This is a genomic window from Chryseobacterium sp. CBSDS_008 (assembly GCF_049959325.1).
Taxonomy (GTDB): Bacteria; Bacteroidota; Bacteroidia; order Flavobacteriales; family Weeksellaceae; genus Chryseobacterium.
This window is the reverse complement of sequence record NZ_CP188202.1, coordinates 1,902,910-2,018,252: the sequence shown is the minus strand read 5'-3', so window position 1 is coordinate 2,018,252 and position 115,343 is coordinate 1,902,910. Positions and strand designations below refer to the sequence as shown.

At 36.4% G+C, this 115,343-nt stretch carries 103 protein-coding genes, 2 tRNA genes, 2 pseudogenes and 1 riboswitch (2 of these 108 only partly in view); of the genes and pseudogenes, 50 read left to right on the top strand and 57 right to left on the bottom strand.

Annotated features, from left to right (window positions below; translation table 11 throughout):
- A protein-coding gene (locus tag ACP3T3_RS09005; protein ID WP_426479548.1) for an AraC family transcriptional regulator crosses the window boundary here: on the bottom strand, positions 1–418 show its 5' portion. 506 nt of this gene lie to the left of the window's left edge; only the first 418 of its 924 coding nucleotides appear in the window; it begins with the start codon at positions 416–418; the stop codon falls past the left edge of the window.
- A 182-nt stretch (positions 419–600) separates the two neighbouring features.
- Here ACP3T3_RS09005 and ACP3T3_RS09000 point away from each other — a divergent pair, with 182 nt between their 5' ends.
- The 3 genes from ACP3T3_RS09000 (at position 601) to ACP3T3_RS08990 (ending at position 3,893) form a co-directional block, all read left to right on the top strand.
- Positions 601–2,130, top strand: coding sequence for an aldehyde dehydrogenase family protein (locus ACP3T3_RS09000; RefSeq protein ID WP_426479547.1), 1,530 nt, complete (start codon positions 601–603; stop codon positions 2,128–2,130).
- A gap of 256 nt (positions 2,131–2,386) precedes the next feature.
- Positions 2,387–3,421 (top strand): alcohol dehydrogenase AdhP, encoded by a 1,035-nt coding sequence (gene adhP, locus ACP3T3_RS08995; RefSeq protein WP_426479546.1) that lies wholly within the window; start codon positions 2,387–2,389, stop codon positions 3,419–3,421.
- Positions 3,422–3,509: 88 nt separating this feature from the next.
- Complete coding sequence (locus tag ACP3T3_RS08990) at positions 3,510–3,893, top strand: DUF779 domain-containing protein (RefSeq protein WP_426479545.1); 384 nt, start codon at positions 3,510–3,512, stop codon at positions 3,891–3,893.
- Positions 3,894–3,923: 30 nt separating this feature from the next.
- Here ACP3T3_RS08990 and ACP3T3_RS08985 read toward each other — a convergent pair whose 3' ends face one another.
- On the bottom strand, positions 3,924–5,123 hold the full coding sequence (locus ACP3T3_RS08985; protein WP_426479544.1) for a dicarboxylate/amino acid:cation symporter: 1,200 nt from the start codon (positions 5,121–5,123) through the stop codon (positions 3,924–3,926).
- A gap of 93 nt (positions 5,124–5,216) precedes the next feature.
- Between ACP3T3_RS08985 and ACP3T3_RS08980 the strand changes: the two genes are divergently transcribed.
- The 3 genes from ACP3T3_RS08980 to ACP3T3_RS08970 are packed head-to-tail and all read left to right on the top strand — an operon-like array spanning position 5,217 to position 7,005.
- Positions 5,217–6,128 carry a DnaJ C-terminal domain-containing protein gene (locus tag ACP3T3_RS08980; protein WP_426479543.1) on the top strand — a complete coding sequence of 304 codons (912 nt, stop codon included), beginning with the start codon at positions 5,217–5,219 and terminating at the stop codon, positions 6,126–6,128.
- Positions 6,129–6,131: 3 nt separating this feature from the next.
- On the top strand, positions 6,132–6,434 hold the full coding sequence (locus ACP3T3_RS08975) for a chaperone modulator CbpM (protein WP_426479542.1): 303 nt from the start codon (positions 6,132–6,134) through the stop codon (positions 6,432–6,434).
- Positions 6,435–6,471: 37 nt separating this feature from the next.
- Positions 6,472–7,005: a hypothetical protein gene (locus ACP3T3_RS08970; protein ID WP_426479541.1), complete on the top strand. Its 534-nt coding sequence runs from the start codon at positions 6,472–6,474 to the stop codon at positions 7,003–7,005.
- 51 nt (positions 7,006–7,056) lie between these two features.
- Here the strand turns inward: ACP3T3_RS08970 and ACP3T3_RS08965 are convergent, their stop codons facing one another.
- Together ACP3T3_RS08965 and ACP3T3_RS08960 are read right to left on the bottom strand one after the other, a co-directional pair.
- Complete coding sequence (locus ACP3T3_RS08965; RefSeq protein WP_426479540.1) at positions 7,057–8,049, bottom strand: PLP-dependent cysteine synthase family protein; 993 nt, start codon at positions 8,047–8,049, stop codon at positions 7,057–7,059.
- 153 nt (positions 8,050–8,202) lie between these two features.
- The gene (locus tag ACP3T3_RS08960; RefSeq protein WP_426479539.1) at positions 8,203–9,432 is read right to left on the bottom strand and encodes an ABC transporter permease; all 1,230 of its coding nucleotides are present in this window, start codon (positions 9,430–9,432) and stop codon (positions 8,203–8,205) included.
- Positions 9,433–9,436: 4 nt separating this feature from the next.
- Here ACP3T3_RS08960 and ACP3T3_RS08955 point away from each other — a divergent pair, with 4 nt between their 5' ends.
- Complete coding sequence (locus ACP3T3_RS08955) at positions 9,437–10,633, top strand: exo-beta-N-acetylmuramidase NamZ family protein (RefSeq protein WP_426479538.1); 1,197 nt, start codon at positions 9,437–9,439, stop codon at positions 10,631–10,633.
- Here the strand turns inward: ACP3T3_RS08955 and ACP3T3_RS08950 are convergent, their stop codons facing one another.
- Genes ACP3T3_RS08950 through ACP3T3_RS08940 form a run of 3 tightly spaced genes read right to left on the bottom strand, consistent with a single transcriptional unit; the run spans position 10,634 to position 12,667 of the window.
- Positions 10,634–10,840: a hypothetical protein gene (locus tag ACP3T3_RS08950; protein WP_089690129.1), complete on the bottom strand. Its 207-nt coding sequence runs from the start codon at positions 10,838–10,840 to the stop codon at positions 10,634–10,636. It abuts the gene before it with no gap.
- Between the two features lie 4 nt (positions 10,841–10,844).
- Entirely contained in the window at positions 10,845–11,477 is a 633-nt protein-coding gene (locus ACP3T3_RS08945) for a DUF3575 domain-containing protein (protein ID WP_426479537.1), read from the bottom strand.
- Positions 11,478–11,491: 14 nt separating this feature from the next.
- Positions 11,492–12,667: a thioredoxin family protein gene (locus tag ACP3T3_RS08940; protein WP_426479536.1), complete on the bottom strand. Its 1,176-nt coding sequence runs from the start codon at positions 12,665–12,667 to the stop codon at positions 11,492–11,494.
- A gap of 280 nt (positions 12,668–12,947) precedes the next feature.
- Here ACP3T3_RS08940 and ACP3T3_RS08935 point away from each other — a divergent pair, with 280 nt between their 5' ends.
- The 5 genes from ACP3T3_RS08935 to ACP3T3_RS08915 all read left to right on the top strand — a co-directional run bounded on the left by ACP3T3_RS08935 (position 12,948) and on the right by ACP3T3_RS08915 (position 22,746).
- Positions 12,948–14,531 carry a histidine kinase gene (locus ACP3T3_RS08935; protein WP_426479535.1) on the top strand — a complete coding sequence of 528 codons (1,584 nt, stop codon included), beginning with the start codon at positions 12,948–12,950 and terminating at the stop codon, positions 14,529–14,531.
- Between the two features lie 130 nt (positions 14,532–14,661).
- Positions 14,662–17,235 carry a zinc-dependent metalloprotease gene (locus ACP3T3_RS08930; RefSeq protein WP_426479958.1) on the top strand — a complete coding sequence of 858 codons (2,574 nt, stop codon included), beginning with the start codon at positions 14,662–14,664 and terminating at the stop codon, positions 17,233–17,235.
- A 6-nt stretch (positions 17,236–17,241) separates the two neighbouring features.
- Complete coding sequence (locus ACP3T3_RS08925) at positions 17,242–20,574, top strand: SusC/RagA family TonB-linked outer membrane protein (RefSeq protein WP_426479534.1); 3,333 nt, start codon at positions 17,242–17,244, stop codon at positions 20,572–20,574.
- A gap of 12 nt (positions 20,575–20,586) precedes the next feature.
- A complete protein-coding gene (locus tag ACP3T3_RS08920; protein WP_426479533.1) occupies positions 20,587–21,906 on the top strand; it encodes a RagB/SusD family nutrient uptake outer membrane protein in 1,320 nt (439 codons plus the stop codon).
- Between the two features lie 78 nt (positions 21,907–21,984).
- Entirely contained in the window at positions 21,985–22,746 is a 762-nt protein-coding gene (locus ACP3T3_RS08915; RefSeq protein WP_426479532.1) for a LytR/AlgR family response regulator transcription factor, read from the top strand.
- An 84-nt stretch (positions 22,747–22,830) separates the two neighbouring features.
- On the opposite strand, the gene ACP3T3_RS08910 is transcribed toward ACP3T3_RS08915, so the two are convergent.
- Positions 22,831–25,887, bottom strand: coding sequence for an amino acid adenylation domain-containing protein (locus ACP3T3_RS08910; RefSeq protein ID WP_426479531.1), 3,057 nt, complete (start codon positions 25,885–25,887; stop codon positions 22,831–22,833).
- Between the two features lie 613 nt (positions 25,888–26,500).
- Between ACP3T3_RS08910 and ACP3T3_RS08905 the strand changes: the two genes are divergently transcribed.
- Positions 26,501–27,352 (top strand): hypothetical protein, encoded by an 852-nt coding sequence (locus ACP3T3_RS08905; protein ID WP_426479530.1) that lies wholly within the window; start codon positions 26,501–26,503, stop codon positions 27,350–27,352.
- A gap of 529 nt (positions 27,353–27,881) precedes the next feature.
- Here ACP3T3_RS08905 and ACP3T3_RS08900 read toward each other — a convergent pair.
- The 12 genes and pseudogenes from ACP3T3_RS08900 to ACP3T3_RS08845 all read right to left on the bottom strand — a co-directional run bounded on the left by ACP3T3_RS08900 (position 27,882) and on the right by ACP3T3_RS08845 (position 40,193).
- Positions 27,882–29,096 (bottom strand): hypothetical protein, encoded by a 1,215-nt coding sequence (locus tag ACP3T3_RS08900; RefSeq protein WP_426479529.1) that lies wholly within the window; start codon positions 29,094–29,096, stop codon positions 27,882–27,884.
- Positions 29,097–29,098: 2 nt separating this feature from the next.
- Positions 29,099–29,353 (bottom strand): hypothetical protein, encoded by a 255-nt coding sequence (locus tag ACP3T3_RS08895; RefSeq protein WP_426479528.1) that lies wholly within the window; start codon positions 29,351–29,353, stop codon positions 29,099–29,101.
- 234 nt (positions 29,354–29,587) lie between these two features.
- Positions 29,588–30,400, bottom strand: a complete 813-nt coding sequence (locus tag ACP3T3_RS08890) for a restriction endonuclease (RefSeq protein WP_426479527.1) — start codon at positions 30,398–30,400, stop codon at positions 29,588–29,590.
- Positions 30,401–30,521: 121 nt separating this feature from the next.
- Positions 30,522–30,875 (bottom strand): hypothetical protein, encoded by a 354-nt coding sequence (locus ACP3T3_RS08885; protein ID WP_426479526.1) that lies wholly within the window; start codon positions 30,873–30,875, stop codon positions 30,522–30,524.
- Between the two features lie 15 nt (positions 30,876–30,890).
- A complete protein-coding gene (locus tag ACP3T3_RS08880; RefSeq protein WP_426479525.1) occupies positions 30,891–31,286 on the bottom strand; it encodes a hypothetical protein in 396 nt (131 codons plus the stop codon).
- Positions 31,287–31,315: 29 nt separating this feature from the next.
- A complete protein-coding gene (locus ACP3T3_RS08875) occupies positions 31,316–32,011 on the bottom strand; it encodes a hypothetical protein (protein WP_426479524.1) in 696 nt (231 codons plus the stop codon).
- Positions 32,012–32,293: 282 nt separating this feature from the next.
- Positions 32,294–34,488: pseudogene (locus tag ACP3T3_RS08870) on the bottom strand (TrlF family AAA-like ATPase); the annotation flags it as partial.
- 874 nt (positions 34,489–35,362) lie between these two features.
- Positions 35,363–35,491 (bottom strand): annotated as a pseudogene (locus ACP3T3_RS08865) (ribonuclease H); the annotation flags it as partial.
- Between the two features lie 487 nt (positions 35,492–35,978).
- Positions 35,979–36,977: a hypothetical protein gene (locus tag ACP3T3_RS08860; RefSeq protein ID WP_426479523.1), complete on the bottom strand. Its 999-nt coding sequence runs from the start codon at positions 36,975–36,977 to the stop codon at positions 35,979–35,981.
- Positions 36,978–36,979: 2 nt separating this feature from the next.
- Entirely contained in the window at positions 36,980–37,807 is an 828-nt protein-coding gene (locus ACP3T3_RS08855; protein WP_426479522.1) for a hypothetical protein, read from the bottom strand.
- A gap of 520 nt (positions 37,808–38,327) precedes the next feature.
- Entirely contained in the window at positions 38,328–39,476 is a 1,149-nt protein-coding gene (locus ACP3T3_RS08850; protein WP_426479521.1) for a tyrosine-type recombinase/integrase, read from the bottom strand.
- 644 nt (positions 39,477–40,120) lie between these two features.
- Positions 40,121–40,193: transfer RNA gene (locus tag ACP3T3_RS08845), tRNA-Phe, on the bottom strand.
- Between the two features lie 521 nt (positions 40,194–40,714).
- On the opposite strand from ACP3T3_RS08845, the gene tssD reads away from it, so the two are divergent.
- A complete protein-coding gene (gene tssD, locus ACP3T3_RS08840) occupies positions 40,715–41,119 on the top strand; it encodes a type VI secretion system tube protein TssD (RefSeq protein ID WP_426479520.1) in 405 nt (134 codons plus the stop codon).
- 247 nt (positions 41,120–41,366) lie between these two features.
- Here tssD and ACP3T3_RS08835 read toward each other — a convergent pair whose 3' ends face one another.
- The 4 genes from ACP3T3_RS08835 to ACP3T3_RS08820 all read right to left on the bottom strand — a co-directional run bounded on the left by ACP3T3_RS08835 (position 41,367) and on the right by ACP3T3_RS08820 (position 46,154).
- The gene (locus ACP3T3_RS08835; RefSeq protein WP_426479519.1) at positions 41,367–42,689 is read right to left on the bottom strand and encodes a DUF3472 domain-containing protein; all 1,323 of its coding nucleotides are present in this window, start codon (positions 42,687–42,689) and stop codon (positions 41,367–41,369) included.
- A gap of 180 nt (positions 42,690–42,869) precedes the next feature.
- A tRNA-Phe gene (locus tag ACP3T3_RS08830) sits at positions 42,870–42,942 on the bottom strand.
- A gap of 109 nt (positions 42,943–43,051) precedes the next feature.
- Positions 43,052–44,893 carry a lysophospholipid acyltransferase family protein gene (locus ACP3T3_RS08825; protein WP_426479518.1) on the bottom strand — a complete coding sequence of 614 codons (1,842 nt, stop codon included), beginning with the start codon at positions 44,891–44,893 and terminating at the stop codon, positions 43,052–43,054.
- A 22-nt stretch (positions 44,894–44,915) separates the two neighbouring features.
- The gene (locus ACP3T3_RS08820) at positions 44,916–46,154 is read right to left on the bottom strand and encodes an aspartate kinase (RefSeq protein ID WP_426479517.1); all 1,239 of its coding nucleotides are present in this window, start codon (positions 46,152–46,154) and stop codon (positions 44,916–44,918) included.
- 324 nt (positions 46,155–46,478) lie between these two features.
- Between ACP3T3_RS08820 and fbp the strand changes: the two genes are divergently transcribed.
- Together fbp and ACP3T3_RS08810 are read left to right on the top strand one after the other, a co-directional pair.
- The gene (fbp, locus tag ACP3T3_RS08815; RefSeq protein ID WP_109737937.1) at positions 46,479–47,495 is read left to right on the top strand and encodes a class 1 fructose-bisphosphatase; all 1,017 of its coding nucleotides are present in this window, start codon (positions 46,479–46,481) and stop codon (positions 47,493–47,495) included.
- On the top strand, positions 47,496–48,500 hold the full coding sequence (locus tag ACP3T3_RS08810) for an o-succinylbenzoate synthase (protein WP_426479516.1): 1,005 nt from the start codon (positions 47,496–47,498) through the stop codon (positions 48,498–48,500).
- Between the two features lie 445 nt (positions 48,501–48,945).
- Here the strand turns inward: ACP3T3_RS08810 and ACP3T3_RS08805 are convergent, their stop codons facing one another.
- Positions 48,946–50,076, bottom strand: a complete 1,131-nt coding sequence (locus ACP3T3_RS08805; RefSeq protein ID WP_426479515.1) for an alpha/beta hydrolase — start codon at positions 50,074–50,076, stop codon at positions 48,946–48,948.
- 151 nt (positions 50,077–50,227) lie between these two features.
- Between ACP3T3_RS08805 and ACP3T3_RS08800 the strand changes: the two genes are divergently transcribed.
- On the top strand, positions 50,228–51,901 hold the full coding sequence (locus ACP3T3_RS08800; protein WP_426479514.1) for a glutamine--tRNA ligase/YqeY domain fusion protein: 1,674 nt from the start codon (positions 50,228–50,230) through the stop codon (positions 51,899–51,901).
- A 90-nt stretch (positions 51,902–51,991) separates the two neighbouring features.
- Here the strand turns inward: ACP3T3_RS08800 and ACP3T3_RS08795 are convergent, their stop codons facing one another.
- From ACP3T3_RS08795 to ACP3T3_RS08785, 3 genes are all read right to left on the bottom strand, one after another.
- Entirely contained in the window at positions 51,992–52,888 is an 897-nt protein-coding gene (locus tag ACP3T3_RS08795; RefSeq protein WP_426479513.1) for a 3-hydroxyacyl-CoA dehydrogenase, read from the bottom strand.
- 130 nt (positions 52,889–53,018) lie between these two features.
- Positions 53,019–54,947, bottom strand: coding sequence for an oleate hydratase (locus ACP3T3_RS08790; RefSeq protein WP_426479512.1), 1,929 nt, complete (start codon positions 54,945–54,947; stop codon positions 53,019–53,021).
- 88 nt (positions 54,948–55,035) lie between these two features.
- On the bottom strand, positions 55,036–55,914 hold the full coding sequence (locus ACP3T3_RS08785; RefSeq protein WP_426479511.1) for a helix-turn-helix domain-containing protein: 879 nt from the start codon (positions 55,912–55,914) through the stop codon (positions 55,036–55,038).
- A gap of 299 nt (positions 55,915–56,213) precedes the next feature.
- Here ACP3T3_RS08785 and ACP3T3_RS08780 point away from each other — a divergent pair, with 299 nt between their 5' ends.
- Complete coding sequence (locus ACP3T3_RS08780) at positions 56,214–57,410, top strand: MFS transporter (RefSeq protein ID WP_426479957.1); 1,197 nt, start codon at positions 56,214–56,216, stop codon at positions 57,408–57,410.
- Between the two features lie 65 nt (positions 57,411–57,475).
- Here ACP3T3_RS08780 and ACP3T3_RS08775 read toward each other — a convergent pair whose 3' ends face one another.
- Entirely contained in the window at positions 57,476–58,441 is a 966-nt protein-coding gene (locus ACP3T3_RS08775) for a YpdA family putative bacillithiol disulfide reductase (protein WP_426479510.1), read from the bottom strand.
- Between the two features lie 120 nt (positions 58,442–58,561).
- Between ACP3T3_RS08775 and ACP3T3_RS08770 the strand changes: the two genes are divergently transcribed.
- Entirely contained in the window at positions 58,562–59,203 is a 642-nt protein-coding gene (locus tag ACP3T3_RS08770) for a hypothetical protein (RefSeq protein ID WP_426479509.1), read from the top strand.
- 86 nt (positions 59,204–59,289) lie between these two features.
- Here the strand turns inward: ACP3T3_RS08770 and ACP3T3_RS08765 are convergent, their stop codons facing one another.
- The 7 genes from ACP3T3_RS08765 to ACP3T3_RS08735 all read right to left on the bottom strand — a co-directional run bounded on the left by ACP3T3_RS08765 (position 59,290) and on the right by ACP3T3_RS08735 (position 67,053).
- Positions 59,290–60,579, bottom strand: a complete 1,290-nt coding sequence (locus ACP3T3_RS08765; RefSeq protein ID WP_426479508.1) for a glycosyl transferase family 1 — start codon at positions 60,577–60,579, stop codon at positions 59,290–59,292.
- Between the two features lie 82 nt (positions 60,580–60,661).
- A complete protein-coding gene (locus ACP3T3_RS08760; RefSeq protein WP_426479507.1) occupies positions 60,662–63,202 on the bottom strand; it encodes a YfhO family protein in 2,541 nt (846 codons plus the stop codon).
- A gap of 31 nt (positions 63,203–63,233) precedes the next feature.
- Positions 63,234–63,464 carry a hypothetical protein gene (locus ACP3T3_RS08755; RefSeq protein WP_426479506.1) on the bottom strand — a complete coding sequence of 77 codons (231 nt, stop codon included), beginning with the start codon at positions 63,462–63,464 and terminating at the stop codon, positions 63,234–63,236.
- Between the two features lie 66 nt (positions 63,465–63,530).
- Positions 63,531–64,580, bottom strand: coding sequence for a DUF6263 family protein (locus ACP3T3_RS08750; RefSeq protein ID WP_426479505.1), 1,050 nt, complete (start codon positions 64,578–64,580; stop codon positions 63,531–63,533).
- Positions 64,581–64,595: 15 nt separating this feature from the next.
- On the bottom strand, positions 64,596–65,714 hold the full coding sequence (locus ACP3T3_RS08745) for a serine hydrolase domain-containing protein (protein ID WP_426479504.1): 1,119 nt from the start codon (positions 65,712–65,714) through the stop codon (positions 64,596–64,598).
- Between the two features lie 3 nt (positions 65,715–65,717).
- A complete protein-coding gene (gene rlmB / locus ACP3T3_RS08740; protein ID WP_426479503.1) occupies positions 65,718–66,476 on the bottom strand; it encodes a 23S rRNA (guanosine(2251)-2'-O)-methyltransferase RlmB in 759 nt (252 codons plus the stop codon).
- 103 nt (positions 66,477–66,579) lie between these two features.
- Positions 66,580–67,053 (bottom strand): DinB family protein, encoded by a 474-nt coding sequence (locus ACP3T3_RS08735; protein ID WP_089690152.1) that lies wholly within the window; start codon positions 67,051–67,053, stop codon positions 66,580–66,582.
- Between the two features lie 251 nt (positions 67,054–67,304).
- Here ACP3T3_RS08735 and ACP3T3_RS08730 point away from each other — a divergent pair, with 251 nt between their 5' ends.
- The 10 genes from ACP3T3_RS08730 (at position 67,305) to ACP3T3_RS08685 (ending at position 76,059) form a co-directional block, all read left to right on the top strand.
- Positions 67,305–68,309 (top strand): AAA family ATPase, encoded by a 1,005-nt coding sequence (locus ACP3T3_RS08730; RefSeq protein ID WP_426479502.1) that lies wholly within the window; start codon positions 67,305–67,307, stop codon positions 68,307–68,309.
- On the top strand, positions 68,309–68,767 hold the full coding sequence (locus ACP3T3_RS08725) for an N-acetyltransferase family protein (RefSeq protein WP_426479501.1): 459 nt from the start codon (positions 68,309–68,311) through the stop codon (positions 68,765–68,767). The genes ACP3T3_RS08730 and ACP3T3_RS08725 overlap by 1 nt, the downstream gene beginning before the upstream one ends.
- 68 nt (positions 68,768–68,835) lie before the next feature.
- Positions 68,836–69,699, top strand: a complete 864-nt coding sequence (locus ACP3T3_RS08720) for a DUF58 domain-containing protein (RefSeq protein ID WP_426479500.1) — start codon at positions 68,836–68,838, stop codon at positions 69,697–69,699.
- Positions 69,700–69,735: 36 nt separating this feature from the next.
- A complete protein-coding gene (locus tag ACP3T3_RS08715) occupies positions 69,736–70,632 on the top strand; it encodes a BatD family protein (RefSeq protein WP_426479499.1) in 897 nt (298 codons plus the stop codon).
- A complete protein-coding gene (locus ACP3T3_RS08710) occupies positions 70,625–71,617 on the top strand; it encodes a VWA domain-containing protein (RefSeq protein WP_426479498.1) in 993 nt (330 codons plus the stop codon). The genes ACP3T3_RS08715 and ACP3T3_RS08710 overlap by 8 nt, the downstream gene beginning before the upstream one ends.
- Positions 71,617–72,624: a vWA domain-containing protein gene (locus ACP3T3_RS08705; RefSeq protein WP_426479497.1), complete on the top strand. Its 1,008-nt coding sequence runs from the start codon at positions 71,617–71,619 to the stop codon at positions 72,622–72,624. Before ACP3T3_RS08710 ends, ACP3T3_RS08705 begins: the two co-directional genes overlap by 1 nt.
- A gap of 100 nt (positions 72,625–72,724) precedes the next feature.
- On the top strand, positions 72,725–73,468 hold the full coding sequence (locus tag ACP3T3_RS08700; protein ID WP_426479496.1) for a tetratricopeptide repeat protein: 744 nt from the start codon (positions 72,725–72,727) through the stop codon (positions 73,466–73,468).
- Complete coding sequence (locus tag ACP3T3_RS08695) at positions 73,468–75,207, top strand: BatD family protein (protein ID WP_426479495.1); 1,740 nt, start codon at positions 73,468–73,470, stop codon at positions 75,205–75,207. The genes ACP3T3_RS08700 and ACP3T3_RS08695 overlap by 1 nt, the downstream gene beginning before the upstream one ends.
- Positions 75,208–75,251: 44 nt before the next feature.
- The gene (locus ACP3T3_RS08690; protein WP_232721056.1) at positions 75,252–75,854 is read left to right on the top strand and encodes a MarC family protein; all 603 of its coding nucleotides are present in this window, start codon (positions 75,252–75,254) and stop codon (positions 75,852–75,854) included.
- A gap of 4 nt (positions 75,855–75,858) precedes the next feature.
- Entirely contained in the window at positions 75,859–76,059 is a 201-nt protein-coding gene (locus tag ACP3T3_RS08685) for a hypothetical protein (protein WP_426479494.1), read from the top strand.
- Positions 76,060–77,051: 992 nt separating this feature from the next.
- On the opposite strand, the gene ACP3T3_RS08680 is transcribed toward ACP3T3_RS08685, so the two are convergent.
- The 5 genes from ACP3T3_RS08680 to ACP3T3_RS08660 all read right to left on the bottom strand — a co-directional run bounded on the left by ACP3T3_RS08680 (position 77,052) and on the right by ACP3T3_RS08660 (position 81,633).
- Positions 77,052–78,020: a chorismate-binding protein gene (locus ACP3T3_RS08680; protein ID WP_426479493.1), complete on the bottom strand. Its 969-nt coding sequence runs from the start codon at positions 78,018–78,020 to the stop codon at positions 77,052–77,054.
- A gap of 152 nt (positions 78,021–78,172) precedes the next feature.
- Positions 78,173–78,601 (bottom strand): PaaI family thioesterase, encoded by a 429-nt coding sequence (locus tag ACP3T3_RS08675; protein ID WP_047378514.1) that lies wholly within the window; start codon positions 78,599–78,601, stop codon positions 78,173–78,175.
- A gap of 67 nt (positions 78,602–78,668) precedes the next feature.
- The gene (locus ACP3T3_RS08670; protein ID WP_426479492.1) at positions 78,669–79,256 is read right to left on the bottom strand and encodes a 1-acyl-sn-glycerol-3-phosphate acyltransferase; all 588 of its coding nucleotides are present in this window, start codon (positions 79,254–79,256) and stop codon (positions 78,669–78,671) included.
- Between the two features lie 314 nt (positions 79,257–79,570).
- A complete protein-coding gene (locus tag ACP3T3_RS08665) occupies positions 79,571–81,292 on the bottom strand; it encodes a PspC domain-containing protein (RefSeq protein ID WP_426479491.1) in 1,722 nt (573 codons plus the stop codon).
- An 11-nt stretch (positions 81,293–81,303) separates the two neighbouring features.
- Positions 81,304–81,633: a PadR family transcriptional regulator gene (locus ACP3T3_RS08660; protein WP_103234940.1), complete on the bottom strand. Its 330-nt coding sequence runs from the start codon at positions 81,631–81,633 to the stop codon at positions 81,304–81,306.
- A gap of 236 nt (positions 81,634–81,869) precedes the next feature.
- On the opposite strand from ACP3T3_RS08660, the gene ACP3T3_RS08655 reads away from it, so the two are divergent.
- From ACP3T3_RS08655 to ACP3T3_RS08645, 3 genes are all read left to right on the top strand, one after another.
- Complete coding sequence (locus ACP3T3_RS08655) at positions 81,870–81,995, top strand: hypothetical protein (RefSeq protein ID WP_426479490.1); 126 nt, start codon at positions 81,870–81,872, stop codon at positions 81,993–81,995.
- A gap of 155 nt (positions 81,996–82,150) precedes the next feature.
- Positions 82,151–82,852: an XAC2610-related protein gene (locus ACP3T3_RS08650; protein WP_426479489.1), complete on the top strand. Its 702-nt coding sequence runs from the start codon at positions 82,151–82,153 to the stop codon at positions 82,850–82,852.
- Between the two features lies 1 nt (position 82,853).
- Positions 82,854–83,444, top strand: coding sequence for an HD domain-containing protein (locus ACP3T3_RS08645; protein WP_426479488.1), 591 nt, complete (start codon positions 82,854–82,856; stop codon positions 83,442–83,444).
- Between the two features lie 63 nt (positions 83,445–83,507).
- On the opposite strand, the gene ACP3T3_RS08640 is transcribed toward ACP3T3_RS08645, so the two are convergent.
- From ACP3T3_RS08640 to ACP3T3_RS08620, 5 genes are all read right to left on the bottom strand, one after another.
- Positions 83,508–84,881: a DUF4932 domain-containing protein gene (locus ACP3T3_RS08640; RefSeq protein WP_426479487.1), complete on the bottom strand. Its 1,374-nt coding sequence runs from the start codon at positions 84,879–84,881 to the stop codon at positions 83,508–83,510.
- A gap of 152 nt (positions 84,882–85,033) precedes the next feature.
- On the bottom strand, positions 85,034–85,417 hold the full coding sequence (locus ACP3T3_RS08635) for an acyl-CoA thioesterase (protein ID WP_002977578.1): 384 nt from the start codon (positions 85,415–85,417) through the stop codon (positions 85,034–85,036).
- A 117-nt stretch (positions 85,418–85,534) separates the two neighbouring features.
- Positions 85,535–85,715, bottom strand: a riboswitch (cobalamin riboswitch).
- Positions 85,716–85,750: 35 nt separating this feature from the next.
- Complete coding sequence (locus ACP3T3_RS08630) at positions 85,751–86,551, bottom strand: hypothetical protein (protein WP_426479486.1); 801 nt, start codon at positions 86,549–86,551, stop codon at positions 85,751–85,753.
- Between the two features lie 30 nt (positions 86,552–86,581).
- Positions 86,582–87,244 carry an ATP-binding cassette domain-containing protein gene (locus tag ACP3T3_RS08625; protein WP_426479485.1) on the bottom strand — a complete coding sequence of 221 codons (663 nt, stop codon included), beginning with the start codon at positions 87,242–87,244 and terminating at the stop codon, positions 86,582–86,584.
- A gap of 418 nt (positions 87,245–87,662) precedes the next feature.
- Complete coding sequence (locus ACP3T3_RS08620; protein WP_426479484.1) at positions 87,663–89,810, bottom strand: endonuclease MutS2; 2,148 nt, start codon at positions 89,808–89,810, stop codon at positions 87,663–87,665.
- Positions 89,811–89,917: 107 nt separating this feature from the next.
- On the opposite strand from ACP3T3_RS08620, the gene ACP3T3_RS08615 reads away from it, so the two are divergent.
- From ACP3T3_RS08615 to ACP3T3_RS08605, 3 genes are read left to right on the top strand one after another with little or no spacing between them, the layout of a single operon-like run.
- Positions 89,918–90,448 carry a GNAT family N-acetyltransferase gene (locus ACP3T3_RS08615; RefSeq protein ID WP_426479483.1) on the top strand — a complete coding sequence of 177 codons (531 nt, stop codon included), beginning with the start codon at positions 89,918–89,920 and terminating at the stop codon, positions 90,446–90,448.
- Positions 90,449–90,484: 36 nt separating this feature from the next.
- Positions 90,485–91,489, top strand: a complete 1,005-nt coding sequence (locus tag ACP3T3_RS08610) for an acyltransferase family protein (RefSeq protein WP_426479482.1) — start codon at positions 90,485–90,487, stop codon at positions 91,487–91,489.
- 35 nt (positions 91,490–91,524) lie between these two features.
- The gene (locus ACP3T3_RS08605) at positions 91,525–92,166 is read left to right on the top strand and encodes a uracil-DNA glycosylase (RefSeq protein ID WP_426479481.1); all 642 of its coding nucleotides are present in this window, start codon (positions 91,525–91,527) and stop codon (positions 92,164–92,166) included.
- Here ACP3T3_RS08605 and ACP3T3_RS08600 read toward each other — a convergent pair.
- Positions 92,153–92,662, bottom strand: a complete 510-nt coding sequence (locus tag ACP3T3_RS08600; RefSeq protein WP_426479480.1) for a hypothetical protein — start codon at positions 92,660–92,662, stop codon at positions 92,153–92,155. The two genes, ACP3T3_RS08605 and ACP3T3_RS08600, sit on opposite strands and share 14 nt — an antisense overlap.
- A gap of 16 nt (positions 92,663–92,678) precedes the next feature.
- The gene (locus ACP3T3_RS08595; protein ID WP_129039360.1) at positions 92,679–93,170 is read right to left on the bottom strand and encodes a DUF456 domain-containing protein; all 492 of its coding nucleotides are present in this window, start codon (positions 93,168–93,170) and stop codon (positions 92,679–92,681) included.
- A gap of 310 nt (positions 93,171–93,480) precedes the next feature.
- Between ACP3T3_RS08595 and ACP3T3_RS08590 the strand changes: the two genes are divergently transcribed.
- The 10 genes from ACP3T3_RS08590 (at position 93,481) to ACP3T3_RS08545 (ending at position 103,391) form a co-directional block, all read left to right on the top strand.
- A complete protein-coding gene (locus tag ACP3T3_RS08590) occupies positions 93,481–94,749 on the top strand; it encodes a mechanosensitive ion channel family protein (protein WP_426479479.1) in 1,269 nt (422 codons plus the stop codon).
- Between the two features lie 174 nt (positions 94,750–94,923).
- Positions 94,924–95,643: a pyridoxine 5'-phosphate synthase gene (locus ACP3T3_RS08585; RefSeq protein ID WP_426479478.1), complete on the top strand. Its 720-nt coding sequence runs from the start codon at positions 94,924–94,926 to the stop codon at positions 95,641–95,643.
- A gap of 90 nt (positions 95,644–95,733) precedes the next feature.
- Positions 95,734–96,513, top strand: a complete 780-nt coding sequence (locus ACP3T3_RS08580; RefSeq protein WP_426479477.1) for an alpha/beta fold hydrolase — start codon at positions 95,734–95,736, stop codon at positions 96,511–96,513.
- 114 nt (positions 96,514–96,627) lie between these two features.
- Complete coding sequence (locus ACP3T3_RS08575) at positions 96,628–96,864, top strand: microviridin/marinostatin family tricyclic proteinase inhibitor (RefSeq protein WP_426479476.1); 237 nt, start codon at positions 96,628–96,630, stop codon at positions 96,862–96,864.
- Between the two features lie 51 nt (positions 96,865–96,915).
- Positions 96,916–97,140: a microviridin/marinostatin family tricyclic proteinase inhibitor gene (locus tag ACP3T3_RS08570; protein ID WP_426479475.1), complete on the top strand. Its 225-nt coding sequence runs from the start codon at positions 96,916–96,918 to the stop codon at positions 97,138–97,140.
- 73 nt (positions 97,141–97,213) lie between these two features.
- Positions 97,214–98,170, top strand: coding sequence for an MvdC family ATP-grasp ribosomal peptide maturase (locus ACP3T3_RS08565; protein ID WP_426479474.1), 957 nt, complete (start codon positions 97,214–97,216; stop codon positions 98,168–98,170).
- Entirely contained in the window at positions 98,163–99,167 is a 1,005-nt protein-coding gene (locus ACP3T3_RS08560) for an MvdD family ATP-grasp ribosomal peptide maturase (RefSeq protein WP_426479473.1), read from the top strand. Before ACP3T3_RS08565 ends, ACP3T3_RS08560 begins: the two co-directional genes overlap by 8 nt.
- Positions 99,168–99,425: 258 nt before the next feature.
- On the top strand, positions 99,426–100,439 hold the full coding sequence (locus tag ACP3T3_RS08555) for an NAD-dependent epimerase/dehydratase family protein (RefSeq protein ID WP_426479472.1): 1,014 nt from the start codon (positions 99,426–99,428) through the stop codon (positions 100,437–100,439).
- Entirely contained in the window at positions 100,436–102,205 is a 1,770-nt protein-coding gene (locus tag ACP3T3_RS08550; protein WP_426479471.1) for an AMP-dependent synthetase/ligase, read from the top strand. Before ACP3T3_RS08555 ends, ACP3T3_RS08550 begins: the two co-directional genes overlap by 4 nt.
- Before the next feature lie 127 nt (positions 102,206–102,332).
- On the top strand, positions 102,333–103,391 hold the full coding sequence (locus ACP3T3_RS08545; protein ID WP_426479470.1) for a diphosphomevalonate/mevalonate 3,5-bisphosphate decarboxylase family protein: 1,059 nt from the start codon (positions 102,333–102,335) through the stop codon (positions 103,389–103,391).
- A 46-nt stretch (positions 103,392–103,437) separates the two neighbouring features.
- Here ACP3T3_RS08545 and ACP3T3_RS08540 read toward each other — a convergent pair whose 3' ends face one another.
- Positions 103,438–104,520: an endonuclease/exonuclease/phosphatase family protein gene (locus tag ACP3T3_RS08540; protein WP_426479469.1), complete on the bottom strand. Its 1,083-nt coding sequence runs from the start codon at positions 104,518–104,520 to the stop codon at positions 103,438–103,440.
- A gap of 108 nt (positions 104,521–104,628) precedes the next feature.
- Between ACP3T3_RS08540 and ACP3T3_RS08535 the strand changes: the two genes are divergently transcribed.
- Together ACP3T3_RS08535 and gloA2 are read left to right on the top strand one after the other, a co-directional pair.
- Positions 104,629–105,069, top strand: a complete 441-nt coding sequence (locus tag ACP3T3_RS08535) for a nuclear transport factor 2 family protein (protein ID WP_426479468.1) — start codon at positions 104,629–104,631, stop codon at positions 105,067–105,069.
- Between the two features lie 21 nt (positions 105,070–105,090).
- On the top strand, positions 105,091–105,468 hold the full coding sequence (gene gloA2, locus ACP3T3_RS08530; protein WP_426479467.1) for an SMU1112c/YaeR family gloxylase I-like metalloprotein: 378 nt from the start codon (positions 105,091–105,093) through the stop codon (positions 105,466–105,468).
- 3 nt (positions 105,469–105,471) lie between these two features.
- Here gloA2 and ACP3T3_RS08525 read toward each other — a convergent pair whose 3' ends face one another.
- A complete protein-coding gene (locus ACP3T3_RS08525; RefSeq protein WP_426479466.1) occupies positions 105,472–105,855 on the bottom strand; it encodes a DUF1634 domain-containing protein in 384 nt (127 codons plus the stop codon).
- Positions 105,855–106,685 carry a sulfite exporter TauE/SafE family protein gene (locus tag ACP3T3_RS08520; protein ID WP_426479465.1) on the bottom strand — a complete coding sequence of 277 codons (831 nt, stop codon included), beginning with the start codon at positions 106,683–106,685 and terminating at the stop codon, positions 105,855–105,857. Before ACP3T3_RS08520 ends, ACP3T3_RS08525 begins: the two co-directional genes overlap by 1 nt.
- A 97-nt stretch (positions 106,686–106,782) precedes the next feature.
- Here ACP3T3_RS08520 and ACP3T3_RS08515 point away from each other — a divergent pair, with 97 nt between their 5' ends.
- The gene (locus ACP3T3_RS08515) at positions 106,783–107,334 is read left to right on the top strand and encodes a DUF1543 domain-containing protein (RefSeq protein ID WP_426479464.1); all 552 of its coding nucleotides are present in this window, start codon (positions 106,783–106,785) and stop codon (positions 107,332–107,334) included.
- A gap of 24 nt (positions 107,335–107,358) precedes the next feature.
- Positions 107,359–108,471 (top strand): 5-(carboxyamino)imidazole ribonucleotide synthase, encoded by a 1,113-nt coding sequence (locus ACP3T3_RS08510; protein ID WP_426479463.1) that lies wholly within the window; start codon positions 107,359–107,361, stop codon positions 108,469–108,471.
- Between the two features lie 290 nt (positions 108,472–108,761).
- Here ACP3T3_RS08510 and ACP3T3_RS08505 read toward each other — a convergent pair whose 3' ends face one another.
- The 4 genes from ACP3T3_RS08505 to ACP3T3_RS08490 all read right to left on the bottom strand — a co-directional run bounded on the left by ACP3T3_RS08505 (position 108,762) and on the right by ACP3T3_RS08490 (position 112,788).
- Entirely contained in the window at positions 108,762–110,885 is a 2,124-nt protein-coding gene (locus tag ACP3T3_RS08505) for a cation:proton antiporter (protein WP_426479462.1), read from the bottom strand.
- A 6-nt stretch (positions 110,886–110,891) separates the two neighbouring features.
- Positions 110,892–111,455 carry a hypothetical protein gene (locus ACP3T3_RS08500; RefSeq protein WP_426479461.1) on the bottom strand — a complete coding sequence of 188 codons (564 nt, stop codon included), beginning with the start codon at positions 111,453–111,455 and terminating at the stop codon, positions 110,892–110,894.
- A 140-nt stretch (positions 111,456–111,595) separates the two neighbouring features.
- Entirely contained in the window at positions 111,596–112,504 is a 909-nt protein-coding gene (locus ACP3T3_RS08495; protein WP_426479460.1) for a DMT family transporter, read from the bottom strand.
- 143 nt (positions 112,505–112,647) lie between these two features.
- Positions 112,648–112,788 (bottom strand): bacteriocin-like protein, encoded by a 141-nt coding sequence (locus ACP3T3_RS08490; protein ID WP_426479459.1) that lies wholly within the window; start codon positions 112,786–112,788, stop codon positions 112,648–112,650.
- A 189-nt stretch (positions 112,789–112,977) separates the two neighbouring features.
- Here ACP3T3_RS08490 and purE point away from each other — a divergent pair, with 189 nt between their 5' ends.
- Positions 112,978–113,481, top strand: a complete 504-nt coding sequence (purE, locus tag ACP3T3_RS08485) for a 5-(carboxyamino)imidazole ribonucleotide mutase (RefSeq protein ID WP_034699885.1) — start codon at positions 112,978–112,980, stop codon at positions 113,479–113,481.
- A gap of 55 nt (positions 113,482–113,536) precedes the next feature.
- Here purE and ACP3T3_RS08480 read toward each other — a convergent pair whose 3' ends face one another.
- Complete coding sequence (locus tag ACP3T3_RS08480; RefSeq protein WP_426479458.1) at positions 113,537–115,210, bottom strand: BspA family leucine-rich repeat surface protein; 1,674 nt, start codon at positions 115,208–115,210, stop codon at positions 113,537–113,539.
- Positions 115,211–115,244: 34 nt separating this feature from the next.
- Positions 115,245–115,343, bottom strand: partial view of a BspA family leucine-rich repeat surface protein gene (locus ACP3T3_RS08475; RefSeq protein WP_426479457.1) — the 3' end only. Its footprint extends 1,224 nt past the window's final position; only the last 99 of its 1,323 coding nucleotides appear in the window; the start codon falls outside the window, past its right edge — the gene reads right to left on this strand; its stop codon occupies positions 115,245–115,247.

Sequence of the window (115,343 nt, the reverse complement as noted above, 5' to 3'; positions counted from 1 at the left end):
GAATATTCCATTGTGAGGCTTCGTCCACTTTGGGAAGGTGATAATTAAGGTAATTAAGAGAATCCTCAATAAAATCAGGATTAAGGCTTAAAGAAATACATTGGGTAGGCGTTTCATCTGCCTCAGGAAAATCAATGACCATCGTTTCTCCCGGGGCTACCAGGATACTTTCCCCCGGATAATAATCAAAATAGCCGGTTTTATTATCCAGTTTCATATGTTTCTTACCTCTCAGCATCGCCGTGAATGCAATATTTTCAAAATGAAGTTTTACATCAAAAGCAGCCTTATGGGTTTCATAAATGCTGAATTCACAATTGTTTAGATTGAACTTCGTCTGGTGTTCAACAAGACTCAATAGCTGGCTTTCCTTACGTAATTCAGGAGTATTTAATGAAATCTTACTATTGTTATTCATTTCTAAATTTTTTTGAAAAGGAGGTAACTCAAATATAGAAAATTTGAGAGTACGTTGCTGTTAATAAAATACTAAAATTAATCCTCTGCACTATTTTACACTTTTTTTATACGATTGTGCTATATTCTTTTTGGCTTCTCAGTGTAATTTGGCATTATCGAAAAAATAAAAACAATACTAATATGAGCACTATTACAGAACCAAGATCAACGACACTTTTACAGCGTCCGGAGTTTAAAAACAGATACGACAATTATATTGATGGAAAATTTACACCGCCCGTTAAAGGACAATATTTTGACGTTGTTTCTCCAGTTGATGGGAAAAAATTTACCCAGGTTGCCCATTCGTCCAGAGAAGATTTGGAATTGGCCGTTGATGCTGCTGAAAAAGCATTTCAGACATGGAAGAACACTTCATCTACAGAAAGAAGCGTTATCCTGAACAAAATTGCAGACAGAATAGAACAAAACCTGGAATACCTTGCAACAGTGGAAACCATTGATAACGGTAAAGCGGTAAGAGAAACACTGGCAGCAGATTTACCTCTGGCCATTGACCATTTCAGGTATTTTGCTTCCGTTATCCGTGCTGATGAAGGATCACATAACGAGCTGGACAAAGACACCGTATCGCTGATCGTTCACGAACCTCTTGGAGTAATCGCACAGATCATTCCATGGAATTTCCCGATACTCATGGCAGTGTGGAAACTGGCTCCCGCATTAGCAGCTGGAAACTGTGTCGTTTTAAAACCGGCAGAAAGTACGCCTGTTTCCATTATGGTGTTAATGGAGCTGATCGGAGATCTTCTACCTGCAGGAGTGATCAATATTGTTAACGGATTTGGAGCAGAACTCGGAAGAGCCTTAGTAACCAATCCGAAAGTGGCAAAAGCAGCCTTTACCGGATCTACTGCAACGGGACGGCTGGTAATGCAGTATGCCACAGAAAACATCATTCCTGTAACACTGGAATTGGGAGGAAAATCACCGAACGTGTTTTTTAATTCCGTAATGGATGCAGATGATGAATTTTTAGATAAAGCTATAGAAGGAGCAGTGCTTTTTGCCCTTAATCAGGGCGAGATCTGTACTTGTCCTTCAAGGTTACTCGTTCAGGAAGATATCGCAGATGCCTTTATTGAAAGGGTGATAGAAAGAGTAAAAGCGATTAAGGTAGGAAATCCACTGGACAAAACCGTGATGATGGGAGCACAGGCTTCCCAGATTCAGAAAGATAAAATCCTTTCTTACATTCAGTTGGGAATAGAGGAGGGAGCCGAAGTATTGGTAGGAGGAGATGTCAATAATCTAGGAGAAGATCTGGAAGGCGGATACTACATCCAGCCTACCATTTTCAAAGGAAACAACAGAATGAGAATCTTCCAGGAAGAAATTTTCGGTCCGGTGCTGGCATTTACCACCTTCAAAGATGAAGAAGAAGCGGTAAAAATTGCCAACGATACTATTTATGGGCTTGGAGCAGGAGTGTGGACCAGAGATGCGCACCAGCTGTATAATATTCCTCGTCAGATAGAAGCCGGAAGAGTATGGGTAAACCAGTATCATTCTTATCCTGCCGGTGCACCTTTCGGAGGTTACAAACAATCAGGAATCGGAAGAGAAAACCATAAAATGATGCTCGATCATTACCGTCAGACCAAAAATATGCTTATTTCTTATAACAAGAATAAGTTAGGTTTCTTTTAATATTATTTAGGACGTGCCCGATTGCCTTGGCTTTTTCCAGGGCAAAACGGTCGGGCTATGCAGGGCTGCACTTCGTTTCGGTGCTCCATTTCATTCCGCACCGGCTCGTTCCTCGCCGCCCCTACTATCCCTCACGCAGAAAGGTTTCCTAACAATGCTGATTTTTAAAACAACAGATTCGCTGATATGCACTTTGCCTGTTCAGCCATGATGATAAAAATTAATAACCCAAATAACTCAATCCCAAAAATAGAATATGATCCCAAAAACAATGAAAGCAGCAGTCGTTCAGGGCTACGGCCAGCCTCTGAAAATTGAAGAAGTACCCGTAAGAGAACCCGGAAGATATGAAGTGCTTGTGAAAGTAATTGCCTGCGGTGTTTGTCATACAGACTTGCACGCTGTGGATGGCGACTGGCCTGCAAAGCCCAAGATGCCTCTTATCCCCGGTCATGAAGGAGTAGGCATTGTGGTGGCATGCGGATCTGAAGCTTTCGTAAAAGAAGGCGATGCAGTAGGGGTCCCCTGGCTGTACAGTGCATGCGGATGCTGCGATTACTGTATCACAGGATGGGAAACCCTTTGTGAGGCGCAGAAAAATGGAGGGTATAGTGTAGATGGCGGATTTGCCGAATATGTTATTGCCGATTCAAGATATGTGGGACATTTGAAATCGGATGTCAACTTTCTGGAAATCGCTCCTATTTTATGTGCCGGAGTAACGGTTTACAAAGGATTAAAAGAAACCGAAACAAAACCTGGAGAATGGGTAGCCATTTCAGGAATCGGAGGATTGGGACATGTAGCTGTTCAATATGCAAAAGCAATGGGAATGCATGTAGCAGCCATTGATGTAGCAGATGATAAGCTCGAACTGGCGAAAAAATTAGGGGCAGACCTGGTAGTCAATGCAAAAAATACAGATCCCGGAGAATATTTGCATAAAGAAGTCGGCGGAATGCACGGTGCATTGATTACAGCGGTTTCACCTATCGCATTCAAACAGGGAATAGATGTTTTAAGGAGAAAAGGAACGATCGCTTTGAATGGCCTTCCTCCCGGATCTTTCGAGCTTCCGATTTTTGAAACCGTTCTGAAAAGAATTACCGTGAGAGGTTCTATTGTAGGAACCAGGAAAGATTTGCAGGAAGCATTGGATTTTGCCAATGAGGGATTGGTAAAAGCTACAGTCACTTCAGCAAAATTAGAAGATATTAATGATGTTTTTGATAAAATGAAAAAAGGACAGATTGATGGCAGAATCGTTTTAGATATTGCCGGATCAAATTAATTTGATGATGTGTTGCTGATCCCGGTAAGTATATTCTAACCGGGATCTTTTATCAATATAAGGCATATTTTAAGCTAAAATAAAAACAATGGAAACAAAAATATCAAGACTTTCCGCAACGGAAGAGGCTCTTGAAGTAATTAAGAATCTGGAAGAACAATATGGTCCTCTGATGTTTTATCAGGCAGGAGGCTGCTGTGAGGGAACACAGCCGCAGTGTTTTGAAAAAGGAGGATTTTTTCCCCGGATGAATGATGCCATGATCGGAACCATTAATGGACATGAATTCTGGATAGACCGCGATCTTTTTGAATATTGGAAATACTCACACTTTACATTGGATGTCACAGACGGTTTCGGACCTGGAGGATTCTCTCTGGAAACTCCTTTAGGAAAAACCTTTAAAGTTCATTACAGGCTTTTCACGCCCAATGAATATGAAAATCTGGAACCCGTAAAACGCAGTGAGTAATATTGATTTAAATTTTGTAGAGCAAGTTATTCAGACCTTCACAAACCGGTTCACAAACATGGCCGCGACAATATCTCCTACAGCATTAAGAACTGTCGCTAAAGGATCCACCAGAGTTCCAATGATCATTACCGCCGGAATAGCTTCCTGGGGTAATTTATAAACAGAGATCATCAGCATTTCACCAATATATCCGCCATTGGGGATACCTCCAGCCACAATACTTACAAAGACTGTAATTCCCAAAGCTAAAAGAAGATTGGCAGGATCAAAGAAATCCTTCCCAATAATTAGAAACGCCACATAAATTTTGATGATAGATGACATCGAAGATCCGTTTTTATGCAGTGTCGTTCCAATAGGAATTACCAGATTGGCAATAGAATTTGGAATTCCGATTTTTGCAGCGGCCAGTAAATTGGCCGGCATCGTTGCAAAACTGCTGCAGGTACTTATGGCAGTAAGAGTAGGATAGATGGCATTGACCCAGAAGCTTTTGACTCCTTTCTGCCCATTGGCCATAAAAGCATAAATAGAGAAGAATACAAGAAAATAAATAATTCCTGCAATATAGTAAAGCCCCAGAGGCTTTGCATAAAATCCGAAAAGCTGTGGCCCCAAAGTGGCCACCTGATAAGCAAAATATGCCCCTAAACCAATGGGTGCAAGCTTCATGACCAACAGAAGAAGTTCTTTCATTACTTCATATCCCGAGGCGATAAAAATTCTGAAAGGTTTCCCTTGTTCACCTGTTTTTCTGGCCGCAAATCCCGTCAGAAATGCAAATACCAAAAGGGCAAGCATATTTCTTCTGGAAAAAAGCTCTGTAAATTCGCCTACTGTAAAGAAGCTTACAATTCTGTTGCCCCACGTATCCTCATTGGCCGCTTCCGTAATTATCTCAGAACTTCCCGAAACTCCTGATACCGGGAAGAGATATACTGCACAGATTGTAAACACAGCTGCCGTAAGAATAAAGAATAAAAAGGTAAGAGCCATCACAAGAATAATCCGCCCAAATTTGGACTGCTGCTCCAGAGAAGCGATAGAATTGGATACCGCAAAAAATACCAAAGGAACCACACTCACAAAAAGAAGATTCAGAAAAATATCTCCCAAAGGTTTTGTGTATTCCACAACGCCCGGGGCAACAATTCCAATGATGCTTCCAACAGTGATTCCTAAAAGTAGAAATATAATTCCGGAGTAGTTTTTCAGTACCTCTTTCATGTAGGGCTTTTTATCAAAGATAGCTTTATTTTTAACATTCTGTTATACAATTTTCAGACCTAAATTTCATAAATTTGGATAAACCTCATTTCTATGGCTTATATAGATTACTATAAAATTTTAGGCGTAGATAAAAACGCAACACAGGATGATATCAAAAAGGCCTACCGGAAACTGGCCAGAAAACTTCATCCTGACCTTAATCCTGATGACAAGGAAGCAGAAAGGAAATTCAAAGAGCTGAATGAAGCAAACGAAGTGCTCAGCAACCCTGAAAACCGGTCCAAGTATGATAAATACGGAGAACACTGGAAGCACGGTGAAGAATATGAAAAGGCCCAGCAGCAAAGACAATATCAGCAACAGCAGAACTACGGCGGAGGATATTCCGGAGCTGACTTTAGGGAAGGAGAAGATTTTTCAGATTTCTTCCAGAGCATGTTCGGTGGAGCAGGCAGCGGATTTGGCAGGAGCTCAAGAGGAAGGGCCTCCGGAAAGTTTAAAGGACAGGATATACAGGCTGAGCTGAATTTAAGCTTAAGAGACGCCGCAACAACCCATCCGCAAACTTTTGATATTAATGGTAAAAAAGTCAGAATCACGATTCCCGCAGGAGTATATGACGGGCAGCAGATTAAGCTGAAAGGACATGGTAATCCCGGTGTAAACGGAGGACCAAGCGGAGATTTGTATATTACCTTCAATATCCCGGCGGACCCGGATTTTGAAAGAATCGGTGATGATCTGAAAACCAAAGTCGTGATTGATCTGTACACCGCCGTTTTAGGAGGAGATGTGAAAGTAAATACTCTTGGCGGAAGTGTAAACCTTAAAGTAAAGCCGGAAACTCAAAACGGAGTCACCGTAAGGCTGAAAGGGAAAGGTTTTCCTGTCTATAAAAAAGAAGGAGAACATGGAGATCTTTTTGTAACCTATGAAGTGAAACTGCCAACGAACCTTACCGAAAAGCAGAAAGAACTTTTTGAACAACTAAAAAATTCCTAAGCTATGAGTGAAAGAATATCACGGGAAGAACTCGTAAAGATTTATAATATAGAAATCACATTTTTTGATGAACTTGTAGATTATGGGCTGCTGAATATTCAGATTGAAAATAACGTTCACTACCTGATGTACGATGACCTGCCCGATCTGGAAAAATTTGCCAACTGGCACTATGATCTTGAAATTAATCTCCCGGGTCTTGAAGTGATTCATAATATGCTGAAAAAACTGGATGCGCTGAACCGCAGAAACAGAGAACTGATGAATAAACTTTCTGCAATAAGTGATCAATATGAAGATATTTAGTTTAGTTTTGTAGCTTTTTAAAGCAAACTCTATAATTATGAATGAAGAAAAGGTGATTACACTAAAACCGGACAGAAAGATTTTTGAAGATATTTATTTTAGTGGTAATCAGGGCAATTTGCTTTTTTCTCCTACAACAAAAAGTAAAACCATTACTACCATTGCAGCGGCAGTGATTGTTTTTATCGTTTTTCTTATAAAAGATAACCTGAGCAAAGAGAGTGTGGGAATTTTATACTTTTTGAGCTTTATATTTCTGCTTTGTGCTGTTTTTTTATCAGTAAGCGTTAACAAGGTTTCAAGATGGAAAAAACAGGTGAATCACTATTTGAGCGTGCTTGAAAGATGTAAAGTATACGAAATAAGATTTGATCAGAATTTTTTCACAGTCAATATCGATGGCGAAAAAGAAACCAGCGAATGGAAAGATTTTGAATATTTTGACAGCAATAATGAATTTATTTCTCTTGAAGGTAAATACAGCTATATGTTTCCCAGGAAAGCAATGAGTGAGAAAGAATATAGTTTTCTCAAGAATACCTTAAAAGAAAAAGTGAACATTAACCCATAAAATAAAAACGGAGCAAAGTATTTTGCTCCGTTTTATTATTTACAAGTTAGCTTATTTGCGCTCTTCCAGCCAGCCCATTTCTTTCATCCATTCGTCGTTGTAGATTTTTCTTACATATCTTGAACCGTGGTCATGAAGTAACACAACGATTACATCATCTTTCGTGAACTGATCTTTCATCTGAATTAAAGATGCAATAGCACTTCCCGCAGAATATCCGCAGAAAATACCTTCCTCTTTAGCCAGTTTTCTTGCATAGATGGCGCCGTCTTTATCCGTTACTTTTTCAAAGTGATCAATCACAGACATATCATAATTTTCAGGAATGATATCTTCCCCGATTCCTTCTGTAATATAAGTATAAGCGTGATCGTAATGCAGTTCACCGGTTTCGTGGAATTCTTTCAGAATAGAACCGTAAGTATCCACTCCGATTATTTTAATGTCCGGATTTTTTTCTTTGAAGAATGTTCCGCATCCTGTGATAGTACCTCCTGTTCCGGCTCCTACCACAAAGTGAGTCAGCTTTCCTTCGGTCTGGTCCCAGATTTCCGGAGCTGTAGACTCATAATGAGCGGCTCTGTTGGATAAGTTGTCATATTGGTTCACATACCATCCGTTTTCCGTTTCTTTAGCCAGTCTTTTGGAAACCGAATAATAAGAACGCGGATCGGTAGGTTTTACATCCGTAGGACAAACAATTACCTCAGCGCCTACAGCGCGAAGGATATCGCATTTCTCTTTTGACTGTTTTGAATTGGTCACAAAGATACATTTGTATCCTTTAATGATCGCTGCTAATGCAAGCCCCATTCCTGTATTTCCGGAAGTTCCTTCGATAATAGTTCCTCCAGGTTTTAATCTGCCGTCTTTTTCGGCATCTTCTATCATTTTAAGAGCCATTCTGTCCTTTACGGAGTTTCCGGGATTGAAGGTCTCTACTTTTGCTAATACCAATGCCGGAAAATCTTCACCTAATACTTTGTTAAGCTTTACCAGCGGTGTGTTACCTATCGTTTCAAGGATGTTTTTTGCGTATTTCATAAATGTTTTATATGCGGCGCAAAGATAAGGCTTTTAAAATTATCTGTGCTGTGGATAACGTGTGGATAAGTTGTGGATAACCCTGAAGTCAGTTGAAATACAACCAATAACTTTCAATTATCAATTATCAATTATCAATTATCAATTATTGAGTTAGTTGTACTTAATCGCTTTTACCGGAGAAATTTTACTGATCAGATAGCTTGGAATAATTAAAGCTAATCCTGAGATAATAAGAATTCCTACTGAAATGGAGATGATCGCAATAGGATTAAGATCTACGGGAACTGTACTCACATAGTAGTTTTCCGGATTTAGTTTGATCACCCCAAAGAATTTCTGGATTAAAATCAGTCCCAATCCGATAGCATTTCCACACAAAAGCCCCGGAATCATAATAATCAGGGTATAATTGATGAAGGTAGCTCTTATCTGCGAATTGCTGGCTCCCAATGTTTTCAGAAGACCGATAGAGTTGGTTCTTTCAATAATAAGGATCAGGAGAACCATAATGATATTGATTACCACTACAATCAGCATGATGATAATGATCAGGGCAATATTGGTGTCAAAAATACTGATCCAGTCGGTGATCTGAGGAAATTTTTCCGTCGCTTTTTCAGCATAATTTTTGTAACCGATCAGTTTTTCAATCCCAGGAAAATCTTTGTCGATATCATTTACATTGTTCAGGAAAATATCTATACCACCAATTTCATCAGGTTTCATATCCTGAATTTTTCTGGCATGGTTAATACCACCAATAACAAATTGTTCATCAATCAGCTTAATATCCGTTCTGTAAATACCGATAACTCTGAATTTCCGGTAAAGCGGTTTCTGATCAGCTTTTAAAAATACGGTAACAATACTGTCATTCACCTTAAGATGAAGATCATTGGCTACTTTCTGAGAAATGGCAACATCATTATTGAATCCTTTTTCCGTTACTTTCGGAGTCGTTCCGGCAATAAGGAATTTTTTGAATCTTACACTGTCAAAATCTTTTCCGATTCCTTTAAATATGATTCCCGCAAAATTGTGCTCATTACGCATAATTCCGGTTACCATTACATATTTCTGAATACTTTCTACATCAGGAAGTTCCTTTATTTTAGCAATATTCAACCCCTGATTATCAAGAACAGAGGTATTGTATGAAGAATTCGACCGTGTGGATCGTACGGTAATATGTCCGCTGAAATCTGCGAGCCTCTCTTTGATAGCTTTTTTGGAACCAAAACCGGTGGCTACGGTAATTAAGGAAACAATAATCCCCAATGCTACGGAAAGCCTGCCAATGAAGATGATAACCCTTGAAAGGTTATTTTTGTTATCTTTGGAAAATGCTATTTTTCTAGAGAAATATAAAGGAAATTTCAAGCTTATGAATTTAGATTTCAAAATTAAAAATTTACTTCTGATTTGCCTAATTTTTTTAGGAGTATTCAACCAATATTATTCTCAGACTCAAGTTCAACCGGATTTTAAAACCGGCGCAGACCAGCCGGAAATTTATTTGCCATTGTTAAAAAACAAAACGATAGGAGTGGTAACCAATCAGACAGGTTTGATGAGTGACAGAACCCATCTGGTAGATTTCCTGGTTAAAAACGGAATTACAATCAAGTCTATTTTTGCACCTGAACATGGCTTCAGAGGTGATGCTGATGCAGGGGCAAAAGTGAAAAACGGGGTAGATGTGAAAACAGGCATTCCCATTGTTTCCCTGTATGGCCCTAATAAAAAACCAAAACCGGAACAGCTTTCCGGAATTGATCTTGTTGTTTTTGATATCCAGGATGTAGGAGTAAGGTTCTATACTTATATTTCCACGCTGTCTTACCTTATGGAAGCAGGAGCTGAAAATAATGTTGAGATCATGGTCCTGGACCGCCCGAACCCTCATGACGGATATACTGACGGGCCTGTCCTGAGAAAAAAATGGTCAAGTTTTGTAGGACTGCATGAAGTGCCTGTGGTATACGGGCTTACGATAGGAGAGTATGGGAAAATGGTGAATGGTGAAAAATGGCTGAAAAATGGCGTTCAGGCAAAATATACGCTTATCCCCATGAAAAATTATCATAAAAAGCAGCGCTATCCGATGCCTGATAAGCCTTCTCCTAATTTACCGAATGATAAAGCCATCAATTTATACCCAAGCCTGTGTTTCTTTGAAGGTACTCAGGTTTCTGTAGGAAGAGGAACAGATCTACCTTTTCAGATTTATGGTTCTCCGTGGACGGAAAGCCTGCCTTATCAGTTTACGCCAAAACCCAGTTATGGCGCTAAAGATCCTTTTCTGAACGGAAAATTATGTTATGGTGAAAACCTCTCCGGTTATCCTAAAGACTTAAGGGAGCTTAACCTTGAATGGGTGATCAAAGCCTATCAAAACTATAAAAATCCCCAACAGGATTTCTTCCTGAAAAACCTTTGGTTTGATACCTTATCCGGAACTGATGAATTCAGAAAACAGATCATTGACGGAAAGTCAATTCCGGAAATTAAAGCTTCATGGAAAAAAGAGCTGGAAAATTTCGAAAAGATCAGAACCCGGTATGTGGTATATGAAGATTAATTAATCAAAATTCTGGGGCGGATTTTTATCATTTCTGCCCTTATTTAATATAAACAACCCGATAGTCAGTCCAACAACGCCTGCAAAAGCTGTCATTAAAGCCCTTTGTAATTTATCAGGCAGATCATTCCCTATATAATTCATTAAAAAAAGGATTACAAAAGTGATCACTGAAATAATGATATGATTTCTTCCGAATGGCTTCATTGTATTATTTTAATTTGTAGGATATCATTACACCTCCTCTGTATGGGATAATTTCACCGCTTTTATTGAATTCTTGAGCAGAATCATAACGTCTTCCTGTGGATTGGTCGTACCCCTTATAAAATCCTTGTGATGTTCCTACAGTCGCATACAGATCAATATTCCATCGTTCAGATAACTGAAACTGGTATCCTGCTGTAACACCCAGCATAACAGAAAAGCCTTTTTGGTACAGGTTAGAATTTTTAAGGATTTCTCCATTCCAGTTTTGAAAGGTATTATCGTTCCAATAACTCCATTTTGTTGCATTGTAAGCCGCAACAGAAACGTTGGCGCCTACATACCAATGTTTAAAAGCTTCTGTAAAATAGTATCTTCCTTCTGCAGAAACAGAGTAAAACTGTAATTTGTGTCCTGCGAAAGATTTCCATGGCGAAATAAAAACATCTCCCTGAAGGGTATATTTGGGGCTGATCTGTTTTTCTATTCCCAGGTTCAAAATACCTATCGGAGCAAATAAAGCATTTCCTTTTATGTATAAACTTTTATCCTGTCCTCCTTGTTCCTGTTCCTGTGCACCCAATGTACCTGCTGACAGGAAAGCTAAAATGCCCGCTGCTAATAATTTATATTTCATTCGGTTTATAATGTTTATTTTATTTGCTTTAATAATTCATCTGCCAATTGAGAATCTTTATTGCCCTGAACTGCTAAATTTTTAGACATTTCAGCGTAATTTTTTGCCATTTCTTTATTTCCGGTAAGATGATAAAGTTTGGCAAGGATATAAGTGTTTTCCGAAGTGTCGCTTCTCATGACAGATTTTTCTGCCCATTCAGTAGCTTTCTTTAATGAAGATGGAGTTTTCACATGATCTGCAAATATCCATGCTGCTCTCAGGAGCTCATTCGGATCAAAGGCATCAGAATTTTTATAATAGTCTAAAGCTGCTTTTTCATATTCAGGAAAATTACTGCTTTGCTCATAATAGCTCAGTTTAGTCTGATTCAGCTTTTTTACAGCGGCTTCTTTTCCTACCAATGGTTCGGCAGCTTTCATGAAATAGTCATCGTTGATTTTTTTATTTTTATCATCAATAGACTGTTCTACAATTTTTCCCAGTTTTAGCTGGGCGTCAAATTCATTGTATGTTTCTTCAGGAAGAAATTTAATGATCTCTGCTTTTCTGGATGCAAAAATAGTGTAATTGGTGTCTTCTGATGATTTCACGAAATAAAGGAGAAAACCAATTTCGTCTTTTGTCAGCTCTTCCGTTTTCTTTTTATTCTGAAAATATCTTTCTGAAGCTTTTTTGGCGAATTCATAATCTGAGTTGGCGTTAAGCTTCATAATGTTGATAAGGAATTCAGGATCTTTTTCACCGCTGGCAAAACGTTCTTTAAGAGAGCCTTTTTTATTTCCGGGGGAATTGATATCCTGAGCCATTGCTACAAAAAGACTTTCTTCCATATATCCGGTATTCCTGGAAACAAGCTCACCTTCACCATTCAGGAAAAGATAAGTAGGATAGGAGCGGACTCCAAATTTCGAAGCAATATCTCTGCCTTCTCCTTTTTCCATATCAAATCTTGCATTGATGAAGTTGGTGTTGTAATAATCGCTGACCGCCTTCTGAGTGAAAACATTTTTCTCCATCATTTTGCAAGGTCCGCACCACGATGCATAAGCATCAATAAAAACCAATTTCTTTTCTTTCTTGGCTTTTGCTATAATATCCTTGAATGGCAGCTCCTGAAACTGGATGGCTTCCTGGGCAGAGATTGCGATGGTACAAAAAATAGATATCCCGGAGATGATCTTCTTCATTTTCAAATAAGATTTGTAGGCGAAGATAATTAATTTTCAAAATATAGCATGCTGAATCTGTAGCAGGAACGTTGATATTAACTAATTTTATGACTTAATATGATTTAACAAAGACTTAAAGAGCAATTATTTTTGTTACTGTTTTTGATTTGAAAATTTGTTCTTTTTCCTGTTTCTAAAAAAATAAAATCTAAATTTAATTCACTTTATGGTCCTGAAATCTTTGTTATATCTTTGCAAACGAATAATTTATAGGTAGAGGAACCACAATTCAGAGAATTTGATTATTAATTTTAAACACGCTTTATCCCAAAAGTCCATTTACATTACCGCTTTGTCTGCCTGCCTGATTGCAGTGGCAGCATTTGCCGTTTTGAGTCTTCTGATCACTGAAGACAGCCGTAAAAATACCGATGATTTTGCCAAGAAAACATTCTTCAGAAAGTATGAATCTATAGAACATGAATTCAGAAATATTGAGGATTATCAATATCTGCTTCGTGCTTTGATCCGGAAAGACGGGTTGAAGAATTACAAGGATTATTCTTTGGTTTTAAATGATTTAAACAAAAAAAGAAACCTGCTGCCTTACAGCTGGTATTATTATGAAAACAGAAGTTCAGGAAAGTCTGAGAGCAACAATCCCTTATCTGATATTTTCAGAAATACTGATAAAAAGGAGAAATCTATTGTTATAAAAAATAGCGGGCCGGGGCACTTCAGAGATATTTTGGTTACCAAAAAAGACAGTATGTACTGGATAAGCTATGACTCTTTGGTATTACCTGATAGGAACAAACTGTATTATGGTTCTACCGTAAGCCTGGATGATCTTCATCAGTATTTCATTAATGTAGATAAAAGTTCCAATACCTATGCATTTGTATGTACCAAAGAAGGAATCTGCATTACCCATCCTGAAAAGAAATACATAGGAAAGAATATTTTTGACTTTACAGATATTAAGCCTGCCGATACTTTGACCAGCAAAACCGAAGCCGGATATACTAAAGGAACAGCGGTTTCAGAATATCTTGGAGTTGAGGTCACCCGGTTTATAAAACCATTGAAGACTGATAATTTTGACGGATATACAGTCGTGAATCATGTGAATTTTATTATCGATGAAAATATCAGCAAGATAAAAACCTATACCGTTTATATTTTTCTTGCGGCTTTATTTCTTATTGTTACAGTCTTTATTTTATTCCAGCGGGCGACTAATCTGGCATATCGGGAAAAAGAAAAAATACAGTCTGAGAAGAATTTATTGTTAATAGAAAATGAAAAGATGCACAAAGCCGAAGTGATCAATCAGCTTCAGCAGCTTAAAAATAATATCAATCCGCATTTTCTTTTCAATTCACTGAATTCCCTTTATATGCTGATCGGGATCAGTAAAGAAAATGCACAGAAGTTTACCATGAATCTTTCCAGAATCTACAGATATCTGATAGTGCCTCCGAAAGAAAATATTGTTCCCGTTTCACAGGAAATCAAATTTATACAACAGTATATGGAGCTTCTGAAAAGCAGGTTTGATGAAGAGATGAACTTTGAACTGATTATTAATGCTCCCGAAAGCCTGGAAAAAAGAATTCCGTATTTATCCCTCCAGATTGTGACGGAAAACGCAACCAAACATAATATAGCAACGATAGACCAGCCATTGGAAATCATTATTATTGTTGATGAAGACGGGATTACGGTAAAGAATACCTGGCAGCCTAAAACGGAACCGGTGCAGGGGGAAAAATTCGGAATTGATTATTTGAATCAGATTTATGGATATTTTAAGAATAATCTTCTTCATATTTCTGTAGATGGTGAATATTTCATATGCTTTTTACCTTTATTGAAGTAAAAATAAAAATCCATTCACTCCCGAAAAATCACCATTCACTCCCTAATATTATTTATATGATTCATGATACCTATAGCTTTGCCGGCTGAAACTAAGATATTTACTATTTGGAATGAATCGGACTATTTTAATGAAGAATTACAGGCTCGCACTGTATCTCGGTCTTGCTATGGCTTCACCAATGGCAGTAGCACAGAAAAAAGATAAAGATACGGTAAAGGTCAACAAAGAAAAAACAGATAAGACAGAGACTTCCTCGTCAAAAAAAACAAAAAAAATTGAAGACCTGATCAAAAAAGGAACCTATAAAAAGGGACTTTTTAATACGATACAGGTAAAAACGGATATTTATTTTGAAATTCCTGACAGTTTGATGGGGCGCCAGTTTTTGGTGGTTAACAAGCTTTCTCAGGTGCCTATGCAGGTGAACGAGGCTGGCTTGAATAAAGGAATGAATTATGAAAATAAGGTCATCTCTTTTCACCGCGATCCCGTAGCTAAAAAAGTATGGGTAAAAACGGTAGTTCCTAAAGTATCATCCCCAAAAAATGATGCCATTACAAAATCTGTAAAAGACAACTTTTCAGAATCTGTCATTGAAGTCTTTGATATTGAGGCACAAAACAATGATTCTACAGCAGTAGCAATCAAAGTCAATAAAGTATTTGATGGGAATCAGAAAAGCTTTAACGACGTGTTGGCCAATGTAGGATTGGGAGGTTCTGTGAAATCAAGCCTTTCTTATATAGAAGGAGTAAAGACATTTCCTAAGAACCTTGTGGTGAAATCTCAATTATCTACTTCTGTAAATGAAGGCGGGGTAGATCTTCCGGTAACCTTAGGGGTGACTACCAATTTGGTTCTGCTTTCTAAAATACCGATGAAACCAAGAATAGCCGATTCAAGAGTAGGGTTTTTCTCCGAAAAACACTGGTCGTTTAATGACAACCAGCAAAAAATGGATGAAAAGTTTTTCATTACCAAATGGAATCTTGAACCCAAGGATGAAGATAAAGAAAAATACTTAAGAGGTGAGCTGGTAGAGCCTAAGAAACCGATTGTTTATTATATAGACCCGGCAACACCCAAACAATGGCGTGAGAAAATCATTGCCGGAGTACATGACTGGCAGGCGGCGTTTGAGCAGGCAGGATTCAAAAATGCAGTGATTGCGAAAATGCCGGACGAAAAAGATGAAGATTTTGATATTGATGATGTAAGATATTCTGTGATTACTTACGCCGCGTCGCCAAAGTCAAATGCAATGGGACCCTCTGTGGTAGACCCGAGAAGTGGTGAAATTATCGAAGCCGATATCATCTGGTGGCATAATGTAATGACTTCTCTTCATGACTGGATGAGAATTCAGACAGGGCCCATTGACCCGAAAGCAAGAGGAAATAAATTCAGTGATGAACATATGGGGGAAGCTATCCGCTTTGTTTCATCTCATGAAGTAGGTCACACCTTCGGATTGAAGCACAATATGGGAGCTTCCTTTGCATTCCCCGTAGAATCGCTTCGTTCCAAAGAATTTACAGATAAAATGGGTGGTACAGCACCTTCCATTATGGATTATGCCCGTTACAATTATGTAGCCCAGCCGGAAGATGGCGTTACAGCAATCACTCCGAAAATTGGTCTTTACGATAAATATGCCATAGACTGGGGGTACCGTTGGTATCCGGATGAATTCGTGGAGAAAAAAGCGCTGAAAAACTTAATTGAAAAACACGAGGATAACCCGATGTATTTCTATGGTGAGCAGCAAAGCTATCTGGAAACCATTGATCCGCGCTCGCAGTCGGAAGATTTAGGTGATGATGCGATGAAAGCAAGCGAGTACGGAATGAAAAACCTGAAAGTTGTCATCAATAATCTCTTAAAATGGACCTATGAAGACGGTAAAGAATATACGGATACCGGAAAGCTGTATCTGGGTGTTATTGGGCAGTGGGATCTGTATACAGGTCATGTGATGGCCAATGTAGGAGGAATTTACCTGAACAACACTGTTTTTGGGAACAAGAAGAAAGCTTACGAAGCTGTTCCTGCGGAAATTCAGAGGAGAGCGGTTGATTATCTTGTTAAAAATGCCATCAACCTTCCGGAATGGTTATTCTTCAATCCGATTACAGAAAAAACGTACCCGGTTAAAAATTCACCGATGGGACCATTTGAGCAAACGCCATATACCCTGGCAAGAGGAATGCAGTATGCGAACATCTACTCCCTGTTTATGGATGACAGGCTGTTGAGGTTACTTGAAAATGAATTGAAGCATCAGGTTTCAGGCTCTAAAGAAGAAATCTATACCGTTGAGAACTTATTTGATCAGGTGAGAACAGCTATTTTCAGTAAAAAAGGAAACCTTACGATGCTTGAAAAGATGACTCAGAAAAATTATGTGGATGCCCTGATTGTTTCGGTAAACAAATTATTTGAGAAAACAGCAGTGAAAGGATTGAAAGTAGAAGATACTTTGAATATCCCAACCATCTGTAATTTCCATGAAGATGATCACGGATTGAGGAATATCAATTATTCATCCATGAAGAGAGTATCTGAAGTCACTACTTACAAGAGGGCAGAACTTCAGAAGGTTCTGGACTTACTGAACAGGACAAGATACAGAGGCGATGATGCTTCCAGAGCACATTACACAGATTTAATCATTCGTATTCAGGAGGCTTTAAACAAATAAACGGCAATGAAAAAAACTCTAATACTTTTACCTCTTTTGGCCGCTAATATAGCAATGGCCCAGCAAAAGAAAACCATCACCGGGAAAATAGAAGATGGAAATACATCTCATATTATCAGCGGTGCATCTATAAAAATCGAGACCCAATCGGTCTCTACAAAAACAGAATTAGAAGGAATTATCGAAAGTGTATCAGTAGGTACGGTTACCGATAAGGACGGAAAATTCATATTGGAAATTCCTGCTGATACAAAAACTGTATTGGTAAGCTACCCGGGTTATGAATCCAGAGTAATTCAGCTTAATGAAGGGCAGACCAATTATACAATCAGACTGACATCTGAAGTTTCAGATAAAAATAAAATCCAGGAAGTCATCATCACCGGTTACCAGAAAATTGAAAAGCGTAAGCAGACCTCAGCGGTTTCTACAGTAAAAATGGACAACATCAGCCAGGCTGGTGTTGCCAGCGTGGATCAAATGCTGGCAGGGCAGATTGCTGGTGTGGCAGTAACTCCCGAAACCGGTGCTCCTGGTAGTCCTGCGAAGATCAGAATCAGAGGTACAGCTTCTCTTTCCGGTCCTCAGGACCCGCTATGGGTAATCGACGGTCTTCCGTTAGAAGGAAATGATGTTCCGAATTTCACAGATAAAGACAATATTGACCAGCTTCAGAATTTCTCTATTGCAGGACTGAACCCTAACGATATTGAAGATATTACGATTCTTAAAGATGCTGCAGCAACCGCAATTTACGGGGCAAGAGCGGCAAATGGGGTAATTTCCATTACAACCAAAAAAGGAAAAAAAGGAAGTTTAAAACTGAACTTCTCAGCAGATACTTTCGTTACTTCACGTCCTGATTTTGGCAAACTGAACCTTTTGAATGCTTCTGAAAAAGTAGACTTAGAGCTGATGCTTGCCAAGCGTGCAGATCTTACCTACCGCGCAGATAAAGGAGAAGTGATGAGAATTCTGACTCAGAACAGCCAGCTGGATGCTTTCAGAAACGGAGGATTTGATGCGTTGAATTCATTCACACGCCAGCAAATAAACGGTCTAAGAAATAACAATACAGACTGGGGTAAACTGTTGTACAGAAATGCCATCAACAAACAATACGGATTAAGTGTTTCCGGAGGAAGTGACCGTGCAGATTACTATTTCTCCCTGGGATATTATGATGAAGAAGGAACAACTATCGGTACAGGTTTTAAACGTTATAACCTGACCTTAAAAAACAATTATAAATTAAGCGATAAGTTAAATGCAGGAATCTCTATTTTCGGAACGCAAAGTGAACGTACATCTTTTGTAACGGATGCTGATGCTTCTATCAACCCGGTTAACTATTCAAGAAACGCCAATCCTTACATGAAGCCTTTCAATGCAGGCGGAAGCTATAATTATGATAGAGATATGGATGGTTTTGAAGACCGTTATATTCCGTTCAACTTCCTGGAAGAAAGAGAAAATACCAACTATTCACTGAAAAATAACTCTTTGAAAGCCATTTTGGATTTAGAATATAAAGCTTCAAAAAGTTTAAGGTTTACCTCTCAATTAGGGATTCAGTATGATGCAAACAAAACAGAGAAATTTGCGGCGGAGAATACCTACTTCACCAGAAAAATGAAAGAAAATACCCGTTATTACAAAGACGGTAAATACAATTACTTTCTGCCGGCTGGTGCGGTAAAACAGAACTGGGATAACGATTTCTTCCAGTACAACTGGAAATTGCAGGCAGCGTACAGCACAAAGATCAATTCAAAACATGAAATTGATTTGATGGCCGGAACAGAAATCCGTAAAACAGAGGATAATACGACTATTACAAGAGCTTTCGGATATGATCCGACAACCAGAAGAGCCACAGCAATTGTGTTCCCGAACTCAGGTTTTGCCGCAGATAAAAGATATGAAACGTACCGTGAAGCAGCACCTGTCGAGAATGCGTATGCTTCTATGTTTGCTACAGCATCGTATACCTATGATCAGAAATATACATTCTTCGGAAGTGTAAGATATGACGGAACGAACCTTTTCGGGGTGAATAAAAAATATAAATACCTTCCGATATGGGCCGTTTCAGGATCGTGGCTGGTAACGAAGGAAGACTTTATGAAAAATATTTCTGCGGTATCTAACCTTAGGCTGAGAGCATCTTACGGTCTTCAGGGAAATATCGACAGAAACACTTCGCCATTCTTTATCGGTGAATATAATGATGCCACCATTCTTCCTGGAGGAAAAGAATCCATTATCAATGTTCTCAGCCCTCCGAATGATAAATTAAGATGGGAAAAAACAACCAATACCAACTTAGGTCTTGATTTGGGATTGTTCAATAACCGTGTGAGCCTTACCGCTGATGTGTACAGCAGAAAAGGAACAGATATGATCAGCATGAAAGAAACCCCTCTTGAAACAGGTTTCGAATATACCATGATGAACTGGGGAAGTTTGACCAATAAAGGTTTTGAATTGGCAATATCTACCCGAAACATCAATCATGATAATTTCAAATGGACAACTACCATCAACTTTGCACATAACAAGAGCAGGGTATTGAGTGAGCAGCCACGTGATAATGCATTGCTTCCATCAAGAGAGGGACTTCCGGTGAATGCTGTTTTTGCTTTGAAAACTGCAGGAATGGATGAGCACGGAAATCCGTTGTTCTGGAAAGGGGATGAAAAAATATCAGCAGTAGAATTCTTTAAGCTATATGATGTGTATGCAGATTTCCTACCAGGGCAGCTGGTAGATACCAAACTTTCAAATGCTGAGCTGAGAAGCCTGTTTACTTATGTAGGAGACAGAGATCCGAAATTTACCGGAGGGATTATCAATACCTTTAAGGTAAGTAATTTTGACCTTACGGTTTCTGCAACATTCAACCTGAAGCAGACGGTAATGAGAACACCTTCTTACCGTGGAATGGAACTTGACAGAGGAAGGAATTATACAAGAGATATCTACGAAGCCGGAGGTTCGCTTCCTGGAATTACAAGTCCTGATATGGATGCTAACCCGGACGGATGGATGGCCAATAAATGGTTTGCCGGAAACAGATCCAGCGCATACAGCTTACTTGACGTATGGGCAAAAGAAATCAGCTATGTAAGAATCAGCAGCATCCGTTTAGGATATACACTTCCAAAAGAATTTACAAATCCTATGGGAATCACAAGTTTAAGGCTGAGCGTTGAAGGACGTAACCTTTTTGTATTCAGCAACGGATATAAAGGGTATTTCGATCCGGAGACTTACGGTAATATTTATGCACAGCCTATCACCAAGTCGGTGACTGTAGGATTTAATGTTTCTTTTTAAAACTTAAGAAAAATGAGAAAAATTACAACAATCATAGCGCTTACAGCAATCAGCCTTATCAATATAGGATGTGACAGGTTTTTAGATATTCAGCCTGAAGGAAAAATTATTCCTGCTACCGTTGAAGATTACCGGAAAGTGCTTACATCAGCCTATTCAAAATATCCTGTTCACAAATCGCTGGTGGCACTTCGTACCGATGAGGTGAATATTGATGATAATGCTGCGGATTTTATTTCCTACCGTGAAATGGCGATGTGGAAAGATTCTAATAATGATCAGGCATCTACAGAATTTCCATGGGTAAGCTTTTACTCCGTGAATTTCTACCTGAACCAGATCATCAATGAAGGAAGCAAAACGATGCAGGATTCGCCGGAGAAAAATCAGATTTTAGCAGAAGCGTATGCGCTTCGTGCGTATTTGTATTTTGATATGGTGAACCTATACGGAAAACCCTACAACAGTGCTACGGCTTCTACAGACAGAGGAGTCCCGATCAGTCTTGAAATCGATCTTGAGCAGGTGCTGAAACCATCTTCTGTACAGGAAGTATACAATCAGGTTCATGCCGATCTTAAAAAAGCAGAAGACCTGATGGTGGAGCAAAAGCAGGCATTGGGAGTTAACTACAGGTTCTCAAAAACAGCATTGCTGGCTTTTGAAGCAAGAACCGCTCTCTATGAAGGAGACTGGAACAAAGCTTTACATTATGCCGATCAGGTACTGGCGGTAAAGGGAGATTTGAGCAATTTAAATACGGTAAACACACCGCCTAACCATTATGCTTCCCCGGAATCGATCATGGCTTTGGACAATACATGGGATAACTCGATCAAGAACTTGTCTTTTGCATCTCCGGAACTTATTTCTTCATACAATACTACGGCAGATAAAAGGTTTGGCATGTATTTTGAAAAAAATGGTAGTAAGTATAAAGTCACCAAAGGAGGAAGTTTAGAATTCAAAGTTTCTTTCAGAACAGCAGAGCAGTACTTTATAAAATCTGAAGCATTATTAAAGCTTAATAAACTGGCTGAGGCTAAAGAAACGCTGTTGAAAGTATTAAAAAACAGGTATACTCCGGAAGGGTATACTGCAGTACAAAATGCAGTATCTACAATGGATTCTACAGCATTTATGAACTTTATCCTCGATGAGAGATTCCGGGAATTTGCCCTGGAAGGACAAAGATGGTTCGACTTAAGAAGAGCTAATCAGAAAAAAATAAGCCACACCATCAGTGGCAAAGAATATATTCTTCAGCAGAACGATCCGCGATATACCATTGAATATCCAATGAGTGCAAAGAAGAATAACCCTAATCTATAGAACTTCATATCAAATTCAATACAGAGGAAACCGCTTGAACTTAATCGTTTCAGCGGTTTTTTGTACTTTTGCATCGTTATGAAAATTGCCATTATAGAAGATGAGCTGCTGGCTGTGAATTATCTGAAAAATCTTTTAGATACACAAAGCATCGTCCCTGTTACAGAGACTGTTATTCTTCGTTCCAAAAAACAGGCAATTGATTTTTTTGAGAAAAATTCAGCAGATCTTATTTTTATGGATATCCATCTTGGTGATGGAATGAGCCTGGAAATTTTCGAACAGATAGAACTTTTCACCCCCATTATTTTCATTACCGCATTTGATGAATATGCCATGAGAGTCTTCAGGCATTTTACAATCGATTACCTTCTGAAGCCTTTTGAAGAAGAAGATCTGCATAAAGCTTTACAGAAATTTATCTCCATAAGAAACAATTTTGACCCAGAACCGGTACTTAAATCCATTTCATCACTGCGCCAGGCAGATGATGAGGTGATGAAACGGTTTATGGTAAGAGAAGGCAATAAACTCAAATCAATAGACGAGCAAAACACCGCTTATTTTTTTGCCTCCGGAAAATACCTTTTCCTTACTACAAAAGATCATCAGACCTATATTTTTGATGATACCATTAAAGATATTATTCAGAAACTGAATCCGGAAATCTTCTTTAAAATAAACCGTAAGTTTATCATCAATAAAGACGCTGTTGCCGAGATTATCAAACATTCCAGCCAGAAAGTAGAGCTCAGGCTTTCACCTGAACCGGAAGTAAATACTGAAATTTTCATCAGTAAAATGCAGATTGCCGAATGCCTGAACTGGCTGAACAGCTGATTGCATGATCAAAATATTTTCAGGATATAAAAAACCAAAACCTCTAAAAAATAGAGGTCCTGGATTACTGAATGGAATTTTGATTTAAATCATTTTCATATACCTCAGATAAGCTTCTATAACCGGCTTATTAAAAATAGCAGGCTTAATGTCTGTACCTTGTAAGAAGCGTTCAGTATTGCTGCTTCTAAAATAATAAGTGTTTTCATACGCTTCAACCAGAGATTTTCCTTCGTGAACATCATCAGAAAATAGATAAAGTAGGGCGTAGACAGGTATTTCATGATTGCGCTTCCATTGTTCAAACCAGATCTCAAAATCCAGACTTTTCATTTCCAGCCCGCAGTAATCGGTGATGCGTACGCAGAAATCCGTAAGAGACAGATCGTGTTCCGGTAAAGGATTTAAATTAAAGTTTAAGCCTATCGCATCCGGATTCTGACTAATATGAGCAATGGATTTACACACATAATCTACAGTGATCACTTCTTCTTTCAATCCCATGACCAGCGGAAATGCTTTTAATTCAATACAGGAACGCATCAGCGAGCTCCACCACTGATTTAATGGAGTTGCTCCGGTCTCTCCATGGCAGACTACGAAGCCTAAACGGAAATTGATCAAGGGAAGGCCCTTATCACGGGCTTTTGAAGCCATGCTTTCCATAACCCATTTGCTTTTGATATATCCCATATCGCGGCATACGGCAGGAAGATTTTGCTCTATAGGATCATCCTCTGTCATCCAGGTTTTTCCGGTAAAACTTCTTCCCCAGCTGTATACTCCCATTGAAGATGAAACAATAAGGAATTTGGTTTTTTCATGTACAGCCAGATGTAATATATGAGCCATACCGTCAACATTAGGTTTTTTGATGTGTTCATAAGGCTTTACATAGCTTACGTCGCTTCCCATATGATAAATAACTTCTATGTTTTTCAGAAGTTCTTCATATGTTTTTTCATCAATTCCTAATTTCGGCTGAGTAAGATCTCCTAAAATAATCCTTATTCTATCTTCATACTCTGTTTTCCATACCAGTTTGAATTTTAAAAAAGTACTTTTGATACGTTCCAGTGCCAGCGTTTCGTTTCCGGCTCTTACCAGACAGTAGATGGTAGCTTCAGGATTTCGGGGAATGAGCTCTTCCAGCAGGTGTGAGCCAACAAAGCCCGTAACTCCTGTGAGGAAAATGGCAGAGGGATTGGCCAGAAGTTTTGGATCCGGCTGTGCTGTGATTTCAAAATCAAACGGAAGTTCGGCAGCTTTCAGGAGCTGCTCCTCCACAAGACGGGCTTTTTGCTGCTGGCTCATTTGATTTTGTGCCAGACGGATTTCTGCTTCTTTCACAAAAAGAGCTATCGTTGGAAACTGGTATAATTCGGGAAGTGATATTCTTTTCTGGATGTTTAGGGGTAAACGTGCATGCATTTGCCCCAGCATTAGAGAATGGCCTCCCAATTCAAAGAAGTTATCATGTTCATCTACTTCATCCAGGTTCAGTAAATCCATCCATATGTCAGTGAGTTCCTGTTTAAGATCTGAGCGGTCAACTTTTTCTTTGGCTTTTTTAAGGCTTTGTTGCAAAGGAACATGCAGTTTACTTTTATCAATCTTTCCGGTAATTGTCAAAGGAAGTTTATCATACAGGATGATTTTTTCGGGAAGCATATAAGTTGGAAGACTTTGTTTCAGCCGTGTTCTGATATCTTCCAGTGTGATATGCTTTTTATCTGTTTCATAAGGTTCCAGGAATGCAACAAGAACAGGCTGCCCCTGCTCCGAGCGGTGTACTTTGACGGCTACATTTGCTACTTGTGCAAGCTGTCCTATGTGATGTTCAATTTCTTTTAATTCAATCCTGTATCCCCTTAATTTCACCTGTTCATCAAGCCGACCTACAAACTCTATATTACCGTCTTTTCTCCAGAATCCGCGGTCACCGGATTTGTACAGCCTGTAATTGATTCCATGGGTAGACTGCATCCATTCAGGAGCTTCAATGAATACTTCAGAGGTTTCTGCAGGCTTATTTATATATCCTTTTGCCACTTGCTTGCCTCCGATATAAATTTCTCCGGTGATACCATCGTTCACATATTCCAGATCCTGATTGAGGATATGGATATGAGTTCCCTCTAAAGGTCTTCCGATGATATGAGGATTGGTGTCTTCCCGGAAATGATGAGTAACCACACTTACTGTTGTTTCAGTAGGCCCGTATACATTTATGAGGCGAACCCTGCTGCACCAGTTTTTTACTGTCTGCTCTGTGGGAACTTCACCTGCAATTGATAGTGTATGAAGATTTCCGATAGGAATATCTGTAGGCAATGTGTTCAATACAGCCGGTGGAAGAAAAGGAACCACTTCTATTTTATGATCTACTATAAAGTCCAGCAAAGGTTTTCCTACAATTTTGTTATCAGGATATAAAACGACAGTTGCACCTGTAAACAAAGGGACCCATATATCAATAATAGAGACGTCAAATCCGGCTGAGCTGAACTGAAGCGTTCTGTCTTTGGCCGAATAACCCCAGCGTTCAGTAAATGAAACTATAAAAGCGTAAAAAGCTTCATGATGAATTTCTACTCCTTTAGGAACTCCCGTGCTTCCGGAAGTATAGATGATATAAGCGGTCTGCTGTAAATCAATTTCATCAGGGTCGATATCAGAATCAGACGCTGCGGATTCATTTGTCAGGTTACTCATATTGATCAGCTGGGTTCCGGTTTCAGCGAATTTATTGAGATAAGAATCTTCAGTAATAATAAGCTCAGTTCCCGAGTCTTCTACAATCATTTTAATCCTGTTTTCCGGGAGTTGCCCGTCAATAGGAATATAAGCGGAACCTGTCTTAAGAACAGCCAGGAAAGCTACAATGCGCTGTACAGACTGAGACATACAGACTGCAATTGAAGCTCCTTTTTTTAATGGCAACTTAAGAAGATGGGCAGCAAGCTGATCCGATTGATAGTCCAGCTCTTGATATGAAAGACTTTTGCTTTCAGAAATGAGAGCCGTTTTTTGGGGAAGAGAGCTGCTTACTTCTTTAAAAATAGAAAGTACGTTTTTAAACTGACTTTGTTTAATGCTAAATTCATCATTAACATTTTCGTGAATGGTTGGGTGTTTCATGATTTGTTTTGATTAATTGTTAATTTTGATTGTTCATTATTATTTGTAATTGTTTATGTTTAAATATAATTTAATTATTTATAATAATTCCTGTTTTGGTGATTAAATATTGTTGATTTTGCAGAATGGATTGAAAAGATCGTCAGTTTTGCTTATGAATAGGGGGAGTAATAGCGTAATTAAGAAATAGATAAGGATATAAAAACAAAAAAACCTCTAAAATAAATTAGAGGTTTTAAGTGGTTTCTCCAGAACCCACCGATTTTGTAAACTTTCCTTTAAATACAGGGTTTATCGTGGGTGGATTTCCAGAAGGGGTAATTATAGGGGGAATTTATGTATTTTTCAACCAAAGTAAATTAAAATTATTTACAATTAATTCAGGTGTTTAATAGCATGGGTTATAATCAAAAACACTGATTGAAAAATAATAAATATTTAAATAAGATTTAATTTTTGAATATTTGAGATATAACTTTATTAAGGAGTTTATGATAAAGATAATCTTTAAATCCTAAACGCAGATTTCGGGCTTTAGTGATCATTTTATCAATGAGGGTTAAAGTCTTATAATTACCATATTTGTATCTTTGCTTTATACTCTAAAAACCCCATGAAAAAATACTTCAAAGAATACACTGAACATTTATCAGCAATAATTTTACTGTTTTACGTACTAGGTTTTAGTTATCAATATTGCTATTATCAATATTTTGATATTAAAATACAGTATTATGTTACACTAACTGATATTATTTTCCAATCCATCGGCAATGTTTTAAAATCTGTTGTTATTTTTTGCTTAATTGATATCATTTTGGATATTATTTATGATCTTTTTTCTGCGAAGTTCTTAACAAGAGTGAAAAATAAAAATAAATATGATAGAATGAATGAACAAAAAAAGAAACGTGTAGACTTATACTTTAAGTATTTAGTTGAAAAAGACAGACCTTTTTTTGTATTTATTCTTCTATTTATTATAATGATTACAGGAATTTTTATCATTGATGAAAAGATTTTTTTTATTTTAATATTGTTACCCAATTTTATATACGATTCTTATAAAATAATTCCCAAAAAGGATCGAGAATCCAATCAAGCTTTTAAAACGGTATTAGGTGTTATGCTTTTTATTATTTTACTAGGCTCTTATTGTTATTGGGGATATTCAGCGGCTTCTGATCTTAGTAAAAGTTATAGTTCCAAAATCATAAAAACTGAAAAAATATACACTGGAGATAATAAACATAACTTTATTGGAGAAACTTCTCAATATCTCTTTATTTTAAATAAGAGTAATGACATTGTTACGGTAATTAATAAAAGTAACTTAAATGAAATGAATATTGAGCCTAATAAATACGAGGTTGAAGATATAAGACAAAAAAGAAAAAAAATTGATGTCTTCGCAGAAAAATACATTCGTAAAGAAGCCAAGAAAGAACTAATCAAAAAAAAATAAAAAGAAGCCTTTAAAAAAGCTTCTTTAAATGTATGCGTGTTTCTCTTTACATTTTATTTTGATTTATTTGCCGATTATAAATATAAGCTCATTAATAAGGTAAAAAATTAATTAATAATCCTGAAAGGTAAGTTTTACTAAAAATCAAATTGAGCCAGTTTATAATGCTTTACCAAAAGAGCTTACGGGATTAATAATAATCAGAAGTAGGATGGGAGTTGCCTCTAAGACTTCAAAGATAGTAAGTTCAAAGGAACTCCCATTTTCAGATTCGATTTTTTACTAATCAAATTTCAATTCAAATTCTGAACTAGTAAATTTATACTTTAGACGAAAAACGGCAGGAATTTGCCTTATTAATCAAGCTCATTCAGATTACTTATTTTGTAGAGTAGTCGGTTTATTTCATATTAAAGATTTCTAAATTTAAACAATCAATAGTCCTGCAATTCCCAAAACAAAAATTTCGCCCTAAGTATATAACCTTCTTTAGTATTTAGTAGTTTATAGTCTTAGGTATATATTCTTATTATGAGGTATAGATAGAGGTCTTATATAATAAAGGTTTTATTTTTAATGAGTCCAGTCTTTTGTTAAGAGTATCTAAGAACATTTTTTCATAAGAAGTATTATAGTGATTCTTATTCCTGAATTTGTCATAACTTTTATCGACTTCAGCTTGAAACTCTTTTCTGGTTTTACTATTTACAAGAGGAATAATGTCCCTGATAAATTCTGTATAGCCAATTTTTTTTACTCCCTGATAAATTAAATAATCATAAAAAAGACCTTTAGCTTTACTGTCTAATTGAGATAAAATAAGATCATTTTCTATTTCTGGGGATAAAAAATCCACAAAATCAATATCATCAGTAGTACCAAAGAGCGAATCTAAAAGAATGTCCCAATTATCTTTAATATTCTTCAGGGTATCTAACTTACCCGCAAAGCTCTCCCTTCTGAAGGAACTTACTTCTTTTACCCTTAATTCATATCGGATAAAATGATTGATTTTGTTGATTTTTTTTCGTCTTTGAACCTTTACGCTCTCCTTTTTATTTTTAAAAATTTCTTTTGTAAAAATTATTCTTTTCAATTTATCGTAAATACTTATTTCAAAAGCGTCTGCTTTGAAACGTACTCCGCTTCGGCCGTAAGTATCTTTCTCAGGAACATTCTTTAAAGTTCCAAAAGAGGAAAGCATACCTTGTAAGCTCATTCTTTCAAAACCATTTTTAGTTTTGATTCTGGTAGAAAATTTCAAGTTTACTCCAAGCTCAACCTGTGTAACATTAGCACCCCATAGTCTATTTATAGGTATATCTAACTCCTCAGCATATAATTCTATGATTTTAATAAAGTTGTAGTATGATAAGTCAGCCATAACTCTAGGCATTAAAGGCTTACGAGGAATAATGTCGGTATATTCAATCCCTTTTTTACCTGCTACTATTTTATAATCAATCCAATTTCTTCGGATATTCTGTTTAAAGTATAATTTCCCTTCTTTTTGTCCATTTTTTATTACAAAATAAATGTAATGATGACTTTGTTTATATGACTTTGATTTATTAGGATCAGCTTCTTCTTCAGTATTTTTTTTTCCATCACTAAATAACTCGGAATCATAAAATTTGTATTTATATTTTGTAAACTTTGGATATTCTCTTTTTTTAAATTTTGTTTTAAGAATATTTTCATCCATTCTTAAATTATCTATATCGAATTTTAAAACATCAAGCATTATTATTTCTTTTTTAGGAATTTTTCAAATTCTTTTAAACTTACAAATATTTTCCCATTTCTTACGGGTTGGTAAGCCTTCAATCCAGTTTTTCTATATTTATCAAAAGTTTTACTATTAAGGCTGTACTTTTTTAAAAATTCATCACGGCTGATAATATCATTAAATGTGATGTCTCGAATGGTTATTTCCAATTCTTCAATTCGTTCCTGTAGTCGTAAACAACGTTTGAGAAGGGGTTTTATGTTTTCTGTCATAATACATTTTTTTATGTTCAGTAACATAAACTCTCTGGAAAGTAGAAAATAGCCACTTTATGTTTATAAAATTATTCAAAAAATGTAATGCGCTAATTATCAATAATAAAAATTTTACATGAAAAAAGGCGATCATAAAATCACCTTTCGATATATACCCCAAAATCGGAATATCTTAATATTTTTGATCGAAATACTTGTTTACGCTATTATATCAGTCTTTAGAAGCAAGACTTATATCAAATTTTTTTGATTACAATATTCATTAACCCACTTCATCAAATCGTCTTTGTCTTTATAGTCTAGTAAGTATGGAGTTTCTTTTTGTTTTTTGATGGCATCTTTTGAAAAATAGGATGTAGTTACTATTAATCCTTTATTTGCTTGCTCAGTTTGTATAACTTCTTTAAAACTCCTTATTATTCCTACGTCGATTTTTCGATGCGGACTATGTCTTTTACATTCCACTAAATATTTTATAGGGCTTAAGTTATCGACATGCTTTAAAGCTAAAATATCAAAACCATTATCTCTCGTTTGTTTTGTTAACTCAACTTCAAAACCATTATTATAAAGTAATTCTGCAATAACTTTTTCAAATTCTCTCGGAGAAATTTTGTACAGCTTCTCATTATTTAGATAAATTTCAAACAAAATATCTCGAATTTGATAACTGGTATCAATTATTATGTTTTTAACAGTAGGCTCAATTATTAATGATTCCTCTGGTTCATCATCATTAAAGTCTTCTATTAGATTAGCAAAATCATAACTACGGAATTGCAACTTGTCAATTAATTCTTTAAGTGGGTTCTGATTTAAACTTTTCTCTATTTTCCTAAAAGCGCTTTGATAGTCGTTGATTGGAATAGTAATTTTGGATAATTCACTTATCGGGCTACTCGCATTTATTTTATGAATTCTTTCCCACCATTCTGAATTATTTACAATAGACTTGTTAATTAATTGCATTTGTTTTTGAAGTGGATTGTCATAAATGGAAGCCATTTTTTTCATCCATTCAAAATTATTATTTAAATCGTTCATTTGAAGAAAATTGCTATTATAAAAATATTATCCACTATAATGGCTTCCGCTCTCGCCCTCACTAAATCTGTATAAGTAGAACTTATAAAAACTTGATATTTCTTATTGTACATCATAAATTCTATTTTCTCAACTCTAAAACTTTATCCATTGCTTTATTTACAATGTTCATTAATTGAGAAGTCGTTCCTACAAAACTTATACTATTCTCTAAATTCAGAAAAAAATCTTTATCAGCAGAATACGGTTTTTTCTTTGACAACTTAACTAACGCTTTTGATGTATAATTCTTTACCTTTTCAAACTGTTTTTCAAAACTTCCTAAATGCTTGGCTGACGTATCTCCATCTTCCATAGTCATGGCATTTTTCATGAAACATACATCAGCTCCATTTTTCATTCCCCTTGGACAATCGAAAGCTATTCTAACTAAATTTTCATATCTTGATGCTTGTGTATAAAATTCTGCACTCATCTATTTATCATTTTATTATTTAAATAATGCTGTTAGCAATGCTCCGACAATTGCCCCAATCACAGCAGCAAGAAGAATATTACTACTTAATTTATTCCACATTCTCATGTAGTAATCTGGATTAAGTCTTTTCTTTTCTTCCTCCACCCATTTATAAGCACCTTTAAGTTTTGCAGAAGCAAAATTATCTCCTTCATTATATTCAAAGGATTCCGTTGTATCTACACCCTTAACTACCTTTCTTGTTAAAACTTTAAACTGAACTAATTGATTAGCCATTAAATCCTCAAAATTGGGATTGTTTTGTATTTTAAGAATATATCTACCTTCACGACTTACGGTCTGCATTATTAAATCCATAATTCTTCTTTCATCGTCTATTCCCATTATACGAAAAGTTATTGTTGCCATATTTTAATAGTTTATATTTTGGTGTCTTTCTATAAATTTTGGTTCAGATGTTTTCTCCTTACTTCTTCCATTATATCTACTTCAAACCATAGATTTTTCTCTTTATCAAAGACGTAAAAATCGGAAGGGTAAGACAACTTATTAGACCCTTTTGATTTATCAGATTGATTCAACTCTTTTACAACTTCAAGAGATGTATCCAATGCTTTTAATACAAGTTCTTCCGTCAATCCACTATCTAAATTTAAACTTATGCTTTTATTTTTACTTGTCTTAATTTTTAAGCCGAAGTTAATTTTTTGTTTTTTGTTTAGTTCTTCACTATTCCAATGACGTTGCTGTATTGTCTTCCAGATTAAAACACTTGCCTTTTTAATTGAGTCCCAAGCAATATTACCAGCTATACCGAGTAATATATTTTGAACAATTGGGTTATTGATACATAATGCAACTTGTAATGTGAAATCTTCAATTGAATTGTGGGGAATTCCACTTTTATCAAATCTGCTTAATTCTAATTTGCTATCTCCAAGCAATTTTTCAATTTCAAATATTTCATTTGAAACTATCAAACCATCAAAATAATCAAGATGTACGATATTGTCACCGTGTTTAACAGTTAGCATTTTATTATACATTATTTTTGCATAGTTATTTATATCATCCTCTGACCAATGAGGATATTGTTCTCTAAAACGGTTAATATAGTCCTGTAGTGATTTCATTAATAGTGCTATTGTTAATTATTATTTTTGTAATCTTGTATCTTCGTACTTTGATCATTCAGTTTTTTCATAGTCTAGTTTTTTAATTATTGATATTTTCAAACAGTAAAATCAATTAGAATTATTTATATTAAAGTAAGTTTTAAATTGATTTTCGAAGCATTTTCAAGATATTTGAAAACATATTTATCGTTCATATCTAAAAAGCTCCTACTAGGGGTCTATTGTTTTCTATCTCTGAGATACTTTAAGGACTATAAATTATGAGAAATATCTTAGAATTTAGAACCCATATTTTTCCTCCCTTTTTTTAAATGCTTCCATACCTCCCTCGACTATTTCTGCAATATGTTCCCTTATACCCATACTTTTTAATAAATCTTTGCAGGTTTCATTTTTGAATGAATCTTCTAAAGCACCATTTATATAATCGAATTTGTATGGACTTTCACTATCCGTATCATTCTGCCCATTTTGATTAGCTACAATAACATTTTCAGCATCTGCATTTACTACAATATTTGGATTATGAGTTACCAAAATAATTTGCCTTTCTCTTTTTCTTAACTTTAAATATTCAACTAGTTCTTTTGAAACAGAACGATTATCTAAATTATCTTCTGGCTGGTCAATTAATATCGGTCCATTATCTTTACTAAGTTTGATAATTAATTTTAATATTACAAAACTAGCTTTACCAGTAGACATTTTATGGATATCATCGTTATCAGACTTTACATCCCAATGATCAAAAAAGAAATCTGTTAATATTTTTTTACAAGCATCTTTTTCTGAATTATTTCCTTTTAGTATACCTGGATTATTTTCAATTTTTTCAAATAGATTTTTTAAGTCATTTTTTATAGAATTAAAATCAACTTCTGAAAGAGCAGTTTTTAGGTTACTAGTTCTTTCATATTGATATAGATATTCAAAGCCCTCATTATTAAAACTTCGTCCGTCAGTTATAGAATCAACCATTTTTCTAAACTCAGGATAATTATATTTAATAGATCCTATTATATCAACTTTATCGTCTTGCCCTTCTAATAACATGATTCTAGGTTGTAATTCCTCTAAGATTTTAGCATAAAGTGCAAAGTTTTTTTCAAATTCGTCAAAAATTTTCTCTTTTTGTTCATTAAGAACAACAATATTATCCTCAATTTCTTTTTTAAATTGCTGGATTTCACTTAACTTTTTTTGGTCTTCTGAAATACTTGTTTGAATAGTTTCAATCTGTTTTTGATTATCAAGTTTTTCAAGAAAAGGTCTTAATTTATTTTTTATATCGTTTTGTTCTTCTCTGATTCTTAATAGATTTGTTTTAAATATATTTTCTTGAACAAAGATTCCTTCTTCGTTTTTCTTAATTTCATTTTCTATTTCATTAACATTATTCAAAGAATTATCTATAAAACTATATTTATGTAAAAAATCAGTTTTAATTATTTCAACTTCTAATGATTCACCCAAGAGACGCTTGCGATTCACAAAGCCACCAAGAACACTCTTTATTTCGTCGTTAAAAGTTCTAATTTTATCAAAATCAGAATTAACTTTGCCTTCTTCAATATTTAGAAGGTTCATTCTTTCATTTAAATTTCTATACTCTTCCGATTCTTCTGGCGTAAAGGCACTACTTAATTGTTCAAGTTTTTTCTTGTTAGAAGCGATGCCTTCTTCAAGAGCTTTAGTATCTCCCCTTGTTAATAACTCTTCTTGTTTTTTCTTAATTGCATCTTTCAACGAAAAATAATAATCTATATCTTGCTCTCTTTGATGATCATTCCTAATCGCTTTTTCAACAAAATCATTATATTTCTTTTTATATTCTGAATCTTCTAAAATTAAGTCTCTAATTAATTTTTTTAGTGTATTCCATTCTTTCTACTTTTATCTACTAAATTAGATAAATGGTTTTGAGGAATATACTTTATACTGGGAAGAATACTAGAGTGTTCAGGTCTATCAATAATTAATTGCTCACTCCCAGAAAATAATTTAATTTTAAAATTAAAATGACTATCACCTTCAGATAGATCATATAAATCTTTAAATCTATTATCATCCGTATCCCTATACTTTAAAATATTATTTTTCAATAAAGCTTCATCGGCAGTATTTAATAAGACCTCAGCATTTAAGGTTCGGGCAATTTTGTAGAGTAGTATAGATTTTCCTGATGATTTACCTCCAATGATAACATTTAGATTTTTATTGAATCTTATAACTTCAGGTGTAAATTTATTATCGGATGATTGAAAGCTTACTTCTTCAATCATTAAGTTGTCTAATTTTTCAGATTCGGGCTCATCTGTTTGAATTCTTATTCTTTCAGTAGGTTCATATATTATTTGCTTTAAACCTTCAAATGTGGGTTCTGCCTTTATCCAAGTGAAGCAATGTCCTAACTCTTTTGGTTTTGTGTTATTTTCATCTACAGGAAAACCATGAGAATCGCTACAATGCAATAATCTATCATTAACTCCTTGTGCTTTAAGAGATTCTTTGCCTTTATTAGCTTTTTCAACAGATGGAGAAGCCGAAAAAATAAAATGTGCTCTATTAGCAACCGTTTTCTTTTCTAATGGAGAACTATCCCATCTAAAATCTTCCCATTCAGCCTTACCTATTGCTTTAAAATATTTTCCTTTTAAAAAAGTATTTGGATCTGCTCCTTCACCTAATAAATCCTCAATTTTTGTTAATTCAAAATTGAGATTATTGAAACCAATATCTAAAGGACTCATAGACCCTCTTTTATCTTCAGGAGTATTATCAATTATATGTTTCCCAAGATCAATTAGACTGTCTCTTGTTATAACTCCGCCCCAACTTTGATAATCAGGAGTAGTAGCATCCAAATTAGCTTTTGCCCTTAACCCACTTAAAAAATGTGATTCAATTAAGTCAACTTTTAAAACGCTTTCATCTGCAAATAAAATATGATAATTTAGTCGTCCAAGCTCTTTGCTGCCAACAAACTCTTTAAGTCTAAATTCTATAACGGGTAAAATTAAATCTACACTTTTAAGACCACCGCTATTTTTATATTCAAGAACCTTTTTATATCCATCAATGAATAAATAATCATTGATTCCAAAAACTTTAATGTTTTTATCTTTAGCTAATCTTTCTAAGTCATTAAAATATCTTTCCCATACTGTGTCAGTATCTCCACCATAATCTGAACATAAGGTCTTAGGTGTATGAACATGTAAATCCCATTTTCTCCATTCTGATCCTCTTGTAATTCCCATAGTTAAAGTTTTTAGTTTAATAGAAATGTAAAAATTAAAAAAAAATACTGAAATAATAATACGGGTTTCCGTAAATATTTTTCAGTATTTATTTTCTTCTAAAATCAGCAGGGTTTTCGCCCCAAGCTTTTGTTTCCCATTTTAGGATTTTATTAGCATACTCATTATTTTCTAACCACTTGATAGCTCTATTAATCAAATCAAAGAGTTCTATATTTTTATACTATACAGTGTCTACTTTTTGCTGACGATTTACAAAAATCAAGGATTCATACATAATTGTTTTCCCTGTATTTTGAATTAATATATTTCTTTTACAAATCTATTTCGTTGAAACGACAAAAGATGTCGCAACATAAATTTGTTTTTCCCGAAAATAGGCTGGGTGGCATTTTTAAAACATTTCACTTGTATTGCTTAATATCTAACAGGCTTAAAAGTCGCAATTTTCCCTAGTATCAGGGCTTTTCCTCTTTCGGACTTCATAGAGCCTTTTCATATACCCCTTACTTGTTTCTTCTCGTATTCTGACTTATATTTTCACTTCTGTATTACTTGTTATATCAGTAAAACATATCATGCTTTTACTTGCTTTCGACTTGTTTTATTTTCCTTTCAAACCTTATTTGTAATATTTGATTCTTTCAGCCCTCACAACCCACTAAATTTTGAATGTAATTATGAATACGCCCTTGAAGAGAGCATCAAAATGTAACTTTATAAGTGCCCGTAGAACTTACATCGGCTTTTTCAGCCTTTACATATTTCTTTATCCAACCGATTGATGTTGATACAATGCAAGAATCTGAAACCCCTCCCGATCTTCTGGCAGAAACTACATTCCCTGCTTTATCTACGGTATAGGCAATAGTAATAGAACCGCTTGCCGTGCAACTATGAGAAGGTTGTTTTCCTCCTCTTCCCATTGTTCCAGGAATATAACCTATTAATTTTCGGTCAATTCCCACTTTGCTATTACTGTTTCCATCACCACCCAAAGGATCACCTGCATTTTCATTTTGGATTATCTCTTTTCCTCTTCCATTTATAAGGTTCTCAATAGAGGGATTTTCTTTTTCATTTTTATCAGTCCGATAATATTTAATTTTCTCAGCCTTCATAAAACCCTCTAAATTTCTGAAGGTGATCTTATCAGTTCTTTCAGCATTTTCTAATGCGTCCTTTTTACTTTTTTTACAATTGGGAGAATCTAAATTGACCTCTTTATCATTTTCGTTATAAAACTTATCAACCCTATATAATTTGGACTTTCCATAATTTTTATAAATACCACGGTATCTGATCTGCCTTGCACATTTGTTTTCTAAAAACCAGTCCTCTTTTTTTACAGCTCCGAGCAGAACTCCTTTTTCATCAAAATAAAAATCCTGAGAACTATTCCAGTCTCCCATACCCCAAAAGCTATCAGATTTGCTGATGTAAATTATCTTATCATTTTTTTTAATAATTCTGTATGACATCATGATTTCGCTATCATCGTCCTCGTTCTCATTCTCATTATTAGGATTAGTTTTTTTAAGAGTACCGTTAATCAGTTTATAATAGCTTAGGATTTTATCGGGATTATTTTCTATTATTTGATTGGTATACTTTTCAGCTTCTGCAAGTTCCAGATTAATATTTTTCTGACTAAAAAACAGAACATAATTAATGAATGCAATGAATGTTATTAATTTTTTCATGATTAATTGATTTGTATTGAATCTCCCTGCTGATTGGGAGCGTTAATTTCAGCTTCAGAATGCTGGGATACGTTATTTTTTTCTCTCCTTTCAGATTGTTCTTCATAATAATTATATCCCTTGCTAGGTTTATAACTTTCAACCCTTGTTATATCAACTCTTTGAGTATTGTGATCTTTGCCACTTTTATATTGTTTGTTGCTGAAGTTATCTTCTGCAAGATTTTCATCACTGAAAAGGACTTTTGTAAATCCTAAAAAACCGTAAGCTGTGATTAGGTTTTCTTTGGAATCCTCGTCACGATAGTCTAGTTTTCTTACCAAAACAAGATCTTCCTCATATATCCCAAGATTGGAATATCCTTTTTTAGAAAGAGTATTGGAAATAAAGTTTTGGGAATATTTCTCCGTCATTTCTTCTCCTAAAAAGAAGTTTTTCATCGTTTTAAAAATCTGAGGTTTTTGTAGTAAGATTTTATCAACAATGGCATTCTGCATTTTAGCCCGATCAGGCTTTAAGAAGAAAGCAGAAACGCTAAACAATATGATTATACCAACGATTATATAAAATGAATAACTTTCTCCTGACTGCATTTTTTGAGTAATGTAAAGGTCATTTACATTCTTTTTAGCAACGTCTTTATCACTTGAATCACGACTCTCATCAGGAAACTTCATCGAAATATCCCGTAATATTTCTAAAGCAAGGTCGCTGTTATAATCGTCTTCAAAGGTTTTTTTCCTTCGCTTATATTCTTCATCAAACATTCGTTTTTGTTCTGAATCTAAGGCATCGTATTTTATCCGAACCAGTAAGGAGAAATCACTCATAATTATATTTTTTAATTAAGGATTTCTGAAGAAGTAAGCTTACAAAGGATTTTATTTTGCTAATTCTACTTATTTTAGAATTGGTTTTATGGAAGGTAAAGCAGAAGGATAGTAGGTCTACAAATAAGAATGTTGTTTTCATAGTATAATTTTTTTAGTTCAATTATACGCTTCAACTCTCAATATTTTTTACGGAAACCCATAAGCATAAAAAAGCTCGAAGCGTTAAACTTTACTCGTAATCGAGGGAGTCGAAGCCCTGTGGTACAAAGTAAAGCAACGCCCGAGCCTAAACCCGAGCATTTGCCAAACCTTTCCCGTACCACTTAAAATTTCGACTTTTCGATTACAGGAGTTAGTTCGCTAAATGCGGTATTTCTATTTTATTTCAATAATATTTATTCTTATAATTTCATATTTTTATGTTTTACAAAGATAGCTAAAATTTTAGGGTAACTATCTCTAAAAATAAAAATTCAATTTCTAAAGATGCAGTTACCCTAATTAAAACCTGAGACAATTAAAACTTAAATTTGTTCTTCATGGCTTCTTTCATAATATCAGTATTAACATTTGCATATTTGGCGGTAATACTTATATCGGTATGTCCCATCATTTCTTTAACAATAGTTATCGGAACATTATAATAATTAACCATCATCGTTCCGAAGGTGTGCCTAGAAACGTGGAAGGTCAAATTTTTATTTAATTCGATAGCTTGCGCCAGGACTTTTAATCTGGTATTATCATTCTGATTAGTTACGGTAGGGAATAGAAGTTCATCCTTGTCCTTTCCTTTACCATATTGTTTAGCCATTACAAAAGCTCTCGTGTTCAAAGGTATTTTAACAGGTTTACCAGTTTTAACTTGCTTTTTAGTGATGAATTTTGTTTTAAAATCAATATTCTCCATCTTCAACGTATTAATATCACAATATCTTAATCCTGTTAAGGAAGCAAATACAAATCTATCTTTAGTTAATTTTATCCCAGAGCTAGGATCGACTTTTATTTTAATGAAACTTTCAAGCTCGTCTGGTGTAAGAAAAACTAAACATTCGGATTTTTCTTTATATTCCTTGTTGATGTAAGGATTATCAACCATTAATTTATGCTTTATGGCTAAATTAATGATAGCGTCCAGATTCTTATGATGATTAGCGATTCCATGTATACCGTCGTTTTTCTTTCTTAAAAAAGCTTCAAAATCTTCGATAAACATTAAATTTATTTCTGCTACATCAATACGTTTTTTAAACTCTTTAAGATATTTTCTAAGCAAATTATATTTATATAGGGTAGGCTCTTTAATTTTTTTAGATTTTATTGCGAGCATTTTATCAAATACCGTATAGAAACAGTTAAGATTAACGCCATTGTAATACTCTTTAATCATATCGATAGTTAATGGCTGGTTGTTATTAATCTTATTCAGACAAAATTTTTCTAACTTTAAAGTAATGTCTTTTAAAAATACATTCAATTCTCCGTAGCCTTTACCAATACAGGTTTTTGTTTTGCTATCCCATTGGTCTGGATATATCTTTTGTTTTGTTGGTAGTTTAATTACTTTAGAATTTAATCTAACCTGAACATTAATCGGACATCTTCCGTCAACTCCTATTTTATCCTTTCTTAGGATAACTAAAATTGAAAATGATTTTTTCATAATATTATTTTTTAATTTTTAATTCCTACAGAAATTTTTCCTGCTTTCATTTACATTAACTCTCCTAAAAATTAAAAAAGGAGCGAAGATAGAAAATTGTTAGCAATAATCAAAATTAAACTACTGAAAATCAAATGGTTGTATATTTAATAGGAAAATAAAAAAATTACAATTTGGAAGAATCTTTAAAAATTTCTTGTCGATATATACCTCAAAAATGGAAATCCGAACTTATGAGCTTATAATATCAGCATTTTTTAGCAATAGTCGATTTGTACCTTGAAATCGGAATTTATTTTATATTGTATTTAAAATCATATAGTTATAGAAATTTCTCCCTTGGATTTTACAGGGGGAATTTTTTATATTGAACAATAATCAGAAAAAGAAGTTCGGAGAATCGCAATTATTGAAATTCTGGAATGGTAATTCATGAGTTCGTGTAATTTTTAAGTTTTACCTTCGTGCCATATTTAACTCAAAACTGGAAATTATGTTCAAAATTTCCCCTTGTTTTTGGAAGGGGTCGTTATAGGGGGAACGATCTTGGGAAAGAATGCTTCAGAATACTACAAACAATCAGCTATGGATAACAAAAAAGCCCCTATCGAAGGGGCTTTGAGCATTTTTACTCGTGAATGTTGTGGTTTCTCCAGGAATCGAACCAGGGACACATGGATTTTCAATCCATTGCTCTACCAACTGAGCTAAGAAACCATTTATGTTTTTGTTTATTACTTCGTTGTTTTAAAGTGATGCAAAAGTATACTATTTTATAATACTGCACAAGTATTTTGATTTATTTTTTTGTAAAAAGTATTATTACGGCTTGCTTTTGGCGTCAATGTATTGGTCATCAGTGATTTGATGTAGCTTGTTTTTATATATTTTTCAGAATATTAGTCTGTTAGCCTTTCTTTGCACTGTTTTATTGCCCGAAATCTGATAGGTTTTAAAAGACCTATTTATAAAGATTATTTTCATCACATCACAGTACTGAAAATACTATTGTTTTTCTTTAAATAATTTTAAACAGTCCCCATAATAGGTGATTTACACTTGATACAATGATAAACACTTGATTTATAGTATATAATTTACCTAACAACTGTTAGTAGTATTAGTACGACACTTTTTGAAATTTAATGATAAATATAGTCTGCTTCATATAAATACATCTATATTTGGTGATATAGAAAACAAAAATCATAAAATATTAATCATCAAAATTTACGATCATGGCAGAAAGAAATTCAAGAGGAATTTTAAAATTCAACAACGGTGAAGGACAAAAACTATTAAAGCTTAATTACAGCGTAGCAAGAGCTACGGACGTTTCAGGGCGTGTAGCATCAGATCCTTCCAATGCGCTTATCAAAATTACAGTAGAAGCTACTGATAAATCAGATATCCTGGAAAGTTTACTGAACGGAAAGTACAAGCCTACAGTAGGAGAGATCACTTTCAATAAATCTCATGAAGAAGGAACTTTAACAACACTGAAGTGGAACAACGGCTATGTCATCCAGCATGAAGTAGACTTTGATGCGGTAGATGAAAACAGTATGTACATCAGTTTTGTGGTAAGTGCAGAACAGATAGATTTGGGGAATTCTTCTTACTTTGGGGCTTGGCCTTCTTAATCACATTCAGAATTTAAAATATCAGGCAGAACAGTACATCGGTTAAGGGATACTGTTCTGCTTTTTTTAGCCTTACAGAACGATTGTTTATTTAAAATAAAGTTTTGAAAAACACCTAATCACTATGAATAAACTATCTCGGATTCCGATAAGATTTCTGAAAATTATATTCCCCGAATCAACCGTGTGGTATAAATAAAAAAGCCAGTTCTTATAAAGTAACTGGCTGATTATTTAGATCATAATTTTAAGGAAGAGTTGAAAGATTGATGTTTGGCATCTGCGTAGGTGGTGCAACAGAAAACTGTGATCCGGGAGCAACTGTTGTATTAAAGAATCCTCCATTTTGCAAATAGAAAGCACTGCCGCTTGTTCCTCCCATTGCATCTATCCTTTGTTTTGCATTGTAAGTGTTATCGACGCTAAATTTTGCTGCGGAAATGGCAATCCAGCTGCCATTTGAAGTTTTTACCCACTGATTTTTGAATTCAGCTTTTCTGCCCTGATATCCATTTTCAGGATTAAAGTTTTCAACGAAACTATAGAAGCCTTTAAGATAGGTGCTGGTCTGAGGTCTCTTCCAGCTGGCTATCAGTTTCCATGTTGTTGTATCCGGAGATAAAAACCATGCTGTAAAATCAGTTTTTCCGCTGCCGTCCGGTTCACCTTTTAATAAAAATTTATAGGTTTGTCCGGCACTCCAGTTATACTTATAATAGCTTTGTCCGCCAGAGCCTTCATTGCCAAATTCTCCGATTGTTACCCCGCTGCCTGATCTGTTCAGTATAATTTTGTGATCAGGAGGAATATTATTGGGATCATCTGTATTAAACGGGCTCCATACAGAGAATAGAATCCTTCTTTCCGTAGCAGAATTCACCTGCATTCCAAAATAACCTTCATTAAAGCCATTTGCCATAAAATAAGAGCCAATCTTATCTTCTCCAGCAGGAACTGTCACCTCGTTGTAATAATAGCTAACATTACTGGTGGTTGGAATGGTATAGGTCAGATGGCAGGAAGGCCCTCTGCGCGCCCAATAATAGTAAGAAGGATCATTACTGTAAATATTGGTTCCCGTAGAAGCTGTTCCACCGAAAGTAACATCTGAAACATCCGCAAAGAAACCACCAGTTCTAGAGACTCCCTGAAGATCAACTTTTACATAGCCCGGAGTGGAAATGGTAAAAGAGCCAACTGTATAATCTGTATAGTCCGATCCTGTTAAAGTAACATTTTTGGATGTGTTGCCTATTGTTACTTTTACAACACTCGTACCTGAGGGCACAGAAGCTTTTAACCCGATGTTTACTATTCCCGTATTACTCACCCTGAAATAAGTGCTGATAACAGTATTGGAGTTGGTCCAGCTAGTTAAGCTAGTGGAGTTGATTATTTCGCTGGCTCCTGAAGGTTTTACTGTTAAAAAAGAGTTTCCGGAAACGGGAACCCTGAAAGATGATGCATTTAGAGGTGGGTCAACGGTGTTGGCCATAGTAGTCTCTGCACATGATTGAAAAACAAGCAGAGCGATACCCAGAAAAGTACCTGCTAATAAATTTAGTTTCATATTTGTATTTTTATATTGTTTACAATACTAAATTAAGTTTTACTTTTCACATAAAAAAAATAATTCCCTATTTTTTGATTAATTTTTATATTTTTAAACGATATTATAGAAAAATACCGTGGAAAAAGAGCTGAATATAAAGAACAAAAAAACCTCTAAAATAAATTAGAGGTTTTAAAGTGGTTTCTCCAGGAATCGAACCAGGGACACATGGATTTTCAATCCATTGCTCTACCAACTGAGCTAAGAAACCATTATATTTTTGTTTGACTTACTTCGTTGTTTTAAAGTGATGCAAAAGTAGTAAGATTTAGTATACAAAGCAAGTATTCATCGTACTTTTTTTGAATAAATTTAAAAACTTACTGATTATCAGCTGGATTATTTTCCTGTTCCTTTCTGATCTGTTCGCTCATCTCTTCCAATACCGGTTTTATCGTGTTTTCAGGAAGATCACTAATTCGGATATACATTAATCCGTCAATCGCATCATTGAAGTTAGGGTCAACGTTGAAAGCAATTACTTTAGCATTTTGCTTGATGTATTTTTTGATCAGAACAGGAAGTCTCAATTCAGGTTCAAGATCATCAATGATCTTATCCAGCTTATTAAGGTCAGATTCCATTTCCTCAAAGAAAATATTTTTATCCCTGTCGCGAAGTTTTACTTTATATTCATTCCTTGGAGTGATATACTGAGCTACTGCAGAATCAAAATAATTAGAACGCATAAATTCGATCATCAGTGATTTTGAAAATTCCGAGAATTTGTTGGAGATACTTACACCACCCATAAGGAACTTATGATCAGAATTTCGCAGGCATACATGTACAATTCCTCTCCATAAAAGAAAGAGTGGAAGTGGTTTCTGCTGATATTCCTGGCAGATATAGGCACGGCCCATTTCAATCACTTTTTTAAAGAACGGATGAATGTCCTGCTCAAACTCAAATAAAGAGCTTGTATAGAATCCTTTGATCCCATACTTTTTCATAACTTCTCTACCCAATGCCATTCTGTAGGCTCCGGCCAGTTTTTTCTCACCATTGTCCCAAAGGAACAGATGGTGGTAATGCTTATCATACTCATCAAGGTCAAACGGAAGATTGCTTCCTTCACCTACTGCACGGAAAGTAAGCTCTCTCTGACGCCCGATTTCCCTCATAATAGAAGGAATTTCCTCGTAAGTAGTAAAATAGATTTCGTAATTTCCATTGCTGAAGAGCATTTTATCAGTTCCTCTCAGTTTATCAACATCCTTAATGATATCTTCAATAGGCGTTTCATCAATGATATTCTGAACAATATTTTCTTCCTTCAATAAAGGAAACTTGACAGATAAATTCTGAAGGTTGATGCTTTGGGCAAGGGATTTTCTTTTTTCATAGTAAGATTTCATCATATAAACCTTACGTTTCAGAAACTCTCCCAATTCCTCAATCGTTTCCATATCATCCATTGCTTTCACAGTAATAGGACGCCCGATTCTGATTCTGATAGGTTTCTCTCTGTCATTCATCATTTCTGCAGGAAGCATCAGGGTCTGTAAATTCGGATGAAGCTTGGCTACCTGATAAAAAAGCCGGCTGTTTTTGGCATGAAAATACATAGGAACTACCGGTACTTTTACCATTCTGATAAGCTTAAGTGCCGTTTTTTCCCATTCCTTATCTAAAATTTCTCCGTAAGGATTGTTCTTATTGGAAACTTCTCCTGCCGGAAAGATACCTACACAGCCTCCGTTTTGTAAATGCTTGAGTGTTTCACGCATTCCTGAAGAGCTGCTGTAAGCTTCTTTTCTGTTTTCAAAAGGGTTAACAGCGATTACATACGGCTCCATAGGTTTGATTTTTTCCAAAAGGAAATTCCCCATTACCTTAAAATCCGGACGAACCTCTGTTAAGACCTTGCACATCAGAATTCCATCAATAGCACCCAGTGGGTGGTTGGAAACCAGGATAAACGGTCCCGTTTTCGGAATCTTTGCCAGATCCTCCTCAAAAGCTACATAGCTTAGGTTTCTTTCTCTCACAAATGAGTCGAAAAAGTCTTTGCCTTCCTTATCTTTTAATTTATCGTATAATTTATTTACTTGGTTTATTTTAGCAATGCTCATCACAGCAGATGCTACCGGATTCTTGAGGAACCCGATTTTGTTTAAGCCGGAAGCTTTGATCAGATCGTTTTTCGAAATTAAACTCATGTGTGTTTAGTCGCAATTAATATTATTGTGTTACCATTTGAAGAGTATTCTTGGAAATTTGTTCCAATAATACATTTTTTTCATGGTAAAATTTATCAATATGATCCTTTTTCGCATTTCTTACTGTGAATAAAGATACATTTTTAATTGCTTCGGTTTTAAAAATTTTTTGAAGCTCTTCGTTGAGCTCATCAATATGATTAAATTTATCCTCAAGGCACAGTGCCAGTGAGATCGCAGAATTCTGCATCAGAGAAACTTTAATCTTATATTTAGATAAATATCCGAAAATCAGGCTCATATGGTCTTCCGCAATGAAAGAGAAGTCTCTTGTAGAGATTTTCAAAAGATCCTGGTTTTCTTTTAGAATATAAGATTCCTCCTGTTGGTTTTTGTCAGAAGCACCTACTTTTGTTCCTTCTTTGGTAGGATCTACAAAAGACTTTACGTAAAAAGGAATATTTTTTTGCTGTAGCGGCTGTAATGTTTTAGGGTGAATGACGCTTGCCCCGTAATACGCCATCTCAATAGCTTCTTCATAAGAAATATTGGAAAGAAGAGTAACATCACTGAATTTTCTAGGATCTCCGGTCATTACTCCTGGTACATCCTTCCAAATAGTCATTGCTTCAGCATTTAAGCAGTAGGCAAAAATAGCAGCAGAGTAGTCAGACCCCTCTCTTCCTAACGTTACCGTAAAATTATTGTCGTCAGACCCGATGAATCCCTGGGTTACATAGCAGATTTCAGGGTTAAGATTTGAAATGAATTCTTCAGTCCTTACCCAGTCTACAGCCCCTTCCCTGTATGAATTATCTGTTTTTATATAATCTCTGGCATCTAACCATTGATTGGTGAATTGAATTTCATTCAGATATTCACTCAGGATTTTGGTAGAAATCATTTCTCCACAGCTTACCACCTGATCGTATACGAAATTGTAGTTAGGAGACTTATTTCTTCTTAAAAAAGAATCAATGTCATCAAAAAAGAGATTGATTTCGGTAAAAACCGCATGATTTTCAGGAAAAAGTCCTTCCGCAATCTCAATGTGTTTTCTTTTTATCTTTTCAATTTCAGTTTGATAATTTTCTTTTTTGAAATACAGCTCTACAACTTTTTCCAACTCATTTGTCGTCTTGCCCATGGCTGAAATTACCAGCAGGCATTTGGCAAATCCCTGGCTTTTCAGAACCATGGACACGTTTTTTACACTGTCAGCATCTTTTACAGATGCTCCACCAAACTTGAAAATTTTCATTAAATTGTTAAAAATAAAATTGTTAGATAAAAAGTTACATGAGTTTTTTACGGACGTCAAAATTATAAATTTACAACGAGATATGAAATAGCCCGGCGCAGAGATAGAATTAAGATTTCCTTAAAATCAACAAATAATGAAATAATCTGAATTTTTCATAGCTCTGATGTACCAAATTCGGACGAATAATTTTCATCGATGGCTTGGTATTATGGTGTGGTGGGTTTGTATCATATTGAAATACAGCAACTAATCTCTTTTGTAATTAAATTTTCTTAATGCGATAAATTTTCCGAAATTTGGGCAAAACGTAAAAAGAAAAATATGTCAAATCAACCATTACAGACTTTAGGAGAATTTCTTATAGATAAACAGGACGATTTTCAATATTCTACAGGTGAATTCTCTCGTCTTCTAAGTGCAATAAGATTGGCTTCGAAAGTGGTAAACAGAGAAGTAAATAAAGCCGGAATTGTGGATATTACAGGTGCTGCAGGAAATCAGAATATTCAGGGTGAGGAACAGCAGAAACTTGATGTGATTGCGAACGAAATTTTTATTACGGCTTTGTCTCAAAGAGAGGTTGTTTGTGGTATTGCTTCTGAGGAAAATGATGATTTTATCGATATTAAATGCGGTGAAAACGGACATTTAAGTAAATATGTGGTATTGATTGATCCTTTGGACGGTTCTTCCAATATTGATGTAAATGTATCGGTAGGAACCATTTTCTCTATCTACAGAAGAGTTACAGAACCCGGAACACCGGTACAGCTGGAAGATTTTTTACAGAAAGGAATTAATCAGATTGCAGCAGGGTATGTGATTTACGGTTCATCCACAATGATCGTTTATACTACCGGAAACGGCGTCAACGGATTTACGCTGGATCCTTCTTTGGGAACATATTATCTTTCTCATCCGAACATGACTTTCCCAAGAACAGGGAAAATTTATTCCATCAACGAAGGAAACTATATCAAATTCCCTCAAGGAGTAAAAAATTATCTAAAATATTGCCAGATGGAAGAAGGAGACCGCCCTTATACATCAAGATATATCGGATCTCTGGTAGCGGATTTCCATAGAAATATGCTGAAAGGAGGAATTTATATCTATCCATCTTACTCGCAGGCTCCGAACGGTAAATTAAGACTGCTATACGAATGCAATCCAATGGCATTCCTTGCAGAGCAGGCAGGAGGAAAAGCAACAGACGGATTCAGAAGAATTCTTGAAATAGAACCTACGGAGCTTCACCAGAGAATCCCGTTCTTCTGCGGAAGCATAGAAATGGTAGAAAAAGCAGAAGAATTTATGCGTATTGACAGCGTAAAATAAATGGAAGCAACTTATTTAAAATACATTTTGCAATTTAAACGCCCGAGTGGAACATCTCGCGGCGTTTTGCTTGATAAGGAGACCTTTATCCTGACTATTTCAGAAGGCGGAAAAAGGGGCGTAGGTGAATGTGCTCTTTTCAGGGGGTTGAGTTTTGATGACAGATCCGATTATGAAGAAAAACTGAAATGGCTCTGTGAAAATATCAATCAGGATACTGCTTTTCTGAAGGAAGAACTGAGGGAGTTCCCCTCAATCTGGTTTGGCTATGAACAAGCTGTCCGGAATCTGAAGAATGGAGGCAGTCTTTATTTTCCGAGTGAATTTACTGAAGGCAAAGCGGCTATTACAATCAACGGTCTGATATGGATGGGAGATGTGGGCTATATGGAAGAGCAGATTCAGGATAAGCTTGAAAAAGGATTTCATTGCATCAAATTAAAAATCGGTGTCGATTGGAAATCCGAACATGTGATACTTCAGAAATTAAGAGAGAAATTTTCCAAAGACCAGTTGGAACTTCGGGTAGATGCAAACGGAGGATTCTCTAAAGATGAAGCGGTTATTGTTTTGCAGCAACTCGCTGATCTTGATATTCATTCTATTGAACAGCCCATTAAAGCTGGAAATTGGACTGATATGGCTGAGTTATGTGCAAAAACACCCACTCCGGTTGCATTGGATGAAGAACTGATCGGAATTATTGATTCAGGAAAAAAGAAAACACTTTTAGAAACAATACAGCCACAGTATATTATTTTGAAACCGGCATTGGTAGGAGGGTTTTCCGGTTCTGATGAATGGATTTCCCTTGCTGAGAATCAGAATATAGGCTGGTGGATAACGTCGGCTTTAGAAAGTAATATAGGACTGAATGCCATCGCTCAGTATACATTTACCAAAAAAAATCCAATGCCTCAAGGTTTAGGCACTGGAGCTTTATTTGTCAATAATTTTGAATCCGATCTGGAGCTCAGAAATGAACTGTTATGGTTCAAAATATAACTGGGTTTAATCATGACGGAGGAGGTGAATTCGGGCATGTGGCCTGGCCGCAATAATCCGGTGCCCATGACCTGCAGCACATGGCACTAGGATCCCAACTGTTGCCTTTGATTGAATATGTATTTAATTGGTTTCAGTTTTTAACCTGCAATCCCTTCCTGTTCAGAACATTTGAATTTTTTTTAATCCGGTCTGTAGGAGGACCTGGCAGTAGTAGATCGAATATTTTGTTGATTTAGAGGTTGTTACACAATTAAATCACATCCTTTACGAAAATAGCTTTCTTTATATAATTTAATATATTAGAAAACCTTTTTTTAATCTGTCCCATAATTAAAAATTGTAATTCCCTAGTGTATGAATTAGCAATCATTGTGCCATACTCATCAATTTTAGTTAAATTTTAACGTATAATTCATTTTTTAGGGATTATTTTAATTATTTGTTAAGAAATAATTGTGAAAATATTTTCACTATCTTTAGATCTGTTCGTAATAAGATTTCTGTCAATTCCGTATAAATTCTGAAAGATATCACGCTGTACCTGCGAGCTTGAAAGATATCCCCAATGGTTTCCCACTTCATATTTAAAGCTGTTCAGAAGATCATCTTTTACGAAGGTACAATCAATAACGGACACAATATCTTTATACTGATCAATGCCGCTCGGTCCATTTTTACCAAGTCTTGGAGTGAGGATATTTTTTGTAAACTGAGAAGCTCCGAGAATAATATCCTGTCTGTTTAGATAAATGGAAATCCTGTTAGCCAATAATGGAAGTTTATTAAATGAATCCTCGGCATCTTCAAATACTTTATAGCTCACGTCAGCATTCAACAGGAGAACCTGGTCGATAACACGAAGAATATTTTCCTTTTTAAGGCTGTACAGCATGCTTTGAAGAACTCTGTTACCCAAAGAATGGGCTATAAGGTGAATCCTTTGATTGCAGGGGGCAAGATCGCGGTTGGAAAAAATATCTTTTAAAAACTGGGTGTAAAAATAAAATAATCTCATCAGAGATGTTCCGGAGTTGATACTGGAAGCCTTATCATCAAAATAGCTTAGCGGTATAATACTGCCTGAAGCGGGCCAGCTAACAAATAAAATATGCTCTACAGGAGAGTCCGGATTATCAATGAATATTTTCTTAAGATCAATAATTGCTTTTAGTTCATCATCAAAATCATATAAATAACCATGGATGAATATCAGTACATCACTCCTGTCTTTAGTGGAAGACATATTTTTGTACAGTTCATAAAACATTTTCTGGGTTCCTCCAAGGTGGTTGGCTGTAAGAGGTGATTTTTTTATTCCTTTTTCGCTTAACAGAACATCTAAGACTTCTTCATAACCCTGTTTTTCGGGCTCTGAAAAAAGCTTGTAGTTTAAGATATTTCTGTTAGTATAGTCTTTTTTATTTTTAGTTTGTGGGGAAGGGTCCTTATAGTTGTCAAAATCACATTTAGCGATCCTGAAATTAGGAATTGAGTATTCATCATTGGAAAAAGAGTCCACTCTTTCGCCTTTATGCCGGATAATTTTCCGGTTGCTTAAGATATAAACAGCCATGATGGTTGGGTTAAATGGTTAGAGTTTTCCCGAAGTTAATGAAAAATATTGAATTACAATCAATAAGGCTTTTAAATTACCATTTTTACAAAAGCTTATTTTTCCGTAACTTTGTGGAACTTTTTTTGCTAAAAAATAAAAGCTAACTTTAATGGAAGAAGAAAAAAAATCCCTCAATTTTATTGAGCAAATTATTGAAGATGATCTGGCAAACGGTCTGAAAAGAGATCAGATTCGTTTCCGTTTTCCGCCTGAACCGAATGGTTATCTGCATGTAGGACATACCAAAGCGATCTGCATCAACTTTGGCCTGGGCGAAAAATACAACGCTCCCGTAAACCTTCGTTTTGACGATACGAACCCTGAAAAAGAAGAGCAGGAATTCGTAGATTCTATCAAGAAAGACGTTGAATGGCTTGGGTTCAAATGGGATAAAGAATTGTATGCATCAGACTACTTCCAGCAGCTTTACGATTGGGCCGTACAATTGATTAAAGAAGGAAAAGCTTATGTAGATGAACAGCCTTCTGAAGTAATTACCGAGCAGAGAAAGAACCCTACAGAACCGGGTGTGGAATCTCCATACAGAAACCGTCCGGTAGAAGAATCTTTGGATCTTTTCGAAAGGATGAAAAACGGAGAATTTGAAAGCGGTTCGATGTCTCTTCGTGCAAAAATCGACATGGTTTCGCCCAACATGAATATGCGTGACCCTGTGATGTACAGAATTTTGAATAAACCTCACCACAGAACAGGTACAGCCTGGAAAATTTATCCAATGTACGACTGGGCTCATGGTGAATCCGATTATATCGAACAAGTTTCACATTCACTTTGCTCTTTGGAGTTTGAGAACCACAGACCGTTGTACAACTGGTATTTAGATCAGGTTTATGAAGAAGGCAGGGTTAAAAACAAGCAGAGGGAATTTGCAAGGATGAATGTATCCTATATGATTACTTCTAAAAGAAAGCTGCAGAGACTGGTAGCTGAAGGAGTAGTAACCGGATGGGATGATCCTAGGATGCCAACTATTTCAGGGATGAGAAGAAAAGGATTTACTCCGGCTTCTATCAGGAATTTTATTGAAAAAGTAGGGGTTGCGAAAAGAGAAAACCTGATCGAAATCCAGCTGCTTGATTTCTGTGTACGTGAAGATCTTAACAAGGTTGCCAAGCGTGTAATGGCAGTGGTAGATCCTGTAAAATTAGTGATCGAAAACTATCCGGAGGATAAGGAAGAATGGTTGGAAACTGAAAATAACCCTGAGCAGGAAAATGCAGGGACAAGAGAAGTTCCGTTCTCAAGAGAGCTATACATTGAACGTGAAGACTTTAAAGAAGAGGCTAACAATAAATTTTTCAGGCTTAAATTAGGCGGAGAAGTTCGTCTGAAATCTGCTTACATTATCAAAGCTGAAAGAGTGGAGAAAGATGAAAATGGTGAGATCACTACCATCTATGCTACTTATGACGAGAAGAGTAAGTCCGGAAGCGGTACAGAAGAAAGCTTGAGAAAAGTAAAAGGAACCCTACACTGGGTATCTGCCAAACATGCTATTCCTGTTGAAGTAAGAATTTATAACCAACTGTTTACCGTGGAGCAGCCTGATGCAGAAAAAGATGTAGACTTCTTAAACTTCATCAATCCTGAATCTGTAACCACTGTGAAAGGTTTTGCTGAGCCAGGCCTGAAAGAAGTTGCTATTGGGGAACCGCTACAGTTCCAAAGAATAGGGTACTTTACAAAAGATCAGGATTCTACCGATGATACGTTGGTATTTAACCGTACGGTAACGCTGAAAGACTCTTATAAACCTGAATAATTTTCAGAAATAGATCATAAAATAAAAGCAGGACTTCACTTGGAGTTCTGCTTTTACTATTTTATAGCTTAAAATCTGAAGTATAAGCTTCTATTTCAAAAAGTCTTTGTCGCGATATGAAGGATTAGGATATTTATAAAATCCTTCTCCAGTCAATACTCCCAGTTTCCCTTTATCAATATACTCTTCTTTTAATTTTTCAACTGCTTTGATCTTTAAAGGATCCTGAGTTTCTTCAGCTTCCAGCTTATTAATATTGTAAGCAGTTGTAATTCCTACAACATCCAGAATTCCAAACGGGCCAGTTGGTGCTCCGGTAGCGACCATCCATGTCTTGTCAATCGTTTCAATATCTGAGACTTCATTCACCCAGAGATTGACAGCAGCGCCAAGCAGCGGAACCAATAATGAATTGACAATATATCCGGGTTGTTCCTTCCGGATTGGCAGTGCTACCATTCCAATCGCTTTTGCAAATTTGATCAGCGAATCAAATACCTCCTGAGAAGTTCCCGGATGCCGCATTACCTCTCCGGTATTGTGCTTCCAGATTTCATTGGCAAAATGGAGGGCTACAAATTTATCAGGTCTTCCTGTGGCTTCAGCAAACTGACTTGGAAGAAGAGTAGAAGAATTCGTTGCAAATACTGTTTTTTCCGGAGCAACCTGAGCCAGCTTATGATAGAATTCCGTTTTAACGGCTGGATCTTCCGGAACAGCTTCTATCAGAAGATCAGCATCTTTTACTGCTTCAGCAAGATCAGATGAATAGCTGATATTTTTAAATGTGGCATCAAGTTGTTCCTGCGTTGCACCCAAATCATTTTTATAAGCTTCACTTAAAGCGGTGAATTTACCTTTGGCTTTTTCCAATACTTCATCATTGATATCATATACGGTAACTTTGAAACCGTGATAGGCAGTCTGGAAGGCAATCTGATATCCTAATACACCACTTCCCGCTATTGTTATATTTTTAAAATCCATGTGATTTATATTTTAATTAAAGATGTTTTTAAAGTAGATAATATCTGTTGAGAAAAATGTTATGTCTTTAATGCAAAGGTTTAAATAAAGGCTACACAACTTTAAAACTATTGTTTTGTAAGCTGATATTTCAGCCTTTTACTCCTTTTACCCATTCCTGAAATCTGCTAAGGAAGGATTCATGCTCTTCCTGTTCTTCCGGACGGTTTACCAGAATGTGTTCAAAGTAAGTTCCTTTTAATATTTTTCTTAAAATTCCTTCTCCTAAGAAAGGTTTATAGTCATTCAGAGCCTGAGTAGCTTTTAATAAATGTCTGATATCATATTGTAACGGATTGATGTCCGGAACCTGTTTATTAAGGTTAAGAAGATTGTAAACAGCTATTCTTGCAGTTCTTACAGAGCTTTCCATGGTGAAGACCACATCGTTATTGGTTTCTACAAACTGTCCTACAAGGCCTAAGTTGGTACATCCTTCAGGAACCACTCTCGGACGGTCTCCCATCGCTCTCGGCATAAACATAGATGTGATATAAGGCATAAATGCGGTACGTACAATTGTATTTTCTGTGACCTTATCAAGTTGGTCTGTTATTCCAAGGTGATAGCACAGCTCGGCCAGAATTTCGTTTCCGGTACATTGAGGCATTGTTTTTTTGATATAATTACCTTCTTTATCCATCAGTAAAGCATATACCCAAACTACAAGGATATCATCCGGCTGAGTAGGAAAGTGTGGCTGTCTGTTGCAGGTGAAACTCATCACCCAATTCGAGTCTGTAATGGTAATAATACCTCCTGTAGCTGTTTTTCCTGAATAAGGATCGTTTACGCACAGTTCTTTCAGTTTCTCTGTGAAAGCAGAAGGACGGCACGTTAAGGTTGCAGATTCCCAGGAAGATTTTTCAATATGACTACAGAATTTTTCAGGTTTTCCAAACACTTCAGATTTTGCGGCAAGATTTTTCCACAGTTTCCACCCGGCACTTTGTCCGGCACTGCTGTTGTCTATTGTAACTTCGGGAACGGTATTGTTGTCTCCGTAGAACGTACTTTCAGTCATAGATCCGGTGGTTACAATTACGTAGTCGTCTTTACCAACTGGTATTCTTACTTCCTCTCCGTTTTGTTCGGTGATAATTCCTTCTACTGTTTTTCCTTCTGTATTAATTTGAATATCAAGATCTTTAACCAAAATATTAAACTGGATCTGTACCCCTTTTTCCAACAGGAAGTTCTTTAATGGAGTTACATACGTATCATACTGGTTGTATTTTGGAAATACCAGGCATGAGAAGTCTTTCATTCCGTCAATGGCATGAAGAAATCTGTGCATATACAGTTTCAGTTCCAGTAAGCTGTGCCAGTTTTCGAAGGCGAACATAGAACGCCAGAAGAACCAGAAATTACTGTTCAGAAAAGATTCAGAAAAATAGTCTTCAATGGTAAGATCGTCCAGCTCTTCTTTTTTCTTTAACAGAAGTTTTACAATGGCCAGCTGATCTTTTTTCTCAAGTCCGAATTTACTGAAATCCTTGATCTGTCCCTGATTATGAATAAGTCTTGCTTTGGAATAATTAGGGTCGTTGTCATTAATAAGCCGGTATTCATCCAATACACTGTAAGGTGCAGGCAGCTCCAGAGCAGGAATATCCTGAAACAGATCCCATAAATTTTCATAGGTCATATCCATTTCTCTTCCTCCACGGATGATGTAACCATCTTTTGCGTTACCTGCTCCATCCAGAGATCCGCCTTCAACATTGAGCTGATCAAGGAAAATAATATTTCTACCTGGTACACGCCCATCACGGATAAAATAATACGCTGCCGACATGCCGGCAATTCCGCTTCCCACAATATAAATTTTACTGTTTTCGTAAGATTGTAAAGGAATGCCTTTATTACGTTGGTAATTTCCGATCTGGTCGGAGAAGGGCATCGTCTTTTCAGGAGTGTTAATCTGAACCTCTTTACTTGAATCCGGTTCGTGGATTACATTTCCAAACGAGTCAGAGGCATTTAACACTTTATCGAATTTTGAATTGATCGTACTCATCTTTATTGTTTTTAATTAACAGTATAAAGGTACCTCTATTCAGCAAGCGATATATATCCTCAAGTTCAGAATTATTATCCCCAAATTCTCATGACTGAATATTTTCTTTAGTTCTGTACTCCGAAGGGGAAAGCGTCGTATGTTTTTTAAAGAAACGGCCGAAAGCTGATGCTGAATTAAACTGAAGTTCAAAGGCAATTTCTGATATGGTGATCTCAGGATTTCCAAGCATGACATAAGCTTCTTTCAGCAGCGCTTCATCAATAACCTCATGGGGTGTTTTTCCGCTTGCTTTCTTAATGATTTCGATGAGATATTTATTGGAAACATGAAGTTGATCCGCATAAAATTGAACCGTTCGTTCCCTGGTGATATTTTCACGGATCAGTTTACTGAATTTGAGATAAAGGTCTTTTTTTCCTTCTTCCTTTTCCGGATTTGCAGCATTTTCCTGTTCCATAATCTCAGCAGTCTCCAGCAGAAGATTAAAAATAATGGTACGGATAATCTCTTCCGTAAACTTTCCCTGCTTTTTCGATTTTTTATCAAGGTAATCCAGAAGATTTTGCAGGAGTGAAGAATTTGTTGCCGTAGTTTTTAAGATGCTGTATGAACCTTTGGAGAAAAGATTCATTTTTTCAATGATAAAAGGATTAGAAATATTTTTGATCAAAAAATTCTTGTCAAAGAATAGCAGTTTCATCGTAAAATCATCACTGGTTTTTCCAAATTTTACAATGGTAGAGGGTGCTGCGATAAGAAAACTGTCAGCACCTGCTTTATATTTCTGACGGTCTATTTCAATATTGATCTCTCCGGAAGTACAGATACATAGAGCATAATAATCCATTCTGAAGGGAGATTTTGGAAATTCAAAAATAGGTTTTCCGGAAGAAATGTAATAGGATTGGCAGCAGTCAATACTGTAAAAAGATAGCGTATCATGTAAATTTTCGTAGGTTACCATTCTTCAGTATTGATTAAATTTTTATTGTGTTTCTAAGTGAATTTAGCATAAAGCACCCGTTGTTACTGCAATTTACGATTTTTATAAAAGTTATTTGTTTTTATACAGCCCATAAAACTGTTTTTTGCTAAAATACAGTTGGCTGTCTGTTTAATAAAGGTTATTGATAAAAATAGCGTTTAAACAAGGTCTTTTGGGTTAATTTTGTCTAATTTTGCACTTTCAATTCCCAAAATATTATTGTGAGACTCATTAACGTATATACGAGTTCTTTTAAAGGACTCTCGCAGGAGAGTTGGATGCTGGCGTTGGTAATGCTCATCAACAGGGCTGGTTCTATGGTGCTTCCGTTTCTGGGAGTTTATATGACTAATCATTTGCATTTCAGTATTGAAAATTCAGGAATTGTACTGAGCTTTTTTGGAATAGGTTCGGTCATCGGATCATGGCTGGGTGGTATGATCACTGATAAAATAGGCGAGTACAGGGTACAGAGCCTGAGTTTACTGCTCAGTGTTCCTTTATTTTGTCTGATTCCGCTTTTTACAACAGAGGCTGGCCTGGCGGGAATTATTTTAGCCCAGAGTATTGTAAGTGAAACATTTCGGCCGGCAAACTCGGTGGCCATTACTAAATATGCGAAACCTGAAAATATTACCAGGGCTTTTTCACTGAACCGTATGGCTGTAAATCTTGGGTTTTCTATCGGACCTGCGTTGGGGGGTATTTTATCTGCTATTTCTTATGAGTTCCTGTTTTTCAGCAATGCATTGGCTGCTTTATTGGCAGGCCTGATGTATATCTGGTTCTTTAAAGATCGTGCAAGGTTAGCCAAACAGAAGGCAAAAAAGGTAAAAGAAGCGATTGCTGTTAAAAAAGAAAGTTCTCCTTACCGTGACAGTAAATTTTTGATTTACTGTATGTTCTGTATGCTGTTTTCCATATGTTTCTTCCAGCTGTTCAGTACGCTGACTATATTTTATAAAGATACGGCGCATCTCAGCCAGCAAAATATCGGATATATATTGGGATACAGCGGTTTCCTGATCGTACTGCTGGAGATGGGACTGGTACAGATCGCGGAGAAATATTTTACCTTAGCCTTTACCATGCTTCTCGGGACTTTTCTGTGTGGAGTTTCCTACGCCATGCTGGCCTTCGATTACAGTATGATTACCCTTGTATTGTCTATGACGCTGCTTTGTGTAGGAGAAATATGGACCCTTCCCTTTATGTCAACCATTACAGCATTACGCTCGGGAAAGAATAATAAAGGAGCTTATATGGGACTGAACGGAATGTCATTTTCCATTGCATTTATCATTACACCATACATAGGAACACTGATTGCAGAAAAATTAGGCTTTACTACATTATGGATTGGAACAGGGGTATTGGCTGTGGCAATTGCTGTTGGTTTCTATTGTGTTATTCCATGGATGCTTAAAGATAAAAATAAGATTGAAGAGGAATTGGTCCGGAATACAACCCCTTGATTAATAAAAAATAAAGCTTCGGGCAATTTCGTAGAAATTGCCCGAAGCTTTTGGTATATTAACTTTTAAGCTTTGGAAAGAATTGAATTCATAATCATGCTGGCATGAATTCTTGAGTTTTCAATGAACCAAAGGTGGGTGTCTTTTCCGCCACACACTACTCCGGCAAGATAGAGATTGGAAATATTGGTTTCCATAGTTTCCGGATCATAAAAAGGATTCAGGCAGTCTCCGTTGAGTTCAATACCTGAGTTTCTCAGGAAATCAAAATCAGGGAGATAACCGGTCATGGCCAATACAAAATCATTATCGATTTCCTGAGTTTCTCCGTTTCCATCTTTAAAAACAACAGAATCTTCTGTAATTTCAATCATTTCTGCATCAAAATGTGCCTTAATGCTGCCTTCTGCAATCCTGTTTTCTATATCCGGTTTTACCCAATATTTTACACTTCTGGAAATTTCTGAATGACGGACAACCATTGTGACTTCAGCACCTTTTCTGTAGGTTTCCAGTGCTGCATCTACAGCAGAATTGCTTGATCCTACCACAACGATTTTCTGTCTGGCATACGGGTAAGGTTCCGTATAATAATGTTTAACCTTTGGAAGATTTTCACCGGGAATATTCATGAGGTTTGGGATATCATAGAATCCGGTAGCAATCACTATATTTTTAGCCAGATAGACCGTCTTGGTTGTTTTGATCTCAAATATTCCATCTTTTTTTAAAACGCTTAGAACCTTTTCATATAAGTTGATATTAAGACGCTTTTGCCTCGCGATTCCCTGATAATATTCCAGAGCTTCCTGTCTTCCCGGTTTGGGAGCCGTAGAAATAAATGGAACGCCGTCGATTTCCAGTTTTTCTGCTGTAGAGAAAAAACGCATATACAAAGGATAATTGTACAGGGAATTGACAATAGTTCCTTTTTCTACAATTAAATAGCTGAGGCTGTTTTTTTGAGCTTCCAAAGCACAGTTTAAACCGATAGGCCCGGCTCCGATAATGAGAATATCCAAAATTTCCATATAACAAAGGTACGACTGAAATTATAAATTATCAATGATGAATGATGAATTCACGATTCCCTATTTCTATACTGCTTGGCATCAGTTTTGGTGTTTTCTACCGATTTCAAAATGTAAGATATGAAAAAAGTATTGATTGCGGTATTCGCTCTGACTGTTGTTGTGGCCTGTAAAAAAGAAGTTGGAAAACCTGTTCCGAATGAAATAGATTCCCTTGCGCAGACTAAAACAGACAGTGCAGGTGCCGTTCAGACTCATGCTGATAAAGAAGCCGTTTTAAAGCAGACCAATGATGAGGTTTTGAAAGCGCTGAAAGCTAAAGACTATACGACTTTTACATCCTTTATTCATCCTGAAAAAGGAGTTCGTTTTTCAATGTATGCTTTTGTCAATATGAAAGAAGACAAGCATTTTTCTAAAGCTGATTTTGAAAGATATCAGCCTACAAAAACATTGTTTACCTGGGGAGCGCACGACGGTTCAGGAGATCCTTATAAAGCAACAATCAATGATTATCTGAGTAAATGGGTCTTTTCTAAAGATTTTACCACATCACAGTACTCACTGAATAAATTTATAGGTGGTGGCAATTCACTGAATAATTTAAAGGAGATTTATCCTAAAGATGATTTTACGGAAAACTATATCAAGGGAACCGAAAAATCCGGTAATATGGATTGGAAAACAGTCCGTTTTGTATTTGAAGAATTTCAGGGTAAATATTATCTGGTTGCTGTTGTGAATGACCAGTGGACGGTATAGAAATAAGAAGTTAGAAGTTAGAAGTTAGAAGTTAGAAGTTAGAAGCGGGATACAGTCTTCCAGCTTCCAGCCTCTAACTTCCTTTCTTATCGTATAATTTCAGCCAGCTGGCGGGTTAGATTTTTTCTCGAGAACTGTTCGATATGTTGAGTATTTTCGAGAAGGCTGCCATTTTTCCAAAGTTCAAATTTTTCAAGAATAAATTTCCTGATGGGTTCTGTATCCTGATAGTTAAAGTGTTTCCCTGACCGGGTTTCTTGCAGAATTTTTGCCACATCAGCTTGATCGGGGCCAAATGAGAGAATCTGCTTTCCTGAAGCGAGATATTCAAATATTTTTCCGGGGATGATTCCTTTTGAAGAGTCATTCGGGAAATTCGTGATAAGAAGCAGGTCAGAATGCTGCATTTCCTCTACGGCTTTCCCATGGGCAAGATATCCGAGATTCAGGATATGATTTTTCAGACTTGAATTTTCGATAGAATGAAGGATTTTGTCATCTATTCTTCCGACAAATTTTAATGTAAAATCAGCTGCAAACTGAGCATTTTCCTTTACCAGCTCATCAAGTGCTTTCCAAAGATTTTCAGGATTTCTGAGCTGCTCCAAAACTCCGATATAACTTAGCGTAAATTTATTTTTATCCTTTTGCTCTCCCTCTTTTTCGCTTGAATCAGTTTCATCAAATCCATTCGTAATACAAACGGCATTGGCACCCGCTTTCCTGAAGTTTTCAGCATCAGTATAGCTTGTAGCCAGAGTGATATCTGCATTCTTAAATACAGCACTTTCCAGCTGTCGGTGTTTTTTATCCGAACTTTTGGTTAATTTCAGATGTTTGTAATAGGAAATTTCTGTCCAGGGATCACGGAAATCAGCAATCCATTTCAGATCCGGCATTTTATTTTTAAGTCCCAAACCAATCAGATGAAGAGAGTGGGGCGGACCGGAAGTTACAATGGTATCTATAGTATTTTCTTTCAGGTATTTTTCCAGAAATGTAATCGAAGGCTTTACCCAAAAAACTCTGGCATCAGGGATGAAAAAGTTACCTCTCACCCAGATTGAAAGTCTGGATTTCCAGCTTTGATTTTTTCCAACATCAAACTGTCCGGCTTTGAATTTTTTATTGCTTTTGTTCAGCTTTTCAGCCAGCTGGTAAGGTTCCCAGATTTTGGTTCTTACCATCTCAATGTTTTCAGGAACATCCTTCATCAGGGTCTCATCCAGCAATGGATAACTGGGATTTTCGGGAGTGTAGATGATGGGTTTCCACCCAAAATCAGGCAGATACTTTGCAAACTTCAGCCATCTTTGAACACCAGGACCTCCCGCAGGAGGCCAGTAATAGGTGATAATCAATATTTTCTTTTCCATTTTTTAAGCTTAATGGTCTTTGTCATTCTGAATGAAGCATAGCATAATGAAGAATGACATTACGCAACATTATTTTTATTGTTTAAGCATTCTGTTCAGCTACAATCCCTTTTTTCTTGTTTTTGTTAATCCAGAAAATTCCAAAGGCAGCCAACAGAATAAATAATCCGAATGAAAGTAGAGAAACCCATTTCCCTTTTTCAATCACTTCCGGTTCGAAAACCATTCTGATATGGTGATTTCCTGCCGGTACATGCACTGCACGAAGTAAATAATCTGCTTTAATGTACGGAACTTCTTTCTCATCCACTAATACTTTCCATCCGTGCGGGTAATAAACTTCAGAGAAAACAGCCAGTTGAGGGGTTTTCGACTGAGATTTAAATTCAAGTTCGTTTGGCTGGTATTTCGTAAGATTGATAAATGCTGTAGAATCTGCCTGAACGGGTTTGTTGTCAAAATAAGATTTATCGGATGAAGCAATAACCGCTGTTTTTTTGTTGTCAATAGTTCCGATAGATTTAATTTCCTGATTAGGCGTATCTACAAATTTTAGATCACTTACAAACCAGGCATTTCCATTGGCTTTTGGATTAGGAACAACTTGTGGCTGATCAGGACCCCCGAAAACCAGATACTTAGCATTTAATAAGTTTAATACATTAGGTGTTTTTACACTGTCGACATTGTTGATGTACTCATTCAATACATCATCATATCTTCTTAGTTTTACAGCGTGATAACCACCGATTGAAGCTTTAAAATAAGAGGTATTAGTCTCACTTGTTACCCCCAGCGTCTGGTTGTAAATTCTGTAGTGAGTTTTATCTTTTTCAGCAATGGTTTCCAATGTTTTGTTGATGTTCACATTGGATAAAATAGATTCCAGATTTGGATTTCCCTGAACTTTTTCGGCAAGAAGGTCTGAGCTTTCTGTCTGGAAAGGGTTTTCTGCGAATATTTTATCGACGTAGTTTTCGTCATTTAAGTAACGTTTGTTTACGCTCCATAGATCAAATAAACTGACTAGTCCGATTACGGCCAAAGCAATATTCTGATTCAGCTTTTTCTTTAAAGTTAAGAATAATGCTGCCGCAGTAATGGCTACATAAATGAATGCTTTTATGGCATCTATTCTGAATAGTTTATATCTTTCATCCACAAGATAATCAAGCAGGAAAGGAGGGAAATAAGTTTTTTCATTTTCTGTAGCAAAACCTAATAATGATTTTCCAAAAATCAAAAGAATCAGTAAAAATGCTAAAGTTCCACCTCCTACATAAAGAAGGATCTTTTGTTTGTATTCCTCAGTAAGTTTTTCATCCGTAAAGAATCTGTATAACCCAAGGATGGCAATCAAAGGGAATAATAATTCTACCACAACTAAAATAGATGAAGGTGCCCTGAACTTGTTGTAGAACGGTACATAGTCGATAAAGAAGTCTGATAAGGGCATAAAGTTACTTCCCCAGGCCAGTAAAACAGTGAGGATGGAAGCTCCTAAGATCCAGTAACGGTACTTTTTCGAGGCAAAGAAGAACCCTAATAAGGCAAGGAAACATACAATAGCTCCCTGATACGCAGGTCCTGAAGTTCCCGGCTGGTCACCCCAGTAGGTTACTCCGCTGAATCCTTTGGAAATTCTGTCCATTTCAGCCTGTGAACCTACATTTTCCTGAACCAGTTCCTGAACTCTGTTCATGATTTCTTTTCCTTCGGGCTCCTGGCTTCCGCCACCCATTAATCTCGGAATGAAAAGGTTTAATGTTTCAAGTTGTCCATAGCTCCACATCAGCATGCTTTCTTTATCCATTCCCGATTTTCCTGAAGTATGGCTGTCGTTATCTAAAATCTGCTTTCCACGAACTGTTTCTTTTACATATTCAGAATTGGCCATGATTCTTTGTGAATTCATTCCAACTCCGATAATGCATGAAGCTGCAATAATTCCTGATGAAATAAGGAAATGCTTCATTGGGGTCTTTTTCTGGATAGCTCTGATCAGTTCAGAAAGGAATAAAAATCCTAGTGCAAGGAAAAGATAATACGTCATCTGTGGGTGGTTTGCCGCAATCTGCAGTCCCATAAAAAGGGTAGTGACAATGAATCCCCAGATGTATTGTTTCCTGATATACACCAGTAAAATTCCGGCCAGCAGTGGTGCAAAGTATTCAATAGTATTTACTTTACCATTATGTCCGGCTGCAATAATAATGTAAAAATAGGTAGACAGTCCAAAGAAAGTGGCTCCTAAGAGCGCGTATTTCCAGTTTCTGACTACCACCATTCCCAAAAGGAAAAAACCTGCAAACAGCAGGAAGAGATAATTGACCGGTCTTGGCAGAAAATTCAGATTGCTGTCAATTTTTTTGATGATATCACCTTTAAACTGGCTTCCCATCTGGTAAGTCGGCATTCCCCCGAACATGGAGTCACTCCAATAGGTTTCATTGCCTGTGTTGGCTCTATAGTCAAGCAGTTCTTTTGCGCCTCCTCTGTACTGAACAATATCATGCTGAAAAAGCTGTTTTCCTGAAAATACAGGAGTGGAATATAAAAATGCTAAAACTATAAATACTACTAGTGAAATTGCAATATAAATTAAGTTTTTATTTTTTGCCATGCTGGTTATTATCTTTTATTTCTTGGAATTTTTACCTTTTGTCATTACTCTCCTTCACCTCTTCATAGTCTACTGTCTCTGCATCCCAGTTAAGGTTCTGTTTGTTATTCTTATTCGAGTTGTGTAGGTCCTGCTGTCTTTTATTCTGATTATCATTATTGAAACGATAACTGTAAAAGGTCTTAAAGAAAATTCTTTTCAGAATGTTCCAGACAAAGAAAATAATAATGGCAGTGAGTACTAACTCAAGAATGTACTTCATAATGTTTTTTGTTTAAAGTTCAGGGCCTAAAAAACTGCATTTTTAAACCCTGAATGTTTATTCAAGTTATTTAGCAGATGGGTTTACCATTACCGAAGAATTGGAAACGCTCTTCATAGACTGAGATTGTTTTCCATCTGAAATGGTTTCTATCTGAGTTGTTTTTACGTTGATATTCTGGTTGGTAATCCATCCTGTGCTTTCATCAAACTTAATGGTTCCGTTCTGAACCAGTTCACTGCTCAGGCTATGTGTAATCGGCCCCTGAGCTTTCTTTTCAGTTTTCTTGGGAATACCTCCGGTTACTGCAATTTCGGCGGCTCCGTTTCCTAAGCTTTTCAATACATAATTCGATGTTACTTTAACGTTTCCGCTTGAGTCTGCATTCTCAGAAGTTGACCATTTTTCACCAATTTTCACTCCTTTTTTAGGAATAATCATCAGATTTTTATGGAACTGGTCTTTCAGTACCTTTTCGTTGAATGATTGTTTAAGACTTGCCACTACGCTTGCTTTTTCATTGGCATCTTTGATCAGTGTGCCTACTGCATTTCCTACTTTTGTGTACACCGCATCAAATCCTGTAATAGAAATTACGTTCCCTTTTGTATCCATCTTCATCTGAAGCTTGTTTCCGGTAAGCGCCTTGTTTACATTCCAGATCATTTTAAGATCGTCTTCTTTAGGAAGAGGAAGTTTGGTGTCTACGACTACCGTTTTTCCCTGTGCAGACTGAGAGCTTCTTTTCGCCACAAGATTAAGGGTCATCTCATATACATTTCCTTTGATGTCATCCACAACAAAATTCATTTCATCTGTAGATTCGCTGGTCGCAGTGATTGATTTTCCCTGAGGATCTGTCATTGTTTTCACATCTCTCTGATAAGTGGTAAGCGGATATGTTTTTCCTTTTTCAAGCTTAAAAGTCTGTGTGATAACTCCCGCAGAATCTTTGATAGCCGGGTTTTCTGAAACTTTTGCTACAGAATCAGCAGGAACCTCTACCGTTACTGTTTTTCCGGTTTTAGGATCTACTTTCGTTATTTTTGCTGTTTCTTTTTTACAAGATACGAGAGCTATTGATGATATAAGCGCAAGCGCTGCAATGTTCTTCATTTAATTTTTTTAACTTTATTTTTTACTATTTCTTAATAAATTATCTGCAATATCATGCAGCTTTCCCTGAGATTCTCCATCTGATTCATTGGAAAGTATCACAACTCCCATATTTTTTGAAGGATAAATCTGAAGTACACTTGAAAAACCAAATGTACCGCCTGTATGATAAACGGTTTGGCTACCGTCTTCATAGGTGTGCAGTCTCCAATATAATCCAATAGCATCTTCTTCACTTTTTACAAGAGGAGTATGGGATGCTTTTACATATTTATTGTTTTCATCGAGATGATACCTCATGTATTTCACCAGATCCTCCGTAGTGGATATAATTCCCCCGGCAGGAGCAAAGATCGTAGTGAAATTTCTGGGCATTACCTTCCCTTTTTCATTATAAGGAGTCAATAGACTTGCAGAATTCGTACCAATAATAGTATGATTCATTTTCAGAGGCCCGGTAATATACTCCGAAAGCAGATCTTCAAAGCTTTTATGATATACTTTTTCCAGAATATCTCCTGTGATCTGTGTCCCTGTATTGGAATATTTATACTCAGTTCCCGGCATAAAATCTACTTTTGCCTGATGAAGATCCTCATAAAACTTCTTTTTTGAATAGTTTTTATAAAAATCAGCCAGTGCTGCAGCAACAGAGTCCATTGGTTTTTTGAATGTTTCAGACTGATCCGGTAAAAACTGTGGCAATCCTGACGAATGATTGGTGAGGTTTTTAATCGTTACCGGATGCTTTTCAAATTCAAGATTAGGGTAAGTCCCATCTAAATATTTCCGGATATCATCATCCATTTTGATTTTACCATCCACCAAAGCGTGAGCCAGAAGTGTTCCGGTAAATGTTTTGGTAATGGAAGCAATCTCATATAAACTTTTGGAGGTTGGAAGTTCAGATTTTCCTATTTCCGTTGTCCCGTAATTGTAAAAATAACTTTTACCATCTTTAAAAATACCTATTGAAAGTCCTACACGTGCAGGATCCTTCATATAAGCGAGAGCTTCTTTATGAACCATCTTGTCAAGATCAGTGGTAAGACGGTTGTCTGTTGCTGTTTTTTTGATCTGTGCATTAAAAATAAATGGCACACAAAGTAAAGGTAAAAGGGTTTTTATTTTCATGGTTTAAGGATTTGGTATCACGGTCATTTTCTGTCTTACCGCTTCATACAAAATCGCTCCACATGCTACAGAAACATTCAAAGATTGAGTTTTTCCTTCAATAGGAAGTTTTATTTTTTCATCAGCATGATGCAGTACTTCTTTGGAAATTCCGGTCTCTTCATTTCCCATAACAATGGCACATGGCTCTGTGAAGTTTACATCATAGATTAATTTCTGAGCTTTTTCACTGGCTGCATATACAGAAATTCCGCTTTGCTGAAGGAAATCTACCGTGTGTGCCAGATTATTTTCTTTACATATTTTGATGTTATAAATACCTCCTGCAGAAGTTTTTATCGCATCTGAATTGATAGGAGCAGCTCCTTTTTCAGGAATAATAACCGCATCAATTCCTACACATTCTGCCGTTCTGCAGATCGCTCCGAAATTTCTCACATCAGTAAGTCTGTCCAGAATCAACAGAAAAGGAGTTTTTCCCTGTTCGAATAACTGTGGAACAATATCCTCCACTTTATGAAACGGTACATCCGAGATAAAAGCGACCACACCCTGGTGGTTTTTTCTTGTAAAACGGTTTAATTTTTCAACCGGAACATAATTGGGACGGATTTTATTTTTTGCTAAAATGGTTTTTAGTTCAGCATAAATAGGCCCCTGAAGTGCATTCTGCACAAAGACCTTGTCAATCGTTTTTCCCGCTTCAATTGCTTCAATCACGGGACGCAGCCCGAAAATAAAATCGTCTTTTTTATCTGTCATCTTATTATTTTAAATAGTGAGTTGTAAAATGTGAATTTTCTTTGTAAGTCGATCTGGTGGATGCGTATTCACATTTGACCATTGACATGCGTAGCAAAATTCACTATCTCCCTTTTTCCCCTAAAATTGCTCTTTTCTGTGCCAGCACATATCCGTAGTGAAGACTTTCGTGCATGTTGTTGAAGATAATAGCATCCTGGATACTTTTCAGGTCCATTCCGAAACTTGTAGTGTAAGGAGTGTAGTCTGAAAAGAAATCACTGTCATAATCCTTCATTAAAATTTTTGAAGTTTCCGTCAGTAAAAACTCAAGATCTTCCACTTCTGATTTCTGAACATTTAAGTTGGGTAAAGTTCCTTTCTTGTAGGTTTCAATCCAGTATTTGTCAATGCGGAAAGGGTTTCCACTCAGGTAATAATGCAGAAGCTGCTGTGTGGCAACGGTATGTGCAATATTCCAGTAGATATTGTTGTTGAAACCATCCGGAATCAGAATCAGATCTTCATGAGATGTATTCTGAAGGACGTCTAAAAGGTTCTTTCTTACCTGTCTGTGCGCTTGAAAATGATAATTCATTTTGCAAAATTTTTAATCACCAAAAATAGTTTAATAAACTGGAAATGACAATTTTTGAACGGGTGATTAAAGCAAAATTTATATATTTTTATGAAAAAATCGGATAATCCTGTTGAGTTTTAAGACTTCAGCAGTTCCATACCTTGCATCAATACTGGAATATTTAACAAACTTTAACTCAAAAATGGCATTTATTATGTTGATTAATGCAAGTATTTATCAGAAATTTACCACTTATTTTAAATCAAGCTATGTCAGAGATATATCAAGCTGAAGATATCCGCCAATTGACGGAAAAAGTAAAAGAAAAAAACTACTTATTTTCTCTTCTGAGACAGGAAATCAACAAAGTTATTATTGGACAGGAATACATGGTAGACCGGCTTTTGGTAGGGCTTTTGGGAAATGGCCACGTTCTTCTTGAAGGGGTGCCGGGACTGGCGAAAACCTTGGCCATAAAGACTCTGGCAGATGCTGTTCATGGAGATTTTTCAAGGATTCAGTTTACACCGGATTTACTTCCTGCAGACGTAGTAGGAACTATGATCTTTAATATCAAAGACAATGATTTCTCTATAAAAAAAGGTCCTGTATTTGCCAACTTTGTATTGGCGGATGAGATCAACCGTGCACCGGCAAAAGTACAGTCGGCTCTTTTGGAGGTTATGCAGGAAAAACAGGTGACAATTGGTGATGAAACCATGAAGCTTCCAATGCCGTTTTTGGTATTGGCCACACAGAACCCAATTGATCAGGAAGGTACTTATCTGCTGCCTGAAGCACAAAGCGACCGTTTTATGCTGAAATGTACCATAGATTATCCTTCTTTTGAGGATGAAAGACAGGTGATGAGAATGGTCTCAACTTCACATCAGCCCACTGTAAAGCCTGTAATTTCTCTTCAGGATATTGTAGATGCCAAAGAATTGATCAACCAGATTTATCTGGATGAGAAAATTGAAAAATATATCCTGGATATGGTCTTTGCGACACGTTATCCGGAAAACTACGGTCTTTCTGAGCTTAAAAACTATATCAGCTTCGGAGCTTCTCCAAGAGCATCCATTAACCTTGCTATCGCTTCAAGGGCTTATGCCTTCTTAAAAGGAAGAGCATTTGTAATTCCTGAAGATGTAAAAGCATTGGCAAAAGATGTGTTGAGACACAGATTGGGCTTAACTTTTGAAGCGGAAGCAGAAGAGATTTCAACAGAAGAAATTATCAATAGAATTTTAGCAAAAATCCAGGCACCATAATGAGTGATGTGATTATTAGAAAAGCGGTTCCTGAAGACTGTGCTTCCATGCTGGATTTAATCAGGGAACTGGCAGAATATGAAAAAGCCCTGCATGAAGTAACAGTGACGCTGGAAGATTTTATTCAGGATGGTTTTGGAACCTCTCCGGTTTGGGGGGCTTTTGTTGCAGAATATGAAGGAGAAATAGCGGGGATATCGCTGTATTATGACAGATATTCCACATGGAAGGGGAGAAGGCTGTATCTTGAAGATCTCGTAGTGACAGAAAGATTGAGGGGAAAGCAGATCGGAAAGAAGCTATTTGACGCAACGCTGGAATATGGTAAAACCAATAATTACAGCGGAATGGTTTTCCAGGTATTGGACTGGAATGAGCCTGCGATCAATTTTTATAAAAAATACAGTCCGAAGTTTGATAATGAATGGCTGAATGTATCCATTGAGTTAAAAGATTAACTTGGAACCCGGATTCCGCAACTCAACATTAAACTTTGAATTTTAAACCTTGAATCTTGAACCCGTCTATGCAGATAAAAGATATTGTAAAAAGAGTAAAGCAGATTGAAATCCGTACCAGAAAAAAGACGGAGGCTGCTTTGATGGGGCAATATCACAGTGCCTTTAAAGGGCAGGGAATGACTTTTTCTGAAGTGCGTCCCTATCAGTTTGGAGATGAGATCAGAAGAATAGACTGGAATAAAACCGCACGTTTCCGTGAACCATTTGTAAAGGTAATGGAAGAAGAAAGGGAACTGACGATGATGATTCTCGTTGACATTTCCGCCTCCATGGATTATGGTACAAAAGTTCAGCTGAAAAGAGAATATGTAGCCGAAATTGCTGCCAGTTTAGGGTTTTCAGCAGCCGGCAATAATGATAAAGTAGGATTGATTCTGTTTGCTGATAAAGTATACAAGGTGATTCCTCCTCAAAAAGGAAGAAAACATATTCTGTCGATTATCAGTAATATTCTTACGGCAGATTATGTTCCGGCAGAATCTAAAATAGACAAAGCCCTGGAATATATGATGGGCATTTTTAAAAGAAAATCTCTGGTATTTTTATTCTCAGATTTTGAAGAAACGTATGATTCTAAAATGCTGAGAGTGGCTTCAAAGAAGCACCAGCTGCTGGGAATGAGGATTTATGATGAAAAAGACAATGAAATTCCGGATGTAGGATATGCTCTTTTACATGATGTGGAAACGGGAAAAGAAATATGGGCCAATACTTCCAGTGCCCGATGGAGGTATACCTTTGCCGAAGCTCAAAAGCAAAAACTGAGAGCCCTGGAAGAAGATTTTGCCAACAGCTCTGCTAGTTTTATGAATATCAATACCGGTTCAGATTATTCAAAATTATTGTATAATTACTTTCAGAAAAAATAACTAAAAACATAAGGCTTTGCCTTTATTATTTTAACATTGAGAAAAATACTTTTAATATTATCTTTTCTGATCTGTGCAAATGCTTTTTCACAGATATTATCCTCTAACGTAGAAAAGAAAACCCTTGCTCTGGGAGAAATCAACCATCTTACCATAAAGATTGATAACCTTAATGAGCAGCAGGTAACTTCAGCTCCGAAAAATGAGCTGCTTCCCTTTCATTTTGAAGAAACCAAAGACAGTATTGGGCAGACAGCCAATACCTATGAAAGAAAAATAGAATTTGCTGTTTTCGAAGAAGGGAAATTTACCATTCCGGAACTGGAATTTAAAGTGGGGGATAAAATACTTAAAACGATTCCTTATGAAATTGACGTCATTAATACAGCTCAAAAAGCAGATCAGATTAATGATATCATGAAGAACAAGCAGGTGAAGCTGGAAGCGAAAGATTATTGGGAGCTTTATAAGTTTTATATCCTGGCAGTATTGGCGGGGATTGCACTCATCATTGCGATTATCATGTTTGTAAAATGGGGCAGAAAATCCAAAAGCTCTCCTGTGGTGGCTACCAATCAGACATTGAAAGAACTGGACTCTCTTAAAAAGAAAAAATATATTGAAGCAGGAAACTTCCGTTCATTTTATGTGGAACTGATCGATATCTCCAGAACCTTCATTACCAAACAATACCATCTTCCGGCAGATGTTCTCCTTACCGATGACCTTATTGATGTTATGAAAAAGAACAATACAATTTCTCAGGACAACGAAAAAGTGATAGAAGATGTATTCCTGAGAGGAGACCTGGTGAAATTTGCCAAAACTTTTCCTGACCAGGAAACCATGGAAAAGGATTTTGCCAATATCAGGGATTTTGTGAAAAGATCATCCAAAGATTTAGAATTCGAAAACTTAAGAAAGGATGTTTGATTTTGAATTTTACAGTCCGTGGTTTTTACTGCTTTTTCTGCTGTTTATTCCGCTTTTCATTAAAGATATCGGGAGAAATAAAAGAAAAGGCATAAAGGTGCCTACCATAAAAAACATGGATCACAGCGGCAGCATCCAGGGCGTGCTTTTTTTATTGAAAATCTCAAAGTATATCATTCTTTCCGCTTTGATTATTGCTATGGCAAGGCCGAGAACGTTTACGATTTCTCAGGACAGGGATGATACAAAGGGAGTTGATATTATGTTATCAATTGACGTTTCTTTAAGTATGCTTGCAAAAGACCTGACTCCGGATCGTATCACTGCATTAAAGGATATTGCTGTAAAATTTGTTCAGAAACGTCCGAATGACAGAATTGGAGTTGTGGCTTATGCTGCAGAAGCCTTTACCAAAGTACCGGTCACTTCAGATCATCAGGTTGTTATAGATGAAATTAAAAACCTGAATTCTGCAGGTCTTGAGCCAGGTACAGCGATTGGAGAAGGTCTTTCCGTTGCAGTGAATCATTTGATTAAAAGTAAAGCCAAAAGTAAGGTCGTTATCCTGATGACGGATGGGGTGAGCAATATTCAGAATGCTATTCCTCCACAGATTGCTGCCGAACTGGCAAAAAATAACAATATAAAGGTATATGCAATCGGGATAGGAACCAATGGGTATGCCCTGATGCCGACGTCACAAGACATCTTTGGAGACCTTATCTTCACTGAAACAGAAGTGACGATTGATGAAAATACCTTAAGGGAAATTGCACAGACTACGGGAGGTAAATATTTCAGAGCTACCTCAAACAGCAGTCTTGAAGAAGTATACGATGAGATCAACCAATTGGAAAAATCTGACGTGAAAGTTTCTAAGCTTTACAATTATGAAGAATATTTTAAGATATTCCTCTGGGTTGCTTTAGGAATGCTGGTGTTTGATGCATTGTTGAGATGGGTGTTTTATAAAATTTTAAGCTGATGAGTTGGTCTTTAGGAAATTATTGGTATTTATTTTTACTGTTGCTTCTGCCGCTGTTAGCTGCCTTTTTGATTCGCTTTTTAAAATGGAGAAACAAAAAAAGAGAGATTTTTGCAGCCAGTCAGTTCCACGAGCATTTATTTGAAAAAAGGTCAGGTTTTACAAAACTTTTCCCCGCATTATATTTATTGGGAACATTGTTTCTGATATTCTCTATCATTGATCTTCTGAATGGTTCAGAAGAGGTGAAAAGTACCCAGAAGCTGAATAATGTAATCTTTATGCTGGATGTGTCCAATTCTATGAATGCAGAGGATATAGACCCCAACCGTCTTACAGAAGCCAAAAATCTGATGCTGGCTACCATGAAGAAGATGAATAATGATAAAATTGGTATCGTTATTTTTGCCGGGAATGCAATGTCTATCATGCCTCTGACAACAGATTATAATTCTGCTGAAACCTATATCAGCGGTATTGAAACGAGCTCTATGCAGATTCAGGGGACTGATTTTTTGAAAGGAATGCAGGCAGCTGTTGAGAAATTTAAAAATGTAAGCAAAGGATCCAGAAAAATCATCCTCTTGAGTGACGGCGAGGATAATGAAGGAAATGATAATGCCGCGATACGATTAGCCAATAAAGAAGGAATAAATATTACTTCTGTAGGAATAGGTACTGATGAAGGGGCGCCGGTTCCGGAATATGTTTTCGGGCAATTGATGGGCTACAAGACTGATGTAAACGGAGGTACAGTGATTTCAAAGAGACAGACGGAAGCTTTGAAGAAAATGGCTGGATCTACAGACGGAACTTATATTGACGGAAATAATATCAATGAGGCCCCGGACAGAATTGTAGAGGCTGTGAACAGGAAGTCGGCAGGCGCTGAAACCATGGTGAAATCACAGAATGCCAATCATTATTATCAATATTTTCTTGGTGTATCTATTCTGTTTTTCTTCTTAATCTATATTTTTAATCCCAAAAAAGATTTTAATGTATAGTTTTTCCCTTATTTATAGAAGAAATTCTACAGGTACTTTAACCGAATTTTAACAAATAAAACTCTGTTTCTTAACATATAAAGGAATAATTTTGCAAGTGATGAATACTAAAATCATATTTTTGTCGTTTATTGTTGTCATCTCATTCTCAGGCCTCCTGTTTGGGCAGGAAAGCTATAAGAATTTAGTTCATGAAGGCAATCAGAAATTTGACGGGAAAGACTATGATGGAGCCTCCTCAAAGTATATGGAAGCGATAAAATCCAATGATAAAGATTTTACCGCTCATTATAATATGGGGAATGCTTTATATAAAAGTAAAAAATACGAAGAAGCAAAGGCAGAGTTTGAAAAAGCAGAAAAACTTTCACAGACCCTTCCTGACAAAACAGCTGCTCTTCATAATTTAGGGAATGCTTATATGCAGATGAATCAGCCGGAAAAAGCAGCGGATTATTATAAGAAAGCTTTGAAGCAGGATCCCTACAGCGAGGTAACCAGAAAAAATTATGAGATTGCCAAGCTGAAAGAGAAACAAAAAGAACAACAAAAAAACGAACAGAATAACTCAGGAAAAGGTGGCGGCGGGAATGATCAGAACAAAGGTGATGATCAGAAAGGCGACAAAGATAAAAAACAGGATCAGGGTAACGGCCCTCAAAACGAAGGCAAAAGTGACCAGGGCGACAATCCTAAGCAGAATCAAAACAACGAAGGCAGAATGCCAAAGAATCTTGAAAATGCGATCTTAGATAAAATAAACGAAAAAGAAAAAGAAACCGCCAGAAGAATTTTAAATAAAAATTCTTATTCGATGCCTGAAAGCAACGAGAAAGATTGGTGATGCAGCATAAATTAATTTACATATTGCTTACCCTTGCATCCGTGATTACTTACGGACAGGTTAATCTTTCTATGGATGCTGACAAATCTGAATATGCAGGTAAGGATATCATCAATCTTACCATTGTTCTTGAACTTAATGGAAGTGACCTTGTGCAGCAGACAGGTTTTCAGCTTCCGGACCTTTCAAAATTTAATATCATAGGAAGCGGATCTGTTACCAATACAGTGATTGATCCGGCTACCAATACTCTTATCACCCAAAAAGTATCCAGAATTGCCCTTGAGCCTAAGAAAAAAGGGAAAATAAAAATTGGGTCAGTTCTCGTTACTGTAAACAACAGAATCTACAAAACAGAACCTTTTGATGTCAATATCCGGGATATTGTGGAAAGAAAATCATTGGCTGTCAATACAGCTAATGATGTCTATCTGAATATGGAGATTGAAGACAGGGATGTATATCAGGACCAGCCTACAGTGGCTGTTCTGAGAGTATATTCAAGAAATATGGATAACCTGAGAAAGGTGAAAAATATCCATCTTCCGCAGCAGGATAATATCAATGTTCATCCTATTAATTTTGATAAATCTGAGATAGATCCGTCAGGATATGGAAATATGCCTTCACAGGTTCTGGCCATGTTTATGGTATTTCCGAATGAAGCAGGATATGTGGAAGTTCCCGGCGTATCAGCTTCCCTGAGTACCTATTCGAATAAAACTAAAATTGTTTCCAATAAAGTTAAAATTAATGTAAGAAAGCTTCCTGAAGGAGCTCCTGAATGCTTTAAGAATGCTGTTGGAAACTTTAAAGTAAATGTATATAACGCTTCCAAAGAAAAACCGGAAGCCAAAAAACCTCTGAATGTGGTAGTGAAAGTTTCAGGAGAAGGTAACCTGCCGGATATGGAGCTTCCTAAAATTGCTGCATCTCCGGATTATGAAGTCTTCGCCCCGAAAATCACCTCTAAAGTGACCCCCGGAACTACAGGAATGAAAGGAGAGATCCTGGCTAATTATGTTATTATTCCCAAAAAATCAGGGGCTATCTCCATTAAAACAGAACAGTTTGCCTTCTTTAATCCTGAAAATAAAGAATATATAGATCTTGGACAAAAAACACTGGATCTTAACGCTTTTTCTCACGATCAGATTCTGGAGGCCCGTTCTACTGTAGAAAAGGTAAATGAGTACACCAATAACCTGCTGGAGACCGTAAATACACCGGTTTTAAAAACCACTTCGTTTAAAGTAAAAGAAAAAAGTAAATTCCACTGGAATATTCTTTTGACCAATATTGCTATTCTGGTAGGTTTGTTTATTGCGTATCTGCTATTTAAAAATTGGCAAAAAAAACGTACATTAGTTAGGGAAACTGTACCGTTAAAACCTTTAGGTTCAGTGGCTGAAACAGAAAAGGAAATCAGAGAATTGATGAAAACGGATATTAATGATTATTTCGGATATCTGGAAAATCTCAAAGATAACGGAGAATATGAAAAGTTCTTTGTAACCCTGGAAGAATTGGATGAGGAAGTAAGAAGCCGGTATTTCAATGGCTCTGCTTCGGAGTTTAAGGCCTTTCTTGAAAAGCACAAAGGCTCTTCAGTAGCAGAAGAATATAGCAAACTGCAGCAAAAAGTTCAGATGGAAAAATATAATCCTGTGAAATCATCTGAAGCACTTGAAGATCTTTTGAAAACAATTGTTAATTTATATTCACAAATTAGCAAATAGTCAGTTTATTTTCATATTTTTGCGAAATTTTTAATTACAAAGAGATGGAAATTTTTGATGGTTTTTCTTTTAAAGAAATTGTTACCAGCTTCATGGTTTTATTCGCCGTTATTGATATCATCGGCTCAGTTCCTATTATAGTAAGCCTTCAGCAGAAGTTTGGGCAGATTGAAGCCGGCAGAGCAGCCATTACTGCCGGAGCTATTATGATCGTTTTCCTGTTCGTGGGTAATAAAATTCTTAAACTTATTGGTGTTGATGTAAATTCCTTTGCCATTGCCGGAGCTTTTGTGATTTTTGTCATAGCCCTGGAAATGATTTTGGGAATTGAAATTAATAAAACAACTGAAGCAAAAGCCGCATCTATTGTACCCATCGCATTTCCGCTGGTTGCAGGAGCCGGAACTTTAACGACTGCACTGTCTCTTAGAGCTGAATTTCATGATATTAATATTATCTGCGGAATTATTCTTAATACAATTTTCGTATATTTGGTGCTGAAATCAGCGAAATGGTTGGAGAGAAAAATTGGGGATGCTACTTTAATGATCCTTCAGAAAGTTTTTGGTATCATCCTTTTGGCGATTTCAATTAAATTATTCACTGCAAATTTTGCCCAGCTGGTGCAGAATTATATTAATTTTTAGAGTCATGAAGAAGTTTTATAAAGTATTTTTAGTACTGTTTATTGTATTCATCGCCATCAATCTTTATGCGATCAACTGGCAAGCAACAGATATTCTCGGAGATGAAGATAACGTTAGGTTTGTATTCTCAGCTGGTGCTGCCGGATTAGGGCTTATCCTGCTTTTCGTAATGGATACCTGGAGCAGAATCGGTGTAAAGAAATAATTAAATATTTCAATATAGATATAGACCTCTTTCTTTTTGAAGGAGGTTTTTTGTTTTTATTAGGTAAAAGGTTTTAGATAAAAGGTTGCAGGCAGGGATTAGGAATTAGACATAATCTTAAATATCCATATATGCTTTCCCATCAATAGGAAAGGTTATAATCCTGAGCGTAGAAGAAGGAAGCCGTTCAAAAAAATAAACCTTCATTAGCTTTAGTCGAATTATTATTACGCAATGTTCGCAAAGTGATTACAAATGCCTTTAAAATCGTTCGCAAGGGCGTTTCACTCAGCAAAGATTAAAATATAAAAGATTAAAATATAGAAGATATATGTATAAATTTTGATAATCAATTCAATAGGGACGGGCTTTAGCCGAAACATAATTATTACGCAATGTTCGCAAAATGATTACAAATGCCTTTAAAATCGTTCGCAAGGGCGTTTCACTCAGCAAAGATTAAAATATAAAAGATTAAAATATAGAAGATATATGTATAAATTTTGATAATCAATTCAATAGGGACGGGCTTTAGCCGAAACATAATTATTACGCAATGTTCGCAAAGTGATTACAAATGCCTTTAAAATCGTTCGCAAGGGCGTTTCACTCAGCAAAGATTAAAATATAAAAGATTAAAATATAGAAGATATATGTATAAATTTTGATAATCAATTCAATAGGGGCGGGCTTTAGCCGAAACATAATTATTACGCAATGTTCGCAAAGTGATTACAAATGCCTTTAAAATCGTTCGCAGGGGCGTTTCACTCAGCAAAGATTAAAATATAAAAGATACACGTATAAATTTTGATAATCAATTCAATAGGAACGGCTTTGGCCGAAACATAATTATTACGCAATGTTCGCAAGGTGATTACAAATGCCTTTAAAATCTTTCGCAGGGGCATTTCACTCAGCAAAAGAAAATATACGCAAACATCTGTGAAAATCTGAGAAATCTATGGTTAAATTCACAAAAAACAATATGACTATGAAATAACCAGATTTTTCAATATAGCTTCAGACTTAAGCTCAGTTTCTCTCCATTCCTTCTCCGGATTACTTTGAGCTGTGATTCCACCTCCCACAAAAATATGTACTGAGCCTTTATAAAGTCTTGCACAACGTAGATTCACAAAATAAAGAATGCTTTCTTCTGTTTCCACTTTAATATAACCGGCATAGAATTCACGGGGAAATTTCTCGTATTTAAAGATGTTTTCATTACAAAAGTCTTTAGGAATGCCACAGACTGCAGGAGTAGGATGCAGGTCCTGGATTAGCTTATCAAGGTCTTCTGCTTTAATATTCGTTTTAAAATCTGTGCGTAAATGTTTGATATTCCCGGAAATATGATCGTATGTTTCCGATTGTTGTACACTGTCAGAATAGTTTTTAAGAATGTCCTGAATATAAGCAGTAACAGGTTTTTGCTCTTCAATTTCCTTTTCAGACCATTCTTCAGATACAGGAAGGGTTCCCGCAAGGGCCATAGTTTCAAACTCATGGGTTATTTTATTAAACTTTCCTAACACTTCGGAAAAAGCTCCCATCCATGCATTTTGTCCGTTATTAAACAGATACCTGAAAGCATTGGGATAAGATTCACATAAGTTTTTGAAGCTCTCTTTATAATCGATGAATGTAAAGTCTGTAAAAATCTTTCTTCTGGAGTAGACCAGCTTAGGAAGATTGTTTTCTTTAATCACTTCAATGACCCGTTGTAAGGTTTTGCAGTATTCTTCTTTGGTTTCTGCGGAAGAATTTGTAGTGTCATTATTCAGTGTTTCGCTGGTGATCGAAATATGGGCAAATTCAGACGGATCTGTTTCAAAAATATCTCCATTGAAGTCAATATGCTCTAAGCCATTGTAAGAATAAAAATTGACAGCACTTTTTACATTGTTTTCATTGACAGACAATAGTCTTTCATCGAAAGGAAGTTTGAAATAAATCATGAGCTATGAAGGATTTTGAAAATCATCAGCGGGAAATAATATAGGAAATTCCGGGATAATTTTCCTTTCTGCAAAGGTATTATTAGTCTTAAAAATGTCAAAATAAAAAAGCTTAAAATTACTTTAAGCTCTTTGTTTTATGTTGGTGTAATTTATCTATTGATGATGTTATTTGTCATTGTCGTATGATTGATCAGAACTCCTTTTTCATCACGGATTTCAATTTCAGAAACATGCATCGTCTTGCCTTTTCTGATAAAACGGGCTGTAGCTGTTACAATTCCGTCTTTTTTGCTTCTTAAATGATTGGAATTGATATTGGTTCCCACTCCATAATATTTTTCGCCATCGATGAAAATATTAGACAGGCTTGAGCCTAACGTTTCAGCCAGAACGCAGCTTGCTCCTCCGTGCATGATTCCAAACGGCTGATGGGTTCTTGGAAGAACAGGCATCGTAGCGGTAAGGGTTTCATTTTCGAGATCAATATCAATGAATTTTATTTCAAGGGTTTTGGCAAGCGTTACGTCTCCCCAGTTATTAATGAATGCTAATATTTCTTCTTTTGTCTGACCTTTCATTTCTATAATTGATTTAATTTTGCATCTATCATCTATCATCTATCATCTATCATCTATCATCTATCATCTATTCAGTTCCGGTTCCCATAATATTGGGATTCCAGTTGGCAGGAACTTTTGGAACAATATCATTCTTTATATAATACTCCTGAATTTCCTGCATGATTTCTGAAAAAGGTACCGATGCGATTCTTTCATAAGGAATAGTGTACCCCAGATACACAATATTTCTCTTGAAATCACCTGCGGCCAGTACAATAGGAACTTTTGCTGCCAAAGCCATATGATAGAATCCTTTTCTCCATTTTGGAACCCAGCTTCTTGTTCCTTCCGGAGTAATCACAAGACTGAAGTCTTCTTTAGAAAACTGGTTGGCTACAAAATTTACCAGATCATTTTTCTGGCTTCTGTCGATGCCAATACCTCCAAGTCCTTTTACGATGCTTCCATACCAGGCTTTGGTGTGAGCATCTTTAATGATGATTTTTAAAGGTTTTTCCAAAGACCAGTAGGCGAAATTCCCTAAAATGTATTCCATATTATGGGTATGTGGCGCTACCACAAGGATACACCTGTTCAGGTTGTTGACATCGCCCTGCAGAACGACTTTCCAACCTAATATTTTTAACATTGCTTTGCCTATCAGCTTTTTCATAATTTCCTGGATTAAAAACAAAAAAGTATAACCAAACTTTGGTTATACTTTACAAATATATTGAAATATTATCGCTCTTAAAACAAACCGCTAATTAAATCTACGATTTTCATTACGAATTCCATTGCAAATTGTATCATGATAAGGCTGTGTTTTTGGTTGGTTGGTTATTAAATTTTAGCTTTACGAAATTAAACCTTTTTTTTCACATAAGAAACTAAACAGGCTTTTATTTTCACTTTTCTGAGAGAAGAAGGGTGTGAATTTCAAACGGTTGCCATCCACTCACACCTTCTACCACTCTCTGAAGTTAATTATTTAGTTTGTATAGAAATTTCGTTTTTTCCGTCTTTGATCTTAATGTCTACATCTTTATTTGATTTTTTGATATTGGACACTGCAGAATCAATTACTTTCTTTGCCTGGTTGTTCGGAACTTTTTTACCGTTTACGATAATACTGTCCTGATCATCAGAGTTATATTCAATGCTGGAACCGTTTACTGTGATTTTATTTTTTTCAATTCTAACACCGCTGTTGTCTTCATCTCTGTCTTCTTCGTTGTCATTGATACCATCTCCATCCAGGTCTCCATCTATATTTATTCCGTTTTTCTTTAATGAAATAACAACTGTTTTCTGCGGAACTACCAGTTCATAATTCAGGCTGTAATCTCTGAATCTGTGATCATATGGATATTTGATGTAGTTTGGAAGCAATACTTTGTTGTTTACTATTTCCACAGGCACTGTCATCTGAATTGGGAAATTGTATCCTTTTCCTTCTTTTTTGATGATCAGATAAGGGGTTTTGATATCCGGTTTTCTTGTTACATCTACTGAGATATAATCTTCTTCGTAAACAGATCTTTTATCAGAATAAATATCATTGTTATACGCTTTGAAGTTCTGAGGAATGTTGACTTGTTTTACATCCACATACACAGTATCTGAAGTCGTATTGATGGCTACATTTTCTACATCTTCCTTGCTTCCTCTGTAGATCATGTCTTTCTTGGCCATGCTTATTCCGAAGTAAGTTCCCAATCCGATAAGAAGAAGAAATAAACCTCCGATTACCCATCCGATATTTCTCAGTTTTGTTTTTGGAGAGAAGATCTTGATGCTTAGTAAGCTGAAAAGAATTGCCGGAATTAAGCTTCCTATCACCATCATGGCTGCCAGTACTTTATCAAGTCCCTGATCATCCATATAGAATCTGATTTCATTAGCTCCCGGGAAGTCTGTATCCATTGCGAAAAGACCAAATAATACAAACACTCCGATAATGCTCCCCACCGCCATCAATACGAAGAATCCTCCTACGATGTACTTGAATACATTCCAGATTCCGCTGCTTGCATTGCTGATATACGGCTTGTTTTCGTTATAGATTTCTCCGACCCTCTGAGTAGATTCATTGGCAAACTGAACCAATTTATTAGACTCATTCTTAAGATTGTCGAAGTTCATAGGCTTTCCCTGCATTTTTAGGAAATCTGCTGCTGTTTCAGCTTTTGGAAGTACGATCCAAAGGATTACATATAAAAGACCGATCAGTGAAGATGAGATGGCTGCTGTGAAAATTCCTAAGATGAAGATTCCCAGCCAGATTGCTCTCATGGTGGTAATATCCATTCCTACATATTGAGCTAAACCTGCGCAAACCCCTGCTACTTTTTGTTTTTCCGGATCACGGAAAAGTTGCTTTTTATCGGTATAGCTGGTTCCTGAATTGTAATTTCTGGTAGAAGTTTTTTCAGAAAAATAAGCTTCTTCCTGTTCTTCAATTTTTTCAGGGCTTCCGATCTGTGCGATTACCTTTTCTACATCGGTATCGTTGATCACTTCACGTTTTCCCAGAGAATCTTTGAAAATCTCCACCATTCTTATTTCTATGTCATGCATTACTTCATCAGCCTCAGAAGCATCCAGAGAGCTTCTCAGAGCATTCAGGTAATCGCTGAGCTTTATATATGCGTGTTCTTCTATGGTAAAAGAAAAACCTGCGAGTCCTATTGAGAGTGTCTTGTTCATAGCTTTGTTTTTTAATTTTGTTGGGTGATTTGGTTTACTGAGGCTGTCAGTTCATTCCATGTATTTTGTAGCTCATCCAAAAAAAGTTTTCCTTTTTCTGTGATCTGATAATATTTTCTGGGTGGCCCTCCGGTAGATTCTTCCCATCTGTAAGAGAGAAACTCTCCGTTTTTAAGTCTTGTAAGAAGAGGGTAGAGGGTCCCTTCCACTACATCCAGTTTTCCTTTTTTCAGTTCATCGATAAGATCGGAAACGTACATTTCGCGATTATTGATGAGACTTAGAATACAGAATTCCAGAATTCCTTTTCGCATTTGCGCTTTGGTATTTTCGGTATTCATCTTTGATAAGTTTTGTTAATTAGTTATATGTTTAGAAAAATGCTCCTAGCTAGTTGAGCCTATTCTAATTTTACATTACAAAGATATGTAAATAGAATGGTATTATGCAATACAAAGTAGTGAAATTTTTTAAATAAATAGTTTAAATAACTGGTAATCAATTGTATAATTTTATGTGGAGGTTTTTATTAAAATAAATTTGAGTGGGAAATGACTAAAAAATCACCAAATTTTAAATGAAATTGAAAGAAATGCAGAGAAAAGCATCATTCATCAATATTGCTTATTACTCATATTATAGCCCCGATAGCAGCGGTTACCCCACAGCATGCAATGGTACAGCATTGGAGCGAGGAGTATGAGCGGATAGCGGGAAGCAGCTTCTCATAAATGAATCCTCCTACCTAAAAAATGATGATTTCAAACCCTTATAAATAAAAGAGTCCTGAATTTTGAGATCGGTGTTATGATTCGTATTTTTGTTAGGAAAAAAGCACCTAAATTATTTACTATTACCATGAATTTATTCAATAAGTATAGGCATCTACAGGCTTTTGTTTTACTTGGACCTGTATGTTTCGGACAATATCAGTTTGAGGTTAAAGATGTATCAAAGAGTTATGATGTAATTATTCACGTAGAAAATTGTTATGATGGGCGATGCAATGGAAAAGGAACCGTAGAATTGTTTGATCATAAAAACAGCAAAGTACAAACCTTTGTATCTGATGACCTGGTATTGGAGCTAAACCAGGGCGAAAAGCCACAGCCGGGGAAAATGCTTCAGTTAAAGAATGAAAACAGTCCTGTGGTTATTGATGATTTTAATTTTGATGGAACAGAGGATATAGCGGTAAGAAATGGCAATATGGGAAATTATAGTTCCGCCTCTTATGACGTATATGTATTCAACGCTACCAGAATGGCATTTGTGAAAAGTAAAGAACTTACAGATCTTGCTTCGAATTCCTTTGATATTTTTGAAGTGGATGCCAAGCGCAAACGTCTCATAGCTTATGGGAAATCCGGATGTTGTGATATTTTTACAACAGAATATGCTGTAATTCCGAATAAAGGACTGGATAAAGTTCTGGAAAAAGAAGAAGATATGACGGTAGAAGGGCAGGTAAAAGTAATCACTAAAGAAAAGCTCAATAATAAATGGATTACCAAAACAAAGGTATATCCGGCAGATCAATATAACAGAAATAAAAAGTAAGATGAAAATTCAGAAAGAAATAGATTTTATCCTGGCAGTAGATGCTCTGAAAAATGTACAGCGAAGAAATTATAATGCAGATGACTCCCGGAGAGAGAATACGGCGGAACACTCCTGGCAGATTATCATTCTGGCCCAGATTCTTTATCCGTATGCCAAAAACCGCGCAGATATTGATTTATTAAGAGTTATAAGAATGCTTTCTATTCATGATCTTGTGGAAATAGAAGCCGGAGATACTTTCATTTTTGATGAACAAGCAATGGTAGGAAAGTTTGAAAGAGAGAAAGCATCTGCCCAGAAAATTTTTGGAATTCTGGATGAACCTTTACGTACAGAATTCTTTAACCTATGGCTGGAGTTTGAAGAAGAGAAGACCCCGGATGCTGTTTTTGCCTGTGGAATTGACAGAATCATGCCGTTTATCTTAAATTCCCATACTACAGGAAAGAGCTGGACAGAAGCGGGAGTAACAGAAAGACAAATCAGAAATATGCTTGAAAATGCTATCGGCAGAGCTTCTGATGAAATGGGAGAGGCTTTTGAACTTTTATTGAGCAGAAGTCTGGAAACAGAAAAAGTGTTGAAATAGTTTAAAAAAACAAAGACACTGTTCGGTTTAGAACAGTGTCTTTTTATAGGTAATTTCATTCAGTTATGAGGATAGCAATACGTAGTTGTCAGGATTTAATAAAATTCCGTTCTTAGAATAAAATCCTGCCATGCTGTTCGGTACATAAAAACCCAGTACAAAATTCTTATAAGAAGTATCCAGTTTGAATTTTACTTCTTTCCCATCTTTAGACCAAACCGGATTTTTAACGATAATGATTGTATTGCTGGTTTCTTTTCCATCAATGTATTCATATAATTTCAGTTGAAGCGTTGTTGTCTTCTTCATAGGCTCTGTGAATTTTACAACAACATTGTTGATGTCAACTTTTTCAAAATCCTTATTGTTGGAATTGACAACGGAAGGCTGGGAAATTTTGCTCCCTGTTCTTTTTGTCCACTTTAATAATGGAACATATAATTTATCCAGGCTCTTTTCCTTTTTATAAAGCTCAATAAGTTTCTCAGAGAATAAATTCTGGGCAATAAAACCACGTCGGATATTCACTTTATGATAGATAGCAGAAAGACTATCTGTTTTTTCCTTGGGAAAGTTTTCTCTGATGAATAAGTCGTAAACAGCCCATGTCATATATTCATTGAATGAACTGATCCCTGAATATCCTGATTTTTTATCCCAATTTATCAGATTGAAGTTCTCAGTTATTTCCTTTGAATATTGATCCGAAATAGGATTTACATATCCATGATCAATTTCTGAAAATACGGTGTGATTATCAAGAATCCTTCTTGCAATATTATCTTTTAAGTTTCCAAGAATAAGGTCTTTTCCGATATCAGGGAAGTCAACGGTTAATGAACTGTTGATCTCTCTGTGGCAATTTTGTCCGCCTACTAAAGGAGAAATGGCAATAACATAGGATTTGGTATTTTTATTTTTAGGTTGTCCAGCAATTTTATCAAGGAAGGCATAGGTGTCATTGATGTAATAATACTCTTTGTAATTGGCAATTAAAGTATTATAAAACTGTTGATGATTTTTGTAAAAAGCTCTGTAATTCGATTTCTTGACAAAATCGTTGATTAGTTCCAGATTTTCATCCACTTCTTGAGGGCCAAATGAATTAAATGGGAAATCTCTTTTAAGTACACCTTTTTCATCAAAAGAGAATGCATAGAAATCAGTCCGGAAACCTAAGAACTTTTTCCACTCCTTTCTTGAATAATTTACTTTTTTTAATAGCGGATGATCTTTTACAGGCTCAAAATAAGACATGATTTCATCATAATACGGAGGAATCTTTTGAACATCATAAGGATCTGTTTTACCATAGTCTGTAAGCGCTAAAATGATATTTCCCAATTCGTAACTTTCAGAAAGCTCAATTGTAACATCTTTTTGTGCTGTTAATGATACGGAAAGGATAAGTGTAATGATTAAGATAATCTTTTTCATGTAATGTAATATGAATTTTCTATTAGTTTTTAAGAGAAACACAGATGATATTCTGAGCGGCTAAAATTAAAGAAAAACCCAATGAATTACAATCATTAAATATATTTAAAATATAAAAGTTTCGGGCGGCCTTTGGCCGCCCGAAACTCTATTTATAGTATCTGGATTGGTTTCTTGAATTCATCGATGGCTACAAAAGTAAAATCACCTACAATGGCTTTTTCTCTTTCATAGGAATACATCTGCTCGGTGTAGATCTCAACGTTCACTTTCATGCTGGTTTTTCCCACGTAGGAAACTTTCCCGATCAGCTCAACAATAGTTCCGGCAGGAATAGGTTTCTTGAAATCGATCTTGTCACTGCTTACCGTTACCACTCTTTTTCTCGCAAAACGGGTTGCGGTGATAAAAGCTACTTCGTCCATCAGCTGCATGGCCGTACCGCCAAAAAGGGTATCGTAATGATTGGTTGTGTTGGGGAAAACCGCTTTAAAGATTCTGGTTTCGGATGCTTCAATTCTTTCTTCTGTAGTCATATATCATTATTAATTAAAGCGAAGTGAAATGATATTAGAAAAAACAGAATAATAACAGGAATCAAGAGAATTCCTGAAACAATCCATCAGATCAATACAACTTCAAATCGCGAAAGTTACATGTGTAAGAAAAAGGCAGGTCTCCTGACTTGTAACATCATTTATCTCCTTCCCATGCCCCGCACAGTGGATCTTTGATAAAAGACTTCAGTTACTTACAGTTGCGCGACAGTCCGTGATTTTCACACGGTTCCCTTTTAATCTGCAGTGATGCAGAACCCATTTCTGTGATGAATAAGCGTAAAAACTTTTTCGGAAGCAAAAATAATGAATTTATTCCGGATTATGGAAAATAATCTGGCTGATTACTCTTCCTTTCTTGATCGTCCAGAGTGTAGTGTATCTGTTTTCTCCTGAACCATTGATCATATAAAGGAAAATATTATCGCTGTCAAGGGAAGTGACTCCAATGTTATCAAAATCCATGGTAGGCTGGAACATATTTTTGATGGCTTCTCTTACAAAAACAGAACCTCTTCCCGGTTGCTGTACTCTGATGGATTTGATTTCCGTCATACCCTCAGGAAGATCATTTCCGATTCCCCAGGGTTTTACTTTATCAATGGTGAGTAGTTTTCCTTCTGCATCTTTTTCCTTTTTACGGTAACCCGCATTGGAAGGGTAGATGTCAATCACTACTTTGCTTCTTTGAGCAGTAGGAATTTTAGGATCAGAATTATCGGTAAAAATAAGTGATCTTCCGTTTTTAGACCTGGAAGGGGTATAGGCGGGAAGCTGATCAATATAAGCAATACGCTCTTTATTTACCATTCCTTCCTTATCAAGAGTTTCATAACGCACAAAGGGTTTGTCGTCATCCTGTTTTTCCGGATATTTGATCCAGATCCATTCTGTTTCCCCGGGAGCAGGCTTTACATAAACAAATACATCACCCTTACGCATACGGATTTTATCTACAATTTTTCTGTAATTGTCTTTATGTACCCGCACATTGGCATATCCTTCTTCAGCTTTTACCACTCCGAAAGGAACTTTATTCTGCCCCTTTACAAAGGCTAAAGAAAAAATACTGAAAGCAGATAAATAAAATGCTTTGTTTATGAAAGTCATCATGAAATTTTTTTGATCTTCCAAATATATAAATTAAATGCTTTTCGGAAGATAATTATAATGCTGCAGTTCTTTTAAATCTTGTATTTGTTTCAGATGGCCATCTGAAAGTATATACAAGAGGTCAGAAATATCCAGAACATCTTGAAAATTGTGATCAGAAATGATAAAGCCTTTATGTGCTGACTCCCGAAGTATATTTTTCTTCAGTTCTTCAGTAACCTTGGGAGAAAGACTGTGAAATGGCTCGTCAAGCAGGGCAAAATCAGTTTCGGAATAAATGATCATCAGCGTTTCAATGATTCGCTGTTCTCCCTTGGATAAGTTTGTAGGTTTTTCATGAAGGAAAGGTTGTACGAATTCTGAACTAAAAAGTAACTCAGTGTTTCTTTTATTACAAAAAAGAGGGATCAGATTTTTTACTTTTATAAATTTTGGCAGAAAGAGATCCTGAGGTAAGTAAGCAATTCTGTTTTTTCTATCGGAAATACTTTTCAAAATAGTGTTGTCATATTTTATAAACTGAGTATCACCATATTCAGTTCCGAAGATAATTTTCAACAGGGTTGATTTTCCGCTTCCGTTTCTGCCCAGTAATCCTATAACTTGCCCTGTTTCACATCCTATATAAATATCCTGCAGAATTTTCCTCTCATTAAAAGATTTTGTTACACTATCAACATGAAGTCTGCTCATAAAAACAATGTTATAATTCTAACAATAATCCCCAATACTATTGTTCCTGCCCAGAGAAACATCCTTGAAAAGCCTGAATTGGCATAAAAGTAATATTCGCTTTTAAATCTTAATTCGTAAATAAAATAGTGAAGAACCGGTGCAGTAAAAAGAAAACTCAATCCAAAAGCTTCAAACCCGCCAAAAAGTAAGAATGAAATGAGTAATGAAAACAGGACCGCAGGAAATATAATTTTCTGATAAAAAATCCAAAGAATAGTAAGGTTTCTGACCATGTTCAATGCTTTATGAATTCAAATATATTAAAAACCTTTATACAAGAGAGAGTTAAAAGATTCATTAAAAAATAATAAAAAAGAGAGAACTCCGAAAAGTGCTCTCTCTGTATTTGCGTAACTTAATCCTTGGATAGATTAATTTAAATTCTTTCAAGCTCATCTGCGTTGATGGTGGTCTTAAATGTACCGTAATTGACAATTACCTTATTTCGGGAAATCTTTTCGATGGTTCCCACGCTGGTGCTTCCTGTAATACGAACACGCTGCCCAATCTTCATCCAAATAGCGCGGTCGCTTTTACGTTGTTCTTCCAGCTTTTCATTGGTTTCAGCAATTTTTTCAATCACGTCATCTTTCTTCAGCTGTTGAGTAATTTTTCTCTTAACAACCTGCAGACGTTTGGTTTCATCTTTATCACTGCCCAATTTTCTGAATTTCTCCTGTTCAAGAAGCTTCACAAAATCTTTTACAACATCCTTTCTGGATTTTCCTTTGGTGTAGCTGTCGATGAATGCTTCAATCTTATTTCCGAACTGAAGTTTGCGGTGTTCTTCCTCATACAGTTTCTGGAAATTAAATAATTTCTGCTGAAGCTGGTCATTCAGTTTCTGAAGGTTATCACGCTTATCTTCTACAGACTCTTTTCTTTCTGCCAGATCAGATTTCAGCTTTTCAACTTCAAATTTTTCCTGCTGCAGTTTTACAATCGTTTTATCAAGATTCACAATATCATGTTCTACCTTTTTCTTGGCAGAATGGATAATAAATCTTGGAATCTTATTCTTTTCCGCAACTTCAAAAGTAAATGAACTTCCTGCCTGTCCTACTTCCAGCTTATACATCGGTTCCAGTGTTTCTTCATTGAAGAGCATGGCTGCGTTCTGGGCATTGGGAAGCTGTTCTATCACCAGTTTGATATTGGTATAGTGCGTCGTGATAATGGCAAAACTCTTTTTGTCATAGAAAAACTCCATAAAACTTTCTGCCAGGGCACCTCCAAGCTCCGGATCAGAACCTGTACCGAATTCATCAATAAGCAGAAGCGTATTGGCATCAGCCTCACGGATGATTCCTGACATTTTCTTCAATCTCGAAGAATAAGTGGATAAATGATTTTCGATGGACTGGTTATCTCCGATATCAGTCATGATTTTCTCAAAGAAAAACATTTCAGATTTGGGATGAACCGGAACCAGAATACCACTCTGAATCATCAGCTGCAATAGCCCTACCGTTTTCAGGGTAATTGATTTCCCACCGGCATTCGGACCGGAAATACAGATGATCCTGTTATGTTCCGTTAAGGTAAGTGGCTGTGGATGAATGGTTTTATTCTCTGTTTTATTTCTTAACCATAACAGAGGATGATAGGCGTCTTTTAATCTCAGCGTTTTATGATGATTGATTTTTGGAAGAACTCCGTTGATCAGTTCACTAAACTTTGCTTTGGCTCTCGTAAGGTCAAGATCAAAAATATAAACCTGATATCTCCATAGCTGAGGTTGAAATTCTGCCAGCTCAGCGGTAAGGTTACGGAGAACTTTGTCAATTTCTTTTTTCTCTTCCTCTTCATTTTCACGCAACTTGAAGTAGTGCTTCACAACACTGTCCGGCTGAATATAAGTGATGGAACCTGTCTTGGAAATTCCCAGCGTTCTGCCGGCAACCCTTTTTTTGAATCCTGATTTTACTGCCAGAACCCTCTGGTCGTCAATAATTGTTTCCCGAATATCATCCAGAAAGTCGCTCTGCCCGTAAGTAGTAAGCGCACGGTTGAAATTTTCCTGGATCGCCTTTTTAGCAAGCTGAATTTCAGTTCTTATCCCTTTCAGAGCTGGAGAAGCTTCATTTTTTACCTCACCAAAACGGTTAAAAACCTTATCAACCTTCTCGATAATCTCTTTTCTGAATTCCAATACAGAAACCTCTTCCAATAAGACAGGAAACGTTTCCGGCATGGTAGGGAAGAACTTCTGCAGTTTTCCGATCTGTTCCGTGATGGTTTTTATTTTGATGAAAGCAGCGTTTTCCAGACGGTAGTTTTCAATCAGCATCAATTTCAGCTCACTTTCAATATCTTCATATTCATCAAACGGAATCGCATTTGAACTTTCAAAACTGGACAGATATTCTGAGGTTTTTTTTAATGAAAGTTCTGCCTCGTCTATTTCCATCGGACGAAGTTGAAGAATTTTTTCTCTTGTTTTCGGAGAATATGCAAATGGGGAGATTTCCGCGAGCAATTGCGGAAACTCTAATTCGTCTAAATCTTCTTTATCTATATACACAGTGCAAATTTAGTGAGAATTTTGATTATTACGTATATCTGAGAGATTTACAGAATAAATTAACTGTGAATTTAATATTATCGAGCTGCTTTTATTAAATTTGAGATATGAAACTGGAAACCCAAAGATTATTACTGAGAAATATCAACGAAAGCTACGTTGAGGATATTTTACGAATCCGAAGCAATGAAGTGATCAATCAGTTTGTCCGTAGGAACTCACCAAAAAATAGCTATGATGCTCTTCAGTTTATTTTAACCATTAAGAAAAATACTCAGAACAATCAAACTTTCTATTGGGGAATTTCTTTAAAAGAGCAGCTGAATCTTATCGGGACTATCTGTCTCTGGAATTTTTCTGAAGACCGGAAAACAGCGGAAGTAGGATATGAGTTATTACCCGAATATCACAGGCAGGGAATAATGTCTGAAGCTTTGAAAGCGGTTTTAGATTTCGGATGTAATGAATTGCATTTACAGGAAATTGTAGCCATTACCAATACATTCAATGAAAATTCGAAAGGACTTCTTTTAAAGCATCATTTTGTTTTGCAGGAGGGAAGGGAAGATGAAGGGTTTCCGGATAATATTATTTTTAGTTTACAAAGGGCTTCTGGCGGTTCCCATGAATCTGAATAGGTTTTTCTCTATCTTTGTTGCCGATTGAAATTGCATATGAAAAATGAAGTAAAATCTTTAACGGGACTGAGAGGGGTTGTTGCATTATGGGTTGCTTTTTTTCATTTTAGTTTTTTCAGGAATGAATGTATTCAGAATATAGTAGGAAAGGGGTATGTAGCCGTTGATATTTTTTTTGTGTTAAGTGCTTTTTTGCTGACGATATCTTATTCTGAAAAGTTTACAAATTTAAATTATAACGTAATAGACGTTTTTTACAAAAAAAGAATCAATAGGATTTATCCTGTATATATGGTATCGGTTATTTTTATTGCATTGTTTTTAGTGAAGACCTCAATAGCAGGATTTCTGATTAATGCCACTTTATTACAATGCTTTTTTAATCCTGATTATCTCCTGAATGTAGTCTATTGGTCGCTAAGTACAGAATGGGTTTGCTATTTGATATTCCCTTTTATGTTATGGATTGTCTTGCATTATAAAATACGCGGCGAAATTTTAATCATTGCAAGTTTGGTTGTAAGGTTTGCACTTCCTTATCTTCCCCCTCATTTGTACATTGGTTCTGAAATTCCGCTGGAGGTAGGAGAATCACCAAGATATCTTGATCTTCCTTATGGTCTTGTTTCCCTTCTGAGAACAGTTTCTTCCTATTTTCTTGGTATTGGGGCAGCCTTATTGCCGCCATTTAAAATAAAGAAAGGAAACCTGGTTATTTACAGCATTCTCACATTGTTTATATCCATGTTGTTTGTTGAAAAAGGGCTGCTGTTTATTCCTTTATTATCAGCATTTATAATAAAATATCTGTATGAAGGAAGGCAAAACTATCTGAAGGTGTTTTTAGAAACCAAAGCCGTCTATTTTTTAGGGAATATTTCTTATTCGCTGTATATTATCCATTATATGGTGAAGAAGCAGGATTTTGTTATTGTAAATAATTATCATCTTAATAATCTGTTATTGATATCTCTTTCCTTATTGCTGTCTTATTTTTCATATATGCTGATTGAAAGAAAAATGAAGATATTTAACGTATAATTGATGCTCTTATTTTAAATCATTATTTTTGCAATATGACCTGGACAGAAATTTTAGCCCCGATAAAGAGTACGGAATACTTTACAACCCTTTGGGAGAAAGTGAAGAATGAATATGCAACTACCAAAGTTTTCCCACCCAAAAATCAGATTTTCAGAGCATTGGAACTTACTCCTTTTGATGATGTTGAAGTTGTGATTATTGGGCAGGATCCTTATCATAATGACTATCAGGCGAACGGTTTATGTTTTTCTGTTTCTGAACAGGTAGCTGCACCGCCGTCACTTAAGAACATTTTTATAGAGCTGAAAGATGATCTGGGAGTGGTAAGAACTTCCAAAGAGCTTGATGACTGGGGAAGACAGGGGGGTTTATTGTTGAATGCTACATTAACAGTTCGCGCTCATTCACCTAATTCTCATAAAGATCTGGGCTGGGAAAAATTCACCAACTTTATTATTAAAGAAATTTCAGATAAAAAAGAGAATGTGGTATTTGTGTTATGGGGTGCTTTTGCACAAAAAAAAGCCGAACTCATAGATCCGGCTAAACATTTTATTCTTAAATCGGCACACCCTTCTCCTTTTTCTGTGCACCGAGGTTTTTTTGGAAGCAAACCTTTCTCAAAAATTAATGAATATCTTATTTCTAAAGGAAAGAAGCCTATTTCCTGGTAGGATCAGCTGATTGAACTCTTTTTTTTATCGTAATCCCGATTTTGTATTTTCCGGATAAAGCTTTTGCTCCGTCCTGTGATTTTGGATACGGTGCAATATCCTGTAATGTAATCGTATACCCGTTGAATTCTGCGGACTGGTGATAATTTCTTCCCGGATAATCTGCGCTGGCAAGGCTCAGGATCATTGGGCGGGTAGAAGTCCCCATTACTTCCACCTGAGCAAGAGCTACTCCGGCCCAGATACAATTGACTCCCTCAGGGCAGCGGCTGTCTTCAGAAACCCCTTTGAATGTGACATTCATCTGGTATTCTCTTAAAAATTTATTTTCTCCTTCATTGAAGTATAAAATACCATCCTGCTGATCATTAGTGCTTGTTGTTTTGGTACCTGCAGGCATTTCAATAGTTTTTGTGTTGACCTTTGATTTCTTTTGGGCCTCGCATCCTGTTAATGCAAATATTCCCAGACTGAGTATGATAACTTTATGGAACATAGTTTCTTATATTTAATTAAATAACGTTAAACATATTAAGTAGTACTACCAAAAACATTGCCACTCCTACTACAAAACTGAATCCGGTTCCATAGATGAACCCAATCAGGGCTCCTTTGGTGGATTGTAAAGCTTTATTCATGTCCTTACTGTCATGAAGTAACTCACCAATAAATACCCCCGCAAACATTCCTACGAGAAAGCCGAGCGGAATAGGAATAAATATTCCGACAATGGTTCCAATGACGGAACCGATGCTTCCCCAGCGCGTACCTCCGTATTTTCTGTTGGTTTTTGCCGGAATGACATAGCTTAGCACTACAGAAGCTGCTGTAAGAATTCCGAACGCCCAGATATAAATCATGGGAAGATCTGCATCGGTCCCGAATTTATAAATCAGAAGCCCGCAGATACTCAGCAAAAGTCCGGGTAATACCGGAAGAAAAGTTCCCAAGATCCCGACAAATAACAGAATAAGGCAGAAAATATTAATAATCGTTGTATCCATTCTTTTTAAAAATATATGCAATATAAAAAAAGTGGCCTTATAAAAAGCCACTTTCAGAATTGAGTTCTAAAATTTTATTTAGGATAACGTATCCAAGAACGGGTTTTGCCTTGCCGATGTTTCCGCTGGTATGGTTGTGGAATAACAGATGTTGTCATTGGCAGCTAATTTTGGGAGGGTAGAAGATTTGACATTTTATCATTTGATTCTTAAACGATTTTTATCAAATATCTTCCCATGAATCTCTTTTGGGATGAAAATTGATTGTGAATAGTAAAATGATGATTCTTAATTTCATAAATTTGCTGTAATGAATGACCAGTTACAAGAAACCAAAAACTTTATACAAGAGCTAAGCGAGCAGCTTTACATTTATATTACCCGGATTTCACCCTCCGGGCTGGACTGGGTTTTTCATATTATTGTAAAACTAAGTTTACTTCTTGTCCTGTTTTTAGTTACTGATTTTGTTTTTAAGTTCATCATCAATTCGGTCTTCAGGTTATTTCATAATGAACAGAAGTTTCCGATCTTAAAATCTGTTTATCAGTCGAAAATCACCAATTCTGTAGCCCATTTTGCTGCTTTAATTGCTGTTGCTGGGATTCAGGGATCCATATTTCCTGAAAATGCGTTGCCGAAGACCACCATTTTTATTATAAGATGTATCAATCTTGGGCTGGTATTGATATTGGCAGGAATGCTCTACAGATCGCTGACTGCTTTCAGAAATTATTTCAGCATTAAACAGGATTTCTACAAAATTATGGCACTTAATGCCATTTCAGAAACTGTAAAAATTTTAGGACTCTTCATATTTACAGTAGTAGGACTTTGCGTGATTTTTGGAATCAAAGGAACCACTATCGTTGGAAGCCTGGGAGCTATTACAGCTGTTTTGGTATTGGTTTTCAGAGATACCATCTTAGGATTTGTAACAGGTCTTCACGTTGCCACTTCAAAAAACCTGAAAGTAGGGGATTGGGTAGGCATTCCCAAATACAGCATTGAAGGAAATATTACGGAAATCAACCTTTTGACCACCAAAATCACCAACTTTGATAAAACAGTTTCCACCATTCCTACCTATGATCTGATGACTACCGAGATCAAAAATATGCAGGTGATGTCCGAATCCAATACAAGGAGAATAAAAAAATCAATTTACTTTAATATCAATTCTTTTAAATTCCTGACGGATGAAGATATTGAACGTTTAAAGGAAATAAATCTAATTTCAGATTATCTGGAAGAAAGAACTTCTGAAATCAAAAAAGAAAAAGAAAGCCTGGAACATAGAGATAAGATCGTGAATGGAAGGCAGCTTACCAATATCGGTGTTTTCAGATATTATGCACAGAAATATATTGAAAACGATCCTGATATTGATAAAAACGGAACCCGGATGGTACGCCAGCTGGACATTACCCCGCAAGGACTTCCTCTTGAAGTATACTGTTTTGCCAATGATTCAAAATGGGAACGTTTTGAGCAGATTCAGGCAGATATTTTTGACCATCTGCTGGTGGCTTCAAAAGAATTTGAGCTTCAGGTGATGCAGGTAAGCGTGAAAGTGTAAAAGAGCGGGAAGACAGAAGAGGAAAGCTGGACGTTTCTGCCACTTTTAAACAAAATTTAATTAAACTTTAAATGATAATGAATTTAGAAAGACCAATAGAAGTACAAAGTCTGGTTTACCTCCAGCTTCCGGCTTCCGGCTTCTAACATATCATATCTAACATCTAAAATAACAATGACAAAACTAAGCGTAAACATTAATAAAATTGCGACGTTAAGAAATGCAAGAGGAGGTGAAACCCCAAGTGTTACAGGAGCTGCTGTAAAAATTCAGGAATTCGGAGGACAGGGAATTACCATCCATCCAAGGCCTGATGAAAGGCATATCACACGAAAAGATGTCTATGATCTGAAGCCGTTGGTTACGACTGAGTTTAATATTGAAGGAAATCCTCATCAGAGTTTCATTGATATGGTATTGGATGTGAAGCCTGAGCAGGTAACTTTAGTTCCGGATGCTGACGATGCCATTACCTCCAATGCAGGCTGGGATACTAAAAAACATCTTGATTACCTTACAGAAATCATTGCAGAGTTTAAAAATGCAGGAATCCGTACTTCAATTTTTCTGGATCCTCTACCTGAGCTTGTAGAATATGCAGCTAAGACTGGCGCAGACAGAATAGAACTGTATACAGAAGCTTACGCAAAAAATTATCTGACCAATAAAGAGCAGGCTGTAAAACCTTATTATGATACAGCTGTTGAAGCCAATAAATTTGGATTGGGAATCAATGCCGGTCATGATCTGAGCTTAGAAAACCTGAAATACTTTGCCGATACCATTCCAAACTTATTGGAAGTATCTATCGGGCATGCTTTGGTTTCTGAAGCGCTTTATATGGGATTGGAAAATACAGTTCAGGCGTATCTGAAGAGACTGGCAAAATGGTAATTAATAAGAAACTGGAAGTTAGAGATGAGAAGTTAGTAAAACTTCGTCTCTGGTCTAACTTCTCATTTCTCACCTCTAACTTCTAAGAAAATGGAAATTTTAAACTCAAAAATATTCGGCGAAAATCTAACCAATACGCCGCTTTTAGTATTTCACGGATTATTTGGAATGCTTGACAACTGGGGTAGCTTTGGAAAAGATCTGGGAGAATATCTTCCGGTGCATCTGATCGACCTTAGGAATCATGGAAGAAGCTTTCACTCAGAAAATATGTCCCATGATGATCTTGCAGACGATATTGCGCATTATATGGATCATTACGGAATTCAGAAAGCACACATTTTAGGACACTCTTTAGGAGGAAAAGCTGTGATGCAGTTTGCGATAAAATATCCTGAACGCGTTGAAAAACTGATTGTTGTAGATATTTCACCCAAGGCATATCCGCCGCATCACCAGGGAATTATCAAAGCGCTGGAAACCGTTGATTTTGATACGGTAACTTCCAGAAATGAAGTGGAAGCAGTTTTGAACCAATACATCCCGGAAAGATCTACCGTGCAGTTTTTAACGAAAAACCTGTATTGGGATGACAATAAAAAACTGGGCTGGAGATTCAACCTTAAAACTTTATCTGAAAAATATACTGAATTTGTATCCAACGCAATTAAATTCGGAGTTTTTGAAGGTGAAACCCTTTTTATAGCAGGAGCAAAATCCAATTATATCCTGCCGCAGGACGAATTCGGAATCAAGCAGCAGTTCCCTAAAGCCAAAGTGGTAACGGTAAAAAATGCCGGACATTGGGTGCAGGCTGAAAATCCGGTTGATTTTGCAAATGTTGTGAAAGAATTTCTTGGTTTAAATTGATTTTATACTTTGATTTTAGATATTGTGTTAAAATTTTATTAAAACATGATATTATTTCTCCATGACTTGAATTTTTTGTACTTTGGATTTCCAAAACAATAAAAATATTAACTTATGGAAAACAAAAATTCAAAAAAGAAGCCGTTTTTTGCGTCATTCTTAGAAAAACAGGTTAAAGATCCTGAAACAGTAAAAGGAGGAGGAATTACTTCCGTGCTTACAGATCAGATTACTACAACAATCAATGATCAGATCACGACAGCTCTTCAGGACAGTGTTACAAAGCCTGATAATGACAATGTAACCATGAAATATCCTTCTGACGGAGATGAGGATGTTTTAGACGTGTAAGAAATATACATCAAGCTTAACTAGTTATAAATCAAACAAAACTAAAACATTATGAAAAGCAATAACTCAAAGAAGAAACCGTTTTTCGCATCATTCCTGGAAAAACAGGTTAAGGACCCAGAAACGGTAAAAGGAGGAGGTGATATTACAATTCCTGAAAGAGATGTAATTACAAAGCCGGCAGTAGATGTTGTAACCTCTCCGCAAGACGATATGATGCACACGCTGAAATATCCGTCTGACGGTGATGATGACACTATCATTGTTCCACTGTAAGAGAAAATAGAATATTAAATAAATAGTAAGGGAAGCTTAAACATTAAGTTTCCCTTTTTAATAAAACCGGCAAATGATTCTCTGCATCACCCACTCCCAGGATTTTTATAATATCGATATCTTTTTTGAATATCTGGCATCACAGAATATTCCCTATTTCAGACTCAATTCTGACCGGCTAAACCATCTTCAGAAGATCAGCATCCACGAAAATTCATTTGAACTGACAGATGAATCCGGAAACAGCATCCATTCTGATGATATTAAAGGAGTATGGCATAGAAAAGCCTGGAGAATAAGTGCCCCTGAAGAATTGGATCAGGATTATGAAAGAATCTTTCTCAACGAATATGGAAGCCTGAGATACAATCTGATAACTGCCCTGGAAGATATTCCCTGGATCAACCCTTATGAAAATGAAAAAAAAGCAGATGGTAATAAGATATTTCAACTGAAAACAGCACAAAGAAATAACTTAACTGTTCCTAAAACCATTTTCTCCAATGATGAAAAAAAAATAACAACATTTTTCCATCAGTACTGTCACGGAAAAGCCATTGCAAAGCTTCATGGAGTCACCGCGAAAACAATGTCAGGTGAAAATATGATTTCCACCACCATTATTGAAGAAGAATCGCTTAAGCATCTTTCCGATATTGCATATTGTCCGATGATCTTCCAGCCCTATATTGACAAAGAATACGAATTGAGAATTGTCTATATAGATGGTGATTTCTTCACAGGAAAGATCAATAACAGCGAAAATGCAGATTGGAGAGTAGCACGGGAAGGGTATTTCTGGTCAGCATATGACCTTCCTGATTCTGTTAAAGTCAATCTCACTTCCATGATGAAGGAAATGGGGCTTTATCTAGGAGCTATCGATATGATTAAGGGAAGAGACGGAGCCTATTATTTTCTTGAGGTCAACCCCCAGGGAGAATGGGGAATGCTGCAGAAAGAACTGGGGTTTCCCATTGCAGAAAGAATTGCCGACAATCTTATCAAAAGAATCAATTTCCATGAATAAAATTTTAATTATCACTCATACCGCAGATAATTTTTCTATTGAAAAAGTAACAGAATACATTGAAAAAAATAACTGTGAAGTCATTCGCTTTGATGTGGATGTATATCCTTTACAAAATAAGCTGTCCACTATTTTTCAGGATGGAGAATGGGTAAGTTTTCTTGAAACCCCTGATGCAAAACATCGTTTAGATGATATTTCAGCCATCTGGTACAGAAGAGCCTATAACATCGGAAAAGGCTTAAAAGAAGAAATGGACTCTAAGTTTTACGGTGCCGCAATGGGAGAGATCAGAAATACACTTTTTGGATTCTTCGAATCAGTAGATGCGTATTCTTTAGGTAAACCCAGCGTGTACCGAAGACTTGACAGCAAGGAAGAACAATTGAAAATTGCAGATAAATTGGGTCTTACCATTCCCGCAACCTGCCTTACCAATAATCCTGATGAAGCAAGACAATTTATTCTGAAGCATCAGAATGTAGTGGCTAAAATGCAGACCGGCTTTGCCATCTATGAAAACGGTGTCGAAAATGTAGTATTTACCAACGTTGTGGGTGAAGATAAACTGGAAGAGCTGGATTCACTGCTGTATTGTCCGATGCAGTTTCAGCAGATGATTCAAAAGAAAAAAGAACTTCGTATTACCATTGTAGGAAGAGACGTTTATGCATTTGAAATAGATTCCCAGCAGTCTGAAGATGCAAAAATAGACTGGCGAAAAGATGGAGTCAACCTGATTGATAAATGGACCCGAACCGAACTTCCGGGAGATGTGGAGGCAAAACTGCTTGAGCTGCTTGATATTTACAATGTAGATTATGGGGCAATAGACATGATTGTTTCCCCTGAAGACGAATATTATTTCATCGAGATCAATGCTGCAGGAGAATTTTTCTGGCTGGATAATCTTACAGAAGGAAATCTCATTTCCAAAAGCATTGCAGATGTTCTTTGTGATAAGGCTCCAAGAAGAAATAATGAAGTAATGGCTTAAAATAAAGTGCTTTTTTATAATAGAAGTCCTGAAAGTTGTCAATTCTTTCAGGACTTTTATATTTACTTACCTGCTGCAGCTAAAATTTTTCCGGTTTATAGATTTTTGAATGATAATATTGGTTAAATAAAGTTGAATTATGCTTTAAAAATCGCAAATTTGCAGAAGCAGTTTTTCTAATGAATTTTCACTGATCCGGAAAGAATTGCCGGATAGAAAATATTGTTATATTTTAGTCAGCAATCAAGTAAATAATTAATGATTTTTGTAACAGGTGCTACCGGAATTCTGGGAAGAATAATTGTACTGGAACTTCTTAAAAGAGGTAAAAATGTACGTGCTTCCAAACGGCCGGGCAGCAATTTAAACGAAGTAAGGCATTCATACAGCTTTTATACAGAGAATCCTGACGATTTTTTCAACAAAATCGAATGGGTAAACGTAGATTTTGATGATCTCGATTCTCTGCAAACTGCACTTCAGGGTGTAGATGAGGTGTATCACTGTGCTGCAAAAGTAAGTTTTCATCCAAAAGATAAAAAAGAAATGTACCGCACAAATATCAAAGGTACAGAGAATCTTTTGTTTGCCTGTGAAGGATCAGATGTTAAAAAATTTCTCCATGTAAGCTCTGTTGCTGTTCTTGATAATTTTAATGAAAAAGGAGAGTTGGACGAAGATTCTGATTTTAATCCGAAGCTGGAACACTCTGCCTATGCTATTTCAAAACATTTATCCGAAATGGAAGCATGGAGGGCTTCAGCAGAAGGCCTTAATGTAGTCATTATCAATCCGGGAATGATTATAGGAAGCGGAAACTGGAACCAAAGCAGCGGTGAGCTTTTCTCAACCTTCGAAGACAATAGCTTTACTTTTTCGGGTGGTTCTGCCTATGTTGATGTGAGAGATGTAGCCAATACCGCAATCGGGCTGATGGAAAATAACTTTTTCGGGGAACGTTTTATCATTGTCGCTGAAAATAACAGATATGCTGACCTTGCCAAACAGGTCAGAACCCGGCTGGGACTTAAAGATGCCAGAATTCTTTCGCAGCCTGTATTAAATATCGGAAGAATAGGCAATACTCTTTTCGGATGGCTGATTCCAAAACTCAGAATGGTTACCAAATCAAATATTGAGGCCATATCTTCATTCAACACCATTTCCAACCAAAAAGTCAAAGAAAAACTGAACTATCAGTTTATTCCTGTAAAAGAAAGCATAGACTTTCACCTGAACAATTATATTAACGACAAAAAGCTGAAGAAATGAATCTTGCAGAGGCAATTATCCTTAAAAATGTAGAAAAACATCCCATAAAAGCGGCTATCGGATTTAAAAAGAAAGATGCAGCCTGGAAAGAGCTGAGCTGGAAAAAATTCAGTGAGATTATTTTTAAAACAGCGAATGCGTTACAGGAAGCTGGAGTTCAGGAGAATGACAGAGTCGCTATTTATTCAGATAACTCCTCCGAATGGATGATCATGGATCTGGCTTCAATGGCTATCGGTGCTATTACGGTGCCCATCTATTCCACCAATAATGCCGAGCAGGCAGAACATATCATTAATGATTCAGGGGCTAAAGCTGTTTTAGTGGGAAACCAGATGCAGTATGATGCCTGTCTTGAATTTTTACATAAAGAAGAAAATAACCTGGAAATAATTATTGTTTCCAAAAAAGCTGTGTGGATCAAGAAGGAGCTCAACAGTTTTTATCTTGAAGACTTTATTGCTAAAGCTTCACCGGAACTGGAAATCTGTAAGAAGGAAAATGATGATACAGCCACATTGATCTATACTTCAGGAACCACCGGAATTCCGAAAGGAGTAATGCTTACCCATGGAAATTTCATCAAAGCTTTCGATTCTCATTTTGAATTTTTTAAGTTTAAAAACTTTGAAGAAGAGCTTTCACTGGCATTTTTACCCTTAAGCCATGTTTTTGAGAGAAGCTGGAGCTTACTCTGTTTATATGGCGGTGCCCGCGTTTATTTCCTTGAAGATCCTAAAAATGTAGCCAAAGCACTGGAAGAAGTAAAGCCTACAGCGATGTGTGCCGTACCGAGATTTTTTCAGAAAGTATATGCAGGAGTTTTAGAAAAAGCGGAAGAAGGTTCATCTTTAAAGAAAAAAATCTTTGACTGGGCACTTAAAACCGGATGGGAAACTGCAGAATTGAGAAGAAATGAAAAACCGATTCCTTTTGGATTAAAATTTAAGGAATCTGTTGCAGATATGCTGGTTTTCAGCAAAATTAAAGATAAAATGGGTGGGAGACTTTGGTTTTTACCTTGTGGCGGAGCCTCTTTGTCACCGGAAGTTACCCGCTTTTTTGAATCAGTAGGAATTCACGTAACTGTTGGATACGGATTAACGGAAACCACAGCTACATTGACCCTTTTTCCTTTAACTCATTTTGAACACGGCACCAGCGGAAAACCATTGCCGGGAGTGGAAATGCGTATCGGAGAAAATGATGAAATCCTGGCCAGAGGCAACGGAATCATGAAAGGGTATTATAATAAGCCTGAAGAAACCCAAAAGGTGTTTACAGAAGACGGATGGTTCAAAACCGGTGATGCCGGAAAATTTGATGATAAAGGCAACCTGATTATTACAGACCGAATTAAGGACCTGATGAAAACTTCCAACGGAAAATATATCGCTCCGCAACAGATTGAAAATCTTCTGACCAATAATAATTTTATCCAGCAGATTATGCTGATTGCAGAAGGAAGACAGTTTGTCTCTGCATTGATTGTTCCTAATTTTGAGTTTTTACAGGATTATATCAGGAAAAATAATATTCCTTTTAAGAATTGGGAAGATGCGGTAAAAAATGAAAAGATAATCGATCTCTATAAAGAAAAAATTAAAGAACTGCAAAGCCATCTGGCGGATTATGAAAAAGTGAAGAAATTCACTTTGATGCCGGCAGAATTTGATATCAATACAGGAGAAATTACTCCTACATTGAAGGTCAAGAGAAATGTAGTGATCAAAAAATACGCGGATATTATAGAGAAGATGTATTAAAGTTTTTGATCTCCTGTTTTCACGTTTAATTACAACTGGAGATGTGAAAATTCCTCTCCCCTGGAGGGGTGGCGAAAATTCAAAGAATTTTGACGGGGTGGTTCAAAATAATGACTTAAATTAAACTATGACGACACAAGATTTTATAGGAAAAGATGATTTCAATATTCATACACAAACGGCTACAGAGAGCTGTCCGTCTAATATTGCGCTGATTAAATATTGGGGGAAATATGCTGATCAGATTCCTGCCAACCCTAGTATCAGTTATACATTGAACCATTGCAAAACCAATACTTCAATGGAGTTTACTGCGAATGAACCTTTTTCAGTGCAGACGTTTCTGGCGGGAAATGAAGAGGTGAAATTTGCTGAGAAAATTGAGAAATATTTCAGAAATATAGCGCAGTACCTTCCATGGATTTTAAAAGGGAAATATATTATTAGAACAGAAAATACATTTCCGCACAGTTCAGGAATTGCGAGCTCAGCTTCAGGATTTGGGGCCATTGCAAAATGTCTGATGGCATTGGATGCTTCATTTACAGGAAAAACTTCTGAGGAAGAATCTTTAAGAAAGGCTTCATTTTTAGCAAGATTAGGAAGTGGAAGCGCATGCCGAAGCTTATATAACGGACTCGTCGTATGGGGAAAAACTGATGAGGTAGAAGAAAGTTCAGATTTGTTCGGAGTACAATATCCGGATGCTGAAATTCATGAAGTATTCAAAAGTTTTAACGACTGGGTTTTGCTGATCCACGAAGGACAGAAGAGTGTTTCTTCAACGGTAGGGCATGGTTTGATGAATACCAATCCCTATGCAGAAAGAAGATTCCAGGAAGCCAGAGAAAATTTTGTTCCGATGAAGGAGATTCTGAAAAACGGGGATATGGAAAGCTTTATCAAATTAGTAGAGCACGAAGCACTTACACTACATGCGATGATGATGATGAGCGAACCGGCTTTTATTCTAATGAAAACGGGTACGCTGGAAGTGATCAATAAAATCTGGGATTTTAGAAGAGAAACAGGATATCCCTTATTCTTTACGCTGGATGCTGGAGCTAATGTTCACCTTCTCTTCCCAAGTAATGGCTCTGAAGAACAGATTAAAATCTTCATTGAAGCTGAATTATTACAGCACACTCAGAAAAATGGAGTAGTGAAGGATGTAATGAATTTTTAAATAACAAATATTCAATAAGAGTGGGCTTTAGCCCACTTTTTTATGCTCAGTCCTCAGTAACAACAGCTTCCCGTTCACCATCTTCCTGCTTTCCTTCCTTTATCATGACTTCAGCTTCAGCTTTTTCTTCGGAAGTTGCCGTTTCTATCAGTTCTTCCTGTTCATCATTGTGATGATCTATAAAAAACTCACAGTATACCGGCAGGTGGTCTGAACCAAAATTTTCCAGTGTCTTCAGCTGTTTAATAAAAATATCTTCACTGTGAAACATCAGATCAATAGGGAACCTTAAAAAACGGTACTTTGCATGAAAGGTAGAAACAAAAGAATGTCCCACTCTCGGGTCTATAAGATGACTTGTTTTTCTGAAAAGTACAGATGATCTTGACCAGGCAACATTATTAAAGTCGCCTACCACAATAACAGGCTCTTTGATGTCTTTCACACGCTTGGCAGTACTTAAAAGATCACCATCTCTTTCCTTTGAGGTTTCCTCCTCGGTAGGACTCGGCGGCGGCGGGTGAACGCCAAAGAACACAAAAGAAAAACCATCAGCAGTTTTCATATGGATCTCAATACTTGGAATATCATCTGCAACAAAATAATGAGTTCTGGCTTCCTTAATTTCAACTCTTGAATAGAAATGCATACCGTAGGTGTTTTCAAGAGTCACTTTATGCTGGTAAGGATATTCTTTTTCCAGCGATCTCATTGCTTTTTCCCAATCGCCGTTACTTTCCATAGTCATGAAAAAATCCGGATTGTATTTTTTTATAAGTTTGGCGAATCGGTCATATTCCTTATTGAACTGATAAACGTTGGCCGATATAAAGCGCAGCTTATCTGAGGATTTGTGCTGCTGTCTGTGTTTTTTTACAGGATAAAGGGGCGTATACCTGATGAGGGTATTGCTGTGATGAACAAACAGAATAAATAAAAGCCCCTGGCTATACCACAGATATTCTCCAGAATGACTGAAAAAGCCTAATATAAAAGTGAAAAATATAAGATAGGTGACCTGTATTTTTGCGAATTCAGGAACCCTGAATATCCAGTGAGAATGCTGAATTTTCGGTAATATAGTCATGACCAGCAAAAGTATGGCCAGTGCCATATAAATAATCCACATATGAAAAATCTGAAATAATTTTGCTGCAATTTAAGGAAAATGAATTTTAAAATGTATTAATCAATTTAAATTTTATTTTATCTATTTTTATTAATCTAAATCTATTGTATGAATAAAATAACTGTATTTCTTCTTCTGATCAGTATTTCAGCTTTTGGCCAGCAAAATCAGGATATTGAAAAGCCTATCCGTAACGTATTCCTTGGCATGAAAAATGCAGATCCAGAACTGGTAAAATCGGCCTTTGCAGAAAATGCAGTTCTCCAGACCATAACAAAAGACGGTATTGTAAAAAGTGACAGCATACAGGATTTCATTGCTTCGGTTTCTAAATTTTCAAAAGGAGAACTGGATGAAAGGATTACCATAGAAGCCATTCATACAGACGGAAACCTGGCAAGCGTGTTTACTCCTTATTCTTTTTATTTAAAGGGAAAATTATCACATTGTGGAGCTAACAGTTTTCAGCTGGTAAAACAGAATAATGAATGGAAAATTCAGTATATTATTGATACGAGAAGAAAAGATAGCTGCAAAGAGATACAATGATAAAGTTTAAACAGTAAAAAAATGAAAATTCATCATATTGCCATTATTTGCTCTGATTACACAGTTTCAAAGAAGTTTTATACAGAAATTTTAAATCTGAATATCATCCGGGAAGTCTACCGCGAGGAAAGGCGGTCCTATAAACTTGATCTGGCAATCGGGGATCATTATGTGATAGAGTTATTTTCCTTTCCTGATCCTCCGCAACGCCCGTCACGTCCCGAAGCATGTGGCCTAAGACATCTCGCTTTTTCTGTTGAAAATGTTTCGGAAAAGCGAAATGAGCTGATGGAAAAAGGATTAAGCTGTGAAGAAATCCGTATCGACGAATTCACCGGAAAAGAATTTTTCTTTACCCAGGATCCCGATCAGCTGCCGCTGGAATTTTATGAAATGTAAAAATTAGTGGGCGTAGCCTGCAAAGAAGCTTACAGCCATAATTGCCAAAACAATGGAAGAAATGACTACATACACGTAGTCTTTTTCTTTTAAATAACCGATTAAAGCAAAAACAATCCTCATCAAAGGAGTGAAGATCAAGAGAAGAATACCCAGCTGAATAATAGCCATCCCTTCTCCTTTACACAGAGAATTCCAGAAGTGTCCCCATACTTTTTCAGAAGATGTGCCTACGACAAGGCTGGTATATTTTTCAGGCATTTTAAAGCCTTCAATAAACAGCTTGATAAAACCGATCAGTGATGTAGCCACAGATAGAATAACGCCCAGTCTCAGAAGATTTCCTACGGAACGGTTCAGATCTACATCTGTAAAATTCTTTTTCATTATCTGAAGCTTTTGTTGATCCCGTTATACATCATGTAAATTGAAAGAATGGTAATCACAATGGCAAAAAATATTTTTAATTTTTTGGTCTTGGATACCATCAGTGTTTTTGAACCGATAAAACTCCCAATCACAACACCTATCAGTACAGGAGCTACGATCACAGGAATGATTTCTCCTCTCTGGAAATAGATCAGTGCACTCGCTACTGCCGTTACTCCAATCATAAAATTACTGGTCGTTGTAGATACTTTGAAAGGCAGTTTCATCATATTGTCCATTGCCAGTACCTTTAACGCACCCGAACCTATTCCTAAAAGACCGGACATTGCCCCTGCAAACATCATCATTAAAAATCCTGGAACTGTATTTCTTGCGGAATAGTTTTTCAAAACCCCTTTATCAGGAAATGTTCCGTACAATTTTAGTTTTTCTTCCAGGCTTCCTTTAATCAGCGGCTCCTGGTGGTCAGGCTTGCCTTTAAGATTTAAAATAACTGTAAGAAGAAGAATGCTTGCAAAAATAATTCCAATGGTATTCGGGTTAAGCATTCCCGAAACCAAGGCACCAACAATAGCTCCCGCTGTGGTGGCTATCTCGAGAAACATCCCGATTCTCATATTGGTAAAACCTTCTTTTACAAAAGCTACAGCCGCACCGGAAGAGGTTCCGATCACAGAAATAAGTGAAGCACCGATAGCATAATGCATGGGAACGCCAAAACCAAGCGTTAATAAAGGAATGATAATAACTCCCCCTCCTAGACCTGTAAGTGAGCCCAAAAGACCCGCGGAAATTGCACCAAGGAAGAGTATGATAATTTCTGACATACTACAAATAATGTTACAAATATAAAATTATTGTACTAGTCTGCCAAACATTTGAAAAAGATAAATTTAACGTATTTTTGTATGCATGAAAAACGTAATGAAATTATTTTATATCATCCTTGGGGCAACTCCTAAAGGAAGAAATATTGAGCAGCATGATGTTTTCTTCGGAATAGCGGAACACCTTAAAGATCTGGTTCCGGATATAAAAGACTTTTGGAAGGAAGCAGAGGGAAAAATCCATCTGGACTGTTATCAGGAAGTAAAGTTTGCTGACGGGTATGAAGTGGAGATTGTAGAAAAAGGAGAAAAAACATCAGAGGATCAGCTGTTTTTCCTCAATTTAGGAGGATATAAGCCTGGTTTCTTTGAAGAATTTCATGAACAGCACCTGATGGTAGGGCAGTCTATGGGTGAAATTGTAAAAAGAGCAAAAGCTACTGAGTTTTATCAGACCATGGGATTTGAAGGAGCGGTAAGTCATATTGATGATAAACATGGAGTGGATATCGATGATATTTTCAATGTAAGTGATATTCTTCCGGCTCAGATGAAGGAAAAGTATTCCATCATTCTTAAAAAATCTGATGCTGAAAATCAGGAAAACCCTATGGGACTTGGTTATTTAAAAATTGATAAAATCCAATAAAAATAAATCTAATAAAAATAAAAAATGAAAATAGGAATTCTGGGAGGCGGACAGCTGGGAAGAATGCTGATACAAAGTGCACTGAAATATGATGATGAGTTTTATACCCTCGATCCGGCTTCTGATGCACCATGTCATAATATCTCGTATTTTACGCAGGGAAATTTCAATGATTATGAAACGGTGCTGAACTTCGGAAAAGACAAAGATGTTGTAACCATTGAAATAGAACATGTAAATGCTGATGCGTTGGCCGAACTTGAAAAACAGGGAATAAAAGTTGTTCCTAATGCCAATATCATCAAAACAATCCAGCAAAAGATCCTTCAGAAAGAATTTTATAAAGCTCATGATATTCCCAGTCCGGAATTCCAGGTGGTATGGAGCAGCGATGAAAAGGTGATCATGCCATTGCCATTTGTTCAGAAAATGAATACAGGAGGATATGACGGGAAAGGAGTACAGGTCATTAAAACGGAAGAAGACTATCAGCATTTATGGACTGAGGCTTCTGTCATTGAGAGTCTTGTAGATATTGATAAAGAGCTTTCTGTCATTGTAGCGAGAAATGAGAAAGGAGAAACCAATATTTTCCCTGTAACGGAAATGGTGGCTGATCCAAAGCTTAATCTTTTAGATTTCAATGTATGTCCGGTACTTCTTACAGAAGATGTTCAGAACCAGATTGATTCTATCACAGAGAAATTTTTGAATGCCGTAAATTCTCCGGGATTATTCGCCATTGAATTATTCCTTGACAAAGAAGGAAAAGTATGGGTGAATGAAACGGCTCCGAGACTTCACAATTCAGGACACCAGAGCCAGGAAGGAAATACGAATTCCCAGTTTGAGCAGATGTACCGTGTGGTAAAAAACTTACCTTTAGCTGATACTGATGCCATTACTTACAGCGGAATGCTGAATCTTGTTGGAGCAGAAGGATACGCAGGAAAAGTAGTCTATGAAGGAATGGAAGATGTTCTTAAGTTACCTGAAACGTACATCCATTTATATGGGAAAACCGAAACCAAACCAGGAAGAAAAATGGGACATATCAATGTTCTTGCAGATTCCAGAGAAGAGCTTATGGAAAAGCTTGTTATGGTGAAGGGAATGGTAAGAGTGATTGCTGAGTAATCAGTTTAAAATAATAAAAACGGAGCTGCTTTTATCTTTAAAAGCAGCTCCGTTTTTATATTGCCTGCCATCAATTCAATAGAAACGGGCTTTAGCCTGTTCGTCTATAAATGATTATAAATTCAACTGGCTTTAACCAAAACTTAATTTTAGGTTTCGGCCAAAGCCAAATGCATGCATGTTGTTTATATCGGGCCGATCCTATTGATGAATCAATATTTGATGATGTAAGAAAAAGTGATTATTTGCCATAGATAACCCCCACCATTCCTCTTCCAGCTTCCAATCTCTTACTTAAAAATCTTCTGAATCACATTCCCGATTTCTACAAAATCCCCATGATTGCCTACAGAACGTATTTCCGGGCTGTTTTTATCATATTCTGAGAATGGGAAAATCAGAAGGTAATTGTTATCTTTCAGGTTCCTGTTCAGAAGTTCCGGAATCAGTCTCATTCTTGGAATGTAAGATTTCATACCGCGTTTAGCCATCAGAATGATCAGGGCTTCATCATCTTTCAGCTCGGCAGCCGTTCTTTCGCCGTCCTGCCATGTATTCATAATAATGAATTCAGCTTCTATATTGGCTTTTTTAATGATTTTCTGAAGAATGTCAAGAATGTTTTCCGGAGCATAGAAAACAACTGTGGCTCCGGAGTTTCTGGCAATATTCCACACCCTCAGCAATGCATGGAAGAATCCTGCTTCCTGGTGGGCATTTTCAGGAATCATTACCGCATATTTTTTTATGGTGGAAAGTGGCTGCGCCGCATGATATACCAATACATTCACATCATCATTCTGCAGATAACCATTGTAAAGATTATATACGAAAGACGGAGAGAATCCTTTTTCATCTTCCAGTCCTATGATCAGATCTGTGATTTTCTGTTCTTTAATAACGTTACTCACCCCATTAATGACATCATTGTCATATCTTTTTAAGGCCTGTAGTTTAACGTCAGCGGCTGCGGCTGCATCGGCTGCCTGGTGGAGAAGTTTCTCGGCATTCTTTACCGAAGACTCATTCTTATCTTCATTAATGACATTCAGGGCAAAAAGGTCTTCCGTATTGGAATGCGCTTTAATCAGTATCCCGAGATTTACCATTCTCTCAACAGTGGCTTCATGATTGATAGCTAAAAGAATATTCTCTTCCTCATGTGTATTTCCGGATACGGTGTCTTCATTATCGCTTTCCGCAATTTTCTGAGCACTCGCCATGGAAATGAAAGAGGAGATGGTACATGAAATAAGAATCAGCAAAATACTTCCGTTCAATACGTGTTCATTCAGCAATCTTACAGGCTCTCCGGTTTCAGTTTCAGAAAGGATGATGTTGTATCCTACCATTACTGAAGCCAGTGTCGCTGCCGCTGAAGCAGAGCTCAGTCCGAAGATCAGTTTTCCTTCTTCTTTAGTCAGCCTAAATGTTTTTTGAGTCGCTACAGCAGAAAGATACTTTCCTCCGATAGACGCTGCCAGCATAATTCCTGCAACTTCCAGGGTTTCCCAGCTTTTGAAGAATACTTTGAAATCAATAAGCATTCCCACACTGATCAGGAAAAAAGGAATAAAGATGGCATTTCCCACAAACTCAACTCTGTTCATTAAAGAAGAAGTATGGGGAATAAGTCTGTTTAAAGCCAGTCCTGCAAAGAATGCTCCTATAATAGCTTCTACGCCGGCCAGCTCAGCCAGCATGGCAGCCAGATAAATCATGACCAGCACAAAAATATACTGTGAGATTTTATCATCCACTCTTTTGAAAAACCAGCGTCCTATAATGGGAAATACAATTAATACAATTAATGCAAAAACTACAAAGGAGACGGACAATTTGACCCAAAATTCAGTTCCTACATCTCCCTGGGACATTCCCACAATCACGGCAAGAACCAATAAGGCAAGAATATCTGTGATCATTGTACCTCCGACTGTAATATTAACAGCCTTGTTTTTTGCAATTCCCAACTTACTTACCAATGGATAAGCGATAAGGGTATGGGATGAAAAAAGACTGGCAAACAGAATAGAAGTCAGCATGGAGAAGTGAAGAAGGTAATAGCCGCCCAGGTATCCCAGGATAAAAGGAACCGTAAAGGTATAGATACCGAAGGTAAGACTTTTCCATTTGTTTTTTTTGAAATCTCCCATATCAATCTCAAGCCCTGCCAGAAACATAATGTAAAGCAGCCCGGTAGTCCCGGTTACGACAATACTGCTGTCTCTGGACAGTACATTGAATCCGTTCGGACCAATGATTGCCCCGGCGATGATAAGTCCCAAAAGATGCGGAACTTTAATTTTATTTAACAGCAGCGGTGCTGCCAGGATGATAACCAGTACCAGCAGGAACTTCAGTACAGGATCTTCTATAGGAAGACTCAGGTTGTGTATACTCAGTAAAATCATAAGTGTTTATTTTGTGGAACGTACTAATTCAACAGAGAACTTCGCGGTACAGCCATCAGAAGTGATGGTTCTTGTACCTTTGATCTTGTTGTCCGAAATATCATTAAGAAGAACGCTCATTTCTACATTCTTTTTCGCTGTAGAATCGGTTTTGAAAGACAGTCTGATCTCATTATTTTCAAACTTGCCCGTATACAGCCTTACCAGATTATTGTTATTGATAATTTTCGTAATGGGCTGGGTAGAATCATTATCAAATTCCCAAATATCAGTACGCTGATCACCCACAGCATATTCGCTGCAGCTGGATTCTGTACAGATTACTTTTCCGTTCCATGGACCTGCAATTTCTGCGGGCCATGCAGCGATCACTACAGAATCTTTTTTCGCAAAAATACTGTCTCTCATTTTCAGGAGCGATTGATACTCGGATTCTTTTTTAGCGAATATTTTTTCTTTCTCTAATAATTGTTTTTCCCTGTCTGTCAGGTTCTTTTCCTTCTCTTTGTAATCGCAGCTTACCAATAGAAAAGAAGCTGCCAGAAATAAAAAAAATGTGTTTTTCAGCATATTGTATAGGTTGGAGTATCCAATATAAGAAAAATGAAGGAAATATGAAACCGTGCACAACAGATCTGATTTTAATTGTGTTTAATGCATTAAAAAACAGCGGAATAGGCCGGCTGAGATTATTGAGATTATTTTCTGCTTTATGAAGCTATTCTTTGTTTTTTAAACATTGCCGGGTTGTAATTAATAACAAAAACCCCTAGAATAATAAGTACTGCTGCAATGATGAATTTACCGGAAATTTTTTCATCAAGAATCAGCCAGCTTAAAAAAATAGAAATTACAGTATTGATATAAGCCAATATAGAGACCTGAACAGGAGAAACTTTGGTAAGCGAATAGTGAAAGGCAAAAAATGCAGCTACAGAACCGAAACATGATAAATAAAGCATGGCAGAAATACTTTTCGGGCTCCAGTTTCCGAAATTGTAATTGTCCGTAAAAAGAAATGCAAAAATGATTTGTATACTACCGGCAAATGCAAACTGGTAAAAAAGATTCAATGAAATATTCCCGCTTTGTATATTAAGTTTTTTTGTAAAAATTGTTCCGGAAGCCCACCCTGCAATGGCAATAAATAAAAAGAGAATGCCAAGGGCATAGTCCGGATTCTTAAGATCATTGATGCCGTCCCAGAATATGAACAGGATTCCGCTAAAGCATAAAATGACCCCTGCAAAAGCCCGCCAGCTGAATTTCTGAAGTCCTAAAGCCATACTCCCGAAAAATACCAGGATAGGCGAGCATGCGCTTATCAGTGAAGTCAGGCTGCTGGTAACTTCCTCTTCGGCTACGGTTGTCATTCCGTTGGCAATGACCAGCATTAAAACAGAAAAGATAAACTGATATTTCAGATTGTTCCACCCAATCCATTTAAATTCCTTTTTATAAGTAAGAATAAGAAACATGATTACAGCTGCAAGAAATTGACGTATTCCTGCTACAAACCATGCGGGAATAGTCTCCACTGCCACCCGGATTGACAAAAAGGTGGTTCCCCATACAATGGCAACAGTAAGTAATGCAAAAGTAAGTTTATAATCTTTCAATGTGAATAGTAGATATAACAAACAAATATACCTGTTATGAAATAAAACAGATGGGTACAGCTGCTGTATTTTTTGAAGGTACAGAAAACTGAAATACATATAAGAAAAAGGAGTGCATTAAAAAATGTACTCCTTTTGGCTTTTTAAGGTTGGAATCCTCCGCATGTGTCAAAAGGAACACATAACCATTTGCCATTCCTAAAGCAAAGTTGGAATGAGCAGGCCTCCATACCTCCTAAAACTTTTTTAAGTTCTTCTTTTTTAAGCTTTTTTAAATTTTTCATTTCGAATAAATTTTATGTTGGTGAAACAAATATTGGAAAAAAATGATAAAAGTGAGTCAAAATTAACAAATTTTAACTTCTTTATTAATTTTATAAAGTGAAATGTTTTTTGTCCGGAAGGACAGGAGGAAATGTATCTTAAAAAAAGATTTTAATTTTTTATCTTTGACAATCTAATAAAAATTGAAGATGGTAGGAATTATAATGGGCAGCCAGAGCGATCTGCCGATCATGGAACAGGCTGCAAATTTTTTGAAAAGCCTGGATATTCCATACGAACTGACGGTTGTTTCGGCACACAGAACACCGGAAAGAATGTTTGATTATGCAAAGACTGCTCAGGAAAGAGGCCTGAAAGTAATTGTAGCCGGAGCCGGAGGAGCGGCACACCTTCCGGGAATGGTAGCGAGCTGCACGACACTGCCGGTAATCGGCGTTCCGATCTTGTCCAGTAATTCTATTGATGGGTGGGATTCCGTTTTGTCTATTCTTCAGATGCCCGGCGGAATTCCGGTAGCAACCGTAGCTTTGAACGGAGCTCTGAACGCGGGGATTTTAGCTGCAAAAATTTTAGGAAGCGGTAACGAAGAAGTGGCTGCAAAACTTCAGAAATATCAGGATTCGTTGAAAGATAAAGTATTAGGAACTGTAGATGATATTAAGGCTCAGCATCCCAATCATTTTGACAAATAGCTATAATTAAACTCAAAATAAAAGCCTCACTTTACGGCGAGGCTTTTTTGTTTCCTTATTTTTTAATGAATTTTAAAGAGATCATTTCTTCTTTCATGATAAGGCGCAAAATGTAAATTCCTTTTGGTAAAGAGCTTACATTAATCATGTCATTGTTCAGGTTTCCTTCCTTTACAATTCTTCCGCTCAGATCGATAATTGTAAAATCTTTTGCATTGGAATTTTTCACATAAATAATATCTGTGGCAGGATTCGGGTATATATTGATTTCACCTTTCACTTTTATATCAGAGGTTCCAAGAAAGGACTGGCATTCTCCGTTATATGTATCCCCGCTGATAGTCCAGCCTTTATTGTTTATTAAATAATTTCTCGCTGTTACGGCCGCATTATGGGAATAAGTAAGAGGAGAAACTGAGGATAAGTTGATATTATTTGGAGTTGAAGGATTCTGGCTCCAGCCATAAAGGATACTGTCATAATTCTGGCAGTTAAGTCCTGAATTTTTGAACATATTGGTAGCATATAGTAATGAACTGAGGTTCCAGCTTCCCAGGTTCTGGTTAAAAGTAATTGCACCGTTGAACATGTCGTTCATACCTTTCACTGAACTTACATTCCATTTCCCGATATTCTGATTGAAATTTTTTGCACCATTAAACATTTCGTGCATCCATTCTACTTTTCTGGTATCCCAATTGGAAATATCACGGTTGAAACTTTCTGCATTATGAAACATATCATGCATGAATTTTACATTTTGGGTATCCCAGCTGCTGATGTCCTGGTTAAAAAGTTTTGCGCCCGAAAACATATTATTCATTTCCATAATTTGTGTTGTATTCCAGTTTGCGAGCGGCTGATTGAAATTTGCAGCATTCGAAAACATAAATTCGGCATCAAGATTACTAGACATATCCCAATTTCCAATTGGCTGATTAAACTGATAAGCTCCACTAAACATTGCGGCAGTTGCAGTTACTTTAGAGGTGTCCCAATTGGCCAGCGGCTGATTGAAAACCTTTGCCACACTAAATGTTATACCCATCATAGTAACATTGGAAGTGTTCCAGTTTCCAACCGGCTGATTGAATACAAAGCATCCTGTAAAAGTTCCCAGCAAAGTAGTTACATTGGCTGTATTCCAGTTGTTAATAGTAGGATTTCCCACTAAAGCATAGCATCCTGAAAACATATAAGACATATCGGTTACCAGGTTCAGATCGGGAATGTCTGTTGCCGTGAAATCTAAAATTTTACATGCCTGAAATGCCTGTTCCATAGAAGACCATTGAATATTTCCCCATTGTTCTATCAATTGTATTTTATGGACATCACCTACAATTCCGTTATCATTTAGTATATCCCAGTCTGCAAATCTGATCTGATGAAAATTTCCGTTTCCGTTACTTACTTTGAGTCTGTAAGTGGCCTCTGACGGATTCGGATTAAGCGGAGTTCCGAAATCAATCAGGATCTGATAGGCAGAAGTTACATTCGTTAAAGTAGCATTATGAGAAGGATAGCCAATCTCTTCCCAATAGATCTGGTAATTTGTCCCTCTTCCGGGAAACCAGATCTGATTATTGTTTGAGTTAACAGGAATTCCCGCATAAGCATATGAAGGTGGCTGAAGGCTGGGCTTCCATACTGTGATAAATTCATCTTGTGCTTTTGCCATAAAAATCAGCAAAAGAAAAATGAGGATTGGAATTTTTTTTAAGATCATGTTTATAGGTTTATGGGATTAGTTTTTTTGGTAACTATTTTTTGATGAACGGGAATGAATGCATTGTACTCTTTGTGAAAATCTGCAGAATATAATTTCCCGGTGATAAAAAACTCACATGAATCTGATTATT

What these genes read in the sequence shown, in the direction of transcription:
- ACP3T3_RS09000 (WP_426479547.1), top strand. Translation starts at nt 601, where the DNA reads ATGAGCACTATTACAGAACCAAGATCAACGACACTTTTACAGCGTCCG.
- adhP (WP_426479546.1), top strand. Translation starts at nt 2,387, where the DNA reads ATGATCCCAAAAACAATGAAAGCAGCAGTCGTTCAGGGCTACGGCCAG.
- ACP3T3_RS08990 (WP_426479545.1), top strand. Translation starts at nt 3,510, where the DNA reads ATGGAAACAAAAATATCAAGACTTTCCGCAACGGAAGAGGCTCTTGAA.
- ACP3T3_RS08985 (WP_426479544.1), bottom strand. Translation starts at nt 5,123, where the DNA reads ATGAAAGAGGTACTGAAAAACTACTCCGGAATTATATTTCTACTTTTA.
- ACP3T3_RS08980 (WP_426479543.1), top strand. Translation starts at nt 5,217, where the DNA reads ATGGCTTATATAGATTACTATAAAATTTTAGGCGTAGATAAAAACGCA.
- ACP3T3_RS08975 (WP_426479542.1), top strand. Translation starts at nt 6,132, where the DNA reads ATGAGTGAAAGAATATCACGGGAAGAACTCGTAAAGATTTATAATATA.
- ACP3T3_RS08970 (WP_426479541.1), top strand. Translation starts at nt 6,472, where the DNA reads ATGAATGAAGAAAAGGTGATTACACTAAAACCGGACAGAAAGATTTTT.
- ACP3T3_RS08965 (WP_426479540.1), bottom strand. Translation starts at nt 8,049, where the DNA reads ATGAAATACGCAAAAAACATCCTTGAAACGATAGGTAACACACCGCTG.
- ACP3T3_RS08955 (WP_426479538.1), top strand. Translation starts at nt 9,437, where the DNA reads ATGAATTTAGATTTCAAAATTAAAAATTTACTTCTGATTTGCCTAATT.
- ACP3T3_RS08950 (WP_089690129.1), bottom strand. Translation starts at nt 10,840, where the DNA reads ATGAAGCCATTCGGAAGAAATCATATCATTATTTCAGTGATCACTTTT.
- ACP3T3_RS08945 (WP_426479537.1), bottom strand. Translation starts at nt 11,477, where the DNA reads ATGAAATATAAATTATTAGCAGCGGGCATTTTAGCTTTCCTGTCAGCA.
- ACP3T3_RS08940 (WP_426479536.1), bottom strand. Translation starts at nt 12,667, where the DNA reads ATGAAGAAGATCATCTCCGGGATATCTATTTTTTGTACCATCGCAATC.
- ACP3T3_RS08930 (WP_426479958.1), top strand. Translation starts at nt 14,662, where the DNA reads ATGAAGAATTACAGGCTCGCACTGTATCTCGGTCTTGCTATGGCTTCA.
- ACP3T3_RS08925 (WP_426479534.1), top strand. Translation starts at nt 17,242, where the DNA reads ATGAAAAAAACTCTAATACTTTTACCTCTTTTGGCCGCTAATATAGCA.
- ACP3T3_RS08920 (WP_426479533.1), top strand. Translation starts at nt 20,587, where the DNA reads ATGAGAAAAATTACAACAATCATAGCGCTTACAGCAATCAGCCTTATC.
- ACP3T3_RS08915 (WP_426479532.1), top strand. Translation starts at nt 21,985, where the DNA reads ATGAAAATTGCCATTATAGAAGATGAGCTGCTGGCTGTGAATTATCTG.
- ACP3T3_RS08910 (WP_426479531.1), bottom strand. Translation starts at nt 25,887, where the DNA reads ATGAAACACCCAACCATTCACGAAAATGTTAATGATGAATTTAGCATT.
- ACP3T3_RS08905 (WP_426479530.1), top strand. Translation starts at nt 26,501, where the DNA reads ATGAAAAAATACTTCAAAGAATACACTGAACATTTATCAGCAATAATT.
- ACP3T3_RS08900 (WP_426479529.1), bottom strand. Translation starts at nt 29,096, where the DNA reads ATGCTTGATGTTTTAAAATTCGATATAGATAATTTAAGAATGGATGAA.
- ACP3T3_RS08895 (WP_426479528.1), bottom strand. Translation starts at nt 29,353, where the DNA reads ATGACAGAAAACATAAAACCCCTTCTCAAACGTTGTTTACGACTACAG.
- ACP3T3_RS08890 (WP_426479527.1), bottom strand. Translation starts at nt 30,400, where the DNA reads ATGAACGATTTAAATAATAATTTTGAATGGATGAAAAAAATGGCTTCC.
- ACP3T3_RS08885 (WP_426479526.1), bottom strand. Translation starts at nt 30,875, where the DNA reads ATGAGTGCAGAATTTTATACACAAGCATCAAGATATGAAAATTTAGTT.
- ACP3T3_RS08880 (WP_426479525.1), bottom strand. Translation starts at nt 31,286, where the DNA reads ATGGCAACAATAACTTTTCGTATAATGGGAATAGACGATGAAAGAAGA.
- ACP3T3_RS08875 (WP_426479524.1), bottom strand. Translation starts at nt 32,011, where the DNA reads ATGAAATCACTACAGGACTATATTAACCGTTTTAGAGAACAATATCCT.
- ACP3T3_RS08860 (WP_426479523.1), bottom strand. Translation starts at nt 36,977, where the DNA reads ATGAAAAAATTAATAACATTCATTGCATTCATTAATTATGTTCTGTTT.
- ACP3T3_RS08855 (WP_426479522.1), bottom strand. Translation starts at nt 37,807, where the DNA reads ATGAGTGATTTCTCCTTACTGGTTCGGATAAAATACGATGCCTTAGAT.
- ACP3T3_RS08850 (WP_426479521.1), bottom strand. Translation starts at nt 39,476, where the DNA reads ATGAAAAAATCATTTTCAATTTTAGTTATCCTAAGAAAGGATAAAATA.
- tssD (WP_426479520.1), top strand. Translation starts at nt 40,715, where the DNA reads ATGGCAGAAAGAAATTCAAGAGGAATTTTAAAATTCAACAACGGTGAA.
- ACP3T3_RS08835 (WP_426479519.1), bottom strand. Translation starts at nt 42,689, where the DNA reads ATGAAACTAAATTTATTAGCAGGTACTTTTCTGGGTATCGCTCTGCTT.
- ACP3T3_RS08825 (WP_426479518.1), bottom strand. Translation starts at nt 44,893, where the DNA reads ATGAGTTTAATTTCGAAAAACGATCTGATCAAAGCTTCCGGCTTAAAC.
- ACP3T3_RS08820 (WP_426479517.1), bottom strand. Translation starts at nt 46,154, where the DNA reads ATGAAAATTTTCAAGTTTGGTGGAGCATCTGTAAAAGATGCTGACAGT.
- fbp (WP_109737937.1), top strand. Translation starts at nt 46,479, where the DNA reads ATGTCAAATCAACCATTACAGACTTTAGGAGAATTTCTTATAGATAAA.
- ACP3T3_RS08810 (WP_426479516.1), top strand. Translation starts at nt 47,496, where the DNA reads ATGGAAGCAACTTATTTAAAATACATTTTGCAATTTAAACGCCCGAGT.
- ACP3T3_RS08805 (WP_426479515.1), bottom strand. Translation starts at nt 50,076, where the DNA reads ATGGCTGTTTATATCTTAAGCAACCGGAAAATTATCCGGCATAAAGGC.
- ACP3T3_RS08800 (WP_426479514.1), top strand. Translation starts at nt 50,228, where the DNA reads ATGGAAGAAGAAAAAAAATCCCTCAATTTTATTGAGCAAATTATTGAA.
- ACP3T3_RS08795 (WP_426479513.1), bottom strand. Translation starts at nt 52,888, where the DNA reads ATGGATTTTAAAAATATAACAATAGCGGGAAGTGGTGTATTAGGATAT.
- ACP3T3_RS08790 (WP_426479512.1), bottom strand. Translation starts at nt 54,947, where the DNA reads ATGAGTACGATCAATTCAAAATTCGATAAAGTGTTAAATGCCTCTGAC.
- ACP3T3_RS08785 (WP_426479511.1), bottom strand. Translation starts at nt 55,914, where the DNA reads ATGGTAACCTACGAAAATTTACATGATACGCTATCTTTTTACAGTATT.
- ACP3T3_RS08780 (WP_426479957.1), top strand. Translation starts at nt 56,214, where the DNA reads ATGCTGGCGTTGGTAATGCTCATCAACAGGGCTGGTTCTATGGTGCTT.
- ACP3T3_RS08775 (WP_426479510.1), bottom strand. Translation starts at nt 58,441, where the DNA reads ATGGAAATTTTGGATATTCTCATTATCGGAGCCGGGCCTATCGGTTTA.
- ACP3T3_RS08770 (WP_426479509.1), top strand. Translation starts at nt 58,562, where the DNA reads ATGAAAAAAGTATTGATTGCGGTATTCGCTCTGACTGTTGTTGTGGCC.
- ACP3T3_RS08765 (WP_426479508.1), bottom strand. Translation starts at nt 60,579, where the DNA reads ATGGAAAAGAAAATATTGATTATCACCTATTACTGGCCTCCTGCGGGA.
- ACP3T3_RS08760 (WP_426479507.1), bottom strand. Translation starts at nt 63,202, where the DNA reads ATGGCAAAAAATAAAAACTTAATTTATATTGCAATTTCACTAGTAGTA.
- ACP3T3_RS08755 (WP_426479506.1), bottom strand. Translation starts at nt 63,464, where the DNA reads ATGAAGTACATTCTTGAGTTAGTACTCACTGCCATTATTATTTTCTTT.
- ACP3T3_RS08750 (WP_426479505.1), bottom strand. Translation starts at nt 64,580, where the DNA reads ATGAAGAACATTGCAGCGCTTGCGCTTATATCATCAATAGCTCTCGTA.
- ACP3T3_RS08745 (WP_426479504.1), bottom strand. Translation starts at nt 65,714, where the DNA reads ATGAAAATAAAAACCCTTTTACCTTTACTTTGTGTGCCATTTATTTTT.
- rlmB (WP_426479503.1), bottom strand. Translation starts at nt 66,476, where the DNA reads ATGACAGATAAAAAAGACGATTTTATTTTCGGGCTGCGTCCCGTGATT.
- ACP3T3_RS08735 (WP_089690152.1), bottom strand. Translation starts at nt 67,053, where the DNA reads ATGAATTATCATTTTCAAGCGCACAGACAGGTAAGAAAGAACCTTTTA.
- ACP3T3_RS08730 (WP_426479502.1), top strand. Translation starts at nt 67,305, where the DNA reads ATGTCAGAGATATATCAAGCTGAAGATATCCGCCAATTGACGGAAAAA.
- ACP3T3_RS08725 (WP_426479501.1), top strand. Translation starts at nt 68,309, where the DNA reads ATGAGTGATGTGATTATTAGAAAAGCGGTTCCTGAAGACTGTGCTTCC.
- ACP3T3_RS08720 (WP_426479500.1), top strand. Translation starts at nt 68,836, where the DNA reads ATGCAGATAAAAGATATTGTAAAAAGAGTAAAGCAGATTGAAATCCGT.
- ACP3T3_RS08710 (WP_426479498.1), top strand. Translation starts at nt 70,625, where the DNA reads ATGTTTGATTTTGAATTTTACAGTCCGTGGTTTTTACTGCTTTTTCTG.
- ACP3T3_RS08705 (WP_426479497.1), top strand. Translation starts at nt 71,617, where the DNA reads ATGAGTTGGTCTTTAGGAAATTATTGGTATTTATTTTTACTGTTGCTT.
- ACP3T3_RS08700 (WP_426479496.1), top strand. Translation starts at nt 72,725, where the DNA reads ATGAATACTAAAATCATATTTTTGTCGTTTATTGTTGTCATCTCATTC.
- ACP3T3_RS08695 (WP_426479495.1), top strand. Translation starts at nt 73,468, where the DNA reads ATGCAGCATAAATTAATTTACATATTGCTTACCCTTGCATCCGTGATT.
- ACP3T3_RS08690 (WP_232721056.1), top strand. Translation starts at nt 75,252, where the DNA reads ATGGAAATTTTTGATGGTTTTTCTTTTAAAGAAATTGTTACCAGCTTC.
- ACP3T3_RS08685 (WP_426479494.1), top strand. Translation starts at nt 75,859, where the DNA reads ATGAAGAAGTTTTATAAAGTATTTTTAGTACTGTTTATTGTATTCATC.
- ACP3T3_RS08680 (WP_426479493.1), bottom strand. Translation starts at nt 78,020, where the DNA reads ATGATTTATTTCAAACTTCCTTTCGATGAAAGACTATTGTCTGTCAAT.
- ACP3T3_RS08675 (WP_047378514.1), bottom strand. Translation starts at nt 78,601, where the DNA reads ATGAAAGGTCAGACAAAAGAAGAAATATTAGCATTCATTAATAACTGG.
- ACP3T3_RS08670 (WP_426479492.1), bottom strand. Translation starts at nt 79,256, where the DNA reads ATGAAAAAGCTGATAGGCAAAGCAATGTTAAAAATATTAGGTTGGAAA.
- ACP3T3_RS08665 (WP_426479491.1), bottom strand. Translation starts at nt 81,292, where the DNA reads ATGAACAAGACACTCTCAATAGGACTCGCAGGTTTTTCTTTTACCATA.
- ACP3T3_RS08660 (WP_103234940.1), bottom strand. Translation starts at nt 81,633, where the DNA reads ATGAATACCGAAAATACCAAAGCGCAAATGCGAAAAGGAATTCTGGAA.
- ACP3T3_RS08655 (WP_426479490.1), top strand. Translation starts at nt 81,870, where the DNA reads ATGAAATTGAAAGAAATGCAGAGAAAAGCATCATTCATCAATATTGCT.
- ACP3T3_RS08650 (WP_426479489.1), top strand. Translation starts at nt 82,151, where the DNA reads ATGAATTTATTCAATAAGTATAGGCATCTACAGGCTTTTGTTTTACTT.
- ACP3T3_RS08645 (WP_426479488.1), top strand. Translation starts at nt 82,854, where the DNA reads ATGAAAATTCAGAAAGAAATAGATTTTATCCTGGCAGTAGATGCTCTG.
- ACP3T3_RS08640 (WP_426479487.1), bottom strand. Translation starts at nt 84,881, where the DNA reads ATGAAAAAGATTATCTTAATCATTACACTTATCCTTTCCGTATCATTA.
- ACP3T3_RS08635 (WP_002977578.1), bottom strand. Translation starts at nt 85,417, where the DNA reads ATGACTACAGAAGAAAGAATTGAAGCATCCGAAACCAGAATCTTTAAA.
- ACP3T3_RS08630 (WP_426479486.1), bottom strand. Translation starts at nt 86,551, where the DNA reads ATGATGACTTTCATAAACAAAGCATTTTATTTATCTGCTTTCAGTATT.
- ACP3T3_RS08625 (WP_426479485.1), bottom strand. Translation starts at nt 87,244, where the DNA reads ATGAGCAGACTTCATGTTGATAGTGTAACAAAATCTTTTAATGAGAGG.
- ACP3T3_RS08615 (WP_426479483.1), top strand. Translation starts at nt 89,918, where the DNA reads ATGAAACTGGAAACCCAAAGATTATTACTGAGAAATATCAACGAAAGC.
- ACP3T3_RS08610 (WP_426479482.1), top strand. Translation starts at nt 90,485, where the DNA reads ATGAAAAATGAAGTAAAATCTTTAACGGGACTGAGAGGGGTTGTTGCA.
- ACP3T3_RS08605 (WP_426479481.1), top strand. Translation starts at nt 91,525, where the DNA reads ATGACCTGGACAGAAATTTTAGCCCCGATAAAGAGTACGGAATACTTT.
- ACP3T3_RS08600 (WP_426479480.1), bottom strand. Translation starts at nt 92,662, where the DNA reads ATGTTCCATAAAGTTATCATACTCAGTCTGGGAATATTTGCATTAACA.
- ACP3T3_RS08595 (WP_129039360.1), bottom strand. Translation starts at nt 93,170, where the DNA reads ATGGATACAACGATTATTAATATTTTCTGCCTTATTCTGTTATTTGTC.
- ACP3T3_RS08590 (WP_426479479.1), top strand. Translation starts at nt 93,481, where the DNA reads ATGAATGACCAGTTACAAGAAACCAAAAACTTTATACAAGAGCTAAGC.
- ACP3T3_RS08585 (WP_426479478.1), top strand. Translation starts at nt 94,924, where the DNA reads ATGACAAAACTAAGCGTAAACATTAATAAAATTGCGACGTTAAGAAAT.
- ACP3T3_RS08580 (WP_426479477.1), top strand. Translation starts at nt 95,734, where the DNA reads ATGGAAATTTTAAACTCAAAAATATTCGGCGAAAATCTAACCAATACG.
- ACP3T3_RS08575 (WP_426479476.1), top strand. Translation starts at nt 96,628, where the DNA reads ATGGAAAACAAAAATTCAAAAAAGAAGCCGTTTTTTGCGTCATTCTTA.
- ACP3T3_RS08570 (WP_426479475.1), top strand. Translation starts at nt 96,916, where the DNA reads ATGAAAAGCAATAACTCAAAGAAGAAACCGTTTTTCGCATCATTCCTG.
- ACP3T3_RS08565 (WP_426479474.1), top strand. Translation starts at nt 97,214, where the DNA reads ATGATTCTCTGCATCACCCACTCCCAGGATTTTTATAATATCGATATC.
- ACP3T3_RS08560 (WP_426479473.1), top strand. Translation starts at nt 98,163, where the DNA reads ATGAATAAAATTTTAATTATCACTCATACCGCAGATAATTTTTCTATT.
- ACP3T3_RS08555 (WP_426479472.1), top strand. Translation starts at nt 99,426, where the DNA reads ATGATTTTTGTAACAGGTGCTACCGGAATTCTGGGAAGAATAATTGTA.
- ACP3T3_RS08550 (WP_426479471.1), top strand. Translation starts at nt 100,436, where the DNA reads ATGAATCTTGCAGAGGCAATTATCCTTAAAAATGTAGAAAAACATCCC.
- ACP3T3_RS08545 (WP_426479470.1), top strand. Translation starts at nt 102,333, where the DNA reads ATGACGACACAAGATTTTATAGGAAAAGATGATTTCAATATTCATACA.
- ACP3T3_RS08540 (WP_426479469.1), bottom strand. Translation starts at nt 104,520, where the DNA reads ATGTGGATTATTTATATGGCACTGGCCATACTTTTGCTGGTCATGACT.
- ACP3T3_RS08535 (WP_426479468.1), top strand. Translation starts at nt 104,629, where the DNA reads ATGAATAAAATAACTGTATTTCTTCTTCTGATCAGTATTTCAGCTTTT.
- gloA2 (WP_426479467.1), top strand. Translation starts at nt 105,091, where the DNA reads ATGAAAATTCATCATATTGCCATTATTTGCTCTGATTACACAGTTTCA.
- ACP3T3_RS08525 (WP_426479466.1), bottom strand. Translation starts at nt 105,855, where the DNA reads ATGAAAAAGAATTTTACAGATGTAGATCTGAACCGTTCCGTAGGAAAT.
- ACP3T3_RS08520 (WP_426479465.1), bottom strand. Translation starts at nt 106,685, where the DNA reads ATGTCAGAAATTATCATACTCTTCCTTGGTGCAATTTCCGCGGGTCTT.
- ACP3T3_RS08515 (WP_426479464.1), top strand. Translation starts at nt 106,783, where the DNA reads ATGAAATTATTTTATATCATCCTTGGGGCAACTCCTAAAGGAAGAAAT.
- ACP3T3_RS08510 (WP_426479463.1), top strand. Translation starts at nt 107,359, where the DNA reads ATGAAAATAGGAATTCTGGGAGGCGGACAGCTGGGAAGAATGCTGATA.
- ACP3T3_RS08505 (WP_426479462.1), bottom strand. Translation starts at nt 110,885, where the DNA reads ATGATTTTACTGAGTATACACAACCTGAGTCTTCCTATAGAAGATCCT.
- ACP3T3_RS08500 (WP_426479461.1), bottom strand. Translation starts at nt 111,455, where the DNA reads ATGCTGAAAAACACATTTTTTTTATTTCTGGCAGCTTCTTTTCTATTG.
- ACP3T3_RS08490 (WP_426479459.1), bottom strand. Translation starts at nt 112,788, where the DNA reads ATGAAAAATTTAAAAAAGCTTAAAAAAGAAGAACTTAAAAAAGTTTTA.
- purE (WP_034699885.1), top strand. Translation starts at nt 112,978, where the DNA reads ATGGTAGGAATTATAATGGGCAGCCAGAGCGATCTGCCGATCATGGAA.
- ACP3T3_RS08480 (WP_426479458.1), bottom strand. Translation starts at nt 115,210, where the DNA reads ATGATCTTAAAAAAAATTCCAATCCTCATTTTTCTTTTGCTGATTTTT.